Source organism: Paenibacillus silagei, from assembly GCF_017874735.1.
Taxonomy (GTDB): Bacteria; Bacillota; Bacilli; order Paenibacillales; family Paenibacillaceae; genus Paenibacillus_AQ; species Paenibacillus_AQ silagei.
In genome coordinates this window covers 1-115,343 of the sequence record NZ_JAGGLV010000014.1, presented here as the reverse complement: position 1 = coordinate 115,343, position 115,343 = coordinate 1, and the positions used below count along the sequence as shown (strand labels likewise).

Annotated in this window: 96 protein-coding genes and 1 pseudogene (1 of these 97 running past the window's edge); 35 read left to right on the top strand and 62 right to left on the bottom strand. The window is 53.5% G+C overall.

The window, feature by feature from the left end:
* Positions 1–594: the 5' portion of a DUF1861 family protein gene (locus J2Z70_RS20330; protein ID WP_036723585.1), read on the bottom strand. Its footprint begins 354 nt before the window's first position; 594 of the gene's 948 nt are visible here — the first part of the coding sequence; its start codon is at positions 592–594; its stop codon lies off the left edge, out of view.
* Positions 560–856 carry a helix-turn-helix domain-containing protein gene (locus J2Z70_RS20325; protein ID WP_063830889.1) on the bottom strand — a complete coding sequence of 99 codons (297 nt, stop codon included), beginning with the start codon at positions 854–856 and terminating at the stop codon, positions 560–562. Before J2Z70_RS20325 ends, J2Z70_RS20330 begins: the two co-directional genes overlap by 35 nt.
* A gap of 201 nt (positions 857–1,057) precedes the next feature.
* Between J2Z70_RS20325 and J2Z70_RS20320 the strand changes: the two genes are divergently transcribed.
* From J2Z70_RS20320 to J2Z70_RS20310, 3 genes are read left to right on the top strand one after another with little or no spacing between them, the layout of a single operon-like run.
* The gene (locus J2Z70_RS20320; RefSeq protein ID WP_209876256.1) at positions 1,058–2,239 is read left to right on the top strand and encodes a glycosyltransferase family 4 protein; all 1,182 of its coding nucleotides are present in this window, start codon (positions 1,058–1,060) and stop codon (positions 2,237–2,239) included.
* Positions 2,239–3,348, top strand: coding sequence for an AGE family epimerase/isomerase (locus J2Z70_RS20315; RefSeq protein WP_209876254.1), 1,110 nt, complete (start codon positions 2,239–2,241; stop codon positions 3,346–3,348). Before J2Z70_RS20320 ends, J2Z70_RS20315 begins: the two co-directional genes overlap by 1 nt.
* The gene (locus J2Z70_RS20310; protein WP_209876253.1) at positions 3,341–4,423 is read left to right on the top strand and encodes a mannose-1-phosphate guanylyltransferase; all 1,083 of its coding nucleotides are present in this window, start codon (positions 3,341–3,343) and stop codon (positions 4,421–4,423) included. The genes J2Z70_RS20315 and J2Z70_RS20310 overlap by 8 nt, the downstream gene beginning before the upstream one ends.
* An 813-nt stretch (positions 4,424–5,236) precedes the next feature.
* Here J2Z70_RS20310 and J2Z70_RS20305 read toward each other — a convergent pair.
* The 6 genes from J2Z70_RS20305 to J2Z70_RS20280 all read right to left on the bottom strand — a co-directional run bounded on the left by J2Z70_RS20305 (position 5,237) and on the right by J2Z70_RS20280 (position 10,290).
* Positions 5,237–5,473 carry a DUF6953 family protein gene (locus tag J2Z70_RS20305; RefSeq protein WP_209876251.1) on the bottom strand — a complete coding sequence of 79 codons (237 nt, stop codon included), beginning with the start codon at positions 5,471–5,473 and terminating at the stop codon, positions 5,237–5,239.
* Between the two features lie 95 nt (positions 5,474–5,568).
* Complete coding sequence (locus J2Z70_RS20300) at positions 5,569–6,345, bottom strand: ABC transporter permease (RefSeq protein ID WP_209876249.1); 777 nt, start codon at positions 6,343–6,345, stop codon at positions 5,569–5,571.
* 18 nt (positions 6,346–6,363) lie between these two features.
* Positions 6,364–7,152 (bottom strand): ABC transporter ATP-binding protein, encoded by a 789-nt coding sequence (locus J2Z70_RS20295; protein WP_209876248.1) that lies wholly within the window; start codon positions 7,150–7,152, stop codon positions 6,364–6,366.
* A gap of 22 nt (positions 7,153–7,174) precedes the next feature.
* Positions 7,175–8,203 carry an ABC transporter substrate-binding protein gene (locus tag J2Z70_RS20290; protein ID WP_209876246.1) on the bottom strand — a complete coding sequence of 343 codons (1,029 nt, stop codon included), beginning with the start codon at positions 8,201–8,203 and terminating at the stop codon, positions 7,175–7,177.
* Positions 8,204–8,250: 47 nt separating this feature from the next.
* Positions 8,251–9,705 carry an aryl-sulfate sulfotransferase gene (locus J2Z70_RS20285; RefSeq protein ID WP_209876243.1) on the bottom strand — a complete coding sequence of 485 codons (1,455 nt, stop codon included), beginning with the start codon at positions 9,703–9,705 and terminating at the stop codon, positions 8,251–8,253.
* A gap of 42 nt (positions 9,706–9,747) precedes the next feature.
* Positions 9,748–10,290 (bottom strand): MarR family winged helix-turn-helix transcriptional regulator, encoded by a 543-nt coding sequence (locus J2Z70_RS20280; RefSeq protein ID WP_209876242.1) that lies wholly within the window; start codon positions 10,288–10,290, stop codon positions 9,748–9,750.
* 276 nt (positions 10,291–10,566) lie between these two features.
* Here J2Z70_RS20280 and J2Z70_RS20275 point away from each other — a divergent pair, with 276 nt between their 5' ends.
* Positions 10,567–11,163, top strand: a complete 597-nt coding sequence (locus tag J2Z70_RS20275) for an RNA polymerase sigma factor (RefSeq protein ID WP_209876240.1) — start codon at positions 10,567–10,569, stop codon at positions 11,161–11,163.
* The gene (locus J2Z70_RS20270) at positions 11,129–12,280 is read left to right on the top strand and encodes a DUF4179 domain-containing protein (protein WP_209876238.1); all 1,152 of its coding nucleotides are present in this window, start codon (positions 11,129–11,131) and stop codon (positions 12,278–12,280) included. The genes J2Z70_RS20275 and J2Z70_RS20270 overlap by 35 nt, the downstream gene beginning before the upstream one ends.
* A 108-nt stretch (positions 12,281–12,388) precedes the next feature.
* On the opposite strand, the gene J2Z70_RS20265 is transcribed toward J2Z70_RS20270, so the two are convergent.
* From J2Z70_RS20265 to J2Z70_RS20255, 3 genes are all read right to left on the bottom strand, one after another.
* A complete protein-coding gene (locus tag J2Z70_RS20265) occupies positions 12,389–13,510 on the bottom strand; it encodes a TolB family protein (RefSeq protein WP_209876232.1) in 1,122 nt (373 codons plus the stop codon).
* Positions 13,511–13,610: 100 nt separating this feature from the next.
* Entirely contained in the window at positions 13,611–15,083 is a 1,473-nt protein-coding gene (locus tag J2Z70_RS20260; RefSeq protein ID WP_209876230.1) for a sensor histidine kinase, read from the bottom strand.
* A complete protein-coding gene (locus J2Z70_RS20255) occupies positions 15,080–15,772 on the bottom strand; it encodes a response regulator transcription factor (RefSeq protein WP_036723597.1) in 693 nt (230 codons plus the stop codon). Before J2Z70_RS20255 ends, J2Z70_RS20260 begins: the two co-directional genes overlap by 4 nt.
* A gap of 253 nt (positions 15,773–16,025) precedes the next feature.
* On the opposite strand from J2Z70_RS20255, the gene J2Z70_RS20250 reads away from it, so the two are divergent.
* The 3 genes and pseudogenes from J2Z70_RS20250 to J2Z70_RS33375 all read left to right on the top strand — a co-directional run.
* The gene (locus tag J2Z70_RS20250; protein WP_209876228.1) at positions 16,026–16,421 is read left to right on the top strand and encodes an SHOCT domain-containing protein; all 396 of its coding nucleotides are present in this window, start codon (positions 16,026–16,028) and stop codon (positions 16,419–16,421) included.
* A gap of 206 nt (positions 16,422–16,627) precedes the next feature.
* A complete protein-coding gene (locus J2Z70_RS20245) occupies positions 16,628–17,071 on the top strand; it encodes an SMI1/KNR4 family protein (RefSeq protein ID WP_209876226.1) in 444 nt (147 codons plus the stop codon).
* An 18-nt stretch (positions 17,072–17,089) separates the two neighbouring features.
* Positions 17,090–17,206, top strand: a pseudogene (locus tag J2Z70_RS33375) (flavin reductase family protein); the annotation flags it as partial.
* Here J2Z70_RS33375 and J2Z70_RS20240 read toward each other — a convergent pair.
* From J2Z70_RS20240 to J2Z70_RS20205, 8 genes are all read right to left on the bottom strand, one after another.
* Positions 17,203–17,694: a helix-turn-helix transcriptional regulator gene (locus J2Z70_RS20240; RefSeq protein ID WP_209876224.1), complete on the bottom strand. Its 492-nt coding sequence runs from the start codon at positions 17,692–17,694 to the stop codon at positions 17,203–17,205. The pseudogene J2Z70_RS33375 and the gene J2Z70_RS20240 overlap by 4 nt on opposite strands.
* Before the next feature lie 229 nt (positions 17,695–17,923).
* Positions 17,924–20,488 (bottom strand): S-layer homology domain-containing protein, encoded by a 2,565-nt coding sequence (locus tag J2Z70_RS20235; RefSeq protein WP_209876223.1) that lies wholly within the window; start codon positions 20,486–20,488, stop codon positions 17,924–17,926.
* Positions 20,400–20,816: an S-layer homology domain-containing protein gene (locus tag J2Z70_RS20230; RefSeq protein WP_209876222.1), complete on the bottom strand. Its 417-nt coding sequence runs from the start codon at positions 20,814–20,816 to the stop codon at positions 20,400–20,402. The genes J2Z70_RS20235 and J2Z70_RS20230 overlap by 89 nt, the downstream gene beginning before the upstream one ends.
* Before the next feature lie 190 nt (positions 20,817–21,006).
* Positions 21,007–21,570 carry a hypothetical protein gene (locus J2Z70_RS20225; protein WP_209876221.1) on the bottom strand — a complete coding sequence of 188 codons (564 nt, stop codon included), beginning with the start codon at positions 21,568–21,570 and terminating at the stop codon, positions 21,007–21,009.
* Positions 21,571–21,618: 48 nt separating this feature from the next.
* A complete protein-coding gene (locus J2Z70_RS20220; protein ID WP_209876220.1) occupies positions 21,619–23,538 on the bottom strand; it encodes an AraC family transcriptional regulator in 1,920 nt (639 codons plus the stop codon).
* Positions 23,539–23,756: 218 nt separating this feature from the next.
* Complete coding sequence (locus J2Z70_RS20215; RefSeq protein ID WP_342593036.1) at positions 23,757–24,647, bottom strand: DegV family protein; 891 nt, start codon at positions 24,645–24,647, stop codon at positions 23,757–23,759.
* Positions 24,648–24,892: 245 nt separating this feature from the next.
* Entirely contained in the window at positions 24,893–25,909 is a 1,017-nt protein-coding gene (locus tag J2Z70_RS20210; RefSeq protein WP_209876219.1) for a S66 family peptidase, read from the bottom strand.
* Between the two features lie 171 nt (positions 25,910–26,080).
* Positions 26,081–27,115 (bottom strand): AI-2E family transporter, encoded by a 1,035-nt coding sequence (locus J2Z70_RS20205; RefSeq protein ID WP_209876218.1) that lies wholly within the window; start codon positions 27,113–27,115, stop codon positions 26,081–26,083.
* 235 nt (positions 27,116–27,350) lie between these two features.
* On the opposite strand from J2Z70_RS20205, the gene J2Z70_RS20200 reads away from it, so the two are divergent.
* Positions 27,351–28,190 (top strand): SDR family oxidoreductase, encoded by an 840-nt coding sequence (locus tag J2Z70_RS20200; RefSeq protein WP_209876216.1) that lies wholly within the window; start codon positions 27,351–27,353, stop codon positions 28,188–28,190.
* Positions 28,191–28,248: 58 nt separating this feature from the next.
* Here J2Z70_RS20200 and J2Z70_RS20195 read toward each other — a convergent pair whose 3' ends face one another.
* From J2Z70_RS20195 to J2Z70_RS20160, 8 genes are all read right to left on the bottom strand, one after another.
* On the bottom strand, positions 28,249–28,695 hold the full coding sequence (locus J2Z70_RS20195; protein WP_076077440.1) for a hypothetical protein: 447 nt from the start codon (positions 28,693–28,695) through the stop codon (positions 28,249–28,251).
* Entirely contained in the window at positions 28,692–29,633 is a 942-nt protein-coding gene (locus tag J2Z70_RS20190) for an ABC transporter ATP-binding protein (protein WP_209876214.1), read from the bottom strand. The genes J2Z70_RS20195 and J2Z70_RS20190 overlap by 4 nt, the downstream gene beginning before the upstream one ends.
* Complete coding sequence (locus J2Z70_RS20185; RefSeq protein WP_036723621.1) at positions 29,630–30,640, bottom strand: ABC transporter ATP-binding protein; 1,011 nt, start codon at positions 30,638–30,640, stop codon at positions 29,630–29,632. Before J2Z70_RS20185 ends, J2Z70_RS20190 begins: the two co-directional genes overlap by 4 nt.
* A 14-nt stretch (positions 30,641–30,654) precedes the next feature.
* Entirely contained in the window at positions 30,655–31,500 is an 846-nt protein-coding gene (locus J2Z70_RS20180) for an ABC transporter permease (RefSeq protein WP_209876212.1), read from the bottom strand.
* Positions 31,501–31,504: 4 nt separating this feature from the next.
* Positions 31,505–32,455, bottom strand: a complete 951-nt coding sequence (locus tag J2Z70_RS20175; protein WP_036723626.1) for an ABC transporter permease — start codon at positions 32,453–32,455, stop codon at positions 31,505–31,507.
* 85 nt (positions 32,456–32,540) lie between these two features.
* Entirely contained in the window at positions 32,541–34,154 is a 1,614-nt protein-coding gene (locus J2Z70_RS20170) for an ABC transporter substrate-binding protein (RefSeq protein WP_209876210.1), read from the bottom strand.
* 96 nt (positions 34,155–34,250) lie between these two features.
* The gene (locus J2Z70_RS20165; protein ID WP_209876209.1) at positions 34,251–34,676 is read right to left on the bottom strand and encodes a peptidylprolyl isomerase; all 426 of its coding nucleotides are present in this window, start codon (positions 34,674–34,676) and stop codon (positions 34,251–34,253) included.
* Positions 34,673–34,891, bottom strand: a complete 219-nt coding sequence (locus J2Z70_RS20160) for a hypothetical protein (RefSeq protein WP_036723633.1) — start codon at positions 34,889–34,891, stop codon at positions 34,673–34,675. Before J2Z70_RS20160 ends, J2Z70_RS20165 begins: the two co-directional genes overlap by 4 nt.
* Positions 34,892–35,122: 231 nt before the next feature.
* Here J2Z70_RS20160 and J2Z70_RS20155 point away from each other — a divergent pair, with 231 nt between their 5' ends.
* The 5 genes from J2Z70_RS20155 (at position 35,123) to J2Z70_RS20135 (ending at position 39,525) form a co-directional block, all read left to right on the top strand.
* Positions 35,123–36,994, top strand: coding sequence for a glycosyltransferase (locus J2Z70_RS20155; protein ID WP_245368383.1), 1,872 nt, complete (start codon positions 35,123–35,125; stop codon positions 36,992–36,994).
* Positions 36,995–37,203: 209 nt separating this feature from the next.
* Complete coding sequence (locus J2Z70_RS20150; protein ID WP_036723635.1) at positions 37,204–37,545, top strand: sigma factor-like helix-turn-helix DNA-binding protein; 342 nt, start codon at positions 37,204–37,206, stop codon at positions 37,543–37,545.
* Positions 37,488–37,709 carry a hypothetical protein gene (locus tag J2Z70_RS20145; protein WP_076077403.1) on the top strand — a complete coding sequence of 74 codons (222 nt, stop codon included), beginning with the start codon at positions 37,488–37,490 and terminating at the stop codon, positions 37,707–37,709. Before J2Z70_RS20150 ends, J2Z70_RS20145 begins: the two co-directional genes overlap by 58 nt.
* 187 nt (positions 37,710–37,896) lie before the next feature.
* A complete protein-coding gene (locus tag J2Z70_RS20140; RefSeq protein ID WP_209876206.1) occupies positions 37,897–38,787 on the top strand; it encodes a MerR family transcriptional regulator in 891 nt (296 codons plus the stop codon).
* Between the two features lie 33 nt (positions 38,788–38,820).
* On the top strand, positions 38,821–39,525 hold the full coding sequence (locus J2Z70_RS20135; protein ID WP_209876197.1) for an MBL fold metallo-hydrolase: 705 nt from the start codon (positions 38,821–38,823) through the stop codon (positions 39,523–39,525).
* An 87-nt stretch (positions 39,526–39,612) separates the two neighbouring features.
* Here the strand turns inward: J2Z70_RS20135 and J2Z70_RS20130 are convergent, their stop codons facing one another.
* The 11 genes from J2Z70_RS20130 to J2Z70_RS20080 all read right to left on the bottom strand — a co-directional run bounded on the left by J2Z70_RS20130 (position 39,613) and on the right by J2Z70_RS20080 (position 57,302).
* Positions 39,613–40,038 (bottom strand): hypothetical protein, encoded by a 426-nt coding sequence (locus tag J2Z70_RS20130; RefSeq protein WP_209876196.1) that lies wholly within the window; start codon positions 40,036–40,038, stop codon positions 39,613–39,615.
* Positions 40,039–40,708: 670 nt separating this feature from the next.
* A complete protein-coding gene (clpB, locus tag J2Z70_RS20125; protein ID WP_209876195.1) occupies positions 40,709–43,351 on the bottom strand; it encodes an ATP-dependent chaperone ClpB in 2,643 nt (880 codons plus the stop codon).
* 76 nt (positions 43,352–43,427) lie between these two features.
* A complete protein-coding gene (locus J2Z70_RS20120; RefSeq protein ID WP_209876194.1) occupies positions 43,428–44,423 on the bottom strand; it encodes a DnaJ C-terminal domain-containing protein in 996 nt (331 codons plus the stop codon).
* A 246-nt stretch (positions 44,424–44,669) separates the two neighbouring features.
* Positions 44,670–45,146 carry an Hsp20/alpha crystallin family protein gene (locus J2Z70_RS20115; protein ID WP_036723650.1) on the bottom strand — a complete coding sequence of 159 codons (477 nt, stop codon included), beginning with the start codon at positions 45,144–45,146 and terminating at the stop codon, positions 44,670–44,672.
* Between the two features lie 214 nt (positions 45,147–45,360).
* The gene (locus J2Z70_RS20110; RefSeq protein ID WP_209876193.1) at positions 45,361–45,915 is read right to left on the bottom strand and encodes a GNAT family N-acetyltransferase; all 555 of its coding nucleotides are present in this window, start codon (positions 45,913–45,915) and stop codon (positions 45,361–45,363) included.
* Between the two features lie 101 nt (positions 45,916–46,016).
* Positions 46,017–47,153: a response regulator gene (locus tag J2Z70_RS20105; protein WP_209876192.1), complete on the bottom strand. Its 1,137-nt coding sequence runs from the start codon at positions 47,151–47,153 to the stop codon at positions 46,017–46,019.
* Entirely contained in the window at positions 47,150–48,958 is a 1,809-nt protein-coding gene (locus J2Z70_RS20100; RefSeq protein ID WP_209876191.1) for a sensor histidine kinase, read from the bottom strand. The genes J2Z70_RS20105 and J2Z70_RS20100 overlap by 4 nt, the downstream gene beginning before the upstream one ends.
* A 218-nt stretch (positions 48,959–49,176) precedes the next feature.
* Positions 49,177–51,285, bottom strand: coding sequence for an S-layer homology domain-containing protein (locus tag J2Z70_RS20095; RefSeq protein WP_209876184.1), 2,109 nt, complete (start codon positions 51,283–51,285; stop codon positions 49,177–49,179).
* A 338-nt stretch (positions 51,286–51,623) separates the two neighbouring features.
* Positions 51,624–53,471: an S-layer homology domain-containing protein gene (locus J2Z70_RS33910; protein WP_209876182.1), complete on the bottom strand. Its 1,848-nt coding sequence runs from the start codon at positions 53,469–53,471 to the stop codon at positions 51,624–51,626.
* A gap of 126 nt (positions 53,472–53,597) precedes the next feature.
* Positions 53,598–56,063: a hemoblobin-interacting domain-containing protein gene (locus tag J2Z70_RS20085; RefSeq protein WP_209876180.1), complete on the bottom strand. Its 2,466-nt coding sequence runs from the start codon at positions 56,061–56,063 to the stop codon at positions 53,598–53,600.
* A 276-nt stretch (positions 56,064–56,339) separates the two neighbouring features.
* On the bottom strand, positions 56,340–57,302 hold the full coding sequence (locus J2Z70_RS20080; RefSeq protein ID WP_209876178.1) for a helix-turn-helix transcriptional regulator: 963 nt from the start codon (positions 57,300–57,302) through the stop codon (positions 56,340–56,342).
* Positions 57,303–57,416: 114 nt separating this feature from the next.
* On the opposite strand from J2Z70_RS20080, the gene J2Z70_RS20075 reads away from it, so the two are divergent.
* Complete coding sequence (locus J2Z70_RS20075; protein WP_209876176.1) at positions 57,417–57,842, top strand: VOC family protein; 426 nt, start codon at positions 57,417–57,419, stop codon at positions 57,840–57,842.
* Between the two features lie 299 nt (positions 57,843–58,141).
* Here J2Z70_RS20075 and J2Z70_RS20070 read toward each other — a convergent pair whose 3' ends face one another.
* Genes J2Z70_RS20070 through J2Z70_RS20060 form a run of 3 tightly spaced genes read right to left on the bottom strand, consistent with a single transcriptional unit; the run spans position 58,142 to position 60,177 of the window.
* A complete protein-coding gene (locus tag J2Z70_RS20070) occupies positions 58,142–59,041 on the bottom strand; it encodes a DNA-3-methyladenine glycosylase family protein (protein ID WP_209876174.1) in 900 nt (299 codons plus the stop codon).
* Positions 59,022–59,606, bottom strand: a complete 585-nt coding sequence (locus J2Z70_RS33710) for a methylated-DNA--[protein]-cysteine S-methyltransferase (RefSeq protein WP_209876172.1) — start codon at positions 59,604–59,606, stop codon at positions 59,022–59,024. Before J2Z70_RS33710 ends, J2Z70_RS20070 begins: the two co-directional genes overlap by 20 nt.
* Entirely contained in the window at positions 59,587–60,177 is a 591-nt protein-coding gene (locus tag J2Z70_RS20060) for a bifunctional transcriptional activator/DNA repair enzyme AdaA (RefSeq protein ID WP_209876170.1), read from the bottom strand. Before J2Z70_RS20060 ends, J2Z70_RS33710 begins: the two co-directional genes overlap by 20 nt.
* Before the next feature lie 222 nt (positions 60,178–60,399).
* Between J2Z70_RS20060 and J2Z70_RS20055 the strand changes: the two genes are divergently transcribed.
* Both J2Z70_RS20055 and J2Z70_RS20050 read left to right on the top strand, forming a co-directional pair.
* Positions 60,400–61,299, top strand: coding sequence for a GNAT family N-acetyltransferase (locus tag J2Z70_RS20055; RefSeq protein WP_209876168.1), 900 nt, complete (start codon positions 60,400–60,402; stop codon positions 61,297–61,299).
* A 22-nt stretch (positions 61,300–61,321) separates the two neighbouring features.
* Positions 61,322–62,200: an AraC family transcriptional regulator gene (locus tag J2Z70_RS20050; RefSeq protein WP_209876166.1), complete on the top strand. Its 879-nt coding sequence runs from the start codon at positions 61,322–61,324 to the stop codon at positions 62,198–62,200.
* An 86-nt stretch (positions 62,201–62,286) separates the two neighbouring features.
* On the opposite strand, the gene J2Z70_RS20045 is transcribed toward J2Z70_RS20050, so the two are convergent.
* On the bottom strand, positions 62,287–62,769 hold the full coding sequence (locus J2Z70_RS20045; RefSeq protein WP_209876165.1) for a hypothetical protein: 483 nt from the start codon (positions 62,767–62,769) through the stop codon (positions 62,287–62,289).
* 103 nt (positions 62,770–62,872) lie between these two features.
* Between J2Z70_RS20045 and J2Z70_RS20040 the strand changes: the two genes are divergently transcribed.
* Positions 62,873–63,733, top strand: a complete 861-nt coding sequence (locus J2Z70_RS20040) for a copper amine oxidase N-terminal domain-containing protein (RefSeq protein ID WP_209876163.1) — start codon at positions 62,873–62,875, stop codon at positions 63,731–63,733.
* Between the two features lie 447 nt (positions 63,734–64,180).
* Here J2Z70_RS20040 and kdgT read toward each other — a convergent pair whose 3' ends face one another.
* From kdgT to J2Z70_RS20025, 3 genes are all read right to left on the bottom strand, one after another.
* A complete protein-coding gene (gene kdgT, locus J2Z70_RS20035; RefSeq protein ID WP_209876161.1) occupies positions 64,181–65,185 on the bottom strand; it encodes a 2-keto-3-deoxygluconate transporter in 1,005 nt (334 codons plus the stop codon).
* 43 nt (positions 65,186–65,228) lie between these two features.
* Positions 65,229–66,179: a tripartite tricarboxylate transporter substrate binding protein gene (locus J2Z70_RS20030; protein WP_245368391.1), complete on the bottom strand. Its 951-nt coding sequence runs from the start codon at positions 66,177–66,179 to the stop codon at positions 65,229–65,231.
* A gap of 241 nt (positions 66,180–66,420) precedes the next feature.
* Positions 66,421–68,739, bottom strand: a complete 2,319-nt coding sequence (locus tag J2Z70_RS20025) for a helix-turn-helix domain-containing protein (protein WP_209876157.1) — start codon at positions 68,737–68,739, stop codon at positions 66,421–66,423.
* Between the two features lie 185 nt (positions 68,740–68,924).
* Between J2Z70_RS20025 and J2Z70_RS20020 the strand changes: the two genes are divergently transcribed.
* Positions 68,925–70,562, top strand: a complete 1,638-nt coding sequence (locus J2Z70_RS20020) for an SWIM zinc finger family protein (RefSeq protein ID WP_209876155.1) — start codon at positions 68,925–68,927, stop codon at positions 70,560–70,562.
* A complete protein-coding gene (locus J2Z70_RS20015; protein WP_209876153.1) occupies positions 70,559–73,600 on the top strand; it encodes a DEAD/DEAH box helicase in 3,042 nt (1,013 codons plus the stop codon). Before J2Z70_RS20020 ends, J2Z70_RS20015 begins: the two co-directional genes overlap by 4 nt.
* 123 nt (positions 73,601–73,723) lie before the next feature.
* Here J2Z70_RS20015 and J2Z70_RS20010 read toward each other — a convergent pair whose 3' ends face one another.
* Complete coding sequence (locus tag J2Z70_RS20010) at positions 73,724–74,518, bottom strand: hypothetical protein (RefSeq protein WP_209876151.1); 795 nt, start codon at positions 74,516–74,518, stop codon at positions 73,724–73,726.
* Between the two features lie 573 nt (positions 74,519–75,091).
* Between J2Z70_RS20010 and hflX the strand changes: the two genes are divergently transcribed.
* From hflX to J2Z70_RS19995, 3 genes are all read left to right on the top strand, one after another.
* Entirely contained in the window at positions 75,092–76,363 is a 1,272-nt protein-coding gene (gene hflX, locus J2Z70_RS20005; protein ID WP_209876150.1) for a GTPase HflX, read from the top strand.
* A 227-nt stretch (positions 76,364–76,590) separates the two neighbouring features.
* Complete coding sequence (locus J2Z70_RS20000) at positions 76,591–78,090, top strand: alpha/beta hydrolase family protein (RefSeq protein ID WP_209876148.1); 1,500 nt, start codon at positions 76,591–76,593, stop codon at positions 78,088–78,090.
* Between the two features lie 7 nt (positions 78,091–78,097).
* Positions 78,098–78,520 carry a hypothetical protein gene (locus J2Z70_RS19995; protein ID WP_209876146.1) on the top strand — a complete coding sequence of 141 codons (423 nt, stop codon included), beginning with the start codon at positions 78,098–78,100 and terminating at the stop codon, positions 78,518–78,520.
* A gap of 13 nt (positions 78,521–78,533) precedes the next feature.
* On the opposite strand, the gene J2Z70_RS19990 is transcribed toward J2Z70_RS19995, so the two are convergent.
* The 9 genes from J2Z70_RS19990 to J2Z70_RS19950 form a co-directional block, all read right to left on the bottom strand.
* Entirely contained in the window at positions 78,534–80,633 is a 2,100-nt protein-coding gene (locus J2Z70_RS19990) for a hypothetical protein (RefSeq protein WP_209876144.1), read from the bottom strand.
* A complete protein-coding gene (locus J2Z70_RS19985; protein ID WP_245368382.1) occupies positions 80,630–82,015 on the bottom strand; it encodes a glycoside hydrolase family 88/105 protein in 1,386 nt (461 codons plus the stop codon). Before J2Z70_RS19985 ends, J2Z70_RS19990 begins: the two co-directional genes overlap by 4 nt.
* 35 nt (positions 82,016–82,050) lie before the next feature.
* Positions 82,051–83,742 carry a glycoside hydrolase family 3 protein gene (locus J2Z70_RS19980; RefSeq protein ID WP_209876142.1) on the bottom strand — a complete coding sequence of 564 codons (1,692 nt, stop codon included), beginning with the start codon at positions 83,740–83,742 and terminating at the stop codon, positions 82,051–82,053.
* Positions 83,743–83,880: 138 nt separating this feature from the next.
* On the bottom strand, positions 83,881–87,411 hold the full coding sequence (locus J2Z70_RS19975) for a carbohydrate-binding domain-containing protein (RefSeq protein WP_209876140.1): 3,531 nt from the start codon (positions 87,409–87,411) through the stop codon (positions 83,881–83,883).
* 133 nt (positions 87,412–87,544) lie between these two features.
* Entirely contained in the window at positions 87,545–89,098 is a 1,554-nt protein-coding gene (locus J2Z70_RS19970; RefSeq protein ID WP_051477893.1) for an ABC transporter substrate-binding protein, read from the bottom strand.
* A gap of 54 nt (positions 89,099–89,152) precedes the next feature.
* Positions 89,153–90,046 carry a carbohydrate ABC transporter permease gene (locus tag J2Z70_RS19965; RefSeq protein ID WP_076077305.1) on the bottom strand — a complete coding sequence of 298 codons (894 nt, stop codon included), beginning with the start codon at positions 90,044–90,046 and terminating at the stop codon, positions 89,153–89,155.
* A 46-nt stretch (positions 90,047–90,092) separates the two neighbouring features.
* On the bottom strand, positions 90,093–91,076 hold the full coding sequence (locus tag J2Z70_RS19960) for an ABC transporter permease (protein ID WP_425355121.1): 984 nt from the start codon (positions 91,074–91,076) through the stop codon (positions 90,093–90,095).
* 451 nt (positions 91,077–91,527) lie between these two features.
* Positions 91,528–93,726 carry a collagen-like protein gene (locus J2Z70_RS19955; protein ID WP_209876365.1) on the bottom strand — a complete coding sequence of 733 codons (2,199 nt, stop codon included), beginning with the start codon at positions 93,724–93,726 and terminating at the stop codon, positions 91,528–91,530.
* Between the two features lie 250 nt (positions 93,727–93,976).
* Positions 93,977–95,452: an ABC transporter substrate-binding protein gene (locus J2Z70_RS19950; protein WP_209876136.1), complete on the bottom strand. Its 1,476-nt coding sequence runs from the start codon at positions 95,450–95,452 to the stop codon at positions 93,977–93,979.
* An 81-nt stretch (positions 95,453–95,533) separates the two neighbouring features.
* Between J2Z70_RS19950 and J2Z70_RS19945 the strand changes: the two genes are divergently transcribed.
* Both J2Z70_RS19945 and J2Z70_RS19940 read left to right on the top strand, forming a co-directional pair.
* Positions 95,534–97,426: a cache domain-containing sensor histidine kinase gene (locus J2Z70_RS19945; RefSeq protein WP_209876134.1), complete on the top strand. Its 1,893-nt coding sequence runs from the start codon at positions 95,534–95,536 to the stop codon at positions 97,424–97,426.
* Positions 97,401–99,017 carry a response regulator gene (locus J2Z70_RS19940; protein WP_209876132.1) on the top strand — a complete coding sequence of 539 codons (1,617 nt, stop codon included), beginning with the start codon at positions 97,401–97,403 and terminating at the stop codon, positions 99,015–99,017. Before J2Z70_RS19945 ends, J2Z70_RS19940 begins: the two co-directional genes overlap by 26 nt.
* 12 nt (positions 99,018–99,029) lie before the next feature.
* Here the strand turns inward: J2Z70_RS19940 and J2Z70_RS19935 are convergent, their stop codons facing one another.
* Positions 99,030–99,758 (bottom strand): protein-glutamine gamma-glutamyltransferase, encoded by a 729-nt coding sequence (locus J2Z70_RS19935; protein WP_209876130.1) that lies wholly within the window; start codon positions 99,756–99,758, stop codon positions 99,030–99,032.
* 381 nt (positions 99,759–100,139) lie between these two features.
* On the opposite strand from J2Z70_RS19935, the gene J2Z70_RS19930 reads away from it, so the two are divergent.
* From J2Z70_RS19930 to J2Z70_RS19915, 4 genes are all read left to right on the top strand, one after another.
* Positions 100,140–100,532, top strand: a complete 393-nt coding sequence (locus J2Z70_RS19930; protein WP_209876129.1) for a sigma-70 family RNA polymerase sigma factor — start codon at positions 100,140–100,142, stop codon at positions 100,530–100,532.
* A 3-nt stretch (positions 100,533–100,535) separates the two neighbouring features.
* Positions 100,536–100,691 (top strand): YvrJ family protein, encoded by a 156-nt coding sequence (locus J2Z70_RS19925; protein ID WP_209876127.1) that lies wholly within the window; start codon positions 100,536–100,538, stop codon positions 100,689–100,691.
* Between the two features lie 4 nt (positions 100,692–100,695).
* Positions 100,696–100,893: a helix-turn-helix domain-containing protein gene (locus J2Z70_RS19920; RefSeq protein ID WP_042266232.1), complete on the top strand. Its 198-nt coding sequence runs from the start codon at positions 100,696–100,698 to the stop codon at positions 100,891–100,893.
* 94 nt (positions 100,894–100,987) lie between these two features.
* Positions 100,988–101,479 carry a cell wall hydrolase gene (locus tag J2Z70_RS19915; RefSeq protein WP_209876125.1) on the top strand — a complete coding sequence of 164 codons (492 nt, stop codon included), beginning with the start codon at positions 100,988–100,990 and terminating at the stop codon, positions 101,477–101,479.
* Between the two features lie 43 nt (positions 101,480–101,522).
* Here the strand turns inward: J2Z70_RS19915 and J2Z70_RS19910 are convergent, their stop codons facing one another.
* The 3 genes from J2Z70_RS19910 to J2Z70_RS19900 all read right to left on the bottom strand — a co-directional run bounded on the left by J2Z70_RS19910 (position 101,523) and on the right by J2Z70_RS19900 (position 104,937).
* Complete coding sequence (locus tag J2Z70_RS19910; protein WP_209876123.1) at positions 101,523–102,263, bottom strand: hypothetical protein; 741 nt, start codon at positions 102,261–102,263, stop codon at positions 101,523–101,525.
* 343 nt (positions 102,264–102,606) lie between these two features.
* Positions 102,607–104,307, bottom strand: a complete 1,701-nt coding sequence (locus J2Z70_RS19905) for a DUF4127 family protein (RefSeq protein WP_209876121.1) — start codon at positions 104,305–104,307, stop codon at positions 102,607–102,609.
* 159 nt (positions 104,308–104,466) lie between these two features.
* Entirely contained in the window at positions 104,467–104,937 is a 471-nt protein-coding gene (locus J2Z70_RS19900; protein ID WP_245368381.1) for a copper amine oxidase N-terminal domain-containing protein, read from the bottom strand.
* A gap of 102 nt (positions 104,938–105,039) precedes the next feature.
* On the opposite strand from J2Z70_RS19900, the gene J2Z70_RS19895 reads away from it, so the two are divergent.
* Positions 105,040–105,438 carry a GNAT family N-acetyltransferase gene (locus tag J2Z70_RS19895; RefSeq protein WP_209876119.1) on the top strand — a complete coding sequence of 133 codons (399 nt, stop codon included), beginning with the start codon at positions 105,040–105,042 and terminating at the stop codon, positions 105,436–105,438.
* Here J2Z70_RS19895 and J2Z70_RS19890 read toward each other — a convergent pair whose 3' ends face one another.
* Entirely contained in the window at positions 105,439–106,707 is a 1,269-nt protein-coding gene (locus J2Z70_RS19890) for a PucR family transcriptional regulator (protein ID WP_209876118.1), read from the bottom strand.
* A gap of 314 nt (positions 106,708–107,021) precedes the next feature.
* Positions 107,022–108,155, bottom strand: coding sequence for an alanine dehydrogenase (gene ald, locus J2Z70_RS19885; RefSeq protein WP_209876117.1), 1,134 nt, complete (start codon positions 108,153–108,155; stop codon positions 107,022–107,024).
* Positions 108,156–108,467: 312 nt separating this feature from the next.
* Between ald and J2Z70_RS19880 the strand changes: the two genes are divergently transcribed.
* The gene (locus J2Z70_RS19880; RefSeq protein ID WP_245368380.1) at positions 108,468–109,787 is read left to right on the top strand and encodes an ABC transporter substrate-binding protein; all 1,320 of its coding nucleotides are present in this window, start codon (positions 108,468–108,470) and stop codon (positions 109,785–109,787) included.
* Between the two features lie 233 nt (positions 109,788–110,020).
* Here the strand turns inward: J2Z70_RS19880 and J2Z70_RS19875 are convergent, their stop codons facing one another.
* Positions 110,021–110,275, bottom strand: a complete 255-nt coding sequence (locus J2Z70_RS19875) for a hypothetical protein (RefSeq protein ID WP_209876116.1) — start codon at positions 110,273–110,275, stop codon at positions 110,021–110,023.
* Between the two features lie 140 nt (positions 110,276–110,415).
* Here J2Z70_RS19875 and J2Z70_RS19870 point away from each other — a divergent pair, with 140 nt between their 5' ends.
* The 4 genes from J2Z70_RS19870 to J2Z70_RS19855 all read left to right on the top strand — a co-directional run bounded on the left by J2Z70_RS19870 (position 110,416) and on the right by J2Z70_RS19855 (position 114,963).
* The gene (locus tag J2Z70_RS19870; RefSeq protein ID WP_209876115.1) at positions 110,416–112,188 is read left to right on the top strand and encodes a sensor histidine kinase; all 1,773 of its coding nucleotides are present in this window, start codon (positions 110,416–110,418) and stop codon (positions 112,186–112,188) included.
* A 27-nt stretch (positions 112,189–112,215) separates the two neighbouring features.
* Positions 112,216–113,007: a response regulator gene (locus J2Z70_RS19865; RefSeq protein WP_209876114.1), complete on the top strand. Its 792-nt coding sequence runs from the start codon at positions 112,216–112,218 to the stop codon at positions 113,005–113,007.
* 234 nt (positions 113,008–113,241) lie between these two features.
* Positions 113,242–114,123 carry a carbohydrate ABC transporter permease gene (locus J2Z70_RS19860; protein WP_036726391.1) on the top strand — a complete coding sequence of 294 codons (882 nt, stop codon included), beginning with the start codon at positions 113,242–113,244 and terminating at the stop codon, positions 114,121–114,123.
* A gap of 12 nt (positions 114,124–114,135) precedes the next feature.
* On the top strand, positions 114,136–114,963 hold the full coding sequence (locus J2Z70_RS19855) for a carbohydrate ABC transporter permease (RefSeq protein ID WP_209876112.1): 828 nt from the start codon (positions 114,136–114,138) through the stop codon (positions 114,961–114,963).
* The last annotated feature ends 380 nt before the right edge of the window (positions 114,964–115,343 follow it).

Sequence of the window (115,343 nt, the reverse complement as noted above, 5' to 3'; positions counted from 1 at the left end):
CTGCAGAATCTCCGCCTCCAGTAAGGTCTGTTCATGCAGCTCCTCCAGTGAATCAATAATGGTGAAGCCAATTTGTCCTCTGCCGCCCCGCTCTCCCTGCGGTCTGGTCAGTACACCGATTCTGCCATCCTGAAGCTCAATCAGCCGGATATCCTTCATCAGCTCCGGACCGGAGGCGAAGTGATGAAGCGAGTCGATCCGGTATCCCCGGTAGAACTGGGTAACCCAGGAGACTATCTTGGGCGGATTATCCCCAGCCGTAATCACCTCAACTCCGCCGACAATCAATTCTCCCTTAACGCGGGTTACGCAGGGGTCCTGCAGATTATAGGTATGGGTATGCGCACGGGGAACCCATACCCCATCTGCGCCGGATGTAAAAAAGAAGACTTGAGAGAACTCGCTATCCCGTTCCTCAACTCTTCCCAAGATCACTTCCTCCCCGTCATGCAGAAACGGAGCCGTTATATTGTAGACATCACGCCCGCCCACACCGGAGAAGACCAGCTTCTCCACGTGCACGGTACGGAGATTGGCATAAAAGGTATCCAGCAGTTCATTACAGGTTGCTGTCTTCGCCGGGCTCCTTGTCATTGCCTTCCTCCTCATATTCATTTGCCTTATCTATTGCCCAATCGTTCTCATCCGATTCCATCCGGATCAATTCCCCAGGCTGAATATTGAAATACGTACACAGCTTCAGCAGCAGATCCCGGGGATACTGCACCATCTCGTCTTTGTACATCCGCCGGACGGAATCGAAATGGTAATTTATGTCCTTCGCTAGCTTGCGAATCGATAATTTCGGGTCATGCTTATCCATAACCTCACTCAATTTACTGCGTATGACTGGCATCCATACACCTCCTACATCACTATATCCGGTGATTTCAAGGGAGTCAATAAATTGACAAGATTAAATGGTCATGTTATAGTTTGGGCAGGAAATGATTTGCAGAAACAAAACTTTATACCACTCATCCCCGGAAAATAAAGTCCTCTTTATTTTCTTTTTTTGTCCCCAAAAGTTCGATAATCAATAGGGAGGCTTTCTATTATGAACCACAGCAACCACAATAAAAACATTGTTTTCCTGTCCACCAGCCTGCCTAGAGAATGCGGAATTGCTACCTTCACCCAGGATCTGCTGGATGAATTCACGAAGCTTCAGGGCTTCAACAAACCGCGCATCATCGCCATGAATAACAACGGAAACTACCGATACACGGATCAGGTCATGCGGGAAATCAACCAACATCAGCTATCTGATTATATAGAATCAGCCAGGGACATCAACCAGTCAGATACCGATCTGCTAGTCATTCAGCATGAATTCGGCATCTACGGCGGAGAGAGCGGCGAATATCTGCTGCAGTTCACAGAAGAGCTTCAGATCCCTTACGTGGTTATCTTCCATACTGTCTTAACCAAGCCTACCCCCAAGCAGCATGAGATTATCACCCGGCTCGCCGAAGGAAGCGTCAAGGTAGTGACCATGGCCCAATCCACAGTAGAGGATCTAATCTCTGTCTATCATATTAACGCCGCCAAAATAGCATTCATTCATCACGGCGTTCCTTTTGTCCAGACCTCCACCCGTGCAGAGCTGAAGCTTCAATACAAGTTCGGCGAACGCAAAATCCTCTCGACCTTCGGCTTCCTGAGTCCCGGCAAGGGCATTGAATATGCGATTGAGGCTATGAGCGGCGTAGTGAAGCAGCATCCTGACGCGCTCTATATCATCTGGGGCAAGACGCATCCGGTCGTTAAGCAGGAGACCGGTGAAGTCTACCGGCAAAAGCTGACCGATCTGGTGCATGAATTAGACCTGGTCAATAATGTGCTGTTCGTCGACAAGCTGCTGACCCAGGAAGAGGTCATTGAGTCCCTGGTGATGTCGGATATATATATGACTCCTTATCTGGGCAAGGAACAGGCCGTCAGCGGAACGCTCGCTTATGGAGTCGGCTATGGCAGAGTGATTATCTCTACCCCTTACCGCTATGCCGAAGAGATGCTGGCGGGAGGCAGAGGACTGCTGGCAGAATTCCGCGATTCGGCTTCCCTGGAGGCCTGTATTCTGGAGCTGCTGGACAGTCCGGCCAAAGTCCGGGATATGGAACAGCGTACACAGGAACTCGGCAGTACAATGATGTGGAGTGAGGTTGCGAAGACCTATGCCGCCATCTTCCAGGACATTATAGGCCTTGCCACACCGGCTGACCGGAGTGTGATCTGATGCAGGCGCCAGCGGTGTTACAGTTCAAGCCGGACTATATGCGCCGGATTACCGATGATACAGGGATTTTTCAGCATACGAAATTCGGGGTTCCCGACCGTGCCAAAGGCTACACGACCGATGATAATGCGCGGGCATTAATCGCAGCCGTGCTGATGTACCGACAGCATCAGGACACTGCTTCACTCGGTCTGATTCATACGTACCTCTCATTCGTCCATCATGCCCAGAATGAAGAGGGCAACTTCCGCAACTTCATGGACTACAGCCGTTCCTTCCTGGAGGAGCGAGGCTCCGAGGATTGTCAGGGACGCACACTCTGGGCGCTGGGGTTCGTACTCTCCCACTCTTCCATTCTGCCTGATAATCTGCTGAACACCTGCCGGTATCTGATCAACCAGGCGCTGCCGCATATCAGCGGCCTGCGCTCTCCCCGGGCCTTGGGCTACGCCGTTATTGGCCTCAGCTATTTGCTTGAGACTCCCGGAGCACTCACCTACTCCTTCCCTTATCCGCATATACCAAGTACAGAAGAGGAACAGGCCTTCTTACCTGAAGCCTATATCAAAGAGCTTATAGAATCTGTCGCGGTCCGGCTGAATGACCAGTACAACTATACCAAAGGCGAGGGCTGGAACTGGTACGAAGACAGCCTGACGTACGGAAACTCGATGCTGCCCTGGGCGCTGCTTAAGGCGGCCACGCTCTCCGGCAATCCTGAGCTTCGTGTAACAGCCACAGAAAGTCTGGATTTCCTGATCTCCCGGACCTTCGCGCCGGAAGGCTATTACAAGCCCATTGGCAGCCATGGCTGGCTGCTGCGCGGCGGCGGGAAGCCTGCTCTCTATGACGAGCAGCCGATCGAAGCCTGCGAGATGCTGCTCGCCTGCCGGGAGGCTGCCGCAGTGCTGCAGGAGCCGGCTTATCTGAAGCAGGCTGAATTATGCTACGCTTGGTACACGGGACACAATTCCTTGCAGCTCTCCCTGATTGATCCCCAGACCGGGGCTTGCTACGACGGGATTCACAGCTCGGGGCTGAACCTCAATCAGGGATCGGAGAGCATCATCTCCTTCACGATTGCCCATCTGGTGACTCACCATGAATAAATATGCGACGATCCTAGCAGGTGGAGGCGGTACCCGCTTCTGGCCATTGTCCAGACAGGAAATTCCCAAGCAGCTGCTGAACATCAGCGGCAACGATATTATGCTGAACGATACGATCGAACGCTTCAAGGGCATCATCCCGCAGGAAAATACCGTTATTGTGACGAACCGCACCCAGGCGGTCCTGCTGGAGAGCATCATGCACAGCAGTGTGCAGAAGAGCAATATTCTGATCGAGCCTGTGGCCCGGAATACTTCAGCAAGCATCCTGTTTGCCGCCTTCTCCATCCAGCAGATGAGTGAAGGGGATTCCCTAATGGTTGTCCTGCCTTCCGATCACTACATTACCGATGAGCCGCAGTTCCGGCTTACGCTGGACGAAGCCTGCACCGTAGCCATGGAGAGCAATGCCATTGTCACGATCGGGATCAAGCCGACCTTCCCGTCCACCGGCTACGGCTACATCGCTTATGACCAGGAGCCGATCGCAGTCAAGCCGGTTGCCGTATACGATGTAGCTGAATTCGTGGAGAAGCCGGATTTCAAGAAGGCACAGGGGTATCTGGCCTCAGGCAATTATCTCTGGAACAGCGGAATCTTCATCTGGAAGACTTCGGTCATTATCGATAACTTCAAGCGTTATCTGCCGCGGCTATATAATACGATGCTGCCGATCAGTGAAGCGCTCGGTACAGACCAGGAGCAGGAGACGATTAACCGGATCTATCCGCTGCTGCAGAATATCTCCATTGACTATGGCATACTTGAACGCTCTGATGAGGTAGTGGTGCTGTCCGGCCAGTTCGGCTGGAATGATATCGGCAGCTGGGATGCACTCGGCGCCATCTTCCCGCCTGATGATGAAGGCAACATTATCAAGGCCAATCATGTCGGCATCGACACCCGCAATTCCATTATCTATGGTAACGGGCGGCTGATCACCACCATCGGCGTAGACGGCTTCATCATCGCCGACACGGGGGATGCCCTCATGATCTGCCCTAAGGACAAGGCGCAGTCCGTCAAAGACATTGTGGATCTGCTCAAGGACAAGGGCATGCTGGAATATGTATAGGGGATGACACCCGCAGAATGAAGACTTCTTACTATGATGGAGAGCTTCCTAGTAGATCGTCAGATTTAAAAAGGTGGAACAGATGCAATTCCCCTTCAAAATATCATCTTTTCCAAGCGGGGGTTGTTCTTCAGGGACGTTTGGCTTAGCGTAACGGACTGAGGCGCTCTTATTAAGTAAGAAAGTCGTCACTTGGGCGGGTAACGGACCCCATGGAGCTTATCCCCTGCAATTCAGCTCCGAAACGTCTCGTAGAGAGGCGATAAGGTCGCCTGAGTCCGTTACGCTGCAAAAGGTGGCGTTCTCGTGGGGATAAGGCCTCTCCGGTCCGTTAGATTTTGGGATGGAGTTTCGCAAGCTTATCCACCCTATTGAATCTGATGCTGCGATTGTGTTCCGTTTTTCGTATACATTTGGGCGGATTACCTTGGCACCAGCACAATGTGTTCTCTTTTTCGCATACATCTGGTCCAATGACTTCGCTCTTTAAGTTCTTCATACCTTATCGCTCCTACTCACCCTTTTAAATCTGACACTGTACTAGTAGCACGGTAGGCACAAATGTTGTACGTTATACAATTTTGATTTCTCTACAGCTGTGTTTTTGTTGAATTGTTGTAGAAATTGCAGGATTCGCCCTGCTAAACCGGATGAACAAGTGAAAATACTGCCTTCTTTACAACAATCTTGGATTTGGGCCAATGTAATGAGGAGAATGTTGTATTAAGGGCAGGAATATAACAAAAGGGAGCACTGCTATTACAGCATGCTCCCTTTGTTATATTCTTATGGGCAACCTCTACTCGTCCAGCCTCAGGTCCAGGCCCACAGGAACCCGTCGCGGTCCCAGGCAATCCGGCCGCCATGCAGCTTGCGGAAGGCCTTCTTCACTTCCTTGGATAACGAGGCATTGCCATTCTCATTCACGAATACAAACTGTTCACCGAAATTCGCCTTCACATATTCAATCGCAGCGGTCTGGTATAAAGTCCCTGTGAACTTGATCTCCTTCACCATCCACTCCGCTACTTCCTGTGCGGTTACTTCCATTGGGGGTACTGCTCCTTCCTGTTCATCCTGCTTGCTTGCAGCTTCCCCCATTATACCACGAATCCCGTTGCTGCTAACCGATCCGAGCCATTCCTTTATCTTCTGTGCGCAGCCACGCTGACCACACCGTAGCGGTAGAGCACCTTCCGGCCGAACCAGCCGAAGACCCGGTCTGTGAAGAAGCCCATGAAGCCGAGGCTAATCAGCCCCACGAAGATCCAGTCCGTACGGAAGAACAACCGCGAGTTCCAGATCAGATACCCTACCCCTTCGTTCGAGGCAATCATCTCGGCGCCGATAATCGCCATATAGGAGGTGCCCATCGCCAGCCGCACACCGGTGAAAATATAAGGAATGGTCGAAGGCACAATGACATGCAGCAGAATCTGCCACTCACTGGCCCCCATGCTGCGTGCGGAGCGGATCTTATCCTCCTCCACCGACATGACTCCGGTCAGGGTATTCAGCACCACAATGAAGAAGGTGGCGTACATAATCAGTGCGATCTTCGACTGCTCCCCGATGCCGAACCAGACCAGGAAGAGTGTAATGAAGGCAATCGGCGGAATGAAGCGGATGAAATTCAGGAACGGCTCGGCGAACAGGCGGACTACATTCACCTTGCCGATGATCAGTCCTGCCGGGATAGCCAGCAGACTGCCGAGCACCCAACCGATCAGCACGCGGTACAAGCTGACCCCGATATATTGCACCAGCGTCCCGTCCTCCACCAGCTCCCGCCCGCCCCGGGCCGTGGCCCACGGCCCGGGAATGACATCCGGACCATACACCCAGGCGCCAAGCTGCCAGAGGAGCAGTACGGCAAGCCACAGCAGGGATACGGATACCCATTTCTTTTCCACCCATCTCATCAGGTGTCACCTCCCGTCCTATTCTTCAAAATGGCTCTGAATCCGGCTATACAGCGCGTAGAATTCAGGTGAAGCCACATCCCGCGGGAAGGGCAGCGTATTGTCGTAGATGTCTGTGATATTGGAGGAGGGCCCTACTGACATAATGCCGATGCGCTCCCCCAGCAGCAGTGCTTCCTGGATATCATGGGTCACGAAGATCACCGTCTTATGCGTCTCCCGCCAGATCTGCACCAGCTCCTTCTGCATTGTCCGCCGGGTCATGGCATCCAGCGCGCCAAACGGCTCATCCATCAGCAGAATCGCCGGATCATTCGCCAGCACCCGGGCCAGCTGTACCCGCTGCTTCATCCCCCCCGACAGCGCCTTCGGGAATTTGTCCTCATGACCGTCCAGCCCGACAAGCTTGATATACCGGCTAGATAAGCTCTGGCGCTCTGCCTTGGCCACCTTCTTCATCCGCAGTCCGAACTCTACATTCTCCCGCACCGTCAGCCAGGGGAACAGGGACGAATCTGCCTGCTGGAATACCACCGCCCGGTCCCGGCCCGGCTTATCCACCTCAATGTTGTCTACACGCAAATGTCCGCCCGATTTGGAGACGAACCCCGCGATCATATTCAGCAGCGTGGATTTGCCGCAGCCGCTTGGGCCAAGCAGCACGAAGAATTCTCCGCCCTTGATCACCAGATCTACATCCTTAATAATGTAGTGGACATCTCCGGCTGCCGGTTCACTGTAGCTCTTACGCAGCTGCTCAATATGAATAGCATGCTGCCTTGCCGCTGGTTTAGCAGATAAAGACATGGGACACCTCCTGTGGTTTTATTTATTTCGGATAGGTCACTTTATCCGGCAGCGCCTGCTTCAGCGGCTCCAGCTTAAGCTTGCTGCCAAGGTCAAAGTCCTGCGTGATAATCCCTGTATCCACCATATATTTCTTCTGTCCGGCGAGGCTGTCATACGCAGCCTGGGTGAAGCCCACCTTCCACGGATTCGCCGGCAGGTCCTTCAGCGTTGCTTCCTTCGGCTGCTTCACTTCCTTGAACATCAGCTCCGCCACTTCCTCCGGATGCTCCTGCACATACGCCGAAGCTTCATCCACCGCTGCCAGGAAAGCCCCAATGCCTTCAGCATGCTCCTCTACAAAAGCATTCTCGGCTACGATTCCCATCCCCAGCCGCACCGGCGTCTTCGACATATCGGTCAGCTCATGCACGCCCTCAAGTGCAGCCAGCTTATCGGTCAGCGCTGAACCGCTGAACCAGGCGGCATCGACATCCCCCTGCTTCAGGGCAATGAAGGCTTCGTCGAAGGCCCCCTGTCCTGTAAGCTTCACATCGCTGAGCGCGATGCCCTGCTCCTTCAGGTATTCATCCCACAGATACGGCAGGAACGTCCCGCGCAGGAAGCTCAGATTCTTGCCCTTCAAATCAGCGGCAGACTGAATGTCGTCTCTAGCGTACAGCTTCCATACTGCCGCTGCCTGATCCGTGGCCTGACCGGCGGAAGCGATGATCGAATAGTCGCCCTTGGCAACGGCGTTCAGCACCGGAAAATCCGCGCCGAAAGCCACATCCACCTGCTTGATGAACAGCGCATTCACTCCCTCAGCCGGCGTCCCGAAGTTGATGATCTCCGCATCGATGCCGTTGCTTTTGAAAATGCCTTGCTTAAGGGCTACCCGGAAGGTCGGATTCGTGTTGATATCAGCAATCCTGATCTTCAGGGTTTCCGGTGTTCCGCTGCCCTCTCCCGCAGAGGCTGCCGCATCTCCCTTGGAGCTGCAGCCGGAGAGCACCAGTACCAGAAATAAGGATAAGAGCAGAAGGCTTAAGCTGTACCTTGATTTTGTCACAAGAACGCACCTCTTCGTCTATGAATTTCTGAAGCCTGCCTGAGTCTCTACTTGGCCCGCCGGACGCTGCCTTCATCCGTAGTGGCTACACAGGCAGCTCCCTCTGTAAAGGGCAGCGTCGTCGCTACCTGCACGACCGAATCTGATCCCTTCGGCGCGGCTCCCGGCACCCGGAAGCTGGACACATCGAGCGGCTCAATCGCAAGCTCCTGCGGCTTCGTAAGCTGCGGCACCCAGGCATAGGGTACCCGGTAAGAACGGTAGACCATATTTGTATTGCGGCGGTCGGTGTATGGGGAGATATACTCCCAGACCAGCTCATGCGCTGCCGTGACCTCGAACAGCCGTCCATTGGAGCCTTCGGTAATCAGCGTGTTGCCGTTCGCAAGCCGCTGCGCCGAGCTGATATACGGGCTGTAGAACTTATAGGAATCCGTCGGAATGGAGAATCCGGCCTCCGCCGAAGTATACTGCCACTCGATCGCAAGCGTCACCGGGTTAATCTCCAGCACACGCGAGTGATCGCGTAGCGCATTCTTCTGCCCGAAGGGCGATGCCGGATTCGGCAGACCGTAGCCGCCCCAACCGCCGTTATCGAATACAAGCAGATTGCCTTCCCCCGGCAGCCCCTTCGGAATGATGTGGGCGTGATGCTGGCCGATAATCCAGCCGATATGCTTCACTTCGGGCAGGGAATAATCAGGGCCCAAGCGCCAGACAATGGCCCCGCTGCGCTTATCCGTGATCGCGATGATATTCGCCTCACGGGCATCCCAGATAATATTGTCCGGGTGGAAGCGCTCGTCTCCCTGATCATAGAACCGGTTCGGCCCCACATAGGACGCAGAGTTAATATGCAGCCAGTCGCCTACGCCGCCGCCCAGATCGCCGAAGGAGCGGGTGTTGGGGTCGCGGAACAGGACATTGCGCGCCGCCTGGTCGAATCCCAGCTCCGCGAAATGATCGCTGGCCGCCCACTCCCAGAGGACATTACCTTCCCAGTCCACTTCAATAATCGTGTCATCCAGCAGCTCTTTGTCGGAAATCTCGGAGTTATGCAGATTTTTATGCGCCAGGATGAGCGTTGTCCCGCTGTTAACCGAAGGTTCAAGCCCGGGAGCATAGTATCCGGCAGGATTGCCTTCCCGCTGGTAATCATGGTGCTGGCGGGCATACCAGAGCGGCTCGGCCCCAGGGTCCTCGATCAGCTCATAGCTGTTGTATCTCCAGACCACATTGCCTTCCCAATCCACCTGCACCAGATCGACATTATCTTGAATGCCGAATTTGGGATCTCTTCTGCCGGTGCTGCCCAGGACATAGCCACCGGGAAGGATTTTGGCCGGAAAACCGATTAGCCCTTGCCATAGATGTACCTCTTTGCCGCTCATGTCGATCAGCACTACGCCCTCATCGCCCGCCTGAAATACCGTGTAGCCGCTCCATGCCTTGGCCGGGTTATATATGGTTGCCCCTGTTGGATATATTGTGGAATGTCCCATGCTCATCTCTCCTCATCATTAGGTTAGTATCCTCTTCATTCCTCAGTAGCTGAGATAATTGCTCTTCGTAACTGCTCGCGGCTTCTGTTCAGGCTCTGCGGGAACGGGATTAGCAGCATTCTGCTGGGCCAGCTCCAGCAGCGTCTCCGAGAACCCTTCCAGATTCCCGATCATCCGCTCATAGAAACGGCTCTGCTGCTCCAGCTCTTCCTCCGTAAAGCCCTCGAACAGAAGCGTAATACACCTGGCACCGATGTTGCCGTTACGCTTCACCATCTCCCGGCCGCTGGCGGTAATATCCAGCAGCACGGTCCGACGGTCATCCTCCTTACGCCTGCGTACCGTATATCCGCCCGCCTCCAGCTTGTCACTCAGCGCCGTTATGGCGCCTGAGGTGAAATCAAGCTGCTCCGCCAGATCGCCGAGCCGCTGCTCTCCGTCGCGGATGATTTTGTGCAGAATCAGCATTCCCGGCAAGGCCACCCCTTCCACGCTTACCCTGTCGCGCTCCTTGACGAACCTGCGTACCAGCTTACGGAACAGATGATCCGCCTGCTCCAGTTGCTCCCACTGTCTATCCTCCATGCCCTCTCTCTCCTCCACGGGACGCAAATAGGCCCCCGGTCCATTCCCTGTTCGGGAACTGTAACGGGAGCCTTTGGTGGTCCAATCAGCTCAAATCTCAGGTATGATGTTCACAGCGATTATTTCACTGTTCATTTAATTAGCGGTGAAGTATTGCTGTTATCATATACCCCCTTAAACCAACCTGTCAAGTAAGAATTCAACATAAATAAAATCGTGTCACAAAACACGGCTCCCGTATTGTTATATAGGTATCAAGCCGAAGGAGGTGAGGCAGTGCAATTGACCGTCCCCGGGGAAACGGACGACCGAAACTCCAGGATTGAGCATGCTGTAGCTGCTGTGAAGGCAGGAGACAAGCAGTCCTACGAGCTCATTATCAAGCAGTTTCAACGTCAGATCTATACCTACTGCTTCTATATTCTTAAGAACCATACCGAAACCGAAGATGCTGTCCAGGATATTTTCATCCGTGCCTATGCGAACCTTCACCGTTACAGCAGCAGCACTTCCTTCTCAGCCTGGCTGTACAAGATCGCCTACCACCATCTGCTCAATCTGAAAAAGAAACAGAGCCGCTGGCTCCGGTTAATCGAGCATTTCAAAGAGAGCCAGCAGCAACAACCGGTCCCGCCAGCCGAATCCGTAACCTCCGAGCTGCTAACTTATTTGACCGCAGAAGAACGCCATATTCTGCTGCTGAAAGCGGTGGAGCAATATACTTTTGACGAGATCAGCGCGATTATGGGGCTTAAAGCCACTACAGTCCGCAAAAAATACGAACGGCTGCGCAAAAAGCTGCTGGAGCGCGTAAGCCACAAAGAAGGGGCGAGGATGCATGGAGCAATATCAGGGGCGAACAAGACATCCTGAGATGGATGCCATAGAACAGAATATCCGGGAGTCCATTAAGCCGGACCTGGAGTTAAGCAAGATCATTATGAACAAGATTGGAGAGAATGAAATGAGTAGAGTCCATAGAATAAGAGCTGCTAACAACACGCCGGGGATGCTCAAAAAAACCGCCGTTGCCGCAGCGGTCGCCGGAGTGCTGGGTGCAGGCATTCTGGGCGCAGGCTTCGTATCGCCCGTGATGGCGGATACACTGAAGAGAATTCCGGGGATCGGCATCCTGTATCAGGGAACCAGCCCGCAGTCGGTGGAGCTGGCCATGAGTCAGGGGATCTTATCCCAGCCCGGACTGAGCGTTACCCATGACGGGGTTACCCTGAAGCTGACCGATCTGCTCTATGACGGAACGCGGCTGAGCTTCCAACTGGAGCATGAGGGTGGGCTGGATCTGTCCGGCGAAGCTTCTATGGGGCAGTTGATTGAGCCGCCGGTCGTCTTGGCTGACGGGCAGAAGATTAAGTTCACTTCGGGAGGATTCGGTGATATTCCTTATCAGGATAATGCCTATCTCGGAGAGCTGTCAGGTGATCTGAATCTGCCGGATGCCTTCACGCTGACAATTCAGGCCAAGGTCAAGCAGGTGAATGAAATCTTTGAATTCTCGGCCCCGGTCAAAATCATGGATAACGCCCAGGTGCTTACTCCGAATATCACCAAAACCGAAGGCTCCTTCAGCTACACGGTGGAGCAATTGAAGGTCACCCCGGTATCCACCCGCCTGGTTCTGAGCAGCCAGGGTGAGGTTCCGCAATCCGCAGAGCAGACCGACGACTATCATGCCAGCATGATGTACTATGAGCTTGTAGATGACCAGGGCAATTCGATTGACCCGAATCAATACGGATTCTATAACAGCAAGCCAAAGACGGAATATCATCTGAATGAGCTGTATCCTCCTTTTGCCGCCACGCCAAAGGCCATCACGATCAAGCCGTACACACTGACGGTGAAGAACGATGACTTCAGCATTGTCGGGCAGAAGCATGACAGTATAGGTAACTTCCTGCCGGGACGCGAGAGCAAGGGCACACGGACGTATCTGAAGAACCTGGAGACTACGATCACCCTCCAGCCTTAATTCTTTAGGTCAGACCGATCGCTATTCCTCCCATAACAAGCAAGGCTGTCCGGGTAGCCGTCATGCGGCTGATCCTGGGCAGCCTTTTGCTTTTGGCGCATAAAAGAGCTACGACAGGCTGACCACATAGGTCAGAAACTGATAGATATTATCCTTCAGTACCGTAGCTGTAGCCAGCAGCTTCTTGCCGGACGGACTCCAGTGGAGAGGATCAGCCAGATGAAAATCATTCAGCACAGGCGTCTGCTCTCCGGTCTCCACCTCGGTAATGAACAGGTCCTGCTGGTCATCCGTTGAACCGGCCGCCGTCACTGCATAAGCCAGCAGCTTGCCGTCCGGCGACCAGCTGGTGCCGAAGATCTGCTGCCCTGAAGCTAGCTTAGACTGCTCATTGCCTTCGCTGTCACAGAGCTTCAGAGTCATCTCTCCGCGTCCGATACGTTCGACAATCGCCATCTGACTTCCGTCCGGAGAAGGAACCGCCCAGATCACATTCTTTCGCAGCACCTTGGTCTGCTTCGTCGCTGTGTCATAGGCGCTAAGCTGGCTGTCTTCACCTGTAACATAGAGAATCCGGCTGCCGGTCTGAACCACCTCATGCACATACGGGATGCCCGTCTTCACGATCGTCTCCTGCTTGCCGGTTAGATCTGCACTTAGAATATTGCCTTCCATATCAGGAAAAATCACATGCGCGTCATCCGCCCACTTTCCTTCCTCCACCCGAAACTCTGCATCACTTACCTTCACCGGTGCGCTCCCGGACAGATCCATAATATAGCCGAACCCTGTGACGTCATACAGCTCCTTGAAGAAGACATGCGTCTTGTCCGGAGACAACTGCGGCGCGCCGTAATTCAGCTCTCCAACCTGCAGCGGGGCTTCCTCACCTGTGGACAGGGTATGCAGATAGAGATTCAGCGGATACCGTTCCTGTCCTTCAATAATCTGCGAGGGAAGACTGCGGTTCTCCTTGGTCACTACCATTACATCCTCACCGGCAAAATCCGTCCCCCGCACCCCCTCCACCTTCTGTATGCCCGCAAGCTTTAGCTTTGTATAGACCGGTTCGCTGATATTGTCGAGGACTGTAATTTTGCGGCCTGCCTTCTCTACAACCTCACGTGTATCTGTGCTCTCAGTACTACAGGCAGTAACCGTTAGCAGAACAGCTCCGCAGAGCAGAATGCTCCACGCCTTGTCCCGTAATCTGTTCTTCTCCGAATTCATGTTCAGGCTTCCCTCCAGCTCTTGGTGCTCCAAGCATACCTGATGCTTATTTCCAAATTGCACACCGATTGTATCCAAGTTGTAAACATACGTCCCATTTTCAGGTCACCAGGGGAAAAGACAGCTCAAACGCCGCCCCTTCGCCTGAGCCTTCCAACAAGGCAATGGTTCCGCCCTGCTTCTCCACCAGATTACGGACCAGCGAGAGACCAAGCCCTGTGCCGCCCGAGGCTCTGGAACGGTCACGATTGACCGTATAGAACGCTTCGAAGATCTTCTCCCGCGACGCCTCCGGAATGCCGATGCCGGAATCCTGCACGGTGATCCATACCCGCTGATCCCTGACCTCACTGTACAGATGAACACTCCCCTGCGGGACATTATATTTGATCGCATTGTCCAGCAGATTGATAAAGATATGCATGAAGCTTTCTCTATCGATCCAGATATGCGCGGGCTGGGCGTCAAGCGTGACTGTGAGGCCGTAGCGCTCCGCCTTGCCTTTCATCCGTCCGCAGATATCGCGCAGCGTACTCTCAACCTCCAGCAGCTCTGCCTGGGATTCAAAATCATACTTCTCCAGCGCCGTTAATTGCAGCACCTTCTCCACCATCTCGTACAGCCGCTCTGTTTCCTTGGCGATACTCAGCTTGGCATCATGCAGCAGCTTGGGGTCATCGTCATACATATTCAGCAGATCAACATACGCCTTAATCGAGGTCAGCGGCGTCTTGAATTCATGGCTGATGTTCCCGATGTACTGCTTCTGCTGCTGCTCCAGCGCCTGAAGCTTCTCCACCGCCAGCTCCAGCTTACGCCGTTCTTCATCCTTGGCGGCAATGCTGTGCTCGATCTCCCGGCTCATGAAGTAGATGCCCTCGGCCAGCTCCCCCAGCTCATCCTTACGCCGCACCGGCGGAGCCGTGATATAGTTGGCACCGCGGATATCCTCCGCCGCCTTCTTCAGCCGCCCGATGGAGGCAGCCGCACGGTTGAAATACAGGTACCCGAGGATGAAGCTGAACACCAGAACCACGCCGCCTGTCGTCAGGAACAGATTCAGCAGCGTCTGCTGGAAGCTGCGGGCTCCCTCCAGGGAGTATTGCAGCTGCACCACGCCCATCTGGCCCTCCGGCCCCTGCAGCGGGGCCAGGTAGAACAGCTTGTCGCCTTCACTCTGGTAGGCGACCTTGTTATTCAGCGCGTAGTCCAGCGCTGTGCTGAGATCCGGCTTGCCCGGACCAGGCCCAGGCCCGCCTTGCGCCGAGGTGCCCGCCTGCTGGCCCTGGCTGTCGTACAGGGTCACCTCCAGGCCGGTGAATCCGGCCAGCTCGGCAGCCAGCGCCTTGCCGCGCTGCTGCATGAAGACCTGCGGCGTAAGGCGCGCACCGGTATAGTATGTCTGCTTTACGCGCAGATTGACCGTGTTGACGTGCTGGGCCAGATTGTGCTCCGTCTGGCTCAGCTCATTGCGCTCCACGCCGCGCAGGACGAAGTAGCTCAGCACGCCGACGGCCAGAATCAGCAGCGCCGCCAGGAACAGGCTGAACTTCAGCTTGATGCTGATTCTCATGAGTAGCTCCCCGCAGGCACGGCCTTATAGCCTACACCGTAGACGGTTTGCAGGATATTCTGGTAGGGCTCGCCCAGCTTTTTGCGCAGCCGCTGGATATGAATATCCACGGTGCGCGTTCCCCCGGCATAGTCCATGTCCCAGACCTGCTCCAGCAGCTCCTCGCGCATATACACCCGCTGCGGGTGCGAGAGCAGCAGATGCAGCAGATCGAATTCCTTCGGGGTCAGCTCCAGCGGCTCCCCGCCAAGCTCGGCGCTGCGCCGGTCCGGGTGAACCTGCAAGAGGCCGTATTCGATCAGCTCACTGCGAACCTCAGCCGTATTCTTCTCCAGCCGGCGCAGCAGCGCCTTCACCCGGGCCAGCAGCTCGCGGATCTCGAAGGGCTTGGTCATATAATCGTCTGCACCCAGCTCCAGACCGACAATTTTATCCACAATATCATTCTTGACAGTCAGCAGGATGATTCCAATATCATCCCGGTCCTCCAGCTTGCGGCAGACATCATAACCGCTCAGCTTCGGCATCATTACATCCAGCACCAGCACATTCGGACGGAAGGTATTCGCCTTGCTCAGCGCTTCCTCCCCGTCACCGGCAGTATCGACCTCATAGCCTTCACGCCGCAGCGCGTAGGCAATCGCACTTACAATGGCCGGTTCGTCATCGACGACCAGTATTTTTTTCATAGACGGTTCATCCTTCCGCTCACGCTTGTTCTGATCTGTTACTGCCCTTCAAGAATAACGCAGATGAAGAAGCCGGAGCAAGGAACCGGCAGAGCCAAGCAAAGTTTAGGTTATCTTTAAGAAGACTTAAGCTTCATTTCAGTATTGTTGGGTAAACTGTACTTAGCTGAAGTTCACTAGACGCCATAAATGATGAACCTTGACCGATATAACCAACCACGAAAAGAGGATGATACACATGAATATAAAGCATATGAATATTAAACGTGTAATGATTGTAGGAACAATGATCGTAGCCATGTCGTTCGGAGGAACGGCTTGGGGCAAGCCGGCTTTACATACCCTTCCTGTCGCCAAATGGTCCACCTCTGATGTGGCCGATACCGATGAGCTGCTGGATGCCCTGAACCTGAACCCGACCTCTGACGAAGAGCTATACGACGCCTTGTATGACGGCAAGTCCCTGCGTAACATCGCAGAAGAGAATGGCGGCAACGTGACCCAGGTCATCAACCTGCAAGTCAAGCAGCTGACCCAGCAGCTCGAAGCCAGACTCGCCAGCGGCAGCATCACCCCGCAGCAGTTCAACGCACAGAAGGCCGAGCTCAGGGAGATTGTCGCGCAGAGTGTCGAAACTTCGTTTGGGTGAGTGAATGGGCGCAGCGATAACTAAATAGGATTGAAAGTATTTAAAAAGCTGTCCCTTTCGCAGACTTACTGCGTATGGGACAGCTTTTTTTATATCCGGCTCATATGCCTTCGCAGCAACACATTCAGATCATTCAAAGAGCACTATTGACCTAAGTCCCGCTCTTGTTATGATTAATAGATACTCTTAGAAATGGAGGAAGGACAATGAATGATGCGCTAATGGAACGTTTGCAGCTTTTTTTAACCAAAGAAGGGAATCAGAGTCTGCTCGGTACACCGGCAACAGAGGAACAAATCGCTGAGGCAGAGAAGCAACTGGGTCTGTCGCTGGATCAGGATTATGTTCAATTCATCCGAAGCTTTGGCGGCGCCTATGCCGGACTATCCGTACACGCCTTCAGCAACGGTTCCTCCATCGGACGGGAGAGTGTGACCGAGTTAACGTTGTCCTTCCGCGAGGATTACAAGGATACCGCTATGAGCGGGCTGCTTGCACGAAGTGCAGTCTTTTCCATGGACGGCTCGGGCAACCCGATCCTGCTTGACCCCGAGGGCCGCGTGCTGCTCATCGACCATGATAACGGGGATTACGAGGTGATCGCGGAATCGTTCGCTGCGCTGATTGAAGAGAATTTTATAGAGTGGTAGCTTCATTCCTTGCACCTAATTATTATGGATGACAATCATATCGATCCTCTGAAATGGAGTCCACTCCTCTTCAATTTTCGCCATTATTTTGGTCTGGGTCATCAGCTCGGCAAAACCTACCGGGCAGAAACCTAACCCTTACGGTTGGTGTCCCATGCTCCCATAGAGCAGAACTCAACCTTTAGGCTGGATGTGCCTGTAATATCTTCGAGAATCGGTACAATCAAATAGGAATAACGGTGATATAACCATTCTGAAGCAAAACGGCTCGGACTGTAGACGCAGTAAGTCTCCCCCAGCTGTTTCCCCTTCGTGCCCTTGAACCAGGTGTTGAAGCTGGGTGGTGAGATGCGGCCTTGGATATGATTCAAGGCTTGCGTCCAGACCTCATCCGGCAGCTCGATGGGAGGGCTTATATTTTTCTCAGAAGCTGAATCGCCGTTAACACTATCCCCTAACAGAAGCTCTTCCACCGACTTCCCGAAGACCTGTCCAAGCTTCAGCAACACCCCGATATCAGGCAGGCAGTCACCCTGCTCCCACTTGGAAACCGCCTGATGGCTTACGCCCACTAAGCTGGACAGCTCTGCTTGGGTCAGGGATAGCCCCTTCCTTAAGTTCAATATATTCTGCCCGGCTTTGTTATTATCTATCAACGTGACCACACCTCCACTCTACTATCACTCAACACAGCCAATAGTAGCATAGGGGAGCTGATATCGAAATCGAGCGTAAGTAGAGTATTCTAAATTTATTCTGCAACTCTAGGTTGCAAAAGGCTATGTAGTGGTCTTGATTGCTCATTCCATTAGAAAACGGCTGGTCAGGTTCCCCTGATCCAGCCGTTTACGGTTATTTCAATATTACATTATCGATCAATACTGCCGTGTCAAAGACGCTGTCACCTTGATCCCACACATGGAACCGGAGGACAATGGAGCCCTTGCCGGCAAATTGGCTCACATCAAATTGGACGTGCTTCCAATTCGTCATGTAGGCCGTATCATCCCCGCCGTAGAAATTAACGTCTACTTTGTTCTCATCAATCCAATAGGCTGTGGACTCATTAATCGATTCCTTACCCACAATCACAGATTCCTGTCCGTAGACACTGGACGTCACCGTAGGTCCGCCATTCAAGTGTGAGGTGACGAGGGAAGCCGGATTGATGTATACACTGGAAGTTACTGTTGCTCTAAATGTATCGTTGTATTTGGTTCCAACATATTCCTTTGGCTCCTCAGAAATGAAATTGTAATCGAACGACAAGGTTGTGGCTCCCGCCGGGACAATGAAGCTCTGCTCGATATAACTATCGGAATTGTAGTCATATCCTCCCTTATCATTGTTTTCAAACCCAAGGCCAGTACTGATAATCGCCATGTAGTTACCCTCTGTAGGCTTAAGCGGCCCCAGCTTTGAGATGACCCGGACATCTCCGTTTCCATTCCAGCCGGTCCATTTTCCGTTCTCAAAGGTTCCGTTGATAATCCCTTCGGTCTTCGTACCGATGCTGCTTCCCTTCATAACGAATGCTGCCAACCCGTCATCGGTTCCATGAGCAGCCACTGCTGCCTCAAAAGCTTGTCCGGTTGTCATATTCTCATTATTCAAGGCATTGAATACGGATGGAGCAATGACCTGATCATAAGCAAGCTTTACATAATCGGTGTAACCATAATAAGTGCTGGCGCCATTGTTGATGAAGGCATCCGACATGGAATCGTTGTATGCGCTGCGGCAGCTGCCGTTATATACAATAGTGCCGGGAAGCATATCATTGTACCGTGTAATGAACGAAGGCGTAATCGCATAATAACCCGATATGATAGCCAATCTTCCCTTTTTCAAATCCAGTTCATAGGTCTTGTTGTTCTCTGCGTTTGCCTTCTCTCCGGTCAGGAACATGACTTGCGGCCCCGCATATTTGAAATCAACACCGTATTTATCATGGAATGTCTGGAGCACAATCTCATCATAGTACGTATCCCCATGGGAATCTAAGACCACAACACCATACTGATTAAGTCCTTTGAAGAAGTTAACGCCCGCTGCGCTGTCCTTTACTCTCTCCGCAAGGAAGGGGTAATTCGACTGCTCGAAGCTTTGATATACAGCGTCATACACCGTCGAAGATGGAAGTGTGCCGGAGAATGGAGAGACCACAGCAACCCGCTGGCTTCCTATGGTGGCTACGGTTTGTTCCACATCTTGCGTGAGCGCCGTCAATGCATTATTGGACGCAGCCTCTTCTACAGTGTTGTTTAATCCTTTTGTATTCTCAGGGGCCGAGGATATTCCCCCTAGAATCCCGTTGTCCAGCAAATACCAGATGCTTCCTCCTTCACCCGAAATTCCTGCATGCTCTACTTCGTCCTGGGCTTGAAGCCAAGCCACTGTCTCTTCCTTTGCCTGTTGCAAATTACTTGTAGAAGCAGCCAGTTGATCAAGCTTACTCTGTGTATTATTTTCAATCATTTCTGTTTGTGCAAGCTGTTCATCTGTAAGATGCTTCAGTACAGACAGTTTAAAGACTGCACTGCTAGGCACCTCTCCAACAAAGGCCTGCAGATTTATGTAGCCCTCTGTATTTTCAGTTAATCCTGCTTTGCCGCTATAGAGTCCGTCAGCCGCAAGGCTGTCTCCATGAATTTCTAAACCATCATCATACAGCAGGGTGATCTGTGACATCATTTTGCCGCTGTCATCTACCTGATAGACACTTGCAGTTACTGTCTCTGCCGCATTAAGCGTTGTACGGAAAATAACTTCAGTGGACTCTTCTGCATAAATAGCATCTGTACTCTCCCCCTTCACTACAATCTGGAGAGCATTGGCCGGTACTGGAGTTGGCTCCACTGGTGCTGGAGTCGGCTCCACTGGTGCCGGTGTTGCGGGTGCAGGCGTTGCCGATGCTGGCGTTCCTGGACCCGGGGCTGCCGGAGCGCTCACAGACGTATCACGGATAGCTTGTGTCGCTGTGGGAGCCGGAGTAACCACCGGAGTCTTAACAATGTTCGTCTCTTCAGCAAGGAGCTGCTTGGACTTCTCAACATATAGTGCCTTATTCGTCTTGAACTCATATGCGAGACGGGCCAGAGCCTGGCGCTCTGCGCGCTCTTTAGGTTTGAATTTCAGCGTGCCATCACTGCCTTGAACCCCGTTAACGAACCCATTGTTGAAGGCCAGGGATACTTGAGCTTTTGCCCATTCAGACACCTCAGACATATCCGACAGCTTACTGCCAAGCGGCAGCTTCTTCGCTGTTTCATCTAATTCAAAGGCCCGGATGAAAAATACAACCAGCTCTTCCCGGGTTACACTCGAATTAGGACTGAACGTGCTCGCCGATGTCCCCTCTGTGATGCCTGCCTTCACCAACGCACCTACATCCACGATACCAGCTGGTAGCGGCAACGTCTTTGAATGCAACGGCCTGATCACCACTTACTTCCAGTCCTAAGGACAGAACTATAATTTTCGCCAGTTCGGCGCGCGACATAGCCTTATTCGGTTTGAAGGTGTTATCTTCATACCCCGAGATGATTCCTGCTTCAGTTAAGGATTGAATCTCCTTCTGAGCATAAGAGCCTGCAATATCTTTCAATTGCGCGGACTCCCCGAACACCAGATGTGGCGTAAGGCTGCTTATTAGCAGGGCAATTACAATCACCAGACTGAGTTTACGGCGTGCTGCTTGGAATAACAAAATTTCTTCCCCCTCTTTCTGTATAAAAAAATTCATAAAAACCATCGCCCTACAGAGTTCCAAGGATGGAATATCGCTCCATAATTCGACAACTTCTTGATTCTACAATAGGACTATGTACATTTACTATGTATATTGATACTAGGATATTGTATAAATTGGAATATTAGAGGAAGAAAATTTAAAAAAAGACCATCAAGCATAAGCTTGATAGCCTAAATTACGATTAAGGTGGATTGAATAAGCTCCGCTCACTCAGATACCGGCCAACCGCCCCATCGCTCCAGACATGCGCTTCGACGTACCGCTCGGGACCGTACTTTCCGTCATTGTTCCAATTCTGCGGTAACCCGTACTTGTCAATGATGCTCACAATCTCGGGATAGGTATACAGAGTGTGCCTGTACTCTTTGCCATCGTTAATCAGCGGGCTGAAGGTGGGCATGGAGTCCCCATAGGTAAAAGAAATCGTGTTCACATCAAATTCCTCAATCGGAATCTTGAGCGATGCGCCATTCTCGAACCATGTGCTTAGCCACGGACTGTGTTCAACTACCATATAATGCGGGGAGGACCGCTGGACCACACCGCCCTTACGTATAAATTCCGCCCGGATGATGCTCTCGCAGTTCCGCCGATATTCCACATACTTATCATGTCTTTGGGCGCTCTGGGCCTTGGGCTTGGTCTGCTTAATCGTCTCCAGCACAGCCCTCGCCTGATCGCCCGGTAAATCGGATATGCTGACAAACGGCCCCACAGCTGCATCATAATAATGATATAAGAACATCGTTCCGCTCCCTCCCAGCGTAGCTTATGTCAACCCAATTCTAAATCCTTACCGGCTAGCTACCTCGATGATCCAGTCGGTCAGTTCGTTGATTTGACTCTTCACAGCGATCGGGTCACGGTACCAGGATTGGTTCTCCGTCCATATAAACACCCGATTGTGGGCAACGGGGCCCAGCGACCCCCATATCGGATCAGCCTGCAACGATTCTAAACTGGACTCTGTAGTCAGAATTAAATAACCCCCCATGTACTCTGAAAGCTTCTCCAGTGAAAATTCGTAATAGGATTCCTCCAGCATATATCCGGGAACGGCAGCCGGCGGCTTCAGCCCCATGATTTCATACATCAGCCGGCCGCCCCGACCCGACTTCGGACCAAACAGGCTCACGTTTCCATCATACTCCTGCATAATCGAAAGCGTCTTCCCTTCAGGAACCGCTTGTTTAACCTTCGCCCGAATGTCTGCAATTTCCTTCTCGAATTGTTCGTTCCATTGCTCCGCGGCCTCGCGCCGGTCCAGCAAATTGCCGAAATACAGCATCTCATCCTGAATGGATGCGAACTGATTGTAAGGCACAGATACCGTTGGCGCAATCTTCTGATATTTCTCAACTACCTCAGGCTGTGGATTATGCGTTATGATCAAATCCGGACTCAGCTCCAGCAGCTTCTCAAGCGAGTCGCCGACATCCGTCACAACATCCAGCATTCCCTCCAGGTACGGGCTCGACATCAGGAACGATTCGGCTGCAACCGGCTGAACATCCAGCGCAAGTACAGTACCGAGATAAGAGATTGCCGCTATGCGCTGAGGGTGCTCAGGAACCTCGACATCGCCAAAAGCGGTACTAACTATCTTTGTCCCCGAAGAGGCCTTAGCCCCGGTTACGGTTGGAGAAGCGCTGACGGCAACCTGGCTGTGCGTTGCACTCCCGTTGTTCACCGGCCCACCGCAAGCCGTTAACATCACGGTTAAGCATAACAGCATCACTGCATACAAGCTTCTGGTTGCTCTGGTCATTCTATTCGCCTCATTCCATTGAAATTGATAATCAATATCACTCACATGAAAAGGATAGCGTAATGACCGGCTTGGAACAACGGACGATTGTGACCTATTCCTTGCATAATCTGAAACGGACTGTCCGTATCGTTTACGATATTGGCCTGGCGTTATGCCGGTATATTTCTTGAACATGCGGTTGAAATACATAAGATCTGGATAACCGACATGGGTTGCAATCTCCTGTTGTGTTGCCATCGTACCGGCCAGCAGATTCTTCGCTTCCTCCATCCGGAAACGGATAACATAATCCAGCGGACTGAGTCCTGTCTGTTCTTTACATTTTCTCGAAATGTACTGCTGGCTGTAATTCAGTTGCCGCGCTAGCTCCTCTAGCGAGATGTGCTTACGGTAATTTCTGGACAAATACCGGATGACCTGCTCTGACAAGGATAGCTCACCGGGTCTGAACAAGCGCTCGCTTAGAACTGCGTGGACGAAGCGGATGAAATCTCCCTTGACCGACAGCCGGGTCAATCCGTCATCCAATTGAAGCCAACTGCCGCATATTGTCTGAAGCAGCTCTAACATAGCCAGCGGTTCAACGGGCGGGAAGCCCCAGTTGTCCAGAAACGGTTCGGATTCATGCATCATCCTATGAAATTCATACGAGGCCGAAGCGGGCAGCGAAGCTTTGTACAGTACGATATATACGCTTAGTGCTTCCTGGCTCCGGATCGTCACCTGAGCACCTTTACCGGCGTGCAGCACGTAAAAACGGTCGCATAGCCATACCTCCTCATCAACCCACAACTCACCCTGTCCTTGGAAAACAAATAAAAATGCGCTCGCCGGTAAGCGGTACTGCTTCAAATCCCCGCCGGTTCCGGCCTGCTTCAGCCGCACATCAAGCATGCGCACCGTCACCTGATTCCATAATTGTATAATTCTCAGAGCATCCATAGCTGATTCGCAAGCTCCCCCTAAATGATCTAACAGATAATCATTCTCAATTGAATCCTGTTTTTAATCACCATAACGAATAGGATTCGTACTGTCAACACGGGTTGACCGGAGTCTTCTCAAAAGCAAAAAGACGCTTGCCTCCCACATGCGGAAGTCCAAGCGTCTATCAGGTTCATTAGGGACGGGAGCGGCAGTTAAACCTGGCGCAAATCAGCCTAGAGCACAGACTCCAGCACTTCATCCTCAGCTTCAATACTATTCAGGGCCGTACGGTTAATCCAAGACAGCGCCAGGGTTCCCTCGCCCATATGAGCACCTACCACCGGGACAAAGGTCATTATTTCTGTACGCACCGAAGGGGACATGGCCTTAATGGCCCACTCCAGGCTCAGTGCCTCTTCTCTGTTGTTGGCGTGCATAATACATACATCCTGGAAACGGCCGATTTCCTCCTGGATGGTCTCCAGCAGCTTTTGCTTCGTCTTCTTGAAGGTGCGGATTTTATCAACGACGACAATTTTGCCCTCATCGAACCTCAGAAGCAGATGAATCCGCATCAGCTGGCCCAGCAGGAACTGGGAGCCGGAGAGCCGTCCGCTGCGGTGCAGCTGGCTCAGGCTGGCAGGGATAATATAGAAGGACATTTCCTCGATTATATTATCAATTCTGTTCTTGATCTCCTGTGCAGAGCAGCCTGCCTGCTGCCAGTGAATACCGCGCAGTAGCATCTCACGGATGGGGTATGCGCCTACTTTGGAATCGATACCAATTACGTTCACTCCAGCAATGTCTGCCGCCTGCATCGAGGTGTTGAAGGTCCCGCTAAGCTCGGAGGAACAATGGATCGCAATAATCTCGTCATACTCTTCCTTCAGACGCTCGTATAATTCCACGAACTCGCCAATCGGCGGCTGGGAGCTGCCTACCTTGTCATGCTGACGCATTTTGTCATAGAACTGATCGGCGTTAATATCTATATTTTCTCTATAGCATTCATTATTGACGATTAGACGGAGGGGGACGATATACACATGGTTATTCATAGCGAATTCAGAATCAATGGTGCTGGTGCTGTCAGTCACCCAGGCGATGGATTTCATAGTCATTACTCTCTTTCGTGAGGAATTCACTGCGATCAGGAATCGGCAGCTATGGCTGTCTGTATATTCATAAATTATACAGGAAGCCAGGCATGCGTAGAGCGATCCTTGCATAATTCCAGCACTTTTTTTCAACTAAATTCGACATAAATTCACATTATATATGACGAATATACCTGTTTAAGAGAGGTTTGATTATGGTATGAGAAAGGCGGAAATTAGAGTTCGTACGAGCATCCTACTAAGTTCCTCTACTTCCGGAAGTACTGCGTCACCGTTCCCTTACCTGCACCAACCACCACCTCTGCAAAAGCGCCATTCACCAAAGTAACCTGGGGAGGCAGGTGCCCGCAGTCGATATCGTATGCGACCGGCAGGCCCAGCTCATCGGCCAGCTCCTGGTAGACATCCTCTACGGTGTACCCGTCCATAGGGCGGTTAGCAGCGCTGCGGCCGAACATCAGACCGCTGCAATGCTCGAACCAGCCCGCCAGCTTCATCTGCACCAAGGAGCGGCGCAGGTCGGTCACGGACAGCTCACAGTTCTCTAAGTACCACAGAATCGGCTCATTATGGATATAGTGCTGCTGGAAATGCCCAACCTCTCCATACGGTGTGCCGATCAGATGACGGATGACGTCAATGCAGCCGCCCAGCAGGCGGCCCTGCATGGTGATAGTCTGATTGCGCACCGTCTTCCAGCTAGTGGCTTCTGTAAGGTTGAACACATGGGGCGACGGCTCGCCTCCTCCCCATTCCAGCTGATACTGCTGTGAGGATTGCTGGAGTACGGAACCACCGCTTGACGTAGACAACACCTTGTCCCACATGGCGGTTGTCGGGTCTGTCTCTTCTCCCCGGAGATCAATGAAGTTCGTGCCATGGGCAGTGGCAATCCCCGTCTTCAGCGTGACAGCCAGCAGCAGCACACTGATATCGGAATACCCGAGAATCCATTTACACTTCATCTTGCTGAAATCCACCTGCTCCAGCATCTCAATCAGCAGCTCCCCGCCCCAGGGAGGCACGACGAGTCCGATGGACTCATCGGCCATCATCGCGTTGAATTCAGCGGCACGTACAGCAGCCGGAGCCGATTTAGCCTTTTCCTGTGTCCATGCTGTGGGTCCGCATACTACGCCGTACCCTCTTTTTTGCAGCCGTTCTACAGCCAGCTCAAGCAGTTCACGAAGCTCCTCTCCTACTCCTGATGAGGGTGCAGTTACACCAATAACGGCTCCTGCTTCTAATACGGGATATCTGATCATCCGGTTATTCCTCCTAAGGTAACCCCACCAAGTGGGGCTTTAGCTTCGATGATGACTCAGGTACTTTGCGGAGACCCCAAAACATATAAATTCTATAAAAAAGGCGATACCCGAACCTTCAGCAGGTTGAATATCGCCCTATGCGTACTACGGATTATATCATTGGCTGCGTCATTCCAGTGAAGGCTTATTGTCCCGGCTGATATCCAGAATATCCAGGAAAAAGACGAAGATTGGAATCCCGAGAATCAGTCCCCATACCCCGATATAATGCTCGGAGAACAAAAGCACTACGAGCGTGTAGAACATCGGCAGGTTCATCTTGGAGGACATCAGCTTCGGGTTGAGGAAGTAGCCTTCTATGACATGTAACAGGGCAATCATCACCAGAATGTTGACCGTCAGCATCAGTCCACCCGTGTTATAACCGATAATACACAGCGGAATCAGCGAAATGACAAAGCCGACGACCGGAATCAAGCTGAGCATGAAGATCATAATGGAGAGGGCGAACAGATACGGGAATGGCTCGAAAAAGAAACCAAGCACCCACAGCCCGACCACGGTAAACAAAGTATTGAACAGCGCAATCAGAATCTGTGCTTCAATGACCTTGCCGAAGGAGGAGATGAATTTTCTGCCGAAATACTCCAGCTCCACATAGAACCAGGAGATCTTGCTGTCTCTCAGGCGGGAGGTGAAGCTGACGATCCGGTTCTTCTCCAGAATGAAGACAAGGCTTAGAATCGTGGACAGGACGAAGGTGGTGCCCCAGTTGCTGATTTTGAAGATATATTCGATCCCCTGATTCAAATAGCTCTGGTAGTTAAGTTCCTTGACCTCTTTGAATAAATACTGCATAATCTCATTCTGCGGAATATCATCGGAGGTCAGCGTGCCGAGAAAAGTGGTTAACTGCTTGATCTGTGAGAATACCTTGGGCATATATTTGACGAGTGCCATGACGATCATGCTGATCAGCGCCACATACAGTATAATGATGATGACCTTGCTGTTCACCTTCACAAATTTGCCGATCCGCTTGCTCAATAGCACCTGAAAGCTGTTCATCACATAAGCGATCAGGAAGGTCAGCAGCACCAGATTCAGCATATCTCTGATACTGTACAGCAGCAGTCCAATCAATCCCAGAATCAAGAAGCGCCGGACTGTTAAATTGGCGACATAACGCTTGAATACTTCCATTGTTCCCTTGTTCCTCTCCATTCGCTGGCAGATAAGATTTTTATTATAGTGTACCGTACTGAAAACAAATATAGCAACTTTGGCATCGCCCAATTCCCGCGAAACCGCGAACTTTATGTCGATTTACAGGAAGCTCTATTGCTATATGCTATAATGTGGGCAAAACTGGAACATATATACCTTTTTCAACAGGTCCAAATCAATGAAGTTCAAACTAATGGAGGCGAAAGCTGGTATGAACAAAGTAATCTGTATCACCGGAGCATCCTCCGGCATCGGCCTTGCCACTGCACTGAAGTTCGCCCATGAGGGCTGGACGGTCTACGCCGGAACCCGCCATCTGAAGCGTGAACAGGAGCTGTACCAGAATGTGGAGGGTCTACAGTTCGTAGAGCTGGAGGTGACACAGCCGGAGAGTATTCAGCAGGTTATAGACCGGATAGAAGCGGAGCAAGGCAAGCTGGATCTATTATTCTGTAATGCCGGATTCGGATATCTGAGAGCGCTTGGGCAGGCACCGTTCCCTGAGATCGAGGATGTCTTCAATACCAACGTGTACGGGGTCATGCATACGATCCGGGCTGCACTGCCGCTGCTGCAAAAGACTGGCTACGCCCATATTGTGGCTACCTCCAGTGTCGGCGGACTGGTCGGGCAACCGATGAATGAGGTCTACTGCGCCAGCAAATTCGCAGTGGAAGGGCTACTGGAGAGTCTGGCCACCTATTACAAGCCGCTGTTCAATATCGATATCACCCTGCTGGAGCCAGGAGCGATTGCTACGGAGTTCAATTCAACCGTCATGGGGCATGTCGCCAGCACCGGCGGCGTTCTGGAAGACGAGTACAAGCCAATTCTGGATGCTTATAGAGCGGCCTTCCTGGAGCGCAATGTGGAGCCGCAGACGGCAGACTCTGTTGCGGATGTGATGTGGGAGCTGGTACAGCTTGAGACCAAGCCGCTGCGCCTGCGCACCTCGGAGCGGGCCGAAGCCTTCGTTGCCCGCAAGGTCAGCACTGACCCTACCGGACTGGAAGGCGTACTAAGCACGCGCAGAATTCAGTTGAATATGTAAATGTAAACAGCCGCTCCCATTCCTGGAGCGGCTGTCTTTGGCTTTCCCTTATCAGATGCTACCGCTGAATCGGCTCAATCCGGTACGTTCCGGTACTGCCGTCTCCGGCAGGCCCGCCTGTGACCGCCCAGCCGTAAGACAATACATCCTCTAACCGTTCGCGTTCAGCCTCCGTTAATTCCGCTTCCACCGCTTCCTGCCCCTCCTCAAGCTCCAGCTTCGCTTCAATACCCAGCGCAACCTCTATCCAGCTGCGGATTCCGCGGATGGTATTGTATTTAATCTGGTAGCCTTCCAGAACGGCCCGGCGGAATCCCTCCGGCTGTTCCTCTGCAAGGGCAGACAACTGCCCGTAATCGAACTCGTATTTACTCTCATCGGCCGGCAGATCCCCTTCGCTGACTCTGCGCAGCAGCTCTTCGTCAGATCCGGACAGCGCGCGCAGCGATTCCAGCAGAAGGGCATCCCATTGTGATAGCTTGACCTTGCTAGTCGGTATTGTCATTGTATCTCCTCCTTGATCTGCTGATGTGCATATTCCCCGGCCACATAATGTCCGGGACTCACTTCCCGCAGTGCAGCGGCTTCCTCTGTCCCGCGCGTAGCCGGGTAAGCCTCCAGCTGGATTCTGCGGCTGGCCTTCATCGGGTCTGTCTCCAGAATGGAGGACAGGAGGGCTCTGGTGTAGGGGTGGAGCGGATTATCGTACAGCTCATCGCTTGGAGCCACCTCCACCAGCCGGCCGCCGTACATCACGCCGATCCGGTCAGCAATATGGCGGACCATCGACAGATCATGGGCGATGAACAGATAGGTCAGTCCGAACTCGGCTTGCAGATCCTCCAGCATATTAACGACCTGGGCCTGGACAGAGACATCCAGCGCAGAGATGGGCTCATCGCAGACGACGAACTCAGGCCGGACCGACAGTGCCCGTGCAATGGAGATCCGCTGGCGTTGCCCGCCGCTGAATTCATGGGGGAAGCGGTACAGATGCTCCCGCTTCAGCCCCACCTTCTCCAGCAGCTCTGCCACCGCTTCCTTGCGCTCTTCGCCCGGATAGAGACCGTGAATCCGCATCGGCTCACTGATCAGCTCAAGTACATTCAGGCTTGGATTCAGTGAGGAGTACGGGTCCTGAAAGATTGACTGAATTCGCCTGCGGAAGGGCTTCAGCCCTTTCTCGCCCAGCTTGCCAAGCGGCTTCCCGTCGTAGAACACCTCACCGTCTGTATAATCGTACAGACGGAGCAGACAGCGCCCGACCGTGGACTTGCCGCTCCCGGATTCACCAACCAGTCCGAACGTCTCGCCCTGACGGATCTGGAAGCTGACCCCATCCACAGCCTTAAGCACACCCTTATCCCGTCCGCGCAGATCCTTGCCCCCCGGGAAATGCTTCTTCAGATTGTTGACCTCCACAAGCACCTTGCGCTCGCTCAAGTGAAATCCCTCCCCGCAGTAACTGCCGTCTTCTCTTCTGTACCTTCGGTCAGCCAGCACATCGAGCGGTGCCCCGGTGCAAACTCGACTACCGGAGGACGTTCACTGCAGCGGGCGAAGGCATGCGGACAACGGTCCATGAACGGGCAGCCGGGCGGGGGATTCAGCAGATCGGGCGGTGTGCCCTCGATCGGAATCAACCGCTCACGTTCACCGCCGCCGCGCTTCGGTATGGAACGCAGCAAGCCCTGCGTATACGGATGCTGAGGCCGGTAGAAGATATCCTGCACCGTCCCCTCCTCCATCACCAGTCCGCCGTACATGACAATGACGCGCGTGCAGACCTGGGCTACCACTCCAAGATCATGGGTAATAAGCGCAACAGCTGTATCTCCCCGTTCCTTCAGCTCTTTGAACAGATCGAGGATCTGCGCCTGGATGGTCGCATCCAGCGCGGTGGTAGGCTCATCGGCAATCAGCAGCTCCGGGCGGCAGGAGAGCGCCATCGCGATCATCACCCGCTGGCGCATCCCTCCGCTGAATTCATGGGGATATTGCTTCAGCCGCTGCTCCGGATCACGGATGCCGACCTGGCGGAGAAGCTCCGCCGCTTCGGTATACGCCGCCGCTTTATCAAGTCCCCGGTGTCTGCGGATAACCTCTGTCAATTGCTGGCCGATTCGCTTGACCGGATTCAGCGAGGTCATCGGGTCCTGGAAGACCATCGCAATCCGGTTGCCCCGCAAGGACCGCCACTGCTTCTCCGTAAGCCCCTTCAGGCTCTTGCCGCGGAACTCCAGCTTCCCGGCAGTCATATGCCCCGGCGGTGTGATCAGTGACATGACCGCCTTGGCTGTAACGCTTTTGCCGCTGCCGGATTCCCCGACAATGCCTACGGTCTCACCCGCATCAATATGGAAGCTAACGCCACGGACGGCCTGATTCTCGCCGTCCCGGGTAGCGAAGGAAACCTGTAAATTCTCAACAGTCAGCAGCCGTTCAGTCATGATGTTAAGCCCTCCTATCTTCGGATCAGCTTAGGTTCAAAGCCGACCCGCAAAATATCTCCCAGCACATTAAAGCTCAGCACCGTAAACAGGATCATCAGCCCGGGGAACAGCGCCAGATAAGGCGCCTGGGCAATATACCCCTGTGCGCTGTTCAGCATACTCCCCCACGTGGCATTCGGCGGCTGTACCCCGAAGCCGAGGAAGCTGAGCGACGATTCCATCATAATGGCCGAGGCAATATTATTCGTCGCCCCTACAATAATCACCGGTATCAGCCCCGGAAGGATATGCCGCCAGATCATACCGAAGGCACTCTGTCCCGAGGCTTTGGCATATAACACGTACTCCCGTTCCTTGATCGTCAGGGTCTCCGCGCGGACGACACGTGCCACATTCATCCACATCAAGAGAGCAATAATAATGATCAGATTGCCGATGCTCGGCTTCAGGTAGACGCTGAGCAGCAGCAGGATCAGGAAGGACGGGATCGACATGATAATATCCAGCATCCGCATCAGCAGATTATCGATCCAGCCGCCGAAATATCCGCTGATCACCCCAACCAGCACGCCCACAAAGGTGGCTACAACCATGGAGGCAAACCCGACCAGCAGCGAGACCCGGCCTCCGTATAAGGCTCTGGACAGATAATCGCGGCCGTAATCGTCAGTGCCGAACAGATGCGCGGCCCCGGGCTTTGTCAAGCGGGCCATGGCATCCATGGCGTTCGGATCATGCCCGGACAGGAAGGCAAAGACCGCCCCCAGGGTGAACACCGTCAATATAACAAGAGCAGCGACACCCAGACCGTTCGTAAACAGCTCGGACTGCAGATTTTTCCATTTACTGCGATTCATGAGGTCACCCCTTCAGTTTGATTCTTGGATCGACAACGCTGTAGAGAATATCTGCCACCAGATTACCGAAGATCAGCATTAAGGAAGAGAACAGGGTAATCCCCATAATGACAGGATAATCCATCCCCTTCACCGCCGTCATCCCCAGGGAGCCGATCCCCGGCCAAGAGAACACCGTTTCCGTAACAATCGCCCCGGCCACCAGATCTCCCATCGACATACCGATCAGCGTGATCACCGGCAACAGTACATGCTTCAGCACATGCCGGAACAGGATGGTGGATTTCTTCGAGCCAAAAGCGTACTGGATCTGCACATACTCCTCCTTAAGCTGTCCGATAGTGCTGGAGCGGATATAGCGCACATACCCGGACAGGAAACTGAAGGCCAGCACCGTACACGGCAATATCCCGTGCTTCAGCACATCAAGCGGCGATTCCACACCAATGGTGCGCATCCCCATGCTTGGAAGCAGGTGCAGCTTGATCGCGAACAGATACATCAGCAGGATAGCCAGCCAGAATAAGGGGATGGAGATGCCGATATAAGCGATAAAATTGATTAGCTTGTCTACCCAGCGGTTGCGGTTCGCACCGGCCACGAGGCCCAGCGGAATGGCCAGCAGGACGGCCAGGGCAATGGCGCTGCCCATCAGACCCGCAGTTGCGGGGAGGCGGTCCAGAATCTGATCCAGCACAGGCTGGTGATTGACCAGCGAGTACCCGAAATTGCCCTGGACCATCTCTTTGATCCAGATGAAATATTGGATATAAGCAGGCTTATCCAGCCCCAGATTATGACGGATGCGCTCAATATCATCAGCGTGCATATTGGGCGTCACGAAAGACAGCACCGGATCTCCCGGAGCCAGCTTAATCATGGTAAAACAGACCACCGATACAAAAAACAGCATCGGCAATGTTTGCAGCAACCTTCGGACGATGAGTTGTCTCATACGCAGCTTCTCCCAGCTCTTAACAGGCAAAAATAAGCTGGGGGAACCAGCTTATTTTTTTGCCTTGCTTATTTTGTGAGGCGGATTATTTCTTGTAAATCTTGGACAGGTCTTCGAAGATGACGACCGGCTTCAGGACAGCCTCATCAATACCGCCGTAGTTCTTCGATACGGCTACCACGGTCTTGGTATAAGCGATAGGATAGATCGGTGCATCCTCGGCTACCAGTTCCTGCGCTTTCTTGTAGATCTCTGCACGCTTAGCCGGATCTGCTTCGCCTGCACCGTCATTCATCAGCTTATCGACTTCACTGTTGGAATAATGCGAGTAGTTGGACGAGCTGTCCGTAGTGAACAGGATACGGTACGCATCCGGATCATAGCCCATGATATAGCCGGTCAGAGCCAGCTCATAGTCGGTCGCCTTCAGATCAATGAATTTCTGCACCCAGGCCGAGGAATCCATGTTCTGCAATTCAACCTCTACGCCGATTGCCTTCAGCTTCTGCTGCACATACAGCGAGATGGCTTCCTGCGCCTTGTTACCGCTCTGTACGATATACCGGAGCTTCAGGTTGCTCTCACCGGCAGTGGCCAGCAGTTCCTTCGCCTTGGCAGCATCATTGTCAAAGGTAGGGACATCGTTCGTGAAGTATAGTGCATCCGGAGTCAGGAAGGACTTTGCCGGATCAGCATATTCGCTGGAAGTGTACGCCGTCTGAATCAGCTCGTCGCGGCTGAGGGCCAAAGACAGGGCCTGCCGGACTTCTTTTTTGGCGAGGGCGCCGGTATCGCTGTTCGCATTGAACATCAGATAAGCGAGGCGGCCTTCGCTATACGGGAGAATCTCAAAATTATTCGTCGCTTGAATCGTAGGAACATCCTTCGGGTCCAGATACTGTACATTAATCTCGCCGTTCTGCAGAGCCAGATTCGCAGCATTGGTATCCTTGGCAATCCGGTAAGTGACCGAATCCAGATGCGGCTTGCCCCCGAAGTAGTTGTCGAAGCGTTCCAGCGTCAGATACTCGCCGGCCTTGTATTCCTTGAACTTAAAGGGACCGGAGCCGACAGGAGAAGCGTTCTTCGTGCTCTTCTCAATGTTGGTCTCATTCTCGTAAATGTGCTTCGGAATCGGGAATACCTGTACCAGCGTGGCTTCAAAAGCCGGGCTGACCTGCGGCAGCTTGAACTCCACAGTCAGGTCATCGACCTTGACAGCCTTAATTGCTTTGTCGCCAATCAGGAAGTTGGCACGCAGGAAGCTGTTTTGCTTCTCATCAAGAATGCTGTCGATGGTGAATACCACATCATCCGCCGTCAGCTTCTCTCCATCATGCCAGGTCAATCCATCCTTAAGCTTCAATGTATACGTCAGATTATCGCTTGACGGTGTCAGGCTGTCTGCCAGGTAGAAGGTCTTCTTGCCGTTGTTCACCTGGAACAGCGGAGCATACAGGGCCTGGTCAATGGTCAGGCTGACACGGTCACCCGCATAGTTCGGATTCAGTACTACCGGATCGGAAGCGACCCCTATAATCAGACTGCCTCCATCCTTCGGTTCGCCGGCAGCAGGCTCTTGCGATGCAGCCGGTGTCTGTGCGGCATTGGTAGATGAAGCGTTATTCCCACTCGAACATGCACTGATCATCAGTGTTAATAATAGTAGAATAGCAACCCCTGTTATCCCTTTACGCATTGTCTCTTCCTCCATGTCTATGAGCATTCCCGCTCGTTGTTGAGTCATTATATATCGGAATACTAGGAATTTCAATGTATGAATTTACCATGGGCTTTACCAGACGCGGACCTCCTGCATGACCGCTCCGCGCCGCAGGGCATCGACATGCTCCATTCCTTCCGTAACCCTGCCGAATACCGTATGCCAGCCGTCCAGATAATCGAACGTATCATAACAGATAAAAAACTGGCAGGACCCCGTGCCTGGTCCAAAATGCGCCATAGACAGCGCCCCGCGCACATGCTTATGGGGATTCCCCTGCGTCTCACAGGGAATGGGATCTGTGCCGCCTCTGCCGTTGCCGTCCGGGCAGCCGCCCTGGGCAACAAAGCCGCGAACCACACGCTGAAAGGCCAGACCGTTGTAAAAGCCGCTGTTCGCAAGCTTTTCAAAATTGGCTACGGTTCCCGGCGCTTCCTGATCGAACAGCTCCAGCCGAACCTCCGGTCCCTGCTCCAGACGGATCAGAGCGTGCTTCATGGCGCCTCCTCCTCTACACGGGCTGCAGTATCTGCCGGTACACCGATATAGACTGCCGTCTTGGCAGCATGCAGCGGCGCATAAATCTCCTCGATATCCTCGTCCACGAGCGGCCTAAGCTCTCCGCCCTCCATATGCAGGAACACCTCAGCGCGCGGATTCATCGCCAGGAGGACATTGATCAATTGCTGTACTTTTAACGTTGGCTTGTCCATCCTCTCACTCCTGCCAGCCCTCTTCCGGGGATTATATATATTAGCGGTATTGTACAATAGCTCAGGGCAAACGGCAATACGGCTCTCTTCTATACATGCAGGTGATTATTTCGGGAAAATGGGGAAAGTCCGGTACTTCTCTAAAAATATCGAATACATATAATTTATATCAACTATTTGCGAATCCAAGGGGATGTTCTATCATGTTGACCTTATTCTGGAGTGGCTGCTATGAATCCGAATAGAACCCGGGTGCTGCTGGGCAGCCCGATCCATCAAAAACCGGCGATCCTGGAGCAATTCCTGAACTCTCTGCTGCGTCTGAACCTGAAGGATATCGATCTTGATTTCTATCTGATTGACGATAACCCGGATGAAGCCGCAAGCCTGCTGCTGCTGCAGTTCGCCCGGAACGGCAGATCCGTCTTCCTGCAATCCTCCGGCTACCATGATGACTATATCCGAGATGAGCATACTCATGTCTGGCATTCCAATCTGGTCTGGAAGGTGGCCGGATTCAAGAATCTGATGATCCGGCGGGCGGAGGCCTTCGGCTATGACTACCTGTTCCTGATTGATTCGGACCTCATTCTGCACCCGGATACGCTGCTGCATCTGATCGGTACAGGCAAGGATATTATCTCCGAGATTTTCTGGACACAGTGGCAGCCAAATACACTGCTGCAGCCGCAGGTATGGATGCATGACGAATACAACCAGTGGGAGATTCATCCGGGGGAGCAGCTCTCGCCGGAGGAGATTCAGCGCCGTTTCTATGCTTTTTTGCTGAAGATGCAGCAGCCTGGAATCTATGAGGTTGGCGGACTTGGCGCCTGCACGCTGATCAGCAGCTCAGCCCTCAGCTCCGGGATCAGCTACGACCGGGTCCGAAATATCTCCTACTGGGGAGAGGACCGTCATTTCTGCATCCGTGCAGCGGCCCTCGGCCTTCCGCTTTTCGTGGATACCCACTTCCCTGCGCTGCACCTCTACAGAGACAGTGATCTGGATCTGGTCGCGGAGTTCATCCGGCACACCTCGGGCGCGGAAGCAGCTTCTATAGCAGAAGGGGAGCCCATGGCCGGGGATGACAATGAAGCATGCGGGGCCCGGACTGAAGCAGCGGTCCCGGAGGACGGCGATACAGCAGCCGCTGCTGATCTGCCGGGCCATGTAGAGACGGCTCCGTCCCCTGCTGACAAAAGAGTACAAGAGGCAGCAGCGCAGTGGGATGTGCTGTGGACCGAAGCCGAAGCCCGGCAGCGCTTGTCCAAGGAGCCTCTGCCTGCTCACGCAGGCGAGACGGCAGAAGGAGCCAGCACAGGCAGGGACGGAGAAGCAGGTCTGCAGAGGCCTCAAGCCGCTTATGCAGCGTCCCCCGTCACCCCGGCAGTCCCTGCTTCCCGTCGGCCCAAGCTGACCCTCACGATGATCGTCAAGAATGAAGGCACCAGATTCCTGCGCCAGGTGCTCGAGGAGCACCGCAAGTATATTGATGAGGCCGTCATTATCGACGACGCAAGCACAGATGATACAGCCGATATCTGCCGGGAGGCTCTTGAGGGGATTCCGCTCCACCTGATACAGAATCCTGTCTCCCGCTTCCATAATGAATCAGAGCTGCGCAAGCAGCAGTGGGAGGCGGTGGTTGCAACTCGTCCGGAGTGGATTCTTAATCTGGACGGGGATGAGCTGTTCGAGTCCTTTTTTCCAGAGGAGGTTGACTCCCTGCTGCGGACAGCGGATTGCGACTTGTTCTGCTTCCGGCTCTACGACTTCTGGGATGAGGCCAGCTACCGCGAGGATATGTACTGGCAGGCCCACCAGAGCTACCGCCCGTTCCTGCTCCGTTACCGGGAAGACTTCACCTATACCTGGAATGATCTGCCGCAGCACTGCGGGCGGCTGCCGGAGAATATCTTCGAGCTGCCCCATCAGTTAAGCAACCTGCGCCTGAAGCATCTTGGCTGGTCGAAGCCGGAATTCCGTCTGGAGAAGTATCTGCGTTATATGCTGCTGGACCCGGATGCTGAGTACGGCTGGAAGGAGCAGTATCAGTCCATCCTTGACCCGAAGCCCCGGCTGGTGAGTTGGAGCGAATAAGGCGGAGGGCTAAGTCATAAGAAGAGAGAAAGAAGCTCCTTATCGGAGCTTCTTCTTTTTTTGCAAATAAGCTTCAGGAAATATATCACTATAGGTCCGCAGGCAAATATGCTAAAATAACAGAACATAAGTTCGTATTTTGGTTGTAAAATACATCCTAATATTTCCCTATTATTAGAAAGATATATAGAAGAGGAGGCGTAACGGCAATGGAACAGCAAATGATACAGCGTTACCGGCAGGAAATCTATCGAATCGGCTGGCGCTTACAATACCGCAGCAAGCGAACCCGCCGGCATGAATGTACCTTCATGGATATCCGCCCGGCTCAGCGGGATGAAGCGGAGGAGATGATTAACCGGTTGTCCGTTGAGCAGCTATTAGATACCCTTCCAGCCAAAGGAAAGGTGATTCTGCAAAAGATTTATCTGCAGGAAATGACAGAGGCTGAGGTCGCGGCACAGCTGCATATGAGTCAACAGGGGGTTAACAAATGGAAGCAAAAAATGCTCCAGCAGCTATCACAGACAGCGAATTCGCAGACCTTCTGACAGGTGTCCGTCAGAAACAGCCGGAGGCCATGCTCCAGATCATCGAGCTATTTCAGGAGGACATCGAAATAGTCAGTCAATGCATCCTCCTCCCGCGGGAGGATGCCATTTCACATATTGTGACGGAGATTCTTAACTTCATACAGGCGGGGGATAGCACATGAACAAGCGGGCAAACGCCGACCTATCGTGGCGCTGCCCGCTTGTCATTCATTGGGAATAGCTAATCTATCAGGCAAGACCGGCATTCATGCCGCCTGCACCCTAGGTATTGACATTCCTGCTAGGGTAAGGTTTATGGTTACTATAAGAAGTTCCGGCCGGAATAACTTATGAAAGGGTGTTCATGCGTTGAAGATCGGAGAGTTCGCAGAATTGAATAAGGTTACCACCAAAATGCTCCGGCACTACGACGAGATCGGTCTGCTTCATCCCGCAGCAATCGATCCCGGGACAGGCTACCGCTTCTATACCCCGGAGCAATCACATCCTCTGAACTGGATCATGATTCTGAAGAGCCTCGATTTCACATTGGGGGAAATCAGGGAGCTCTTAAGCGGACCTGTGGACAGCCTGCACCTCATCCGCCAGCTGGTACGCAAGCGCATCGGGATTACGTCGGCCTTAAATGAACATATCCAGAAGAAACTGGCCATAGACCGGCTAATCACCCTCATTGAGAAGGAAGGGTTCGAAATGAATAAGACCATCAATCTGCAGACACTAGGGCTAACAGATATACATGAAATCAAAAAGAACATGCCCAATATGGAAATGTTCCTCGAAAATGTAGCCGGTATTGCAGCAGCATCTGCGGGCGGTGATATCCACTCGGTGATCCGCTTCGATATCAGCCACTTCAAACAAGTGAATGACGACTACGGCTTCGACGTAGGAGATAAAGTCATTGTCGCCTGCTATCAATTAATTGAAGCTGCCGTCCATAAGCATCTGGGTCATGCTACGATTGGACGCGCACACGGGGATGAATTCATTGTGTTCGCCATAGCGGACAAGGACAGGGCCAGCCTGACTGCTCAAAGCATCATAAACGATATGATAAGCTTCGATTTTAGCGCTATCGGCTGCTTGAGGCCCATGGGATGTTACATCGGAGGTCTGGTCGGACCGTTCGGAACCGGCACAGATATCCGCATCATTATCGAGGCTTCCATCGACACTCTAGACCGGGCACGGCGAAATGGGGTAAACTCATTAAATATTGAATCGTACATTGTATAACTCGGATGCCACGAGAAGGGGTTGAACCAATCCATGGAACTCTACGCCGTAAAATTTGGTGAATCTTCATTTCGCTTAAGCAACGTATACCGCGATATGCATCATTCGGAGGAATTAGTCCAGATTGCGTGGTCATTTTATATTGCCAAGCATAATAATAAAACAATCTGTATCGATACAGGCTTTCGCGATGAGAATGTGGCACAGCAATGGGGGATTACACTAACAGACGTTGCAGACGAGTTAAGTGGCATCATTGGCAATCTAAGCTCCGTAGATACAGTCCTCATTACGCATAGTCACTTTGACCATATTGAGAATCTTGACTTGTTTGATAAGCCTGAAATCATTATTTCAAAAACCGACTATGAAACTGCGCTACAGCAGTGCTCGCCGGCCATCAAGGAGAAGCTGCTTCAAGGCCCGGTTGTCACCGTAGACAACGAATATATTTACGACAACCAGTTCAGATTCAAGGTGATCGGCGGGCATAGCCCTGGTTCATCGGTGGTTTACTTTGAATCGGTTCATACCAACTATATAATCACCGGCGATGAATGCTACTGGTGCGATAATTTGCTAAGCAATCGGCCGAACGGGGTTTTTTCCAGTACAGAAAATAACGAACGGTTTCTAAATGAGGCTCATCACAGCGGATTAATTCCGCTCCCATTCCATGATCTGCAAATATTCGAACACTATCCGGCCGTTTCTAACAATATAGTGAGAATCCTTTAGATTTTGGATAATGCCAACATGACTTGGATTACTTCTACTAACAACAAATGCGGTCAAAGGGAAGGATTGGGTTCACTACTCCCTTATCTAAATCAACGCGTCGAAATGGCCCTCTGCGTCTACCGTCGCTGTCCGGGGATCGGTCAGACCGATGCCCTTAAGGCCTCCCTTACCCTCAGTCCGCCAGGGCGGAGTATGATCCTGAAGCGGGGGAGCAGGTACAAATGAAGCCGAAGCGGTACTCCCGCTTTTCTGCACCAGATGGGCCTCCAGCTGCCGTATTTGCCGCTGCAGCTGCTCCCGGCGATAAGGAGTCTGCATCTCTCCGCCCTGCGCCGCATTCACCTTGTCCAGCTCCATCAGCAGCCGGTTGCGCTGCTTCTCCAGAGAACTGACATCGCTCTGTGTGCTGCCGTAAGCTGTAGTGGCCTGTACCGGGCTGATACCGGCTACCGTCTGTGCCGCCATGATCTCTCCCTCCGTTTCCTTGGCTTCTGCTGCAAATCCAGCCATATTCGAATAGTTCTAATCATTTCTATTACCCGGCAGCTCCCGCCATGACAACATTTCAACCACATATTTACAAAAAATCGTCGCATAGTCTCAATCGGATGCTGGTTGGACCATACCAAAGACCTAGCCGGGAGGTCTGTAAAAGCGCCAAAGACCCATGTTCGCTTTGCCCCGCACCGCTTCCAACGGCAGTTCCAGTCCATATTTATATCATCTACAAAGATATGCTTTTGTCTCTTTCTAACGAACCTTATTTGACATAAGATTTATCCTAGTACCTCATCAGATTTAAAATAGTGGAGTAGAATAAATTACCCTTCAAATTACATATTTTTTTCAATAGATGATTGTTATTTGGGGGCGTTTGGCTTAGCGTAACGGACACAGGGGCTCTTATCCGGGAAGAAAGTCGTCACTTAGGCGATTAGCGGACCGCAAGGACCTTATCCCCTGCAATTCAGCTCCAAAACGTCTCGCAGAAAGACGATAAGGTCCACTGAGTCCGTTACGTTGCAAAAGGTGGGGTTCTCGTGGGGATAAGGTCTCTTCGGTCCGTTAGATTTTTTGGGATGATAGGGTTTCATTACACGAACCCCTGAGTTTCACAAGCTTATCCACCCTTTTTAAATCTGACACTGTACTAAGAGGTGACGCCGGGGCCCATTACATTTCACATCGATCCTACTGGCTTCGCAGACTCTGATTTCGCTATTGCAACAGTCAGCTCGCCGTCCGCTTCGTCCACCGTCATCACTGAGCCTTCCTCCGCTTCTCCGGCGATCAGCGCGCGCGCTACCCGGGTCTCCAGACTGCGCTGGATGAACCGCTTCAGCGGTCTGGCCCCATAGATGGAATCGAAGCCTTCCTCGGCAATGAAGCGGACCGCCCGATCGCTGAGGACCAGACCGATGTTCCGCTCAGCCAAGCGCAAGCGTAGGCCGCCTACCAGCTTCACAACAATCTGCTCCGTCTCATTCAGGGTCAGCGGCTTGAACATTACGATATCATCTACGCGATTGAGGAACTCCGGACGGAAGTGCCCGCTCAGCTCCTTCATGACCTGATCCTTGACGGCTTCGGTCAGCTCGCCGTTATCATCCGTGCCCTGAATCAGATGCGGTGAGCCAATATTGGAGGTCATGATGACAATAGTGTTCTTGAAGTCTACCATCCGGCCCTGCGAATCGGTCAGCCGCCCGTCATCCAGCAGCTGCAGCAGGATGTTGAACACATCAGGGTGCGCCTTCTCCACCTCATCGAGCAGTACTACCGTATACGGCTGGCGGCGCACCGCTTCGGTCAGCTGTCCCCCTTCTTCATAGCCGACATATCCGGGAGGAGCACCTACGAGACGGGAGACACTGTGCTTCTCCATGTACTCCGACATATCGATACGGATCATGCCGTCCTCGCGGTCGAACAGCGAGACCGCCAGTGCTTTGGCCAGCTCCGTCTTCCCGACCCCGGTCGGCCCGAGGAACAGGAACGAGCCGATCGGACGGTTCGGGTCCTTGATGCCGGCTCTAGCCCGAAGAACCGCATCGGCTACCAGCCGGACCGCCTCATCCTGCCCGACTACCCGCTCATGCAGCGTCTCCTCCAGCCGCAACAGCTTATCCCGTTCGCCTTCCACCAGTCTGCTTACGGGAACTCCCGTCCAGCGTGAGACAATATCGGCGATTTCCTCCTCCGTCACGGCTTCACGCAGCAGCCGGGTCTCCTGGTCCTGCTGCGCCGTTTCCTCTGCCGCCTTAAGCTGCCGCTCCAGATCAGGAATAATGCCATAGCTTAATTCAGCCGATTTGTTGAGATCATAGATCTCCTGCGCATCGACCAGATCCTTGCGGGCCTGCTCCAGCCGCTTCTTCAGGTCGCGGATGCCCTGAATGGCCGATTTCTCCTTCTCCCAGCGGGCCGTCATCCCCAGATGCTTCTCCTTGAGGTCGGCCAGCTCCCGCTGGAGGTTCTCCAGGCGGCGGGCGCTCGCGTCGTCGGTTTCTTTTTTGAGCGCGGCTTCTTCAATCTCCATCTGCATCAGGCGGCGGGTTACCTCATCCATCTCACCGGGCATGGAGTCAATCTCCGTGCGGATCATTGCGCAGGCTTCATCGACCAGGTCAATCGCCTTATCCGGCAGGAAACGGTCCGTGATATAACGGTTAGACAGCACACCGGCTGCTACCAGAGCGCTGTCATAGATTTTGACCCCGTGATGCACCTCGAAGCGTTCCTTCAAGCCGCGCAGAATCGAAATGGTATCCTCGACATCCGGCTCGCTGACCAGCACCTGCTGGAAGCGGCGTTCGAGCGCCGGGTCCTTCTCGATATATTTGCGGTACTCATCCAGCGTGGTCGCCCCGATACAGTGCAGCTCACCCCGGGCCAGCATCGGCTTCAGCATGTTGCCCGCATCCATAGCCCCCTCTGTCTTGCCCGCACCGACAATCGTATGCAGCTCGTCAATGAACAGAATAATCCGTCCGTCACTCTCGCGGATCTCCTTCAGCACCGCCTGCAGCCGCTCCTCGAATTCCCCCCGGTATTTCGCACCGGCAATTAGCGCACTCATATCCAGCGAGAAAATCGTCTTGTCCTTCAGTCCCTCCGGCACATCCCGGCGGACAATCCGGTGGGCCAGCCCTTCGACAATCGCAGTCTTGCCGACACCCGGCTCCCCGATCAGGACAGGGTTATTCTTGGTCTTGCGGGAGAGGATGCGGATCACCCGGCGAATCTCAGCATCGCGACCGATGACCGGATCGATCTTGCCTGCCCGCACCTCAGCCACAAGATCGCGGCCGTACTTCTCCAGCACCTCATAGGTGGCCTCCGGCTCCCGGCTGGTCACCCGCTGGTGTCCGCGAATCTCCGCTAACACTCCAAGCAGCTTCTCCCGGGTAACGCCCCGGCTGGTGAACAGCCCGCGCAGCTCGCGGTTCCCGCTGCTCGCATCCGAGACCATCGCCAGGACGGCGTGCTCCACCGCGACGAATTCGTCCTGCATCTTGGCCGCTTCCTGCTCCGCCTGTTCCAGCATGGCAATCAGCGCGGGCGATGCATAGCGCCGCATGGTGCCCGCTCCGCTCCCGCTTACACTGGGTTTGCGCTGAAGCAGCGCCTCGGTTCCCTGCAGCAGCTCGGCTGCGGGAACATTCATCTTCTGCAGCAGCCGGGGCAGCAGGCCCTCATTCTGCTGAAGTAAGGCTTTCAGCAGATGAAGATTGTCAATCTCCTGATGCCCGCCGAAAGCCGCCAGCGACTGCGCCTCTGCTACCGCTTCCTGCAGCTTCTGGGTAAGCTTATTGAAATCCATAAAATCATCGCCTTTCTAATGTATAGGTTAATCAACCGGATGCCCGGCTGTTATATATGCTGAACTTAAATGTTCTTTACCGGGTTGCCGCTCTTCGCCGCTGCGCTCCGCCTGTGGTACGCCGTTTCGCACCGGCTTGGAAGCTGCCGGACTCCGCCAGCTGACGGTACAGCTTCTTCTCTGCCTCCGATGTATCAGACGGAATGACCATCTCCATCCGGAACAGGATGTCACCATTCGTTCCGTCCGGACGTCTCAGCCCCTTGCCGGAGAGGCGCAGCGTTCCGCCGCTGGCTATTCCGGCAGGGATCTTCAGCTTCACGCTGCTGCCATCCGGCAGCGCTACCTTGGCTTCCCCGCCAAGCACAGCCTGCCAAGGGGCGATCTCAACCGTGCCGAGCAGATCCCCGCCGTCCGGCTCATAGATCTCATGCGGCAGGAGATGCAGCGAGATTAGCAGATCGCCGCCCTGCGCCGCTCCGCTTCCGCCGCCGGGTACCCGGAGGACGGTCCCTTCCGCCGAGCGTGCCGGAATCTGTACGTTCAGGTCTTTGCCTGCCGCCTGAACGCTGATATTGCCGCCTTTGTAGGCCTGCTCCAGCGTAATCTCAAGCTGGGCCTGCACCGTACTGAACTCATCCCCCCACGGGCTTCCGCCTGGACGGGCACCACTGCTGCCCGAGAAGAAGCCGGTACGTTCAGCCGCGCCCCGGCTGCCGAAGAACATCCCGAACAGATCCTCTTCCGGTATACCGCCGGAAGAAGCGGCTCCGCTGCTCCAGCCCGCGCCAAACGGCGATTCCCATGACGCAGAGGAGGCCGATCCGTAGCTGCGCTGACCCCGTGAGCCTGCGGCGGCTCCATAGCGGAGCTCCTCATCATAGATTTTGCGCTTGTCTGCATCGCCCAGCACCTCATATGCCTCGGCTGCTTCCTTGAATTTCGCCTCTGCCTCCGGGGCCTTGTTGACATCGGGATGCCATTTTTTGGCCAGCTTCTGATAGGCCTTCTTGATCTCCTGCTTCGAGGCCTTCTTGTCTACCCCAAGACGCTCATAATAATTTGCCGCCACCGGAACCTCCTCCTTTCGTGTAATGAGAACCTTCTGCCTTCCTCCGGGAAAAGACGCATTATAGCCGGAACCCCCACTACAATGCGTCTAATATGAAGTGCTATATGAAAAGCCCGGTAAAATCCTGTTGCCGCCCTGTGAACTGGATAGGCCATCGGCTACAGCCGCTAAGCCCGGAGTTCCTGCGGAAGCGGCAGCTTCAGCCGGACTTGGATGTCCATCTTCCTCATAAGGCTGTCCTTCCGCTTACTGTAGCTCTTTCCGGTCTGAATTATCGTTTCCGCCATCCTGAATTTCGATCCGTTTGCCCTGCGGCTTCTGCCGCTTCGGCACCTCCAGGCTCAGCACACCGTCTCTCAGGGAAGCGCGGATGCCCGCATCGTCAATATCCTGGACATAGAACCGGCGTACATATTCACCATACCGCCGTTCGCGGCGCACCATCTGATGGTCCTTGTTCTCCTCATTGCTCTCTTCTGTGCGAACCGCCTTGATCGTCAAGTAAGGGCTGGAATAATCAATGTCGATTTCTTCTTTGCGGAAGCCCGGAAGCTCGGCCTCGATCAGATATGCCCCTTCACTCTCCCGGATGTCGGTCCGGAAAGACAGCGCGTTACTTGTCAGCGGTGCGAAAAAATCATCATTAAACACTTCGTTCAGCGACTTCGCCAGCACACCAAAAGCATCATCTCTGCGTTTACCAAAAGGAACCAAATCAAACATCTTTCATTCTCCTCTCATTTGACTTTTGATTTTTTGAATTCGGTCTTGCTAAGACTTTGACTTTGTCTGACCTATGGCTTTATTATAGCCTGCACCTCCAGAGAAAACAAAACCGGTATAAGCCGAAAATCCGGGAAAATCCGGCGTTTCGGCTCTTTTTTTATAATAAATTTTAACATTATTAAGGATTTGACCTTATTTGACCTTCCTACTTCTACTTCAAATAACGCTCCCGGTATTCACTCTCCAGCATGCCCATCATTATCACATCATGATACTCATGGTTATAAAACAGCGTCTGACGCCGCACCCCCTCCTGCACGAACCCGATGGACTCATATACATGCGCAGCACGGGCATTATAACTGTAGACCTCCAGCTCAATCCTGTGCAGATTCAGAATGCCGAAGCCATAATCCAGCATCAGCAGCAGCGCTTCACGCCCATATCCTTGTCCCTGATGCCGCTCGTCCCCGATGGCGATCCGCAGATTGGCATTCCGGTTATCCCCATCGATGTCCTGAATAGCGATGTCGCCGATAACCTCATCATTCTCCTTCAGCGCGATGAGCAGCAGCACCGTGCTGTCATCTCCGGATTTACGCGCGATATAATTCTCAATCTGCTCTTTGGTGATATGCTTCTTCGTTCCTGTAAGCCTGCGGACTTCCGTGCCGTAGAACATATGATAATACATTTCGGCATCTTCCCCGTTAAGCGGGCGCAGATACACCTTATCCCCTGTTACAAGTTCTGAATGCCTGTTCATTCCCGTCATCTCCACCTTCACCCTCTTTTACAAATCCTCAAAAAATGCATAATTCCCTAAATTATACACGACTCATTACCTCAGGAAAACTGTATATTAAGTTAGCCTAGCCCGGACAGCAGCTGTGCATAATAAGATTTGACCTCAAGCGAAGGAGGGATTCCGATCTCCCGGTTCAAAATATCAGCGAACTGCAGGTACTGCCGGTTCAGGGCATCTTTGTTATTCTGGAGAGCCAGGGTCCTCATAAGCAGCATATGCGCTTCTTCATCCAGCTCATTGCGCTTCAGCAGCTTGATCAGCAGGCGTCTCGCCGTATTCGTCTCACCCTTATCCAGCAGAGCCGTGCACAAACGCCGGGTGAATGCGGAATACATAAGCGACAGCCGTTCAATCTCATTCCAGGCCCAAGGATACACATGGTCTCCGAATAAATCGCCCGCATATAGCTGTTCAAGCTCGATAGCCTGTTCCAGATTAGCCTCATCTATCACAGGCATGCTTCTGCAGCCCTCCTCGAAGCCAAGCAGATCCACATCAACCCCCATGCACGTAAAAGCATAATGGTTACTCTCCGAATGCAAATGCTTCTTCAGCCCATAGGTATCCAGCAGCTTGCGCAGCTGATAGACCGTTGTATTCAAATAAATCTCTGCATTCTTCTGCGGCATATCGCCAAAGATATCCTCAATGAGCCGTGCACGGGACACAAGCCTGCCTTTATGTACAAGCAAGTAGCCGAGGAGCTCCGCGCTTTTCCGTGATTTCCATTTGGTCTTGTTCCCCTGCACCCCTTCGATTTCAATTCCGCCCAGACAGCTGATCCGCACTTCCTTGCCTAAATCCGGCTCCCGTCCGGCTTCTGCCGCACGCTCCAGATGAATCTGTGCAACGGCTCTTAGCACCGTCTCATGCAGCCTCTCCTGCATCACCGGCTTCACAATATAATCGAGGGCGTAGATTTCAAAGGCAGACAACGCATGCTCCTTATGGGAAGTGATGAACACCAGTTTGGGATTCCTGCCGCCCCTTCTAAGCCTCGCCGCAAATTCCAGGCCGCTTTCTCTGGGCATGCTGATATCTATAAAGATCAGGTCCACCTCATGAGTGCTCAAATAGGTAAAAGCAGCAGCAGTATCCAGGAAGCTGCCCATCAGTTCAACCTCTTCCAGCTTGGCAAGCATCCGTTTCAATATCAGATGCATAGCCTTCTCATCATCGATAATGATCACTTTCATTGACTCAGTCCCTCCCCGTGCTGCTTGCCTGCTGGAGCCAGTTCCGCTTCCGGAGGGAGCGGAAGCGAGAAATAGAAGGTGCTCCCCTTGGAAGGTACGCTGTCGAACCATAGCTCTCCCCCGTTCAACTGTACAAACTCCCTGCACAGAGTCAGTCCCAAGCCCACTCCCCGCTCTCCAGAGGTACCGGATGAAGAGATCCGGTAATCATCCTGCAGCAGGGTACCGGCCTGCTCCGGGGATATCCCTCCCCCTGTATCACTCACAGCGATGACCATGTGACGGTCTCTCCTCTCCGCCTTTAAGCGGATGCTTCCTCCACGGTACGAGAATTTAATTGCATTGGACAAGAGATTGCGGATGATCAGATCCAGCATTTCTTTATCCGCATAGATATAGCTCTCTTCCGGGATCTCTGAAATGATCTGAATCTGCTTGGTATCACTCCGCTGCTGCAGGAGCCGCAGATTAGCCCGTACCGTATATGCCAGATCCCGCGTTACCGGATCAAAGATCATGCCTTCCCTCTGGCTCCGGAACCAGTCCAGCAGCACTTCCACAAGCCCGAAGGTGTTCCGGATCTGCTGACCCATTTCGAGAAGGATCTCTTCATCATGATCCCCGCTGCCATCCTGTATCTCCTCTTCAAGCAGCTCCATCAGATTGACCAGGACCGCCAAGGGATCACGGATATCATGGGCAACCACACTGAACATCCGGTCTTTGAACATGTTCAGCTCACTTAACTGCCGGGCATTGTCACGCAGCCGTTCTTCTGCATGCACAGCTTCTGTCACATCTCTTAGCAGCAGCATTTTTCCGACAATCTTCAGGTGCTTATTCCTGACAAAAGACAGATGGACATTATAGAAATTACCGTCCGGACCTGCAAGCTGAATTCTTGATGCGCTGTCATGCCCCTGTGCCATCATCTTCAACAGCAAGGGATACCCGGAGAAAACCTGTGCAGCAGGCTGGCCTGTATTTCTGTAATTCAACCCGCCGACTATTCCTTTAGCTGAGCGGTTAAAGCTGGTGAGGCAGTTGTCGGTATCAAGAATAATGACCGCTTCCTCCATCGATTCGAACACCCGCTGAAGTGCCAGCGGCGCGATCCTCAGCATATTGAACTGGTAGATTCCCCACATATAAAAAACACCGGAGAACAGGAAACCAAAGGGTGAAATGTCGATAGGCATATAGATCGCGTCGCTCAAATAAATTAGTGTAAAACCAAAGGGCCCCCAGGAACCTATAATCATCAGGACAATCTGCTTCTTCATCCCCCGGACTGCCCGGAAGAGCATCTGCAGCAAATAAAACATCCCTATGATGAAAAAACTATAGGAATAGAGAACATGAAGCTTATATAACGGGCCTTTCATGAGGGTGACCAGCGGAAAGCCCTCTGTCTCGTTCATCGTCATGCTTGTATAGAATAAATGATGCCATTCATTGGTATTGTGGGCTGTGAAGGTTATTAGGGGAACAATCATCATTAATGCAATATTTCTGGGACGGACCCACGACTGCCTGCCGGTATACTGAAGTACCATAATGAACCACAGTACTGTGCCGAACGGAATCCCGATATATTCAACGCGCAGCCAAAAACGGATATGCTCAAGAGAGGTACTGACAATTTCGAAGGCATAGCCAAAAGAATAAAAGGAGCCGGCCAGCATCCCCAGACCGTAGCTTACCGCTATAGGAAGGTCTCTTCTTTTGAAGCACAGATAAACCAGCAGTAATGAGCAACAGGTCGCAGCCATCAAAAGTGCCGATAAATACACATTATATGTCATAGATGGTTGACCTCTATTCAGGAAGGAATCTTGCATTCTGTGCCTCCTATCTTATCAGAAACTGATCTGCCAGAGATACTTCAAATTATATTTTTATTCAACAGCTAAAAGCCGCGCCCGGCCTCTAAAATTCCAGAAAAAGCCCGCTCCGGCCTCCGAAAAGGCTGAAGCGGGCTTTCCTACCGACAATAAATCTGCAGAAGCCGCACGTGGCTTGCTTATTTCAAGGTATCCAGAAGGGTCTTAAGCTCCGGATTAGTCTCCAATACACGCAGGACTATAGTCAAAGCTTCGGCCCGGGACGCCTGCCTGGCTGGAAGAAAGACGCCATTGCCTGACCCGTTAATAATACCGGCTGCCGCCGCTTGCCTGATCTGTTCTTGATTCCATGTCTTATCCAGATCAGAGAATCCGGAAGAGGCAGGAGCATTCACACTGTTCAGGTCAATGATCTTGGAGATCATAGCAATAATCTCGGCGCGGCTAATCTCACGGTTAGGAAGGAACAGGCCATTCTGATAGCCGGAGATCACACCCCTTTGCTGCAGAGCGCGGATGGAAGCTTCGGCCCAGTGGCCGGAGGTATCGCTCAAGGAGCTTCCGGGCGAAGCGGTCTCCGAAAGGCCGAACACCTTAGCAAGAACTGTAGCGAACTCCGCACGGGTAATGCTTGCATTCGGATGGAAGCCGCCATCCGGATAGCCGGAAACCACACCTAACTTTACAAAAATACCGATGGCAGAGTTGGCCCAGTGAGCCGTGGTATCCGTAAATATCAACGAAGCCGGATTCAAGTTGGCCTCTTCAATTCTAAGCGACAGGCTGGTCAGCACACTGGAAAGATCGACAACATTGCTTATGAACTGCACACCCGGTCCAGCAGCTGCAGGTATTGGCGTTGCTGCGGCCGTTGGGGCAGCCGTTGGTGTTGCTGTAGGGGCAGCTGTCGCCGTGACCCCTATGGGTGCTGTCGCCCCGGTCGGCGTCGATGTTGGCGCCTCCGTTGGTGCTTCGGTTGGCGCTGTGGTCGGCGCCTCAGTTGGTGCTGTGGTCGGTGCTGTGGTCGGTGCTGTGGTCGGCGTCGATGTTGGCGCCTCCGTTGGCGCCTCGGTTGGTGCCTCGGTCGGTGCTGTGGTCGGCGCCTCGGTTGGTGCCTCGGTCGGTGCTGTGGTCGGCGTCGATGTTGGTGCCTCGGTTGGCGCTGTGGTCGGCGTCGATGTTGGTGCCTCGGTTGGCGCTGTGGTCGGCGTCGATGTTGGTGCCTCGGTTGGCGCCACGGTCGGTGCTGTGGTCGGCGTCGATGTTGGCGTCTCGGTTGGTGCTGTGGTCGGTGCTGTGGTCGGCGTCGATGTTGGCGTCTCGGTTGGGGCCTCGGTCGGCGTCGGCGTCGGCGCCTCTGTTGGGGCCTCAGTCGGCATCGGCGATGCTGTTGGTACTGGCGTCTCCAATATAGTAAGCAGGAGGCTGCCCGTTGTACCCGTGCCGTCTGTAGCTGCGGCTGTAACAGTTATTGTACCTGGATCAACTGCGGTAAGTTCACCGCTCGTTGCATCAATAGTCGCGGACCCGCTGCCGTATACAACAGACCAGACTACAGCCCGGTTGGCAGCATACAACGGCAGGACTTCAGCACTCATAGTGAGTGAGTCTCCCGCATACAGGGAATCGGCGCCGCCGATGCTTGTTACTGTGATTCCGGTTACCTTATTGAAGATATTCTCCGCGATGATCTGTGCACCCGAGTACAGCGAAATCTGGGAAGAAATATCCGCACTGTCCGATTGGATAAGGAAGGTGACGAGGCCGTTCTCTGTATACGAGGAGAAGCCTCCATTAGCAGTATTATTATTATTGAGATTATCCAATGGATCCGTATTCTTAAATACGGTGTCAGCTGTGGCCGAATGGGCAAATACTTCGGTGCGGCCGGTCACCAGGTTATCGTCAGTATCATAGACAGCAAGAGTAACATTGATATAGGCAGGATAATTGGCATCCTGCTCCGGCTGTTTAGCCAGTTTCACATGATCTGCGGCAAAAGCAGGCTTGTAGGTTTGAAATCCGGATACGTTCACCGTGGGGTACGAATACGAATATTCCGGAACCCAGCTTATATTGCCGTCGCTCACATACCCGCCAACAATGGTTTTATTACTGTAAGTCGCAACGGTTACACTGCTGCCTCCTGCAGCATCAGGAACTGCAGCTACTGTACCGTCCGAATACCGTAAATATACATGCTCGGTGCTGTCCGGTTGGTCAGCAGGATAATTAAATGTGACAGAGCTGGTGCTTACAACACATCCGCTTATTAGAACCGAAGCCATTGCTGTTATTAGCCCCATTTTCCATATTGAATTTCTCTTCACTGTTTTCTTCCACCCCTTCAAATTCCCATATCTTATATTTAAAATAATTATACACAGGCTCAATGACGGGAAAATGACAAAGTTCGACAACGCTTGGGCAATACCAGGGCGAACAGGAGAGTGTTGTACGAACGAGGAAATACAAGAATTGTCGTGAAAAGCTGCGTAAAGGAGGAGTAATGTTGCCCTTTAAACAACACTGATGAATTGGGGCCATGTTATGAGCAAAATGTGTTACTTCCATTATAAATTCAAAGCGCCACCCCTGCGGGCAGCGCTCTGTTGAACTTCTCAGTCTAGTTCATAAACCCAGTGTATTTCAATAAACGGGACAGCATGACAACAGCCTGGGCCCGGCTGGCTTTCGCAGCCGGAACAAAGGTTGCAGGTGTCATACCGGTAATAATCTCTGCCTGAACAGCTTGTGCTACTGCCCCTTGAGCCCAGCTGCTAATCTCAGCCTGATCCTGGAAAGCAGACAGCGGCCGGGCCTGCCCGCTTATAGCATCGTTATTTTTTCCGGCGAATGAAATCGCTCTGGAGATCATGACCGCCATTTGCTCACGGGTAATCGTGTCATTCGGTTTGAAACTCTGATCCTGGAAGCCTTCCACCAGCTTGGCCTGAACTGCTGCACCAATGGCTCCGGCATACCATTCTCCCGCCATCACATCATTGAAGTCCGCCCCCGCTGTATCAGGAGTCAGTCCCAGTGAACGGACGAGCAATGCCGCGAACTCCGCTCTGGTTATATCACTATCCGGAGCAAATTGAGTCTCCGTGGACCCGTTCACGATCAGCTTCGAAGCCAGCAGTTCAATATCTGCCTTCGCCCAATGACTGCGGATATCATTAAATGTCCGGGTGGACGCAAGAACGGTATACGTACTGTTGCCATTCCGTTTAAAAGTTACTTTAGTCGATCCGTCTGCCTGCTTATCAAACAAAGCGGGGACAAATGAAAATTGTCCTGTAGACGGATCATAAAGAACTACTGATGCATGAGTTTTGTCCATAGATGAGGGAAGGACAATGCTTCGGCTGACATAGGTTGAGCCAAAACGGTTCAGCTCTATTGTCTTCCCGCTCCCTGCTGCAGCAACTGTAAATTCAATGGCACTTCCCAACTGGGAGGCCGCAATGTTCCGCGCACTTTGTTGAATTGCCGCGTTCACATCTGCCGCTGCCGGAGAAATGTTGATTTGAATCGTGAGGTTATCCGGTGCTGTGCCCAGGCTTTGCACGATTGCAGCAAAGTCAAGAACACTTAGCGGCAGTGAATACTCGCCGTCATTGGATTGCATCGATATAATCGTATCCGGTGCATTCAAGGCTGCGGCTGACAGAACGGAGGCCGGCAGACTAAAACGCACCCCCGCACCTGAAATATTATTATAAGCCATGAAAACAATCGGAGCAGCTCCGTGATTATCCTGCTGTGCTGCAGCGGAGAGAGCAGCAGCCAGCGCCGTGCCGTCTTGATTAACGGTCGTGGTCACCCGGCCGTTCGCCGCCGTCTCCGATACGGCAGTATTCTTGCTTGTATCTACCTGAACGGGCGTAGCATTCGACGCCGGCGGAGTGACTGGCTTGCCTGCTGCCGTGATCGTTCCCGTCGGAGCGCTGGTGCTGGTACCCGTGCTGATGGTGCCGCCGCTTCCAGTGCCGCTGTCGGTTCCACCGCCGTTTCCGGTGCCGCCGCCAGTCCCGGTGCCCTCACCAGTTCCGGTGCCCCCACCAGTTCCGGTGCCCCCACCAGTTCCGGTGCCCCCACCAGTTCCGGTGTCCCCACCAGTTCCGGTGCCCCCACCAGTTCCGGTGCCCCCACCAGTTCCGGTGCCGCCTCCGTCTCCGCTTCCGCCGCCAGTTCCAGTGCCGCCTCCTGTCGACGGCGCTTTGACAATCAGATCAGCTGCGGCAACTTGGGTGCCCGCTCCTGCCAGCACTTTATACGTTCCGGCAACCTCACTTTTGGACAAAGCAAATGAAATAGAGAATAGCCCATTGCTTACTGGAACAATATCATAGAACAGAGTACTTTTGACCGGCCGCTGCACTTGAATAATGACTTCATCCAGAGTAGAAGTACCGGTAATCTTCACCGTGCCGCCCAGCTCCACAGCAGCCGGAGGATGTAGCGTCACGGCCGTGCTATCAGCAAATGCTGCAACAGGCAGAACGAGGGATAAACAAAGAGCCATAATCAGAGTCAACCTAAACTTGCGTAACTTCACTTGGACATTCCCCGCTTTCCTGTTAATCTATCATTTCTAGTCGTTATTATTATTTTTGTTGGCAGCCAGTATCGCCAAATCCAGTTCCAGCGGAGTCTTAACTGTTGCCAGATTGAGTCCGAGGTTCGCAGGATCATTGCCATACCGGCTAACCACATAGGCTTTTACTGAATAATTCGGGTTCACCACAACATCACTCACATTGAAATTGGCAGAATACGTTCCCGTACTTAACTTCAAATTAGCCGCAACAATACTAACCGGTGCATTGCCGTCGAAGAGCTCAAATAGGATCGTCTGATTTCCATTCACTTCTTCAGCATAGGCATTGTTAAACAACCGGATCGTTGCTGTAATTCCATTGTCGGCGGTAACCACTGGCGCAGTCATATAGAATACTTCTGAAGATTTATAAGCTCCGCCTTCCAGGTATTTACTGCTGTACCCTTCGGCATCCACAGTAACCGTGTAGCGGGTTCCTGCTGTGAATATCCCACGGGCCAAGGTTAGCTTCCCTTCGCTTAATACATATTCCGAGGCATTCAATGTTCTGTATTGTCCTATATTCCGGTCATAGACAGTAACCTTTCCTACATGTTCTCTCCAGGCTACATTGTCGGTAAAAGCAAGCTCGCTTTCCGTGTTACTGTAGAAATATCCTGTGAGTTCAGGGGTATTATAGGCAACCGTTGCCTCAACTGCGCTGTTGCGCTTACTGTCATATAGATCGCTAAGCACACCCGGAGCTACTTTGACTTTCACCGAGCCCTGCTGTTTGGCATTGTAGAAGATGATGCTGATCTGGGAGCCATACAGAGATACGGTATCCAGCGGATCCAGGGCTGAATAGGTTACTCCGTGATCAGTAGATATGGTAATGTACTCATTCAGATGGGATACTCCGTCAACAAGCGTCTGATTGGTAAGAGCATTATTGGTGTTGAACGACAAGCTCAAGAAACGCCCGTCACCTGAAAAATAACCGCCTTTATATGAAACCCCCGCTGCCGGATTCTGAGGGTAAATCCAGTTTGTAGCTGCGTAACCTGTCAGAACATTCCCGGCTGCATCCATGAAATGCCCCGGATTGATCTGATAATAATACTGGTAACCTGTGAGCGGCTCCGGGAAATGCAGGATGAGCTTAGTGCCTGAGAAGGTGAACGTAACGTCTGAAGGCAAGGTATACAGCCATTGATTTCTGTAAGGATCGTACCACTGCACATCCTCCAGGAATTTGCTGTCACTCCCCTTAGCATTAAAGATCTCCTCATTGAACACGAAAGTAATATTCTGATAATCATCGGACACGGAAGAATACAGATATGCCGGCATAGTTGTGTCTGCCGGATTCGGGTCTACACCTCCAACAGCCGTCTCCAGAAAACCGCTGATCGTTCTTTGTTCCTGGACATTTCCGTTGAGATCGGTGAGTGCTCCTCCGTTAATGGAAATTTGACTCTCCGTGCCGGAGAGTGCTTCAGCGAAATGAATACTCAGCTTGTTGGATTCAATAGATACAGTGTCTTGTGCAACCAGAGCCTTGAGGGACTTCTCTTGTCCGGAGACTGTTCTGACTAAGTAAATATTGCTTTTCAGGTTATCGTCCGAAGAGGTGTTATTTAACACTTCTTTATTAAAGGTCACCACTACATCATGATTGGCATTGCTGACAGCCACCGACTGGATTATTGGGGGACTCACATGCAGATTCATTTCCGCATTTAGATTTCCTGCCGCATCCTTTAGCGTGCCGCTTGCGATCCGGATGACTGTATTTAGCCCAGAAATGATTTTCATATTATTATTGTAATTCAGGTACAACTCGCGGGCGTTGTTCTGATAGGCAGATCCCTCATTATTCGTAAACGGAACAAAGTGCTCCCCGTCGCCAGCTATACTCAGTCGGCTTTTCAGGAAAGCCGCTGCTTGCTCGCCGGTAGCCCCGTCAGGCACGTTAAGAGAGAAGTCCTCATCGAAAAACACTCTCAACCAGCTGCCATCATTCGATCTGGAGCCTGTAACAACAGGAGCTGTAATATCGTGTGCTGCAATGGAAGAGAGGGTAAGGACATTGGCAGAGAGACGTTCTTCCGTATTCATAACCGCGCCTGCTGCAATCTGAATGCTATTATCGGTGCCGGTTAGCGCAGTGCCCAGCGTGATCACTAACGCACCCTCTCCATTCATGCTGATGTCATTGCCGGCGCTGTCTGCCGCAAGATCCACCCATTGCTCCGAACCGGAACGTTCGATTTGAATACCGTCCATCAGATCGGACAGGCTGCCCGCAGGCTGGGCATAGGTATTGAAGGTTACGGTTACAGCGGCATTATTGCTGCTCACTTCTGCTGTTGCAGAGGTGATTTCCGGGACTGCCGGGTCTGCATAGCCTGCACCGGGTGACACCGTCAGTACAGATACTGCTGTAAGCACCACAGCCAACATTTTGGACACGGTTGGCATGAATCTCAGCCAGTTTGTTTTGCCTCTTGCTATCATTTAGATTCTCACTCCCAAAATTTTATTATTTCAAATTGATACTAAAGCCAAGTATATCTGCACCCAATGACACGGAAATGACAAAGTTCGACAAGCAGAAACGGTACCATCCTTTTAAAGAACGGTACCGTTTCTGCGAGAAATAGAAGGAACTTTATAGTGGCCAACATATAAATGCTTATATTTCAAAAAAAAGAGCCTCTATATAAGAGACTCCATCTGTTCACTAGTTCAATCAGGTATCAACCGCTTCGTAATTTTCCTGATTCCCTCATTCTATTTATATTTCTCCAGCATTTCGGTTAGCGTCCGCTTCACCTCCGCTACCAGCTCCGGCGGCTCCTGCACGGTAGCCTCACTGCACAGGCCAATCACAAACCGCGCGAAGAAGCCCAGATCGCTTCCCGGAATCTCTCCCTCCAGCCAGCCTGTGCCGTCTGCACGGATATGCAGCAGCTGCGGGGACCATACCTCCCCTTCGCAGGCCTGGACCCCTTCATTCCCCAGCTCCACGTACAGCCGGATAAGGCTTTGTTCGGCCTGCTCCTGCGGCGGGCTGCCGTAATGCTCCGTATTGTCCAAGTGGATATGACGCAGATCAAGCGCGGCCGGTCCCGCTTCATCATACCCGGCAGACTGAATCCGGTCGCAGCGGAAAGTACGGATGCCGCCCCGCAGGAAGCAATACGCCGGACAATACCACAGGCCGTTACTGGCATAGATGCCGACGGGCTGAATCCACCTTTGCTGCCGCCGGCCCTTCGACTGGTAATCGATCAGCAGCACTTTTTGCCCGGTGGCCGCCTCCAGCAGTTGGGACAGATAAGGAAATTCCGCCTGCCGCGCCGGGGTCAGGAAATCAATCCTGTTCTTCATCTCATCAATCCGGTCACGGACATCACCAGACATGTAATTATAGAATTTGTGCAGGGCGGATAAGGATTCTTCCTTGAAGGGAAGATATTTATAATGGCGCAGGGCATGGCTGGCAAAAAATATCGCCACCGCCTCTTCCTCCGTGAACGCAATCGGCGGCAAAATCCTCTCGCTCAGCACCTGATACCCTCCATGCGGCCCCACTTCGGAATAGAGCGGTACGCCCAGCTCCCCCAGCTCCTGCAAATCCCTGAGGATTGTGCGTGAAGAAACTTGGAATTCGTCAGCCAGCTCCCTGACGGTGAATTTACGCTTGCGGTTGACCGTCATCATGAGGTCCAGCAGCCTTTTGGATTTCGACACAGGGTTCACTCCATTTATATTTTAACTATGACAAAACCTGTCACCATTATAGTCTACACTATAACCATAGCCGGTTAGTACAGGCAAATATACCTTCCAAGGAGCGAACAAGACATGAAACTGCAAATGAACCCTTATATTCTGGTGGACGGATCTGCCCGGGAGGCGATAGCTTTTTATCAGGAGGCGCTTGGCGCTGTGGTCCTCTTCAAGCAAACAATGGGCGAAGGCCCGCAGAACCCGGACGCCCCGATGACGGAGCAGGAGAAGGCGCAGATTGCCCATGCGGTGCTGCTGGCGGGAGAGACGAAGTTTTTTGTGGCGGATTATGAGCCGGGTATGCCGCGCAGCCGGGGCAACAGCATCAACATCTGTCTTACGGTGGAGACCGAGACCGAAGCACAGCAGCTATTCACCTCGCTGAAGGCTGGCGGCACCGTCGATATCGAGCTGGCCCCTGCCTATTACAGTCCCGCTTACGGCATGGTGACCGACAAGTTCGGCGTATGCTTCCAGATTTTTATGGATAATAGGAAGTAGGAATAGGCGAAAAGTAGGGAGCGACTTGGCGGGGAAGGAGGAGCTGGCCTTTGCGGCAAGCAGATGGAGGAATCCAGCTGTTTCCCCCTCCTTTGGCTGATCATAGGACACGGCTGCGATTGTGTTCGGTTTTCCGCATACATTTGGTCCATGTGCCGCCCAGCTCGAATTGTGTTCGGTTTTCCGCATACATTCTCTCTCCTCCCGGCGATCCTTCAGCTACGTTCGGCACCACAACACTCTACATGTCACCTAAAAAGCCCTGTCTCCCGAAATAACCGGCGAGACAGGGCTTTATTCTAATATAACGCCCGCCACAAGTAAAAGGTGGCGTAGGCTTCCCAGCCTTGCCACGGCCGGGCCAGCTCCAGCAGCTCCGCCGGTGTCGGCTTGCGGTCCATGCCAGTCAGATGCTTGATCACGTTCTGCAGGCCGACATCGCCGACCGGATAAGAGGACGCATCGCGCAGGCAGCGCATACGGACATATTGCGAGGTCCACGGGCCGATCCCGCGGATCTGCAACAGCCGCTGCTCGGCGGCAGCCGGGGACGGTAGCGCCAGCAGCTCCTCCCGGCTTAGCTCCCCGCTTGTGATCAGCGAGGCTACGGTGAGCACTGTCTGTGCTTTGCTGCGGGTTAGCTGCAAGGCGCATAATTCCTCTACCTGCACCCCTGTGAACACCTCAGGTCCAGGGAAACGGTAGTAGGTCTGCCCTTCCCATTCCAGCGCTTCGCCGTATTCTGCGGTCAGGCGCTGCTTCAGCCTGTAGGCAAAAGCCAGATTCACCTGCTGGCCCAGAATCGCCCAGCACAGCGCCTCAAACAGATCCGGGATGCCGATGATCCGCAGGCCCCGGTGCTCGCTGGCCAGCGGCCCGAGCAGCGGGTCCGCTGCCGCCAGCCTGTAGAACGGGGCAAGGTCACGGTCCAGATCAAACCATTCCACAATGTAGCGGGCCAACTGCTCCTGCTCCAGCGCACCGGGAACCGCTCCATGCAGCCGGGTTACACTCAGCTTGTGATCCTCGGACACACTGAGTCGCACCAGCATTGGGCCGCCCTCTATCCTGAACATCCGGCTGACGCCCGCTTCATCCGTGCGGAACAGGCATTCCAGCGGCGAGCGGTTCATGTACTCCAGACAGGCCCCCAGGTCGAAGTCTTCCGGCAGCGGCAGCTCAAAAAGCAAATCGTTCATGACCAGCCGCCTTTACATTGAGAATTCCCTCCAGCTGGAGCAGCACCTGCTTCATCTGGAGTCCGCCCCGGAAGCCGGTTAAGGTGCCGTTCGCGCCGATGACCCGGTGGCAAGGCACAATGACAGGCACCGGATTCTGCCCGTTGGCCGCACCGACAGCACGAACCGCCAGCGGTCTGCCGATCCGCTCAGCCAATTGCTTGTAGCTGGCCGTCTCGCCATGCGGAATGGTAAGCAATCCCCGCCACACCTCCTGCTGAAACGGGGTGCCCCACAGATCCAGCTCCACACTGCTGAAATCTACCGGCTCTCCGGCAAAATACCGCTCCAGCAGCGTGATCACCCCAAGCTGCTCAAATCTCCCGGCATCCTCCAGGAGTTCATAGACAGGCGCATACATTTTCAACCATGAGGCGGGTAATTGCCCTTCGTCCTGCGGGAAGGATACGCGGATCAGGCCTTTATCGCTGGCCCACAGGGTCCACTCCCCGTTTCCGAGGTTCAGGGTATGATGATAAATCGTGATCGTATCTGTACTCCGGCTGTTATTCCGGCTTGGCTTCATGCGAATCTCCTCCTTCTTGATGCTTGCTACGGTACTCTGTAGGGGACAGCCCCGTCTTCTTCACGAACCAGGCGGCAAAATGAGAGGGCGTACGGAACCCCACAGCCCGGCAGATTTCACCCATCTCCGCCGCTGTCTCCGTCAGCAGCCTGCGGGCTTCTTCCATACGCAGCATGTCCAATCTGGCAGCAGGTGACTGGCCGGTTACCCGCTTATAGGTGCGCTGCAGGTGGAACGGGCTGACCTTCAGCTCTTCAGCCATCGACTTCAGAGTCAGCTTGCTGCCGAACCTTCCGTCCATTATGGCATCTGCCTGCGCCGCTAGTACCGCATCAGGCCGGAGGGTGCCGCCTTCCTCGGGACGGCATCTTTTGCAGGGACGGAAGCCTGCCGAAACAGCCTCCTGCAAGGAGCCATAGAATACAACATTTGCTGCCTTCGGCGTTCTCGCCCGGCAGGACGGACGGCAGACAATATGGGTCGTCAGCACCGCCGTATAGTAGATCCCGTCATAGGTCGGCTCGCGCCGCACCACCGTTTCATAGATACGCTCGAACATTTGCGGGTCCATCCCCATCACCTCTTACCGCCAGTATAAACGATTCGTTTTGATATATGCAGCCTATTGCAATAGGAAAGCAAGATTACGACAGTGAAGCAGAGGGTTTTTCTCGCCAAGCAGAAGTGGAAAACCAGTAGCTATTTTAATGCTAGTATTGACTACTTGGATTATAATTAGGGCTTCTAAGTGGTGTATCCAACTACAATCTTTATTCGGAGGACTAAGAACATAATGAAACTATCAGACATCCGCTGCGAACGCCTGCGCGAGAAGGATTCTCTCACCGCCACAAAACTATTAAGCCTGGACGCGGACACCGGTCATGACCTCCTGCAGGTGCTGGAAGAGGAGCCGGAACTGTTAATTGCTGCTTATGTAGATGAGACGCTTATTGCATTAGTCCAACTGGAAGCGTCTGCACCCCAGTCTCATTTAAATGTATTCGTCGCCCCGCAGTATCGCCGGCAAGGCATTGGCAGGGCTTTGATGCAGGTGGCAGAAGCTCAACTACAGGCAGGCGGAACCCGTAAGATCAGTACTTCCGTCCGGTCCGGGGTATCCCCTTCCCTTGCGTTCGCCCGCAGCCTTGGCTATACCCCATACTATTCTCTTATTTATATGGAACGAACCGGAGGTTCTTTTCCTCAGGAAACGGCTTCAGCAAGGTTGTATAGAGATGAAGACTTTGTTGACGCCCATTCGCTGTATGCTACTGCTTTTCATGAAATGCGGGTACGCGTCGGATGCTTCCCCGATTCTGTGGTTGCAGAGCCTAATGAAGGCAGACGAACAGCCTGGGCAGCAGATGCACAGGACCGGCTAGTCTATGAGCTTGACGGGAAAATTGCAGCTTACAGCCACATCCACGGGAATGAAATTAGCAGTGTTAGCGTACGTTCTGACCTTCAGAGACGCGGAATCGGAAGAACCTTCATGAAGTACTTATGCAACGAGATCCACCGTCGCGGCTACACCAGCGTTATCCTATCCTGCGTCGTTGGGAATGAAGCCATACATTTGTATAACAGCCTTGGATTTCAGGAAACGCATCGAATGGAGTATATGATAAAAAGTCCGGACAACTCAGAGCATTCCCGGTCAGGCCCCGCCCTGCCTGCTTCTCTACAATGAATTATGAAAGGAAGGTGAGGGAATGGAGACGATACGGCTGCTTCAGCAGGCGATTGATTACGTAGAGCAGAATCTGCATAACGCCATTGGCGTCGAGGATATTGCCGGAGCGGCGATGACCTCGAAGTACCATTTTCAGCGGATGTTCCACGCCTTGACAGGGTTCACTGTTACCGAATATGTACGTAACCGGAGGCTCACACTGGCGGCGGAAGAGCTGGCGGGAACGGACGGCAAGGTGATCGATATTGCACTGAAGTATGGGTACGAGACGCCGGAAGCCTTCGCCAGAGCGTTTCAGCGGGTGCATGGAGTAACCCCCAATATGGCGAAGAAAAAGAACGTGAAGCTCAAATCGTTCTCCCGCCTCTCCTTTCAAATTCAGATCAAAGGGGAAAGCGAAATGAATTACAGAATGGTTGAAGAGAAGGGCTACGGCGTCATGGGTAAGGAGGTTGTTATCCACCAGGATGCTTATAGTGAAATCCCTGCATTCGTAGAGAAAATCTGGAACGATGGGACGCATGACCTTATTAACGAATGTGCCGGAAGGCCTTCCGATACGCTGCTATTCGGTTATTACTATGACTTCCGTGAGGATGGGACGAAACGCTATCTGATGGGAACCGAGCTGCCGGTAGGTCAGCAGGTACCAGAAGAGCTGGTTAACCTGACTATACCCGGCCAGACGTATGCTGTATTCGATTGCCTGGATAAAGTGCCAAATGACCCGGAGCTGGGGTCAGACATTAAGAATGTCTGGCGGCGGATCTATGCGGAATGGTTCCCGTCGTCAGGCTTTGAGCAAGTAGAAGGTCCGTGCATTGAGAAATACTTCTGGACGAATGATGAGCACGATGAATGTATTTGCGAGGTATGGATTCCTGTGGCGAAGAAATAAACTACAGCATTTCTGATAAGCCCTCTACCAGCCATAAAGGCATTTGGAGGGCTTTTTCCGCGGCGGGGTAACGATTGTAATGAACTCTATGACTCTCCTACGAGCTTGGTTACTTTTGCAGCAAAAGCATCCCAGCTTGTATCATATCCAACACCGTAATTCCATCCGTTAGAACGCAGCTTTTGAGCTAAATGGATGTAATCAGCACGTTGCTTATCGTTTAGGCTAACATCAAAAGTACCGTCACCCGTCTTAAACTCATTTATATAATCGTGCAATTTCAGAAGAATATTCTCCTTCTCCTTATTGCTTTCCATTCCACTGTGTAAAATAATCGAATCGATCGCATCATCTAGCTTCTGTGTAACAAGAGTTTCATTCTCCCATTTATGATCTTGCTGATACTGTATAGCTTCCTCAAGTTGAGCTAGATCTCGTTGAATATATGCATTCAGTAATTCATGTCTCAACTCTTCATTCCTGCTGACACGCTTATACTCCATAAAAAACATAGCATTTCCGAATAGAGAAACTACTAAAGCTACTACAATCCAGTTCTTTTTATTCATGCTTTCTCCCATACTTATCCAAATTTGAATTTCACGCTATAATCAATATATCAAATTATTGGAAGGAGATGATTATATGCTTAAGAAAATGCTTCCTGTCTCCATGCTTTTCTTATTACTGCTTCCCAACGTTATTCTGGCAGCCCCTGCTTCCAGCCCCGCCCAGCCAACCACAAGACCTATACAGGTTAACATCAATGGTGCTTTTATCTCTTCTGATAGCAGTCCTTTTATACAGTCTGGCCGAACGATGATTCCCATCCGCACGCTTGCTTCCCTGGGGCTCCACTATTCTTGGGATGGTATCCGCCATACGGTCACGATCACGAATTCCTCTAATGACCAATTTGAAATGACTCAGGGGCAATCGATTGCTTATAAGAATGGCGAGCCTGTACAGATGGATAGTGAAGCCAATAATTACAACGGGCGAATCATGGTTCCCGCAAAGTTTGTCAGTGAGGCATTTGGATACAGTGTGTACTATGAAAAGATAAGGGAGATCATCTTCATTCAATCCCGGAATTTCACTCCTGATACCCAGGCCATCCATTCAGCAGATCTTAAGCAGGCGCGCCTGGCGGCCATTTCGTTGCCGGTCCGCTACTCTTTCAAGCCCGGTACAAGTGTACAAAGTGATCAATCCCATTACTACTCATATGCCTTTGCCTCAAAGGACGCGACCCGTTATGCCTACAGCAATGGAGAAATAACCACAGTGGTTGAGATTGCAGGCACAACGGCCACAGCCATATGGCAGGCTTCGGAGGCAGATATCCCCGGTTATCCTGCTACTACATTCGGCGGTGTGCAGCCAGCGTATATTTCCGATCTGTTCCAGGATTCTTTTAGCTACAACAAAGGTGTATATAGTGGTTATCACACGCTTAGCGACGGTACTGTAACAACCTTTAAGTTCCCCGGCCTCTCTTATACTGAGCTGATCCGGGCCATCCCGGAGTAAGGAACCTACATGCCGAAGTTAGCGCCTGGGAAAAGGGTGTTTTCTATAAAATCAATATTATGTATTTATTCGTTTGATTGCTTGAACTAAGAACAAAATCACCCTAACGGGTCCACTCACCGACCGCTTGTATGGATTTCATTGTTGCACTTCTTGCAGGATTCTTCTGAAAATGTTACTGGCTGCGCTACATTGTTGCATCATTTGCAGGAATTCCGGTGTTTCAAGCAGGTTAGCGCTGGCTTTGTTGCATTTCATGCAGGATTTCAGCATCTGGCGCTTCTATGGGGCAGTATTGTTGCACTTCTTGCAGGATTTCTCCATCTACTCTTCCTTCATTCAGATGATTAAAAAAATGCCCCGGGAGCAGCCCTAACGCTGTCCGGGGGTTCTGATCAACCTAAGTCTCACAACTTAATATATATTATATACGTTGTTATCCGCTGTTTAGCCCGCTGCCTTCTGAGCCTTAGCATCTATAAGTCCCTCTGCTTCCGGGGGGTTCTTTTTCTTCATGTAGTCGGAATAGTAAGCTGTGATGACCGGGACGAGAATGGATGTAACGATCACGGATGCGGCTACCAGCGCTGTAGCGGACTGGGCGGCCGGCAGGAATTCGGGCTTCATGTTCGCTACCAGCATAGGGTTGGCGACCGCAGCACCTGCGGTACTGGAAGCGGCCAGTCCGGCAGTTCCGTTGCCGCGGCCAATGAACTTGTCAGCCAGAATCAGCGGGATACCGGTAATAATGATAACGACAATACCAAGCAGAATACCGAGCAGGCCAGTGTCAACGATAACGCCAAGATCGATAGAGCTCCCCAGAGCGAAGCCGAAGAAGGGAATGAGCGTCTGAGTAGCTCGGCCGAAGTAGGCGCGCAGATCATGATCCAGGTTCCCCAGGATGAACCCGACGAGGAACGGCAGGACAGCGCCAACGAAGAGATGCGGTTCAAAAACAGCCACACCGGTGCTGCCCAGAATGAGCATGGTTACGAGCGGCCCGGATTCGAGTGACATCAGCACGAAGGCACCGGATTCTTCCTTGGTCCCATACTGCTGCATAATGGAAGCGTACAGCCCGCCGTTGGTCATATCCATAGCGGAGATGATGGCGAGGACCGACAGTCCGGCGAAGAAGCCGGTTTGCACTCCGCCCTCAGGCAGGAACTGGATCGCGATCATAGCTACGACCCAAGCTACGGCGATCTTGGTCAATACCAGCGTACCGGATTTGCGCAGTACGGTTCCGGTAGCTCTGACATCGATTGCGGCTCCCATACAGAAGAACCATACGGCCAGGATCGGCACGGTGCCCGTCATCAGGCCTTTGGTGAACCCTCCGAAATATTCGCCCGCATCAGGAAAAGCAGTGTGAATGATCGCTCCCAGAAACAGTGGAACGAGCATCATTCCGCCGGGAATCCGATCCAGTGTCTTTTTGATTTTCATATGATTACCCTACCCTTTCTTACTCGTGATGAGTGTGTATGTTCTACTTGCGGCTTAGTCCAAGCTCGGGAATCATGGCGGCGAACAGATCATCGCTCTCCTTGAGCTGCTTCGCAAAGGCTTTGCCGTCCTTCACCAGCAGCCCCAGCCCGTTCGAATTCATATATTCGCGGAATTCCCTGTCTTCGGTCCCTTTGATAAATGCCCCGGCCAATACCTCCGATATCGCATCCGGCGTATCCTTCGGTACAGCCAGTCCCCTCCATGTTCCTGTGAAGTTCACATGAATTCCGGTCTGCTCTTCCAGGGTCGGCACATCCGGCAGCGCCTCTGAGCGCTTATCGGCATTGACTGCCAATATCCGCAGCTTCCCTTCATCCACATACTTCTTCACCTCGGCGGGACTGACCGGTACCGCATCCACGAATCCGTCCATTAAGGCGGAGACGGCCGGCCCTGCACCTTCAAAGGGAATATGCGCGAACTTCACACCGGTCTCCCGTTCCAAGGTTACGGCGGCCAAGTGCCAAATGCTCCCCGTTCCTGCGTTTCCCATTTTGAGTTCCTCTGGATGCGCTTTCGCAAAGTCGAGAAATTCATTGACGTCCTGCCATGGCGCGTCCTGTCTTACGGTGATGGCGGAAGGATCAAAATTCGTCTGAGCGATCGGTTTGAATCTCTCATAGGTAATCGGCAATAATCCCAGATGCGGAAGAATGGTCAGCTCGGCCGGCAAAAAAGTCACGGTATAGCCGTCTCCCTTGGCATTCGCGCCTTCCATCAGTCCTACGGAGCCTCCGCCGCCGGTGCGGTTAACCACAATTATCGGCTGGCCCAGCACCTTCTCTGTCGCGGTGGCGAGCGCCCGCGCGGTGGCGTCCGTTCCTCCTCCTGCGGCGTAGGGCACAAGCAGTGTGATTGGCCGTCCGGGATAATCTGTGCCGGCAGTCTCCTGGCCCGGGCCGCCTCCCCCAGGAATCCCGATTCTAAGCATCAACAGAACCAGAGCTGCTACTGCCGCTGTCCAGAGTCCTATTTGAGTCGATCGTTTCAAATCCATCCCTCTTCTCTAATATAGAAGTAATCGGGCAGCCTGCAGATGCTTGATGCCTAGCCTTGCGCCCGTGCCCTCACCCCCGTTTTATTTGAGTATCAGCAGCCTGCCATGGAGGATGTGAAAGTTTTCTCAAATAAAACTTTATCGCAACCGGGGGTATGCCTTCAATCGCATAATCTTATTCCGAATCCTCAGAAACGCCGGAATGGCGCGGTTTTGGCCGATCTGCATACTCCTTGGAAGATTTGCTGCTCTCCCTGAACTTGCCGGGTGTGGTCGATTTAATCTTGCGGAAGACCCGGATGAAGCTGTTCTCATTCTGATAACCCACCTGCTGGGCAATCTCGGCAATTCTCAGACTGCTGTCCTGCAGCAACTCGCAGGCTCTATTGATTCTCAAGTTGGTCAGATAGTCATAGACAGTAGTTCCGGTCTCTTCCTTGAAGATGGTGCTCACCGAGGATACCCCCATGTTCACATGGGAGGCGATATCAGATAGCCCGATATTGAATTGCAGATTCTCCTTCATATACTCTATAAGATTCTGAACCAGCAGGAACTCCTTCGATTGCCGGTGCGCCCCGAAGGCGTCCGATAGCTGAACCGCTATGCTGCATAGCATCTGCTCAATCTCATTAAGCTCCATCGTTGTCACCTGATGCCAGGTGTAGTCAGCCAGCTCCGCAGGCACCGGGTATCCCCCGGCAGCCGCCATATGCAGAATCTCCTCCAGCAGGTCACTTAGCGAGCGGAATACTTTTTGCGGCTGAATTCCCCGCTTGCGGGTCTCGGCAATCCCTCTGCGGATCCAATCCTGTGCAGCGGCGGCATCGGATACTCTCAGGGCGTTCAGCATTTCCTGCTTCCATAGCTCATCTGCCGCCCCGCTGCTCTCTTCATATTTGTTCTCTGCGCGGGAATAGACCCGTACATGGGAATACCCTTCATATAACCGGTAGGAGAGCGCAGTCTGCGCCTCTAAGTAGGACTGGGCGATATGGGTAATTGAGCCTGCTTGTTCACCGATGCCAACGGACACCGTAATCTTCAGCACATCGAGCATGGCAGCCGCCAGCCGCCGGGCATCTGCATACAGCTCCTGCTCCTCTCCGCCTGCCGCCTGTAACAGGATGACGAGACTGTCCTGCTGCGGTGCAGCGACCACGGTCCGCCAGGAAGCTTCGCAGATTTCATAGGCCATGTTAATCATCGCGTATTTGAGCAGCATTTGATCCTCTTCCTTAAAGCCCGCAGACCACTCGGTATGCCGGTCTATGGATAAGACCAGCAGCTCGAACGGACCTTCCTTCCAGCCGGTAAAGTAGTGCTCAAACCGGGTGTGTGTCTCCTGTGTGCCGATACTCCGCGTGATCAGGTCCTGCAGGAATTTGGAGCGCAGCTCCGGGAGACTCCAGTCCGCCACCAGCGATTTACTGCGGAAATCACCGACCAGCTTGCCGATGACCGGCTCCAGATCGTACAGTCCGCCCTGCCCGGCTGCCTTCTGCTCAGGAAGCAGCAGCTTGTTAATCCGTTTGAGCGGCCGGAAGGCCGCAAAATTGTAATAATACATGGCAGCGAGACCTACGGCGATGGAGATCAGTGACAGCATCAGCATCATATTCCGCGCAATCTTCACATTTTTGAGCAGCTGCTCCATAGGTACGAGCGAGAGCAGGCGCCAGCCGGTCACATTGGAGAAGGTCTGATTCGCCATGTAGGCCTGGCCTCCGATGGTGACATGGGCAAAGGGACTGACATCGATGTCCTCCAGCACCTTTCCCAGCTCCGCCTGCGGGAACGGAAGATTCAGCTTGGGGTAGATCAGCTCCCCTTCCAGGTTATACACGAGCTGGTAGCTGGAGAGATGGGTGTACATTTTGGAGAACAGCGTATCGTAATCCAGATCAATCAGCACGGCACCGGCCACTTCGCCGTTCACCACCACCGGCCGGGCAAGCGATAACAGCTCAGTATCACCGGGGCGGGAGCCGGGGCCGGTATACAGCCTTCTTTTGATCAAAAGCGGCTTCTCCTTCATTCCCCCGATCCAGGACTCCCACTCATGCTCAGGCGCCTCCCCCCAGGACGGAACATAGCCGTAGCGGCTGGAGAGCACAGACCGGTCCTTGAATTTGACCACGCTGATCGCGTGTACATCCGGCTCTGTCGCCAGCGCCTTAAGGTATTCCTGCGCCGTTGCGGCTCTGCCCCGGTTATCCGCCTCAGACGCATTGATATAGCTCAGTACAGCGGGATGGAAGGACAGATCCACTGCCTTGTTGTCGGATTCCCGGAAGGCCCGGTTCGTAACATCTACATTAATCTGCAGCAGTTCAATATTCGGTGTATTCAGCTCGGTGTCCAGTGCATTACGGTACTCTCTATAGGAGAATAGACCAATCATAGTAATCAGAAGGGATACCCCGGCTGTCAGCATCAGGATTAGACGGTTCTGTTTGTTGTGCAGCAGGTATTTCATTTTAAATCGCAGCATTGCTTAAGCTTCATCCTTCCAGCGGTTGCTCATAGGTTTAGATTTCAGATTAGCATGTTCCCCTAATTTTTCAATATGGGGCATATCATACCTGTCAGGATTTCAGACTTTTCCGGGATACGCTATACAATAATGATATAATGGAACGATGGATTCACCCAATCTGCTACAGGAGAACGATAGCGATGCAGTCAAACTATATCATGGATGCTGCCGGGTGGGATAAGCTCATCTCGGAGGTTGCCCATTCTTTCGATGATCTGACCCTGAAACGGGGATTTCAATATTATAAGCAGCAGCGCGTGCAGGCCTTCAGAATGGTCACGCCGTACAGAATCATGGCGCTGGTCGAAGGGCGGGAGGATTATGCGGTCTCCATTGACCTGGACGATCTGCAGGAGAGCCATTGCGATTGCCCTGTATCCGGGATGTGCAAGCATATGGCGGCTGTGCTGATGCAATACGCCGAGGAACAGGAGCGGCCTGTGCATTCCATCGCGAACGCCAAGGCGCTGATTGACCAGCCCAAGCTTCATTCTGCTCCGGCATCCGCTGTTCCGGGACGGCGCGGGGAACAACTGAAGAAGCTGGCCGCCCTGATTCCTGAGGCTACGGTGCAGCAGTGGCGAGAATACATGGCGCTGCTGGTGGAGCCGCTTGCTCATACGGTGCGCAACCCGCAGTATGCCGACCGGGCGCTCGCCGCCATCACCGGGGGCCAGCCCAAGCTGCCTCCCGCTGCCGCCATGCTGTTCAAGCTCCATGCTCATCTCTGTGTGCTGGAGAGCCTGATCCGGCCTGGCGGCCAGCCGCTCTCGGCCAACCTCTCCTCCCTTGGTTATTCTGTGGGCTACTATACTTCTATTGCGATTTCCGAGCTGCAAAAGCATATTACAGACCTGATGAAGCGGGGGCTGCCGCTGGCAGAGGCCCCTGAGGAGTGGCCGAGAGTCTACGATACGATTGCCTATCTGCGGAGCGAGATGCTGACGGAGGCCCGCGACCGCGCCAGAGAACAGCCTTATTTCTCTGCTTGTTACAGCCTGCTGTGGATCAACTGGATTACCCCGAATCTAAGCGGACCGGAGCTGTACACCAAAGAGCTGAAGGAGCTGCAACAAGCCGGAGAAGGGCTTAGCGCCGCTGCTCCCCGCCACGCCCTGCTGCTGGCCGAGAGCCGGATGTACGCTCTGCTTCATGAGGATGCTGCGGCTATAGAGAAGCTGCACACAGCGTCCGAACGGCCCGGGCTGCACCCGGAGGAGCTGATGAGCTTCCTGCCTCCGCTGGCCGAAGCCGGCCAGTGGAGACGCCTGGCCCTGTGGCTGGCCGCGCTCGGCCCGCTGCTGAACAGCCGAATGTACAATCTGCTGGATTATGCGGGCTACTGGGATGAGGCGGTGCGCCGCCTGCCCGAAGCGGAGCCGCAGATGTGGGATACGCTGTCCGGTATGCTGCCGCTGTCCCGCGAGATCTATGAAGTCCAACTGCTTGCCTACGGCAAATGGCAGGAATGGATGGATATGCAGATCTCCTCCGGCCATCAGCCTTCCGACTTCCGGGTGAGCGACCTGCAGCCGATTGAGAAGAATGCGCCGGAGCTGCTCCTGCCGTTCTATCATCAGGCGGTGGAGCGCTTCGTGCTGGAGAAGAACCGGCACAGCTACAAAGCGGCCGTGAAGCTGCTGAAGCGGCTCGCCAAGCTGTATAAAAAACTGAAACGCGAAGCACGCTGGGAAGTGTTCCTGGACGGCTTCACAGATAGACACAGCCGCCTGCGCGCCCTACAGGAGGAGCTGCGGAAAGGAAAACTGATCCCATGAATATGAAGATGCGCAATATTACTGTCCAGCTCGCCCTTACCCAGTATGGCGATGCGCTGATCTACGGTGTGGATGACCGGGATGATTATATGCCCGGTGTCCAGCTCAAGCAGAAGCTGTTCGCCTGGCATGAGGAATCCTTCTACGGTACGGAGCTCAGCACCTCGAAGGCCGATGAGGTCGAGCTGGTGGTGCTGCCTGCCGAGCAGGTCCTGCCGTTCTTTGCGGACCTGCGGCTGCTCCGGCATGTCGGCTGGAGCTGGCAGGGCGATGCCCAGCTGCTGACCCGGCTGGCCCCGCTGCTGGCCGGAATGCTGGAGGCCCGTCAGTATGCCCCGAGCTTCGCAGCCTACCGTGAAGGCCAGCTCCGCTGGGCCTGGACGGAGCAAGTGCTGGCGGAAGCCGCCGAGGCAGACTGGGACGATGCGGCCGCGCTGCATCGTCTTCAGGAGCGCAGCGGGTTCGCCGAAGGGCTGCAGGCTGCCTTCTCGGCGGCGGTCTTCCAGCGGCACTACAGCACCGAGGCGCAGGCCGGTGATCTGCGCAGTGAATTCCCGCTGCTGTTCAGCGCAGGCGGGAGAAGCGCAGCCGGTATGGACGAGGACAGCTGGCTGATGTCCATCGGCTGGAAGGCAGACACCGCGCCGTTCCGGCCGGTGCTGCAGCTGCTTGAGCCTGACGATGAGCTGCCGCACTGGCGGCTCCAGCTGCTCCTCCAGGACAAGCGCGACGAGTCCGCGCTTGTGCCGCTGCGGCTCACCGGGGACGGCGAGCCGCATGGCACTTGGCCCGCAGCGTGGACAGCGCATGTCCACGAGCGCGCGGGCGGGTGGCTGTCACGGCTGCGTGACAGCCTTCCGGAGCACATCGGGCGCGGCGCCGATGTGCTGGCAGAGCCGCTCGGCGACGAGGTCGCGTGGCGGTTCCTTACGGCCGACAGCCGCGCTCTGCTGGAGGCGGGCTGGCAGGTGCTGCTGCCGGCGTGGTGGGAAGCCGCCAGCCGCAGGAAGCCGCGCCTGCGCGCGAAGATCAGCTCCGGCACGGCTGAGGGCAGCCGCGGGCAGTCACTGTTCGGCCTGGATGCGCTCGTCGATTTCGACTGGCGCATCTCCATCGGCGACGCCGACCTGACCGAGGCGGAGTTCGCCGACCTCGTAGCGCGCGGGGAACGCCTCGTCCAGTTCCGCGGCAAGTGGATTCCGCTGGACCCTGCGCTGCTGGCGCAGATTCAGCGGGCCATGGCCGGGATGGACAAGTCGCGCGGCTTGTCCTTCCAGGATGTGTTGCAGCTGCACCTGCTGAACGAAGGTGCAGACGGCGATTCGGAGGAAGCGGAAGCGCAGCGTGCCGAGGAAGAAGCGGTTCGCGTCAGGCTGGAGGTCGAACTGAACGAGCACCTCTTGAAGCTGATCGGACAGCTCGGGCAGCGTAGCCAGTGGCCGAAGCCGGAGGTGCCGGCCGGTCTGCATGCCGAGCTTCGAAGCTACCAGCATGAGGGCTTCGCCTGGCTGGTCTTCCTCCGCCGCTTCGGGCTGGGCGCTTGCCTGGCCGATGACATGGGGCTTGGCAAGACGGTGCAGCTGATCTCCTACCTGCTCCATCTGAAGGAGCAGGAGGAGGAAGCCGCAGCTTCCGGCGCACCCGTGGCCCGGCGGCAGACCGAGCCGGCCGGCTGGCCTTCGCTGATCATCTGTCCGACCTCCGTGCTGGGCAACTGGCAGAAGGAGCTGCAGCGCTTTGCGCCTTCCCTGAATGTGATGCTTCATTACGGAAGCCGGCGGCTGGATGCCGGATATTTCTACGGCGCGGCTTCGCAGGCGGATGTTGTGCTTACCTCTTACGCTACCGCTGCACTGGACCAGGAGCTGCTGAAGCAGTTCACCTGGGCAACCGTATGCCTGGATGAAGCACAGAATATCAAAAACGCCGGAACGAAGCAGTCCGCCGCCGTGCGCAGCTTCCCGGCCTTGCACCGGATCGCCCTGACTGGTACGCCGATTGAGAACAGGCTGTCCGAGCTGTGGTCGATCTACGATTTCATCACACCGGGTTATCTCGGCAGCCCGAAGGGGTTCCAGGACCGGTTCGCAAATGCCATTGAGAAGGAGCGCAATGCCGAGCGGACCGCTGATTTGCAGCGGCTGGTCAAGCCGTTCATGCTGCGCCGCAAGAAGAAGGACCCGGCGATCCAGCTTGATCTCCCGGATAAAAATGAGATGAAGACCTACATTAACCTGACGGCCGAGCAGGCCGCACTCTACGATCAGAACGTGAACAGCCTGCTTGAACGGATGCAGAAGCTGGAGGGCATCGAACGCAAGGGGGCCATTCTCGCCGCCTTGACCAGCCTGAAGCAGCTCTGTGACCATCCGATGCTGCTAACCAAGGAGGCACTGCCTGAGCCGGAAGACGGCAGCGCTCTGGACACCACCTCCTTGATCGAACGCTCCGCCAAGCTGGAACGGCTGCTCGCGATGGTGCGCGAGCTGCGCGAGGAGAACGAGCGCTGCCTGATCTTCACCCAGTATGTAGGCATGGGTAAAATGCTCCAGGCCGTACTTCAGCAGGAGCTTCAGGAACCGGTGCTGTACCTGAACGGCAGCACGCCGAAGAGCACGCGCGACCGCATGATTGAGCGGTTCCAGGCTCCCCCGCTGCCTGCGGGCGAAGCCACTGCAGATGCAGCTCCCGGTGCGCAGCCGTCCGATCAGCCGAATGTATTCATCCTCTCACTCAAAGCGGGCGGGGTCGGCCTCAACCTGACGGCCGCCAACCACGTGTTCCATTTCGACCGCTGGTGGAATCCGGCGGTGGAGAACCAGGCCACAGACCGTGCTTACCGCATGGGCCAGACCCGGGATGTACAGGTGCATAAGTTCATCTCGCTCGGCACGCTGGAGGAGAAGATTGACGAGATGCTGGAGAGCAAGCAGCAGCTCAGCGACGACGTCATCTCCGGCTCCGAGGGCTGGATCACCGAGCTCTCCACAGACGCGCTGAAGGATCTGTTCACGCTGCGCCGGGAATGGGTGGGATAACCCGCCACTGTGGATACCGCCTGTTCCGGCTATCTTTTATCTGCTACAGGTCTGGCATCAGTCTGGCATCGGTCTATTACCAGTCAGCCAGCGTGGCATTACTGGATCTCCCCCCCTCGGCCTTCACCATTGCTCGGACATTCTGAAGGTAGCCGCCACATTGTCCTCACCGGCAAGCGAGCTGACCACCAGCGTAACCGGCACTTGCTGAAGATCGTAGGCGAGCCGCTGATTCAGCAGGTTCAACGCCACATTCTGGTAGGCTCCGGATATGCCGGAGCCGATGCCTTGAGTCAGCACCCGTCCGCCGGTGACTGTTGTACAGGTATAGTTCACCAGCAGCGCTGTTTCAGTGACTGGAATAGCCGTAGTCGGCGTAGGGTAATTCACAAAAGTTCCATTCACGGTCCCCCCGGCTATCACCTTATAGCGGATAGGGGTAGAGGCTAGAATCTCCAGCCCGTCTGGAACGATCTCGGCGGCCACTGCTTCAGGAACGGCGATCGTAGTGCTTCTGCGGAAGCTGATGGCTGCGGTGTCGCTGCTCGTTACGGGGATATTGTTACGAAACTCTGAGGTAATCCGGCTAAGCGCCACGGGCTGCAGGGTAACGGGACTCCAGAGCCCGCTGCTGTCCACAAGGAAGATCCGCACCCGTACCTGCTCCTGGGAGTAGGAAATATTGAATTGGAAAAAATTCTGCGTAATATTATACGTTTTGGTCACAACCTCCCGATAGTTCGACTCGAACAACTCCTGCGCGAACAGCGTGGAGGGACTTACATCGTTGTTGTAACCAGTCAAATAGACCGATCCCTGGGCCATCCCATTGTTTACTACCTTCACTACTGCCTGACTGATGAGTCCTGCTCCCGGGGTAGGGTTCTTTGTTAACATATTGGTTGTCAGTATAGGCATAGTTATCACCCTCCGTTAGAGCTGTATTCAATAGGATATGCAGATATAATTGGAAGTTTCTGGTCGATTGACAGACCATGGCAGTTGTCAATTCACAGACACTGTGCTAAAATCAATGTAACTTTTTTAGAACGGAGGGTTGCGTGTGATAGACTATATCCGGATTCGCACTTTGCGCGGCTAATTATTTTCCCATAGCGCGAAAGCTCTGCCTTGTGCAGAGGACTCAGGATAAGTCTGTCCATAACACGTAACCCATAGCATACACCTGTTAATCCGCAACCCGTACACTGATTCCCGGAACCGGTACCCTGTGCCCAATAAGGCCTGTATCCGCTCCGCCAGATTCTGTGTTTACCAGGAGGATTAGCTCTATATCTTTTGAAGTTGCCGGGGCCCTCGCCCTTGCCGCTTGAACCTTCATGGTGTCTATGGCAAGCATGGCCGTATAGCTGCTCCCGCGCAGCGGGCTATACCAGACTTTATTCTGTTGTTCCTCCAACTACTGTTAGCACAGGCAGACTGCCTGTGCTTTTTTGATGCTCAAATTACACTATGGAGGTTGATCTATATATGGAACCCATACTACAGAAAGCCGTTATCGTCGGCATGCAGCTGCAGAACGACACGAACTTCGCTTATTCGATGGAGGAGCTGCGCAATCTGGCAGCCGCCTGCGAGATTGAGGTCGTGGCTGAGCTTAGCCAGAAGTCCAGCCGGGTGAACCCGTCGCATTACATCGGGACCGGCAAAATCCAGGAGCTGGCGCTGCTGATGGAGCAGCATGAAGCACCGATCGTTATTTTCAACGATGAGCTGTCCCCTTCCCAGATCCGCAATCTGGAGTCCGCCCTGGACCGCCAGGTTATTGACCGGACCATTCTGATTCTGAATATCTTCGCCTCACGGGCGAAGACCAAGGAGGCTCAGCTGCAGGTAGAGGTCGCACAGCTGCAATATATGCTTCCCCGCCTGAGCGGCCTGCGCGAATCTCTCGGCAGACAGGGCGGCGGGGCCGGCTTGAAGAACCGGGGAGCTGGGGAAACGAAGCTGGAGCTGGACCGCAGACGGATTGAAGAGCGGATCTCGGCGCTTCAGTTAGAGCTGCAGACGCAGGTCGCAAGGCGTCAGATCCAGCGTAAGCAGCGGCATAAGAATGAGGTGCCTGTGGTCTGTCTGGTCGGCTACACCAACACCGGCAAGTCCAGCTTAATGAACACACTGGTGGAGACCTATCATCCCGGTTCGGGCAAAGGCGTGCTCGCCAAGGATATGCTGTTCGCGACGCTTGAGACCTCAGTGCGCAGCATTGTGCTGCCCGATCACAAGACCTTCCTGTTAACCGACACCGTAGGCTTCGTCAGCCAGCTGCCTCATCATCTGGTGAAGGCGTTCCGCTCGACTCTGGAGGAGGTAACGGAAGCCGATCTGCTGATTCATGTCGTCGATATTGCCGATCCGCAGCATGAGCAGCATATGGCGGTAACGAATGAGACCCTGAAGGCGCTGGGCGCTGACGGAATCCCTACCCTGTACGCCTACAACAAGGCTGATCTGGGGGAGGACCCCTACCCGCAGGTGGAGGAGAACTCTGTAACCCTGTCTGCTAAGAAAAACCGCGGGATCGCCGAGCTGGTCACTCTGATCCGCAGCCGCATCTTCACCGACTATGTACAGTGTGAGATCCTGGTCCCGTTCGACCGGGGCAGCATTGTCTCCTATTTCAACGAACATGCCGATGTGCAGTCCGTCAGCTACGAAGAGCAGGGCACACGCCTGAAGCTGGAATGCCGGGCCGCCGATTACGAGCGGTTCAGAGATGATTTTGTAGAGCTGCCACAATAAAATCGCTGAATGTCACAGGAGCTGGTCCCCGCATTACGGGGCCAGCTCCTTGTGCTATGTTCCTGAGCGGGGACCTGAATACGATACAACCAAACCGCTGGGCATACCAGTGGTTTTTTGTCGTTTATAGCAACATACAGGGGATTGATATATTTTAGCGGGCAACACCGTCTTTATATTGAGCAGATAAGAAACCAAAATGAACATTAGTCAAAAGGAGATTGAACATGAGATTATTCGAAATGTTGCTTTTTTTCTCGGATATTATTGTGCTTGTATTAACACTCTTGCTGCATAAGGACCGCCGGATCATACCCTTACTCATCGCAAGCGGGACCGCTACACTTATTATGTTCATTCATTGGGCGGCAGAAGGCTACCGGATTCAGCTATTGCTGCTGTACGGCGTAACGATGATGTTGTTGGCTGTTTCAATGTATCATTATGTTAAAAAGAACGCTCTGCCCCGAATCCCGCGCTTCCTCCGGGGCTTAGCGTATACGGCGATAGTGATGATGCTTGTTGCAACGGCGGGACTTATGTATGTTTTCCCTGTATTCAAGCTGCCTGCACCGGCAGGTGCGTTCAAGGTCGGCACACAAGCTTTTCATTTTGTAGATACAGCCCGGAAAGAGAGCTTCGACAGCACTGGAGGGCGGAGCAGGGAATTGATGGTACAGGTGTGGTATCCGGCTGAAACCAGTACCGGCGGTGCGTATGCTCCTTGGATTTCAAGTCCGGGCATCTTAAGCTATATGGCTGAGCAATACGGTCTTCCGGGGTTTACTTTTCAATATCTGAAGTTTGTGGCCAGTCACGCTTATCCGGGGGCAGAGATCGCTTCGGCAAGTAACCAGCATCCGTTAATTATTGTGAATCCGGGCAATGGCTCTTCCCGGTTCCTTCATACGACTCAGGCTGAAGAGCTTGCGAGTCATGGATATATTGTAGCTGCGATAGACCACACGTATAATACATTTGCTACTGAATTCCCGGATGGACGGGTCGTGGCCAATACTACCGATCAGCTATTTTCATCCCAGAATGATTACATGACCGAAAGCCAAACCCGCGATATGCTGGGCAAAGTTCTCACTGAGGATGTGTCATTTGTATTAGATCAGTTCGAGCTTCTCCAATCCGGGCAGACCGCAAGCCGTTTCAAAGGGAAAATGGATCTGGCCCATGTAGGCATATTCGGCCATTCGATCGGCGGGGCTACCGCCTATGATGCTTCGTATGATCCGCGCATTACGGCTGGAATAGATCTGGATGGAGGACTGTATCGGCTGCAAGACCGGGGCCGCCTGCACAAACCATTTATGTTCATGAATTCGGAAAGCAATTCCAAGTCGTTCCAGAGGGTGATGCAGAATAAGGTCTATACCGATGCAGAGCTTAAAGAGATGGGTTCGACTAGGGAATGGGAGAATCAAACGGCCCAAGCCAAGAAGTTAGAGCTTCAACGGATGCGGGAAGCCATAGAAGCAGGAGGGCAAGTGCTCTACATTGACAATACAGAGCATTTGAACTTTACGAATGCACAGTTTATTTCTCCGATCTTTCAGATACTTGGTGCTATCGGACAACTTGCGCCCGAAAGAGCCGATGCCATCACGAATGCATATATACTGGACTTTTTTAATAAATATTTGAAAAAGGAAGGCGGTAAGTTGTTAAACGAGCCGGACCCCCGTTTTCCTGAGGTGAAGTTCGCAGACCTATGACAGAGCGGTGACCGTACAGGCTGTAGAGATGCCGGAGCGGAAATCAGCAGTACCATCGCTTTGTCCGTTATCCGCTCCGCATCTGCAAGGAATTATTGTTTATTGCTCTCATTTTCATAATGGACTGCCCACCCTGCGCATTGTGGTCGGTTTTTCGATTACATTCGGCCTACGTGGCGCGCCCGGTCCAATTATGGTCGGTTTTTCGATTACATTCGGCCTACGTGGCGCGCCCGGTCCAATTGTGGTCGGTTTTTCGATTACATTGGGCCTACGTGGCGCGCCCGGTCCAATTGTGGTCGGTTTTTCGATTACATTGGGCCTACGTGGCGCGCCCGGTCCAATTGTGGTCGGTTTTTCGATTACATTTGGCTTACGTGGCGCACCCAGTCCAATTGTGGTCGGTTTTTCGATTACATTCAGCCTTTGACCGTTGTTATCAGCTACTCTCCCGGAGCCGGCCGCAGATTAAGTACGAACCCGCCTTTCATGCTTTTTACGATTTTTACGATTTTCGCCCCCCCATCTCCCTCCTCAGCATTCGCTTCATTCCATTCGTTGACTTCATTCGCTCCCGCCGCCTTCCCTCCTGCAACTCCCTGCGCTCTGCCCCCTTCGTGCTCGCTTCCACTGCTAACCCGCAGGCCGCCCTCATCCGTCAGCTCCAGAAGCGGGGCAGAGTTCAATCTCCCCTCCTCCCCAGCCGCCAGAGAGAACACCAGCGCAGCCTGCTGCATGGAGGTGAAGTCCAGCATCCTGCGCGGACCGGCGTAGAGAATCATATCGATATTCATCCGGCCGTCTGCCTTATGAAGTTCCCACACCAATCGGTTGCCTGCATCCGCTTGCCCGCTGAATGCCGCGAACCAGGTTGTCAGGCGAAACTCCGTTCCTGCAATGGTGATAACCGTACCTTCTTCTGTTAATGCGGCTGTAACTCCCTCCAGAGCGCCGCCAACCTCCAGCCGCAGCCGCAGGTCCGAAGCCGCAATCACACCGCCGGTCCGGTCCAGATTCGGATGGGTATCCCCGCCATCCGTTATGAAATCGATCCCGAACAGCACATGGCCTGCTTCCTGCAGCGATTGAAAGCGTGCGGAACAGTAGTCATAGCCGTCATGCAGGCAGCGGAGCCGGAGATATGAGGGCTGTCCGTTATTATTGGCATAGATCAGCAGCGGCCGTCTTTGGTTCCACAGATCACTATGGGTGAAGGAGCCCATGCTCCACTGCAGAGTCATATAAGTGACCGCCCACTTGCCGTCATACCCCTGATTGTGATTTTGCACCTGACCCTGACCTTGCTCCTGATCCCGATCTTGCCCCTGCCCCTGACCCTGACCCTGACCCTGCCCCTGACCCTGACCTTGCACCTGATCCCGACCTTGCACCTGACCCTGACCTTGCACCTGATCCCGACCTTGCTCCCCATTCCGCTCCTGATCCCATTCCTGATCCCGCCCTTGTTCCTGGCCCAACTCCCGCTTCCGCTCTTTCCCTGTCCCCTGCTCCTGCCCTTTCTCCTCCCCTTCCAAGCGTTGCCTTATCTCCTTCGTCTCAGGAACCTTGAAGCCCTTCAGATAGGCAGGGGGACAATGGATGCCGCTCATATACCATTCCTCTTCGTAAGGCAGCTCCTCCCATGGGAAGAACATCACGGCTCCTCCTGTCGCCAGTTGCAGAAACGCCTTGCTCTGGTCCTCCAGCAGCACTCCGTAACAGCGGGAATGCGGGCCGGACCACTGGGCCGTGGCGGGGTGATAATACCCGGCCACGGTCCTCCAGGTCAGCTCTAGCAGTTCTCTGGTCCATGCCTTAACCCTGCTGTCCGAGGTCTCGGACTGAAGCTTCGACAGCTCCAGAATGGCAATGTAGGTGTAGACAGGGCTGTTAAATTCCTGAAAAGCCCCATGCTTCAGGGTATGAGCATGCAGCCTCCTGAGCCGCTCCAGCCCATAGTCCGCATAATCCTTACGCCCCAGCTTCTCCCCGGCAATTCTGGTCACGAACGCGCCAATAATCGCAATATTGGTATAATCCGGTCCGACATTGCGCCGGATAATGGCTTCGCAGGCACACTCTATGGACAAGACGGCTGCTTCCCGCAGATCGTGCGGGAAACGGTGGCCGTGGCGCGAAAGGGCCTGCACCAGTCGGCTGCCGCAGAAGTCCGCCCAATTCCAGTCCGGCGGAGCCATCTGGTCCAGCGGCTCCTCATAGAACCAGGACCAGATGCCGAAGGTATCATGCGCCGGGTCCGTATCCTGCAAGGAGATGACCTGCCGGATAATATCGAATGCCCGCTCTTCATAACAGGCCAGCCCCGTGTCGAGCAGTCCAAGCGCATAGCTGAGCGAGTCTCTGGTGGAGTGGATGAACTCCGCCTGCTTCAGCGTCGTATGATACCCCGGGCTGCTGAACGGGGAGCGCAGCATGCAAATGGCCGAGTCATAGCGGGATTCCAGTCCGGTCACCTTATGAATCAGCCGTTGCCGCTGATCCAGCCCTCCACCCGCAGCTTCTGCGTTATCCTTCACCGTCATCCCCCTGCCTCCCCTTCAACATTTAATGAACCTATCCCCTCAGATTGCTCCTGACGTCGCTGACCCCCTTGACGCTCTGGATGTTCTTCACGCCCTTGGTCCTCTTGTCCTCCCTGACGCTCCTCATGTTCTTCACGCCCTTGGTCCTCTTGTCCTCCCTGACGCTCCTCATGTTCTTCATGCCCTTGGTCCTCTTGTCGTCCCTGGTGCTCCTCATGTTCTTCACGCCCCTGGTCCTCTTGTCGTCCCTGGTGCTCCTGACGCTCCTCATGCTCTTGCCTCTCAAGCCGATGCTTCATTTCCTTCAGATCCAATGCCTCTGTCAGCAGTTGCATCACCAGCCCTTGCCCATACAGTGCCGGATATCTCTCAATGGTGTTATAGGCCGCTATCGACGGCATAACCGGGGTGCCTCCCGAGACCCCCTGCACCTCACCGTCTTCGCGGATGAGCGGAAGAATCCCCGCAAGTGCCGCCTCCGCGCTCTCCAGATAGGCATCCTCCAGCAGTCCGCTCTTCACCGCCTTCAGGAAGCCGCAGGCAATACCGGCGCTGGCCGAGGTCTCCTCGTAATAATCCGGCCGGTCGAGCACCGTATGCCACAAGCCGCCGGCCCCCTGCGCCTGCCGCAGGGCAGAAGCAAGCCTGCGGTAGCGGCTGTACAGCTCCTGTGGAATAGCAGTCAGGCTTCCGGTCCCGGCCACAATCTCCGGGACCGCAAGTACCACCCAGGCATTGGCCCGGGCCCAGCGGGCTGCCGACATATGGCTGCCTGCCCGGCTGTTCCAGCCATGGAATAGCAGCCCCGTCGCCGGGTCCTGGAGCAGCCGAAGGTGCTGCAAGGTCTGCTGCACGGCGGCGGCAGCAAGCTCCTGGTCGCCGGTCAGACCGGCAAGCCGGGCCAGGAACAGCACGGCCATATACACCGTATCGGCCCATACCTGTTCAGGGAATTCCACGGCCTCTGTCACGGTATGCTCCAGCGCGCCTTCCCGGGTCCGGGGGGCAGTATCCAGCATCCATGCGGCAACCTCCTGCGCCCGGCTGATAAACCACGGGTCCCCGGTCAGCCGGTACAGCTCAGGAAAGACCGCGTAGGGAGCCAGGGAATTGATAACCCGAACCCCTTCGGCCTTCTGCTTATTCCGGTTCACCCAGTGCAGCAGGTAATCCGTCACCTCTTCTCTACCTGCCGCTGTACCATATTCCAGCAATGAGATTACACCCACGCCGGGCACCCAGTCCCAATGATCTATATCCATTCCCCAATTCCCTTGGTGCCTTTCAAGACGCATATATTCAAAGATCTTGCGCAGCTTCGCCTCCAGTTCCCGCTTCCTGCCCGCTGCCCGTTTTGCCTCTGATTCCTGTTTCGCACTCAAGACGTCTGAAGCCTCCCTGAACCGTAATCGCCCTCTCAAATCTCCGCTTTCACCGGGGAGCTTCCCTGAAACGGAATCTCTCCGAACAGCGCCTTAACCGTCAGCTCTACTGTATCTTCATGCAGAGAATACGCATTCACCAGGGTATCTAAGAAGGGAATGTCCTGCAGCAGATATGGCGTAGCGAACGAAATACCGATCGGCCGGACTGTCTCCGCATGCTGCATGGCCCAGATGGCCTTGGCCGCTTCACCCACAGGACGGGCGGTGTTCATCATTCCGTGCAGCGGAAGGAAATAAGGGGCGAAGGCAGCATCCCAGCGGACCCCCGACTGCTCCCATTGCCGCAGTGTCGTCAGCGGCTCGAATTCATCCAGAATATCCACCTCTAGCCCCCTGGCCTTAAGCTGCTCCACAAAAAGATTCATCCGCTCATATCTGCGCCCCTCCGTCACCTTGTTCATCATGATGACCAGCACCCGGCGGACCTCCTGCGGATTCAGCGGCAGCTGGCCGGTGCGGTTGCGCACCAGGGTAATGCAGCGCCCGGCCAGCTCGCGGCTGAACTGTCTGACCTGCCGGTCGAGACCAGGCGGCAGCTTGTCGTCCAGCAGCGGCTGGGCCCTTGTGTCCTCTCCCCCGGCGCAGGCAGCATGCACACCAAGCCGCGCCTTCAGCTCCAGAATCCGCCGGACACTGGCCTTCAGCCGTTCCCGGCTGACGCGTCCGTCCTCCACCGCCTGCTCCATCACTGCGAAGTACCGTACTCCCGGCCAGAGCAGCACATCCGTACCGCAATTGAAGCAGTCTATGATGCGCTGCGTATAGTCTCCCCAGGATAAGAATCCGCCCATATCCAGCGCATCCGACAACACCACTCCGTCGAAGCCAAGCCGCTCCCGCAGCAGTCCTGTTGTAATCCGCTCCGAGACGGTTGCCGGGACCGGCCCCGATCCAGCACCGCCTGCCCCGTCTTCGATCCAGGGGAGGGCAATATGTCCGGTCATATAGGACATGACCCCCTGGCTGATCATCTCCCCGGCCACCTGCCCGTAGGTGGAGAACCATTCCTCTTCCGATAAGCTGTTCACCGTAGTAATGATATGCTGATCCCTGTAGTCGACCCCGTCACCGGGAAAATGCTTGGCGCAGGCCGCAAGGCCATGCTCCTGCATGCCCCGCATGACAGCGGCGGACAGGCGCGCCGCCTGCCCGGCGTCATCTCCCAGGCAACGGGTCGTAATGACGGGATTCATCCAATTCAGCAGCAGATCGGTTCCCGGGGCCAGCGCCCAGGTGAACCCGGCCGCCCGGCCTTCCAGCGCGGTATATTTGCCGTATTCGTAAGCCAGGTCTTCATCATCTGCTGCCGCAAGCGCGAGGAGCGGCGGGAAGGCCGTGAGACTCCTCACCGCCGAGCCTGCCCCGAATTCCAGATCACCGGAGAACAGCAGCGGGAACCTGCTGATACCTTGCAGCAGTCCCGCCCAGTCTCGGTAATCCTCCGCTTTGCCTGCGGCCTTCTGAATAACCTCCCCGCCGATGAAGAAGCTGCCCACCGGATACTGCTCCAGATACCGGCGGAGAGCGGCCTCATCATCCCCCTTGAACGGCAGCCTGCCCGCATGGTCCTGCATCGTCTGCCCGATCAGTTCACGGAGGCTCATCGCTTCAAGCGTCTCCTCCACCCATTCCTGTTCTTCCTTGCTTAACGGCTTCTGCATCATTTAAGGCTCCTCCCGGCAGGTTCTGTTCTAAATCCAGTGTACCGGATCACGAAGTTGCTCTACATACAGCCAGCTATAATATAAGTTCAAAATTCTACAAACTGCCTGCACCGATCCGCCAACCGGCTGATTACCCCGTCAGGGCAGGCTGATCTCCAGCGCCCGTGCCCGCTTGTTATTCTCCTTGTTCATCTCCGCATACCGCCAGATATCATTCACAAAAAAGCTGACTGTAAACTCGCCGATGGTCGGCACCGTCCACCGGGGGGTGCCCTGCGCACTGGCGTTAGCCGTCAATGTTATCTCCTCGCCCGGCTGAATCACACTGGTATTCGTGTCCGTCCACGAGACCACTCCGCCGTTAACCGAGAAGGCGCCGCCGGTAATCTGTCCGAGTCCGGTTGAGGCATTCAGCGGCGTGGGACGGACGCCGATGTTCTTCACTTTGGCCCAGAAGATCAGGGAGTCGCCCAGCTGCGGTGTGCTGTGCGCGGAAGGGCTGCCGTCGCTGTTCACAATGTGCCAGCCGATATCCGTCACCGTCAGATCCGGTCCCGGTACGGGCAATACAGACTCGTAGCTCTCGTACTCCAGCCCGCTGACCATCACCTTTCCGCCGTTGCCTGCAATCTCTATCCGGTGCAGCCCGTATTCCAGTCCTGTCAGCTCGTAGACAATCTTATGATCACCCTCCAGCCCTGCCTGCGGAATGACTATAGTCTCCTTAAACTCACCATCGACGTAGACATCCGCACTGCCCATATCGCTCTTGATATCCGATCTCCAACGGACACCGATGCCATTGAAGCTAAAGGCAGCCGTAGCATCCTCCTCATAGGTCACATGGGAAACTCCATTCGGTGCAGTCTCGAACCAGGTATAGTCAATGTAAGGATGATCATGTGCGGCCGGATACCAGTGGGAGAGCGGAACATACAGCCCTTCCTCCAGCTTGAAATAATCGAGATTTGCCCCCTTCCCGGCGGAGGTAAAGCTGATCATGTTATAGCCCGGCTGGAGGGTAATCCCATACTGCCGTGCGGTCAGATTCGCGGTCCAGCTGCCCGTTGAAGGCAGGGTTATTGTGGACTGCTTCACGCCGTTCACGAGAATATTTTTCTTCGATTCCTCATTGGAAGCGTATACAATTGTTAAGGTGTAGCTGCCACCATTCTCGGAATGGAAGCCTTGGATCGTTAAGCCTCCGCTATGCGTCTGCTCCACGACCTTGCCGCCCGAGGCGCTGCTGTTATTGCCGGTCTTCAGTGGCAAGGCAAAGGCGGTAGCTTCGGCCTCGAACTTGGCCGGATCTCCTGCGGCATGCGGTGTAATCGGCATGACCGGTGTAGTCGCTGATACGGCTGTGCTAAGAGGCGATGCATTGCCGGAGTCATCCACGGCCTGCACTGTGTAGCTGTAAGTGGTCTGCGGCGCTACGGTATAGTCATTCCAGAAGGTCAGCCGTCCCGGAATATTCATCACCGGAGCCGCTCCGCCGTCACGGTAGACGTTATAACTGACGACAGCAGCGTTGTCTGTGGAAGCCGTCCAGGTTAGCCGGATCTGCTCATGGCTTAATGCTGTTGCCGCAGGATTGCCCGGAGAAGCAGGCAGCGTGTTGTCCTGCTCATCAAGGATATACTGGACCGTCTCCCCCGCATCCAGCGCAACTGTAAGTGTAATGTACGGATCTGCCGCAAGCTCCACCCGGGAGTAGGCAGCGGCGTACGTCTCCCCTGGACCGAACCGTTCCCCGGCATACGCTCCGCTGGACGGCATCTTAACCTTCACCTGCATCGTCACCGGCGACGTCTCAAAGTTGACGAAGTTCAGCAGGATTTTATCGGACGAAGCTCCGATGGCTGTAGTGCCCAGCGCTGAGGTATCCACTGCGCGGAAATACGCCTTCAGCCCGGTCAGTTCGGCTGCATTCAGCACCTCGTAGTCCAGCGGACTTCCATGGGTGGCGTAAGCGGCAGCCAGTCTGCGGAACGTCTTCAGCCGGGTCTCCCCGGATTCATTGATATTAGCCGGTACCGCCGCTGTATCCTCATAGCGGTGTGTGTTCCAGTTGATCGCGGAATCGAACAGGCCAAACTCCGTCCCGTCATTGAAGAAGGCGGCATGCTGCATAATATGGTCGGCATACCCGATATTCCCCCGCAGCTCCCGGTCAAAAGCAGAAGCAAACCTGTAAGCATACGTCCCGTATTTCGTATTGTCGGAATGATTGTCGTTGCTGCCGGTCTCGCTCATGGCCATCTCTTTGCCGAAGCCTTCCTCTGAAGCACTATACACCCGCAGATTCTCATACAGGCTTCCGCCCGGCAACGGCTGGACGCCGGTCCCGCCATAGCTGTGTCCGTTGGTCACATCCGACAGCGCTTCAATCGGCGCACGCTGGGCAGCATCCCGTTCCCAGCCGTCAGGGGTGCCGTTATACGGCCAGTAGGCCCAGCCGGGAGCAACAATTTTCAAGTAAGGCTGGCTGTTCGTCTGCCTCTCCTCGTCCATCAGTTCATGAAGCGCCAGCACAGCCTTCTGTGCCCAGCCGAACAATCCCGGCTCATTGCCTGTCTCGGCATACTGGTACAGATCACCGAATTTGCTGACAAAGCCGCTGTAATAGCTCCTCAGCGCAGAGCTAATCGTCCCTGCTGCCAGCTCGCTGTTAGTCTTCCAGTTGCCGCCGATGATATTAACCATTGGCGCAAGATTGAGGTCGCGCAGCGTCTCCAGATACTTGCGGCCCTGCGGGTCCCAGCCTGCGCTGGTATCGGACCAGAAGGAGGTGCGCATCCAGTTGCCGCTATAGGCAATGCCCAGCCACTTGGCCATCGGGGCCAGATGGCGGATCGCGTGCTCGTCATACCGGAAGGTCGAGGCGGCAATCGTGCTTCCCAGGTGGACATACCGTCCGTGGATAGGCTCGGCAGCCGGCTTAGTCAATGATTCCAGCCTGAGATAATCCCATTCGAACCACAGATACTTGTCACCGTCATATCCGGGCGACTGCGGATCAGCGTATAGCCCGCGGTCCACAGTCAGCTTCAGCTCATTGCTGCCGGTCTTCAGCTGTTCTGAGGGAATGTAGAGTCTATAGGTTTCTTTCCATGTGTTCGTAAGGGGGGTCTCTCCATCGTTCAGCCCGGTAATCTGAATCAGCCCGCTGAAGCTGCCATTGGTGAATACGGCCAGCTGCGGAATTGCGGTGCTTGCATCCAGTACCTTGAAGCTGAACTCCACACCATAGAGGGGGACTTCCGTAAGATTGAAGCTTAGCTCCATCGCCGCATTGCGGTCCAGCTTCATGCCGCGGGAGATCGTATTCCAGTTCAGGGGATTGACGGGGAGGGTGATATTCTCACTGTACACATCCTGATACACTGTAAATTCTGCGGAGCTGTTATCCTGCTCGCCCACCTGCCAGAGCAGCGGAGACGGCTGGTAGGTATCCTCTGTGACTGTACTGGCTGCACTGAGTGTACTCTCATGTAACGGTTCAGCCGCAGACCCCGGAGGCGGGAACACCGCAGCGGATTCGCTGTCTTCAATAACCGCCTGTGCAGGCGGCATTTCGGCGGAGCTGATCTGTACTCCGGGCAATGAGGCGGACATCCATACCAGAGCTGCAATGAGCAATTTGCCTGTGATTCTCTGAATTCGCATAGTAACACCCTCTCTTGATCAGATAGGGGCTCCCCAAAGGCTGGATTAGCGAAAGAGAATACCCGGTACCTGCCGCAGGCGGCCGCTATGACTGCTTGCTGCCGGGTACCGGGCGTGCTATGGCCTCTACTGCTTATTTGGCGGCCAGAAAAGCGTCGAGCTGACTCTGAATTTCCGTAATCACAGCGTCCAGGCCTGCGGCCTTCAGCTTGCTGTTCATCTCCTTCAGGACCGGTTCAGGGTCCTTTTCCCCGGAGAACAGGGTGTTCTTATACTGCTTCGTGATATTGATCAGGGCACCAATCTGTGACTGCACCTTGGTCGAATCGAAGACAAATCCGATCACCGGAGACACGGTGGCGTTCTTATTCCAGTCCGTATAGAGCTGCACGCGCTTCGGATCCTCATCCTTATTCAGGTAGTTCAGCAGCACATTGCCGATCATCCAGGAGGATACGGAGTTGTAGCCGCTGTCCGCAATGAACTCAACGGTGTTGTTCTCCAGCTTCTTATAGTGCTTACCCTCAATGCCGAAGGTCAGCAGGTTGTAGAGCACCGGATCGGTGTGAATCAGGTTCATGAACATCATGGCCCGCTCGGGGTTCTTCGAGGTTCTGGAGATGGCGAGCATGGAGCCTTGCAGACTCTTGGTGCTGACCTGAACAGGCAGCAGCGTCTTGATGATCATCGGCTTCTCGGCGAGCCGGGTCCAGTCATTGGTGGAGGTCGGATTCATGTTGCCGTAGACGAACCAGGCTTTGCCGCTTTTGACCGCATCCTTCAGCTCGGTCTTATCTGTGGCGCCGTTCTTGTTGATATAGCCCGCTTCATACCAGCTGCGGATCAGCTTCAGCCGCTCCGTCATTGCTGGTGTGTCGTATTCGTTGAACACCTTCATGGTCTTGTAATCAAGCAGGGTCGGGATATCATTGCTGCCGTCTAAGTCCTCGCTGTCAGGATACGCAGTGAACCAGTGCAGGCTGTCGGTATGGTTCATGAACAGCGGAGAGAGGGCCGGCTCCTTCTCTTTAATCGTCTTCAGCATCGGTTCAATATCCTCCAGCTTCTGGAGGCTGTTCACATCGAAGCCGTATTTATCCACAATCGCCTTGTCAAAAGCGAACCCGACCGACTGCCCCAGCTCCTTCTCGGTTGGAACCGCATACAAATGTCCGTTGACGGTGGCTGCCTGCAGGTAAGCGGGATTAATCTGTGCCTTCGTCTCCTTGGCATAGGTGTCCAGCAGCTCCTCCAGCGGCAGATACGCCCCCTTCGCGGCGTTGGTCATGAAGTTCCAGGTATAGACCATATCGAACACCTCGCCGGACTGGATCATCAGATTGACCTTGTCGGCCGGTTTATCCCAGCTTAGCTGGTTGATCTTGAGGGTGGCGTTGATTTTATCCTTCAGGTAGGCGTTGATCTCCTGCTCTACGGACGCCACATCCTTATCCGGCCCGCCGGGCAGATACAGAGACAGCTCCACCGGAGCAAGCGCACCCGGCGCCTCCGTTCCAGCCGCTTCGGTTCCTGTCGCTTCCTTCGTTGCCGCCGGAGCTGTGGTGCTTTCCCCCGTTTTCTCTGTAGGCGCCGCTGTATTGCCATTGTTCCCCGCACATCCGGCCAGGGTGAATCCGGCTATCAGCACAAGCGACAGCAGCAGACCTGTGACTTTTTTACCTGCCATACTTTTTTCCTCCCCTTGATGGAACAGATATATGCTAATCGGTAGGTTCCGAGGTTAGCCTTTGATAGAGCCGAGCGTCAGTCCTTTGATGAAATACCGCTGGAAGAACGGATAGGCCAGCACAATCGGCCCGATGCCGATCAGCGCCATCGCCATACGGATCGTTTCCCCCGGCAATTTGGCCAGCTCGGTGGCCGAGCCTTGAATAAGTGCCCCGTTGCGGCTCAGGTAGTCTGCCTGGGAGATCATTTTGTACATGAGATATTGGAGGGAATAGAGGTCTGTGTCGGTAATGAAAATCATGCTGTTAAACCAGTCATTCCAGTAATGCAGCGTATTGAACAGCCCAATGGTCGCGAAGACCGGCAAAGACAGCGGGAAAACAATCCGGAAGAACGTCCTTAGCTCCCCTGCTCCGTCAATCGTAGAGGCTTCAATCAGCGCGGGCGGCACGCTCATCTGGAAGTACGTCTTCATAATCAGCACATTGAACGGGGACAGCAGCATCGGCACGACCAGTGCCCAGATCGAATTCTTGAGGTCCAGCACCTGGGTGTAGACCATATACCACGGCACCAGCCCGCCCCCGAAGAGCATAGTGAAGAAAATCAGGAAGGCGAACACCCCCCGGTACCGGAAATCGGCCCGCGAGATCGGATACGCATACAGGGAAGAGATGAACACACTGACCAGCGTTCCGGTGATGGTGACGAAGAACGAGATGCCGTAGGCCCGCAGCACCACGCTGTAATCCTTGAAGATATACGCGTAAGCCTCCAGGCTAAGCTTCTCCGGGATGAATTGATAGCCATTGCGGACGATGTAATCGTAATCGGTAATAGAGATCATGAAGACCAGTACAATCGGCAGCAGGCAGGCCAGGGACAGGATGATAAAAATAATATGGAGGAGAACGTTAGTGAAGCGGGATATTTCGTTATTAGCCACGGATTTCCACTCCTTCTACAGGGTACGTGCGCTGCCAGACTTTTAGCTAGAAAACCGCCTGATCCTTGTCAACCTTACGCACGATCCAGTTCGAGCCGAGGACCAGGAAAAAGCCGACCACCGATTGGTATAATCCGGCCGCTGCGGACATCCCCAGGTTACCCATGTTAATCAGCGCGTTATAGACGTAGGTGTCGATGACCAGTGTAGTCGGGTACAGCGCCCCGGAGTTCAGTGTGGTCTGGTAGAACAGCCCGAAGTCGGAGCGGAAGATGCCCCCGATCGCCAGAATCGTTGTAATAATAATGACCGGCCGGATGAGCGGAATCGTGATATGCAGGATCTGCTTCCACTTGCTGGCGCCGTCGATCAGGGCCGCTTCATAGTACTCGTTGTCAATGCCGATGATCGCCGCCAGATAGATGACACAGCCATAGCCCACCCCTTTCCAGAGATTAATCAGCGGCAGAATGAACGGCCAATACTTCGGCTCCGAATACCAGTTCAGCTCATCCAGCCCGAAGAGGGCGAAGACTCCTTTATTGATGAAACCGTATTCTACATTCAGAAAAGCGAACACCAGATAGCTCACCACCACCATCGACAGGAAGTAGGGGAAGAACATGATGCTCTGATAGAATTTGGCGGCCAACTTGTTCCTCAGCTCATTCAGGGCAACCGCGATGGATACGGCGAAGACCAGATTAAGCACAATGAACACAAAGTTGTAGAGCACCGTATTGCGCGTGATAATCCAGGCATCCGAGGTGGCGAAGAGGAATTTGAAGTTATCCAGCCCGACCCACGGACTGCCGAGAATCCCGTCCACATAGTTGATATTTTTGAACGCAATCACAATTCCGAACATCGGCAGATAGTTGTTGATCAGCAAAAATACTACGCCCGGCAGCAGCATCAGCAGCAGCACCTTATGCTTCAGCAGATGCTTCAGCCCGTGTCTCTTTTTCGTCCTCCGGCCTACCGGCAAGCTGCTGCTACCTGTACCCGCCACACTTCTCTTCGGCTTCATAACCATTGTCTTCCGCCTCCCGTGTTCCTTCAGCAGTCCCTCTCTTCCCTGACTTAAGTGTACCCGCAGGCGGCTCCATGCTAAATAAGGCCATCTATAATAAAAGTTCAAAATCCTACGGAGTTTGGAGTAAATTAGTTGGATAAACGTAGCTTGATTTGGATATTTTGGATCCCCGTCGGGTTTTAGTTGGATAAACGTCATTTAATTTCGCGTATTTCCCCTACTCTGCTATATTTGCTGAATTTTAAGTGCTGTTTCTCCAACTGCTTCCCTACAAGAAGGCTTCTGTCCATGAATAAGTGGTGAAAATCCAACTGCTTTCCGTACCAGAATCCATTTGCGGAAGGCAGTGAAGCCGAAGGGACAAAATGCAAAAAGGCGCTCCACGATGACCGCTGTGGAACGCTCTTTTAGCTGAAGCTTGTGGGTCTAAATTAGTCTGCAGCGGTTAAGTCAGTCTGTGCACAGACCATACAACACCTGAAGAGACACCTCCAAGATCTAACGGCACGGTTAATCCATCTGATACATAGAAGAGGCCGATGACATCGCCTGCACTCAGTTCGACTTCACCCGTTAGAGTGACTGTACCATTACCCAGGATCGTCCGCAGAGACAGCAGAAGCGCAATGTTAACATTCAGCAGCGGGAACAATCCGGTTACCAGATCCGTTACTGTCGGCGAGGTTCTCCGCACTACAAAAGCCGGATCAATTCCCGCTCCCAATGCAACGGAGATGGCAGCGGTAGTGCTGTAGTTAATGGTTGCCTCAAACGAATATCTGCCGGATACCGGAATCGTGTAGTTGCCTGTAGTCTCATTAAATGTCGCACTGTCATAGTAAGGCGAAGTTACAGTCCAACCCGTAAGCTGCGTACTGGTCGTGGCCGAGAACGTTGGCAGGAATGCGGAAAAACCTTCTGATGCGAAATTCGGGCCGGTCGCTCCGGTCACTCCCACGCCCGTTGCACCTGTCGCTCCGGTCACGCCTACTCCCGTTGCCCCGGTCGCTCCGGTCACGCCTGCTCCAGTCGCCCCGGTCGCTCCAGTCACTCCCACGCCTGTTGCCCCGGTTGCTCCGGTCGCTCCGGTCACTCCTACTCCCGTTGCACCGGTCGCTCCGGTCACTCCTACTCCCGTTGCCCCGGTTGCCCCGGTCACTCCTACTCCCGTTGCTCCGGTCACTCCTACGCCCGTTGCTCCGGTCGCACCGGTCACGCCTACGCCCGTTGCTCCGGTCGCCCCGGTCACGCCTACGCCCGTTGCACCGGTCGCCCCGGTCACGCCTACTCCCGTTGCACCGGTCGCTCCGGTCACTCCTGCGCCCGTTGCTCCGGTCGCCCCGGTCACTCCTACGCCCGTTGCCCCGGTCGCCCCGGTCACGCCTGCTCCAGTCGCCCCCGTCACGCCTGCTCCAGTTGCGCCTGTCGCTCCAGTCACTCCCACGCCCGTTGCACCGGTCGCTCCAGTCACTCCCACGCCCGTTGCTCCGGTCGCTCCGGTCACGCCTACTCCCGTTGCTCCTGTCGCTCCGGTCACTCCTACTCCCGTTGCACCGGTCGCTCCGGTCACTCCCACGCCCGTTGCTCCGGTCGCTCCGGTCACTCCTACTCCCGTTGCCCCGGTTGCCCCGGTCACGCCCACGCCCGTTGCCCCGGTCGCTCCGGTCACGCCCACGCCCGTTGCTCCGGTCGCCCCGGTCACGCCTACTCCCGTTGCTCCGGTCGCTCCGGTCTCTCCTACGCCCGTTGCACCTGTCGGGCCCGTCACGCCGGTCGCACCGGTCACCCCTGCACCGGTCGCTCCAGTCGCCCCCGTCACTCCTGCGCCAGTTGCGCCTGTCGGGCCCGTCATGCCGGTCGCACCGGTCACCCCTGCACCGGTCGCTCCAGTCGCCCCCGTCACTCCTGCGCCAGTTGCACCTGTCGGACCTGTCACGCCTGTCACGCCGGTCGCACCGGTCACCCCTGCTCCAGTCGCACCAGTCACTCCTGCGCCAGTTGCGCCTGTCGGGCCCGTCACTCCGGTCGCACCGGTCACCCCTGCCCCGGTCGCTCCAGTCGCCCCCGTCACCCCTGCGCCAGTTGCACCTGTCGGACCTGTCACGCCGGTCGCACCGGTCACCCCTGCTCCAGTCGCACCAGTCGGGCCCGTCAATCCGGTTGCTCCAGTTGGGCCTGTCACGCCTACGCCCACCGCCCCGGTCGCTCCGGTCACCCCTGCTCCAGTCGCGCCCGTTGCGCCTGTCGGGCCCGTCACGCCGGTCGCTCCAGTGGCCCCCGTTACACCAGTATCGCCCAGCAGTTCAGCCGAGACCAGCCGGTGGGCAGTGACGAGCTGGCCGGTGCTGCTCTTGCCCCATACGGAGATCTGAACCGGATCATCTACCGTAGCCGAAGTGGAGAAAATAAATTCAAAAGCATCCAGATCTGCATAATAAGTAGAAGTAATAGATTCATTGGCTGCTAAATTAAGTGATTGACTGACATACAGTACCCGCATGCCTCCCTGCATGTAATAGCCTTGTAAAGATACTGTAGAAGCTGCAACACTACTGCGGTTAACAATTCTGACCGTAACCTGTGTAGTGGGTCTTACTCCTCCAACTGCATTGTTTTCCAGTGGTCCTGTGGATAGTAGAGTCATTTCCCAGTCTCCTTTAACGACAGATTTGTATTGTCCTGATAGATTCTCCTTTCCTCACTTAATCTATCTTTTGACTACATAGAAGCTAGCAGCAGAAAGATGGATCAATATAGTAATATTCTGCGATTCCGGCACGGTGTGTGCAGTAGAGCTAGATTCCGGCAGGCATCCCATATAAATAGGAGACAACACAAAAGGGCCCTCTCCTCAGCCGCAATGGCCGGGAAAGGTCCCTGAATATAAGCCTATTCTATTCCCGTCCACTGTCCGAACGGCTCTGCAGGCTCTCCCCCACTAACGGGGCGCGGGGATCGAACTGCGGATAGATATATTCCTCACGCCGAAAAGAATACCCGGTAGCTGCGATGTCCAGCATCTGATTCAGCCGCTCACTCTCGCTGCCCAGTCCCTGGTCCAGCGGAATGTCCCCCGCGATGATCCGCAGATACAGCTGCATTCTTGGACCGTCGCCTGAATAACGCGGCTCCATGGATACCGTATTCGGATCATACTGGTCCATGATCTGCGGGGATAGCGGATAGATCGATTCTGCTGCGGTTGGATAGAATTCCCTGAAGTGGCGTAGCCCCCGTGAAGCGCCCGGCTTATCCATAATCCCGTCTGTCACCGGGAGGGCCAGCGCCTGCTGATACAGCATGCCCAGGAACTCCTTCGATTGAAGAAAACGCCAGACCTTCACCGCAGCCTCCCGGCTCTGCGCCGCACTGTTCACCACCAGCGGAGCTTGGGGGACCATCATCAGAGCCCCGGCACCGCGCCGTGACAGCTCCGCTGCCGGAGGGAGCGCCACTCCCCAGTCATCCTTAGGCATATACTCCTGCAGCTTGACATAATCTTTGCTGGTAACATACATCATGCCAATATTGCCGTCCGCGAACTGCCGGAGCGCACTGCTCAGCTTCAGCAGCGTCTCCCCCGGGTAGAGGCTGCCCTGCTGCTTCATCTCCCGTACCATTTGCAGCCAGGGGGCATACACACTCAGGTCATAACGGCCCGACCGGTAATCATACAGATAATAACCGCTGTAGGTATTCGATAGCTCCAGTCCGGCCTGGAGACTGGCCCGGCTATCCCCGGCGGGCAACGCGAAGCCGTATTTATTGACCAATGCTCCGGCCCGGCTGATCTGCAGGGCAGCCTGCTCCAGTGCAGCGAAGGTAAGCGGAGGCTGCTCCGGGTCAAGTCCGGCGGTCCGGAACAATTGTTTATTGTAGATCAGACGCACGGTATCAATACTGGAGGGCATGAAGTAGATTCCGCCCTTGAACAACGGGCCGGACGCGTACTTCCTGGCCCATACCGGAAAACGCAACAGCCATCCGGCATCCAGATCAGCAGACAGATTAGCAAGATACCCCTTGTTGACGTAAGTGGCCAGCCAGGCGTTATCGACACTGAACACATCCGGCCCCTGCCCGGAGGTCATCAGCATATTTAAGGTATCGTCGTAGGCGTCTGTAGCAAGGTTCATCACTACGATCTCAATCTGATCGGGATTCGTTTTATTATAATGGCTGATGGCATTCTTCACTTCCAGGTTCTCCGTCCAGTCAGACAGGGCGACCCTCACCCGGGTGGTCTGCGCCTCCGGCAGGGCCTTCTCGCCTTGAGTGAGGTCCGGCAGCAGCGGGCGGTCATAGACAAAAGTGTAGATAGCCAGCCCGCACCCTAAGATGGCAATAAGATAGAACAGTAACCTTTTCACACCGCACCTCCTGCGTTGACATCCTGACTTCACGCGTTTTACAATGTATACCAGTTATTGACTTGCTGAAGGAGGACTCCGATGAAGAAATATTACGATTCGTTGTCGAAGGCACTCTTCCTGTATAACTTCAGCATCCGCAGCCGGCTGATCCTCTACTTTCTCTTCCTCGTTCTTCTCCCGACCACGATCATCTCGGTCACCATCTATAACAAATCCGCCGGGATCATTACCCGGAATATGAATACATCGATTGAAAATAACTTCAATCTGGTTCAGGATAATCTGGCCCGGCGGTTCGAAGCCGCCAATCAATCCATGACCGCGTTGTACCTGAATTCTGAATTCGCGGACCTCATCTCCTCCAACCGGCCCGCAGACAGCACCGGAATCATTAATGAGCTGGCCGCCCTTAGCAAAATCCTTGAGGATTTCCCCGCGAACGGGACCTCCGGCAACAGCTTCGTCCCTATGCTCTATATGCTGAACCGGCCGGAATATACCCAATATAATTTCTCACGGCGTGTATTCAATATCGATCTTATTACCTTAAAGCCCTGGTATTTAAGCATTCCGGCCAAAGCCGATTTTGCCGTGGTGGGCCTTAGCTCACTGGATTCCAGATTCACCCTCAAATTCGCGAAGCGCCTGTTCGGTATCCGGCATGCACAGCTGCCCTATGTCGGACTGCTCACCCTTGATATTCCGGTAGCCGAATTCGGCACGCTGCTGGAGCATTATAAGCCTACCCCCGGCAGCAAGGTCTATATCGCAGACAGAGCCGGAACGATCGCCATCAGCCCCGAGCCGTCACTCATCGGCCAGAATATCGCCGCTCAGGATTATTACAGCAAGCTTAGCTTGACTATAGGCCCTGCTGACAGTACCAGCAACCCTCTCTCTCCAGACCACTCATCCGGACTGCATTCCTTCCGCCACTCTGTCGGCAGCGAGGAGATGCTCGTCTCGTACAAGACGCTGGAGAATACCGGCTGGACCATCCTGTCCTTCTCGCCTGTCCGTGAGCTGAATGGGGAGCTGGTCTCCTTCCGCCGGGTGATGTATGTCGTAATTGTCATCTGCATGCTCATCTCCTTTCTGATGGCCCTGCTGCTGTCCGAGAATATCTCCGCTCCGATCCGCAAGTTCATCCAGTCAATGTCGCATGCCGAGAGCGGGAACTTCAATATCCCCATCCGTTACCGGCGCAAGGACGAATTCTCCTATTTATTCAACCGCTACAACAAGCTGCTCCAGCAGATTAAGGCGCTGATCGACAAGCTCTACGTCACCGAGCTGCGCAAAAAGGAAGCCGAGCTGCAAATGCTCCAGGCCCAGATCAATCCGCATTTTCTCTACAATACCCTGGACTCCATTAACTGGATTGCCATTAACCACGATATTCCCGAGATCAGCAGCATGGTCACCTCGCTCTCGGATTTCTTCCGGTACAGCCTGAGCAAGGGCCGCAATATTATCCCGCTCCGCGATGAGCTGCGGCAGGTCGAGAGCTATCTGCAGATTCAGCAGTTCCGCTTCCAGGACCGGCTTCACTATGAGCTGGAGGAGACGGACCGGGCGCTCGCAGAGGAATGTCTGGTGGTGAAGCTTAGTCTCCAGCCGCTGGTGGAGAATGCCCTGATTCACGGCATCCAGCGGCGGCGGGGAACAGGCACGATCCGCATCCGGGTAGAGCAGACGCAGGAGCTGCTTAGTATCTCCGTGTTTGACGATGGAATAGGCGCCGATCCCGCACGGCTGAACCAGCTGCTGGCAGACCCGCAGCCGGGCAGCCAGTCTTACGGCATCCGCAATGTGCATATGCGGATCCGGCAGTTTTTTGGAGAGTCCTACGGCATCCGTTATTACGACAATACCGAAGACGGCTGCGGTCTGCTGGCTGTCATCCGGTTCCCGGTGGTCACTACTTGGAATGAGGTGAATGAAGATGTTAACGATGATCATAGCGGATGACGAGCCGTTTATCCGCAGCAGTCTGATCCGTGTGTTCGATTGGCAGGAAGAGTTCGGGATTGAGATTATCGGGGAAGCCTCGGACGGGCTGGAAGCCTACGAATTATGCCTGAAGCTCCAGCCGGACATCCTGTTCACCGACATTATGATGCCGCTAATGGGGGGGCTGGAGGTAGCAGAGAAGCTGCGGGAGGCGGGCTGCAGGGCCCGGATTATTATTATCAGCGGCGCCCAGGACTTCTCCTACGCCCGGGAGGCGCTGAAGGTGAACGCCGAGGGATATATTCTGAAGCCTGTCAAGCTGCCCGAGATCCGCAGTGTCTTCCGCCAGGCGGTGGCCAAGCTGACAGAGGAACGCGAGCAGCAGGTGGATCTGGAGCAGCTTAAGCAGCAGCTTCAAGACAGTATGCCGCTGCTGCGGGAGAAATTCCTCCAGAATCTGATTGCCGGCCTCTACCGCAGGGAGGAGGAGATCTGGCAGAAGATACAGTATTTCGCCCTGCCCTTCCAGCAGGGGACGCTTCTCAGCGTCTGTGTACTCCAGCTGGATGAATACCGGAGCGCGGTGGATAAATACTCGGAGGAGCATAAGCAGCTGCTCTACTTTTCCATCCAGAATATCATTCAGGAGAGCCTGGACAGCCACCCCTGCGCCATCAGCTTCGTAGCCAGCGAGAACGAATTCATTATGGTGATCTGCACCCCGCAGACACCTCCGTCCCACTCCATCTCCGGGACCTGCGAACAAATCATCGCTAATATTCAGAAGTATCTGCGGCTGGATGCCTCCGTCGGCATCGGGCGGGCTTGTCCGCTGGCGGGCCAGCTTGAGGATTCCTATAAGGATGCGCTGGCTGCGCTGGTGTACAAATTCTATACCGGGCCTGCCTCCGTCCTCTACATTAATGATATCCAGCCCGACACGGAGAAGCTGCAGAGCACCTTTATCTATAAACTCCAGGCCCGGCTGATGAATGAATTGAAGGCAGGACATACGGACACCGTCACCCGGCTGCTGGAGCAGCTGTTCAATGGACTGGCCGGTCCCAAGCATAGAATTGAATATGTGCAGAGTATCTGCGCAGAGATGATTTTCACCTCCGCCAGGGCCCTGTATGAGATAGATGAGGATATCGGGCAGGTGCTAAGCGACCGGATTAGCATCATGGATAAGCTGTACCAGCAGACCACGATCACCGGCCTTAAGGCGTATATGCTGTCGCTCCTGCATGACTTAAGCGCTTATGTAGCAGGCAAGAACACCTCCAGGAACAGCCGGATCGTCAGCAGCATCTGCACCATCGTTCAGGAGGGATACGCCTCGGAGCTGTCCGTGTCCAGGATTGCCGAGGAGGTGTTTCTGACACCTAACTACATCAGCCTGCTATTCAAGAAGGAGACCGGCAGAACCATTACCGACTATATCACCCAGATCCGCATAGGCAAGGCGAAGGAGCTGCTGCTGACCACGGACCTGAAGGTCATGGAGATCTCAGAGCGGGTCGGCTATGAGAATCCCCATTATTTCAGTACTGTTTTCAAAAAAACCACCGGCCTGCACCCGCTCAAGTTCCGTTCGGCCAAGGATTAGACCGCTGCCGCTCTAGCGGACAATATAGGATTTCGTACCTATTCTGGAGAAGATGGCCGTTTTTACATTCACTTTGGCGGAGATCGGCGGGCTCAGTCGTGAGTTGCCGAGAGAAGCAATATAGGCAAAATCCGGGTGAAGCCCCTCATCCGCCAGATAGGCAGACGTCCGGCTGCCCGGCACCCGCTCCCTGTTGAGCGAGGTTATCATCTGAGTGGCATTCTTAATCCCGAGCCCGTGTCCGTAGTAGGTGTCTCTGGACAACATAATCGCGTTCTCCCCCTGCCATTCCGGCTTAGCCGGATCATGGTCGGGATTCTTGAAATAGACCACATCGCCCGGCTGCAGCTCATTCCTGTTGAACGTGGTAATCAGCTTCAGATTGCTGTCATAGTTCCAGTCCCACAGGTACAGGCCGGTGAAATTACGGTTGAATGCCGCCTCTCCGATCATGTTGATGGTCGCTTTATAGAGAATCATCACCATCGCCATAGCACATTCAAAGGCATACAGCTGTCCATTCACAAAAATATCATTAATCGCCGCCGAAGGAGTGACATTTGCATTCAGCTCAAATCCACCGCCCCCTGTACGGGTCCAATACCTCGGATTGCAGCGGGAATTCTCGAAGGTCGAGAAATCTGTCCCCCCTACATTCATTGCCCGGGCTGCCGCAATAATCTCCCCCCGCATCCTGCTCTCAAATGCCGGATCTGCCGGAGCCGCGTATCCATACCCCATTCTGCTTCCCCCTTTCGTCTTCTTGCCATGAAATATAGGTTATTGTACGTGTCGGGCCTCCTATTGGTGCGGAGGAGTTTGCTTACTGCGCCAAAAGAACCGGCTTTTGCCGGCGCTCTCCTTCCTGGCCGCTGCCCGGTCCTATGGAAGAACGAATAAAAGGCGCTTCCCGGCAATCGGAGCGCCTTTTTCACGCTGGATAATACCCTTGCCCCCCGATCCTCAGCACCATAGATTTAGTTTCATTGACTGAAATATTATCAATGCTAAAATATAGGAACATACGTTCTTTATTTTTTGGAAAATGGTTGTAAAAAATACATTTCATTTCTCTTTATAGGGTAGGAGTACTCTCTTTTTAAAAAGGACGGGGGGCTTATATTGACAGATGATGACTTGAATCGTCGTTTTATCACGTATATGGCCAATCTCATATACTACAACTCTATCAATTATGACAAAAAAAGACGAATGAAGGACAGCCGATTTCCTCTGACTTTAGACAACGATGAAAACCTGGAGTCCATCTTACTTACCACTTATGATGCTGAATCTGTACCCCCAAATTTAAAAGATCACATTACGGATCACTCCCTTTATCAAGCTTATGAATCCTTATCAGTGCAGCAACAAAGGATTCTATCTTTTGCTTATGTACAAGCACTAAATGACAAGGAAATAGCCAGAATATTGGGAGTATCCCAACAAAATGTTTCGAAACACCGCTTAAAAGCCCTAACTAAATTGCGCAGCTTAATAACGGAAGGGGGATGAATGATGATGGAGGGTGACATCGCTACTTTCATTGCTAATTTAGGCTTCCCGATTGCAATTACTTTGTATCTGCTTATTCGTTTTGAAAAGAAAATATCTGATTTAAGCGAGGCTATCAATGCTTTAAAGAATGAAATACAAAAAAATGTAAAGCGGTGATTTTATGTTGGCCGAACTTTTAGTACAAGCACAGCAACACCATGATCAGGGGGCAACACTGCATATCCTAGAATCTTTCACACCAAAGATCAAAGCCTCCTTGCGACAAGTCCCCGCCGATCACCGGGAAGATTTGAAACAGGAACTCTATGTCAAAATGATTGAGGTTATACAGACCTTTGATATTAGTGAATTGAAATAAAATTTGGAGAGTGGTTGTAGAAAATGAGACTCATTTCTCTTTATATAATGAGACGCCGGTGATCTACAAAAAAAACATATTGGAGGTAATATTCATGGCAATTGGTGATCCATTAACTTCTAAATCTCAGCTTTACGGACGTGACAGTGTGGATTTGTTGGCCAGAACTCTTTGGGGAGAAACCCGAGGCGATTCAGATTCTCGTGTAAGTGTTGCTTATGTCATAAATAACCGTAAAAACAATACCACATACGGTGAATTTAAAAATCTTAACACGATTGAAGCAGTAGTGCTCAAACCATTTGCATTCAGTTGCTTTAACGAGGGCAATCCTAACTTGCCAGAATGTCTTGCTCCTAATAGAAGTAGTGCGGTCTGGACTAATATTGTTAATTTAGCCTCAAACCTAGGTAACTATACGAATGAAATCGGTAGCAAGTGTTTCTATTCTACTAACACCAGGTTTGCTGAACTAAGCTATACTTCTGGTGGAAAACTCTATTATAGTTTCCCAGGAGGAGGCACGGTTCAAGTCAGTTCCAAAGTCGTAGTCGGTAAACACACATTCTTTGATTATGTCGTTTAATTTAATCAACAAAAAAAGCTGACCACAGTTGGTCAGCTTTTTTTTATTTTTCAATTGGTTTAACTTCAATTTGATCAGCAAGAAATTCATTCTTGGCACTATCGAATTTGTATGTGATATTGAAATCACATACATATGTGGGAGACACACCTACAGATCCTCCAAGGTTCAATTTTATTTTTTGATTCTCCAATGAATAAATATATACTCCTCCAAAAGCAAGGCTATCTTGCTTGTAATCCGGTGCTGGATCAAATCCATAGTTGAAATCATATTCTTTTCCTTGTGATTTAACGGAAATCGCTAGTGTACCATCACCGTTTTTAGCAACATGCGTTTCAAGCTGATTCGCAACAATCTCTTCATAACCTTGGACTTTAATTTCGGATAGATCCTCGGCATTAACGACATGAATATCATAATTGTTTAATTCTGTTCCTCGCCCAGTCTGGATGATAATTACGGCTTCTTCTTTCCCATCGCCTGTAACATCCGTGTAAAATACCTGCGGGGCAGTTCCAGTATCCATAGGAATATTCCAAGGATAGTCTTTCTTATTACCGTTAATATCCAGTGTTATCCCATCAGTTTTTGTATAAAACTTTACTTTTTCATCTTCTGAAGACCCCAGCAACTTCACATCCTTATCTTGCACCGGCTGTGTCATAACTTGTTTACTAGGAGACTCACCCGAACCATTATTAACCGTTGCAGGTTTATCTGATCCACATCCTGAAAGCAAAACGACACTCAACACAATCAATACACCAAGCTCTTTTTTCAACCCTGAAAACTCCTTTCGTCTAATTATCTGAAATTATATCAGAGAAAATTAATCCATGAATAACATATAATTAACATTATTTAATATTTAAGTTAAATTTTTGTCATCCAATCAATTCCATGCGAAGTACCATACACCTAATTTTATCAATCTCACATACCATTATGTTATTATCTTTCCCCTCACAGCTACTCCTTTCCTATTTTTTACTTATTATACCATATATATTTTCCCCTTATTAGGTTTATCTATTTTTCTTTCCACAAACCTAAATAGGGGGAGCTTAGCCCAAGCTTAGCCCCCCCTCAAAATATTTAAAATTCAACCCATGAAGAATAGTCTATTATTGCAAAGTCAGGTTAGGATTCAAAGTAATCTCAAAGGCACGGCCCCAAATATAATCGGGATCATCGTATGGAAGTACTGCACTGGCGTATTCGGAGAAGACCCAACTGCCCCCGTTAATGTGCCGGATACTGCACGCCGGTTCAGCACTGCCGATCAGGAAGGCGCCCGTCCCGGCAAGCGTGGCCGTGTGTGTCTGCATCCGCTCTCTCAGCAGGGCCTCGAGATGAGCGTAATCCTCCGGGCTATTGAACAACAACATATTCTGATCTGTAAACGTTGCAACATTCTCATAGAGCGAATGGGCTCTGGAATATGTCCGGATCTCGCCAATCGCCAGCCTTTTGTAGAAGTAATCCTTCAGGAAGCGCTTGAACAGCAGCGAGCCGTGAGCGTTAACCGCAAGATCCAGCGCCGCCGCATCGGTCTCTGTAACGATATAAGCATACCGGGCCTGAGCCATGCCCAGTGCGAGGCCGATTTTGTTCCCCGGCGTATTCCAGCCGCTATATCCTAATAGCGCGCCAGTATGCCTGCTGCCCAGTAGAGCCTCAGTTATACTTGCATCTGCTGCACCTGCGCCGACACAATCAATCACTACCGAAGGGACGAGGCGGGAATCGTTATCTTCGATACGGTTAACCGCAGCCAGCACCTGATCCGCAGCAGTAATCGCGATAATCTCCACCTCACGGGCATCGCCTACCGCCTCACCCCCTACAATATCCAGATGGCGCAGGATGTTCTGATGCACATCCATATATTCATACGGACTCGTAAGGGTAGAGCCATGCGGTCCGAAATATTCAACGGTATACCTGGTTGTGGCTCCGTTCCGGTAGAGCTGATTCGCCATCCGCGCCAGTAAGGACTGTCCCAGTCCGTCTGCATCCGGGAGAATGACGGCCCGGTCCGGATTTTGCCCCTGGGTCCCGCCCAGCCATTCATTAATGCCTGCTTCCATATAGTGAATCTCGTTAATCTGCACGCCCTGGGTATTGGCATCATCCACACCGACTGCAAGGAAATCAATAGAGCCTTCCTGCGCCAGGACCTCCAGAATATAGCGGTTCGTCTTGAACTTATGCGCTCTGGTATTGTAATACTGCTCTTTATCAAAAGTAGCCGTACTGCCATAGTCGCCAGTCGGTGACAGGTTATATCCACTGAGAATATCTTCGAACTGTGTGAAGCTCCTGCGCGGCTGAAGCATGAAGTTGCGGGACTCCGTATAGGCCGCGAGGTCCAGCCCTTCCGCAAAAGAGGTGGTGGCCAGCCTCATAATCGTATCCATTACATACACCGGCTTGTCCGGGTAAGCTTGCTTCACTTCACGGATGACATCCAGCAAGTCTGTAATTGCAGCATCGTAAGCGGGATAAGCGCCCCCTACATCCGTACGCAGACGGCGGCTGCCAATCAGCCCCCCATAAGCGAGCATGTCCGCCGAGAGGATGAAGCCATCCACTGAAGCTGCATGATCCCGAATATATTGCCGGATCTTGGCGGTATCTCCGTAGGCTGGTGAGGAGGTGGTCAGCAGGGTTGTGCCTGATGCTGTCTTTTGCGAATCCAGGCGATTCTTAAGATCCGTTACATCCGGTGTGATCACATCAATGCCCGCCGATCTCCCCTGCACAATCACATCATCCAGATTAACAGGCCGATCATCCAATGGTACATATAGCACTTTCTTCATTGATGTCACGCTCCCTCTAGTTAGCAGATAGGCTCAGAACAGATGCCCTCACTATATAAGGTAATTTACACAGATGGATTACAACCAGAACTTAAAAAATAATAAAAAATATAAAAAGCCTACCCAGTTGAAAGGCAGACTCTCTATATTAATTCAGTATTATTCAGAAAAATTAATATACACGGAGGCATTATCAGCCGTTTTACTCCAAGTAACCTGCGCGCCAAGTGCTTCAGAGATAAATCTTAAATTCACAAAGAATATATTACTATCAGGTTCTAGAGAAGGAGCCTGAGTTAATACCACTTTACTTCCGTTCACAACCCCATCAAATGAATTATTTGTTAACTTAATTTTAATATCTCCTTTTGTCGCAGTAACTGTTTTAGTCGTGTTATCCCATTCTACAGTCATTCCATAGGCCTCGAAGATGGGGCGCATGGGAACAAGAGTTGTAACATTAGCGTAGATATCCAATTTTTCATTATTGATAAAAATACTTGGATGTTCTCTGGAAGATTTGACACTAGCTACACTACCAGAGGGAGCTGCTGAAGCAAATATACTATTCACTCCAATGCTCATTGAGATCACTGCGACACTAAGAAATACGCTCACTATTTTTCTCATAATAGCCTCCACTTAATCATATACGATGCAAGAATATTCTTTATCCAATTGTGCTCATTTATAGCTTAGAATAATAAAAATTAATGTAAAAGGAGAGTCATTATGGCATTAGAATTCAAGGTCAATGAACAGCTGCTGCCTGAGCAAATGGCTGAGGTGTTTAGATTATCGGGGCTAAAGCGCCCTCACAACGATCTAGACCGTATGGAGAAAATGGTTGATCAGGCCGATATCATCATTAGCTGCTGGGACGGTGAGCGTGTAGTAGGCTTAGCACGGGCCATCACCGACTATTGCTACTGCTGTTATCTGTCGGATCTGGCCGTAATTAAGGAGTATCAGAAGCAGAATATAGGCAAAGACCTGGTGCAGCTGCTTCAGGAGACATTAGGAGATCAGGTGTCCATCGTGCTGCTGTCTTCCGAGGAAGCTCTATCGTTCTATCCTCAAATCGGCTTTGAAGCGGCTACCAATGCCTTTCGGATCGCCCGAAAACATTAGCTACTCTTTGGACCCGGCAGCCTCCTGGAACCATAGATTTACCTGCGCGGTCTCCTCGGTCAGAAGATCCAGGTAGATGGAGGTACGGTAGTCGGTCTCCTTGAGGCTCCTGCCTGTAATCTCGGTGATCCGGTTCAGGCGGTACATTAAGGTATTGGTATGAATATGCAGAAAAGCGGCCGATCCCTTCAAATTCCCGTCCAGCGACAAATATACGGCGAGGGTTTTCAGGAGATCGCTCTTATGCTCACGGTCATGCTCCTTCAGCGGATAGAGCAGCAAGCTCCGGCGGGGGCGGCTCCGTTTCTGTTCCAGAATCGCCGGAAGGTACGCCCAGAACCCGATCTCTTCATAGAGCAGCAGCTCACGGGTATGATAAGGCAGCAGCTTCTTCAACTCCAGAATCTGCAGCGCTTCGCGGTACGCTTCAGCGGCGGAGGTATATTCGCGGTATTCAGGGCTGCACCCTGCCGTAAGCCTGCCGCCTTCGCTCTGGCCCAGCTCCCCGAGCAGCTTGTGCAGGAACGAAGACAGACGTCCGGTCCCTTCCACCGGAAATATAAAGGAGAAAAGAATAATTAGCCGGTTCTGCTCGGCGGTCTGAAAAAGCAGCCGCTGCCCGGTATAGGTAGCCATCACCCTGCGGAATTTCTGCAAAAAATGCTCATCCACCGGCCTGCTGCTCTCCAGCACCCCGATATAATAACGCTCCGGCAGCAGAATCGCCCCGGCCTCTGCCTCCTGGCGGATTCGCGGCTCACTCTCATAATGCGAGGTCAGCAGCTTCCAAAAGAAGTCCTCGAACGTCTTCTCCTGCTTCGTCTTCCAGCCGCGCTGCTTCAGCAGATGACGTCCGGCAATCCCGGCAGCCTTCTCCACGATACGCTCCGCATGCCCTTCGGTAAGATTCCCCCGGTCTACCACCCAGATATAGCCCAGAATCTCCTGCTGGTGCTTGATGCACATCGCCAGCCGCGGGCCAAGCCCGACCTCCATTACCGCAGGGATGCGGATTGGATGAATGCTGCTCTCCAGCTCATGCATAACTCCCTTTTTGCGTAGACCGATAATGACCGTGCTGGGCACCTTTTTGCCAATGATGGTCGAGATCCGCGCCGGATCACTCTCCGTCTGATGGGAGCTGTACCCGATCACATGATGATTGCTGTCCTCAATCGTAACCTGGGACTGGAGCGATTCGCTGAGCGTATCCGCCAGGGATTCCATACTGTCAAAAAAACGGTCAAATGATGGCTCTGCTTCTGTCAATGTTCCCACCCCAACCCCAAGAATAGCCGAAGCTTATATAAGTGATTACATTATATTACAGCGCCTGGCAGTTGCCTATAGGAATAAAACAGATTTCAGTAGAAAACCTGACATATCATGAAGAATTTGCGTCAAAAGCAAAATAACGTGGAGCGATAGCTTACATGGGGCGGGTGTCAGACGCGCTCGACCCCCGCTGGCCCATTGTGTTCGGTTTTTCGCCTACATCCGCCTGGTCCACTCGCCAAAAAAAAGCCCGGTGATTGCTCACCGGACTCTGACACACATTCTTCTGTTTACTCCCCCACCACACATCAGATCAGCGTGAACTCCTGCTCTACAGCAGCTTCAACCGTGAAGTACTCTTCTCCAAGCGCCTCGGCTACGGCCTGGCAGGTGATTTTGCCGTTGGCTACGTTGACGCCGCTCTTCAGACCGGCATTGTCTTCGATGGCCTGGAATACGCCTTTGTTGGCAATTTGCAGGGCGTACGGAACGGTGACGTTGGTTAGAGCGATGGTCGAGGTTTTGGCCACTGCGCCCGGCATATTGGCTACGGAATAGTGCAGAACCCCATGATTCTCAAAGACAGGGTTATCATGCGTGGTCACCCGGTCAATCGTCTCCACAATCCCGCCCTGGTCAATCGCCACATCGACAATGACGGAACCTGGCTTCATCGTCTGCACCATCGCTTCCGTTACCAGCTTAGGCGCCTTCGCGCCTGGAATCAGCACAGCCCCTACCAGCAGATCTGCTTCAGCAACAGCCTTGGCGATGTTGTACGGATTGGAGATTAGGGTGCTGATCTGTGCGCCGAAAATATCGTCAAGCTGGCGGAGCCGGTCTGCGCTCAGGTCGATAATCGTTACCTCAGCGCCGAGGCCAATGGCCATCTTGGCTGCATTGGTGCCGACGACACCTCCGCCGATGATGCTGACCTTGCCGCGGCTTACGCCGGGAACCCCGGAGAGCAGGATGCCCTGTCCGCCGTAGTTCTTTTGCAGGAATTGTGCGCCCAGTTGTACAGCCATCCGTCCGGCTACCTCGCTCATCGGGGTGAGCAGCGGCAAGGTACGTCCATCCACTACCGTCTCGTAGCCGATAGCGAATACGCCTTTGTCTTTGAGGGCAGCAGCAAGCGCCGGCTCTGGAGCCAGATGCAGATATGTGAAGAGAATCAGGCCCGGACGGAAGTAACCGTATTCGCTGGCCAGCGGCTCTTTTACCTTCATTACCATTTCAGCGGCGGCCCACACTGCGGCGGCTTCTGCCACCAATTCAGCACCGGCTGCGGCATACTCTTCATTCTGGAATCCGCTGCCTACACCCGCTCCTGCTTCCACCAGCACCTTGTGGCCCTCTGCGGTCAGGCTGACAACACCCGCCGGGGTGATCGCTACCCGGTTTTCGTTGTTTTTGATCTCTTTCGGTACGCCAATAATCATCTTTCATCGCTCCTGTCAGTTAGGGTTCTCTTATGTGAAGAATCATAACATACAGGCCGGAGCTGCATTTTGGGTAAAAAGAAAAACATGATCTGACATGATTGTGTTTTTACACAATGGACTTGAAACGCCGCACCAGCTGCTCCCGGAATAGAACGTTTCCCTGCACTATTGCCGCCCTAGCCTTAATCCGGGGAGATATTATAAAGTTATGTTCCATATTCTCCTGTTATTTGTTCCTTCTGACGCTTCCGGCCATCTGCTATTCTTGAATTGCAAGCTTATACAGTACACACAGGGAGGTTGTCGCTTTTGAACAAGAGCCGTGTTATTGCCGGAATCACTTCGCTCGTTCTGATCATGGGCCTGGCCGCAGGCTGCGGGAACAGCAGCAATTCATCTTCAGCGGACAATGGAAGCTCTGCCACAGGTAAGAATACACCGGTAACGCTCAAAATGTGGGGCGGTGTCCCCCCGGAATCCGGTCCGCAGCAGGTGGTGGACAACTGGAACAAGGAGCACCCCGATATTCAGGTGGAATATGTACGCTATGTCAATGACGACGACGGCAATCTGAAGCTGGATACGGCGATGATTACCGGCCAGGATGTGGATTTGTTCGTGAACTATACAATCTCCCATGCCGCCAAGCGGGTGGAATCGGGACTGGCCCTGGACCTCAGCGGCTTCACCGATTACAACATTGAAGAGAAGATGGGCGCGGATACTGCGAGCTGGAAGATTGACGGCAAGTTCTACGGCGTTCCGACAACCAAGAGCCCGTTCTTCATCGCCCTGAACAAAGACGCCCTCGATAAGGCAGGCCTGCCGGTTCCGAAGGAATGGACCTGGAATGAGCTGCGCGAGTATGCGAAGAAGCTGAAGAACGGGGATTCGTACGGTTTTATTCAAAATATGGAGCCCTTCGTGGACCCCATCGACTCCGTGCTGTCCCAGGAGGGCTACACTAAGCCGGACGGCACCTCCAATCTCGATCATCCGCTGGTCAGACAATGGCTGGAGACGCTGAACGGGATGATGCAGGACGATAAGACCACACCGCCGCTCGGCGAGCAATTGACTTCCAAGATGCCGGTGGAGCAGGTGTTCCTCAGCGGAGAGGTGCCGATGCTCAATATCGGGGCGTGGCTGCTGCGCAGCTCGAATAACTTCACCGACTTCCCGCGTGATTTCAAAATCGCTTTCGCTCCGGTACCCCGGCTTGCTGAATCCGCCAGTGATTACGTGACCCGCGGGGGCCTCGGCGATTACATCTCCATTAACGCCAAGTCCAAGAAGCAGGAAGCGGCCTGGGAGTTCCTGAAGTGGTATTCCGATGGCGGCATGTCCCCGATGGCAGCGGGTGGCAGACTCCCGGCCTCCAAGGATGCCAAGCAGGAGGATGCGCTCAAGAGCCTCATCGGCGACAAAAGTGACTCCTACGATCTGGACTCCCTGATGTACGTCATGTTCGACAATAAGACGCCAACCTATGTCCGCAGCCTGCCGCAAGAGGTAATGGACCTGCGCTCACAGGAGTACGAGAAGTACTTCCTCGGCTCGCAGTCGCTTGACCAGACCGTGCAGGCCATGGCAGCGCGGCATAACGAGTATTTGAAGCAGAAGAAGTAGCGGCTTGGGTGGAGCCAGCGGAGATAGAGAAGAAATAGAGAAGTATCGTGCATCATACAGGAGGCTTGCCATGGGAATCATGGCGCCTCTCTTTCTTTTGTCTTACCCTATCAGGAACAGACTATGCCTTGAATGAACGCGGGTTCTTGCGGACTGGGATGCGCTTATTTTGGCAAATTCGGCTATTCTGGAGGCTACACGGACTCAGATGCGCTTAATTACCATTTTTCGCTTCATTTCCGGTTACCTGGAGTGATATAACGGCCTCTGAGTCCGCCTGCCAGCAGAAAGTTGACTTTTTCGCCAAATAAGAGCCTCTGAGTCCGTCGGTCCACAGTAGGAGGAATAGTAGCGGCGGGCACGATGATTGAGGCCAGGAAATACCCGACATACTCCAGGAGGTCCCTTGACAAGGCGGGGCGGATAACCATCCGCTCCGTCTTTCTTGTCCCTCTGTCAAGCAGCCCGGATAGAACAAAACTATGCATTTCCGCCATCCTCCCCTGTCCGCTGGAACAAAACCATGCAATTTAAAATATCGACAATCCGGCGGAGGGATTATGCTATAATCTAGCATATCAACCGTCCCTAAGCGGGCAGGTTCAGTCAGGCTTGGAGGTGCTTCCCTGTGTCACAGCTGCTGCGTGTGCTGATTCCCCAGAAGTTGAAATACCGCCTGTTCACCGCCTTTGTGTGTCTGATTCTGCTGCCGTTCGGCGCGCTGAATATCTATAACTATCAGCGCATTGAGACGCTGGTCCAGAAGAAAATCAGCCAGCAGAGCCACTATCAGCTGGAGCAGATGTACCGCACGCTGGAGGACCAGATCAGCATTGCCTTCAAGACGCTGCTGTTCCTAAAGCAGGATGACACCGTGAAGTCTGTACTGCTCCATCCTGAACAGCGTAATGAGCTAGAGAATAAGCGGCTGATGGAGAATATTTTCAAGAACCTGAACAACAGCTTCTTCCTGTATAATCCTTCGGTCTACTTCATGATTCTGGACTTTTCTGAAAGCGCATACACCTCTTACCCGCCCAAGGATTCACTGGTCTATTCGGATCTGCGGGGAAATCCCGGGTTCGACAGAGGGCAGATGAACAACAGCTCTTATCACTGGGTGCCTAATGATACTAACTACGTTCTGCGTGATGTCTCTACCAGCGCCTATCTTCTATCCTTATACGCGTATCTGGAGGATGCCCGGAACCAGCCGTATGGCATGGCCCGGATCAGCATTGATTATACGTACTGGCTGCGCTCCATCCACAAGCAGTCCGATCTGGAGCAGCAGTATTTCCTGATTACCCGCTCGGGCGAGGATATCTCCCAGTCGGTTCCGGGCAGCCAGTTGTCCGACAAGGTGAAGGCAGGCTTTGCCGGACAGCCGGGACAGCAGTATTTTATCGATAAAGACTCGAACGCCTTGATTAACTATATCTATGTGGAGTCGCTGGACTGGTATATCGTCAACCGAATTCCGCTGTCTGTGCTGTTCGTGGAGATCGAGGGGCTGAAGCAGCAGTACTTCCTTACGTTCCTGGTGCTGACGAGCATCTTCCTGATGATGACCTTCGTGATTGCTACGACCATTACGCGGCCCTTGTCCCATCTGCAGAACAAGATGAAGGCGGCGGTGCAGAAAAACCTGAAGATCCGCCTGCCGGAGCACAAATTCAGCGGCGAGATCCTGGAGCTGACCCGGACCTTCAATACGATGCTGGACGACACCAACCTGCTGATCCAGAAGCTGAAGGCGGAGGAGCGGCAGAAGGAGGCGGTGCATTTTCAGATGCTGCTGGCCCAGACGAATCCCCACTTCCTGCTCAACACGCTGAATACGATCAAATGGATCGCCATCCGTGAGCAGAACGAGGATATTACGAACATGACCCTGTCGCTCGGCAAGCTGCTGGAGGCCAGTCTGAACACCGATAAGGATCTGATCCATCTAAAAGATGAAATCGAGCTGGTTGAGGCCTATGTCCATATTCAGCAGGTCCGGTACGCGCACAAATTCGACTGTACGTTCACGTATGACGAGGACATTCTGTATGCTCTGGTGCCGAAGCTCAGCCTTCAGCCGCTGGTGGAGAACGCCATCATTCACGGAATCAGCAGACTGCCCGGCCACGGCCTTATTGAGCTGAACGTCCACCGCGAAGAGAACCGGCTGGTCGTAGAGATCCGGGACAACGGCGTAGGCATGGAGCAGGGCGGCGGCCCCAAGGCTCCGCGCAAGCGTCCGGGCATCGGACTGAGTAACATTCAGGAGCGGCTGCGGCTGTTGTTCCGGGAAGAGGGACAGCTTGAGGTGCTCTCAACCAGCGAAGGCGTTACGGTCCGCTTGACGCTGCCGCTGCTAATGTCCACACCTTACGGCAACGAACATCCGGCTTGAGGCGCATAACTACGGGAGGGATTACACATGTGGAAGGTACTGCTTGTGGAGGATGAGGTATTCGTACGGGAAAGTGTGCGCGAGATTATCGCCTGGGAGGAGCTTGGCTTCACGGTCAGCGGAGAAGCGGGCAACGGGGCTGAGGCGCTGGAGATAATCCGCGGGGATACGCCCAATCTGGTGATTTCGGATATTGTCATGCCGGAGATGGATGGCGTCGAGCTGCTGCGCAGAACCCGTGAGGAAGGATTTGATTCCCGCTTCGTCATGCTGACCTGCATGAATGATTTCGAGAATGTGCGGCAGGCCATGGAATACGGGGCATCCAATTATATTCTGAAGCTGTCGATGAGCGTAAATTCACTCCGGGACACACTGCGCAAGATCAGCGGGGAGCTGGAGAAGAACCGCAAGGCAGAGCCGGATATGCCTAAGGAGTCTCCCCCGCCCCCGCCGGCCCATGAGGAGATTACTAGCCACCCGGAGATCCAGAAGATTCTTCACTACCTGCACGAACACTACGCTGAGGATATTACGGTGAAGTCGATGTCGCAGTATGTTATGATGGCCGAGAATTATGTCAGCACCCTGTTCAAAAAGAAAACCGGCCACACCCTGATCCACTATCTGCACCGTGTACGGGTAGACCAGGCGATCCGGCTTCTGACCGATTCCGACCTGCCGGTCTATGAGATCGGTAACCGGGTCGGCTTCGTGAGCGACAACTACTTCATCAAGATTTTCAAGCGCCTGACCGCGCAGACGCCCAGCCAGTACAGGCATCAGCACCGGGAGAAGCCGGATCGCTTAAGCTTATAGCCTGCTTTTCAGATAACGATCATAGTATTGCTCCAGCGGCATTCCTTCCGGGAATGCCGCTATTCTTGCTGGCCGGAACATGGATAGAACATATCTAAGACCGAAGCGCCTGCCGCCGCCTGCGTAATTGTATATTTCTGTGCCATGAAGTGGTTGGTTTTGTTCCTTAACCCTCACGGGAACGCTTGCTATGCTTGTAATGTACTTATTAAGACCTAAAGGAGTGGGGCTATTGTGAAAGCAACCTGGATGCGACGCCAGCAGCTGCTGGGCTATCTGTTTATCGGGCCCAATATGATTGGCGTGATACTATTTTTTATCATACCGGCTATGTATTCGTTCTATCTCATGTTTACAGACTACAAGTTTATGAGTCCCCATACCAAGTTCATCGGGCTGGCCAATATCCGGCGGATGCTGGGGGATGAGGTCTTCTATATTGCCATTAAGAACACGCTGCTGTTCCTGCTCTCTGTTCCTGTATCCATTGGGCTGGCGTTCCTGGTGGCTGTCATTCTGAACCGTTCCGTGTATCTCAAAAAGCTGCTGCGTGCCTTGTACTTCATGCCCTACATTACCAGCGGCGTAGCCGTAGCCTTCGTCTGGATGCTGCTGTTCCACCCGAATAACGGGCCGATTAACGGCATTCTCCGCTCTATGGGCATCGAGAACCCTCCCGGTTGGCTGTCCACGATGGATACGTCCATGTATGCGATTGATATCATCTGGATCTGGTTCATGCTCGGCTATAACATGATCATCTACCTCGCCGCCTTGCAGGAGGTGTCCGGCGAGCTGCTGGAGGCAGCCACCATCGACGGTGCCCGCACCTGGCAGACGGTCCGCAGCATCCTGTGGCCGCTGGTGAGTCCCACTACTTTTCTGCTGCTGATTACCGGTCTGATCATGTCGATCAAGCAGTTCGGCATCATCCAGGCGATTACGCAGGGCGGGCCCGGGAACAGCACCACCGTATTATCCCTGTTCATCTATCAGAATGCCTTCCGCTATTACGAGATGGGCTATGCGTCAGCGGTCTCCTGGGCCCTGTTCCTGATCATTCTGATCTTCACCGTGGTTCAATGGCTGGGCCAGAAACGCTGGGTTCACTACTAAGGAGCTGAGAATATGAATAAAGCCGCCGTTACCAAAATCATCGCCACATTAATCATGCTGTTCTTCAGCATCGTCATGATTGTGCCCTTCCTCTGGATGATCAGCACCTCCTTCAAAACCCCTGCGGAAGTATTCCGCTATCCGATCCAGTGGATTCCGGACCACTTCAACTGGAGTCATCATATTAAAGTCTGGTCCGGCCAGGGCAGCTTCGTGCCTTATTATCTGAATTCCCTTAAAGTCGCTGTGCTCAGTACCATCGGCGCGGTCTCTCTGTCCGCCTTGGCGGCTTACGGCTTTGCCCGGATTGAATTCAAGGGACGCAACACTATGTTCCTGGTCTATCTGTCGATGATGATGGTTCCTCCGCAGGTGCTGTTCGTGCCCAAGTTCATCATGTTCGACTGGGCCGGCATCTATAACACCCACTGGGCGCTGATTCTGCCCGGCATGTTCACCATCTTCGGCGTATTCATGATGCGGCAGTTCTTCCTCTCCGTGCCCTACGAAATCTCGGAGGCTGCCTTCATCGACGGTGCCGGCCATTTCCGTATCTTCTCGCGGATTATCCTGCCGATGGCCAAGCCCTCGCTGGCGACACTGGCGATCATCGACTTCTCCTGGCACTGGAACGATTATGAGAACGCGCTCGTCTTCCTGATCGACCAGGATCTGTTCACCGTTCCGCTCGGGCTGCAGAACTTCATCCTGGAGAACAATGTCGATTACAACGGCATGATGGCCGCCGCAACGGCCGGTATCATCCCGATGATTCTCGTCTTCCTGCTCGGCCAGAAATATATCATTGAAGGAGTGGCCAGCTCGGCGGTGAAGGGGTGACAGTGCGGGGAACTAGGCAGTATTGCCGCATCAGCTTAAAACATGTGAAAATTACTTTTAACTCATCGCTTGCTAGGGTTGCCATGCCTGATCGTGCCTGATTAAGGTGCGAGGGTAGGCTTAAGTGCAGTCTGTACAACTAAAATGCGGGATGTGCCGCCAAATCTCTGTTTAGATGTATTTCGTACAATTAAAATACCTCTATATCTGGATTTTCGCCCATTCGGGCAAATATAGTTGTACAGAATACAATTAGACGAAGAATACCTTCGGGCGCACTGTTTTTAGTTGGTCAAGTAGGCGGGGCCTCTCCATCGTGGATTGTGCCCCTACCCCTCACAGATCCGTACGTGCGCAATTCACGCATACGGCTCTTCACC

Bases quoted from the DNA above. Each gene is read 5' to 3' on its own strand.
- J2Z70_RS19975 (WP_209876140.1), bottom strand. From the start codon at position 87,411: ATGCGAATTCAGAGAATCACAGGCAAATTGCTCATTGCAGCTCTGGTA.
- J2Z70_RS19925 (WP_209876127.1), top strand. From the start codon at position 100,536: ATGATGGAGGGTGACATCGCTACTTTCATTGCTAATTTAGGCTTCCCG.
- J2Z70_RS20280 (WP_209876242.1), bottom strand. From the start codon at position 10,290: ATGGAGGATAGACAGTGGGAGCAACTGGAGCAGGCGGATCATCTGTTC.
- J2Z70_RS20305 (WP_209876251.1), bottom strand. From the start codon at position 5,473: ATGGAAGTAACCGCACAGGAAGTAGCGGAGTGGATGGTGAAGGAGATC.
- J2Z70_RS20295 (WP_209876248.1), bottom strand. From the start codon at position 7,152: ATGTCTTTATCTGCTAAACCAGCGGCAAGGCAGCATGCTATTCATATT.
- J2Z70_RS20020 (WP_209876155.1), top strand. From the start codon at position 68,925: ATGCAGTCAAACTATATCATGGATGCTGCCGGGTGGGATAAGCTCATC.
- clpB (WP_209876195.1), bottom strand. From the start codon at position 43,351: ATGGATTTCAATAAGCTTACCCAGAAGCTGCAGGAAGCGGTAGCAGAG.
- J2Z70_RS20265 (WP_209876232.1), bottom strand. From the start codon at position 13,510: ATGAATTCGGAGAAGAACAGATTACGGGACAAGGCGTGGAGCATTCTG.
- J2Z70_RS20015 (WP_209876153.1), top strand. From the start codon at position 70,559: ATGAATATGAAGATGCGCAATATTACTGTCCAGCTCGCCCTTACCCAG.
- J2Z70_RS20155 (WP_245368383.1), top strand. From the start codon at position 35,123: ATGAATCCGAATAGAACCCGGGTGCTGCTGGGCAGCCCGATCCATCAA.
- J2Z70_RS20230 (WP_209876222.1), bottom strand. From the start codon at position 20,816: ATGAATTTTTTTATACAGAAAGAGGGGGAAGAAATTTTGTTATTCCAA.
- J2Z70_RS20130 (WP_209876196.1), bottom strand. From the start codon at position 40,038: ATGGCTGGATTTGCAGCAGAAGCCAAGGAAACGGAGGGAGAGATCATG.
- J2Z70_RS20160 (WP_036723633.1), bottom strand. From the start codon at position 34,891: ATGGACAAGCCAACGTTAAAAGTACAGCAATTGATCAATGTCCTCCTG.
- J2Z70_RS20200 (WP_209876216.1), top strand. From the start codon at position 27,351: ATGAACAAAGTAATCTGTATCACCGGAGCATCCTCCGGCATCGGCCTT.
- J2Z70_RS20040 (WP_209876163.1), top strand. From the start codon at position 62,873: ATGCTTTTCTTATTACTGCTTCCCAACGTTATTCTGGCAGCCCCTGCT.
- J2Z70_RS20205 (WP_209876218.1), bottom strand. From the start codon at position 27,115: ATGGAAGTATTCAAGCGTTATGTCGCCAATTTAACAGTCCGGCGCTTC.
- J2Z70_RS20115 (WP_036723650.1), bottom strand. From the start codon at position 45,146: ATGTTTGATTTGGTTCCTTTTGGTAAACGCAGAGATGATGCTTTTGGT.
- J2Z70_RS19955 (WP_209876365.1), bottom strand. From the start codon at position 93,726: ATGACTCTACTATCCACAGGACCACTGGAAAACAATGCAGTTGGAGGA.
- J2Z70_RS19980 (WP_209876142.1), bottom strand. From the start codon at position 83,742: ATGATGCAGAAGCCGTTAAGCAAGGAAGAACAGGAATGGGTGGAGGAG.
- J2Z70_RS20310 (WP_209876253.1), top strand. From the start codon at position 3,341: ATGAATAAATATGCGACGATCCTAGCAGGTGGAGGCGGTACCCGCTTC.
- J2Z70_RS19895 (WP_209876119.1), top strand. From the start codon at position 105,040: ATGGCATTAGAATTCAAGGTCAATGAACAGCTGCTGCCTGAGCAAATG.
- J2Z70_RS20075 (WP_209876176.1), top strand. From the start codon at position 57,417: ATGAAACTGCAAATGAACCCTTATATTCTGGTGGACGGATCTGCCCGG.
- J2Z70_RS20135 (WP_209876197.1), top strand. From the start codon at position 38,821: ATGGAACTCTACGCCGTAAAATTTGGTGAATCTTCATTTCGCTTAAGC.
- J2Z70_RS20185 (WP_036723621.1), bottom strand. From the start codon at position 30,640: ATGACTGAACGGCTGCTGACTGTTGAGAATTTACAGGTTTCCTTCGCT.
- J2Z70_RS20225 (WP_209876221.1), bottom strand. From the start codon at position 21,570: ATGTTCTTATATCATTATTATGATGCAGCTGTGGGGCCGTTTGTCAGC.
- J2Z70_RS20060 (WP_209876170.1), bottom strand. From the start codon at position 60,177: ATGGACCCGCAAATGTTCGAGCGTATCTATGAAACGGTGGTGCGGCGC.
- J2Z70_RS20085 (WP_209876180.1), bottom strand. From the start codon at position 56,063: ATGATAGCAAGAGGCAAAACAAACTGGCTGAGATTCATGCCAACCGTG.
- J2Z70_RS19915 (WP_209876125.1), top strand. From the start codon at position 100,988: ATGGCAATTGGTGATCCATTAACTTCTAAATCTCAGCTTTACGGACGT.
- J2Z70_RS19900 (WP_245368381.1), bottom strand. From the start codon at position 104,937: ATGAGAAAAATAGTGAGCGTATTTCTTAGTGTCGCAGTGATCTCAATG.
- J2Z70_RS19875 (WP_209876116.1), bottom strand. From the start codon at position 110,275: ATGCATAGTTTTGTTCTATCCGGGCTGCTTGACAGAGGGACAAGAAAG.
- J2Z70_RS20010 (WP_209876151.1), bottom strand. From the start codon at position 74,518: ATGCCTATACTGACAACCAATATGTTAACAAAGAACCCTACCCCGGGA.
- J2Z70_RS19855 (WP_209876112.1), top strand. From the start codon at position 114,136: ATGAATAAAGCCGCCGTTACCAAAATCATCGCCACATTAATCATGCTG.
- J2Z70_RS20270 (WP_209876238.1), top strand. From the start codon at position 11,129: ATGGAGCAATATCAGGGGCGAACAAGACATCCTGAGATGGATGCCATA.
- J2Z70_RS19970 (WP_051477893.1), bottom strand. From the start codon at position 89,098: ATGGCAGGTAAAAAAGTCACAGGTCTGCTGCTGTCGCTTGTGCTGATA.
- J2Z70_RS20285 (WP_209876243.1), bottom strand. From the start codon at position 9,705: ATGGGACATTCCACAATATATCCAACAGGGGCAACCATATATAACCCG.
- J2Z70_RS20180 (WP_209876212.1), bottom strand. From the start codon at position 31,500: ATGAATCGCAGTAAATGGAAAAATCTGCAGTCCGAGCTGTTTACGAAC.
- J2Z70_RS20215 (WP_342593036.1), bottom strand. From the start codon at position 24,647: ATGACTATGAAATCCATCGCCTGGGTGACTGACAGCACCAGCACCATT.
- J2Z70_RS20000 (WP_209876148.1), top strand. From the start codon at position 76,591: ATGAGATTATTCGAAATGTTGCTTTTTTTCTCGGATATTATTGTGCTT.
- J2Z70_RS20105 (WP_209876192.1), bottom strand. From the start codon at position 47,153: ATGAAAGTGATCATTATCGATGATGAGAAGGCTATGCATCTGATATTG.
- J2Z70_RS20070 (WP_209876174.1), bottom strand. From the start codon at position 59,041: ATGAACGATTTGCTTTTTGAGCTGCCGCTGCCGGAAGACTTCGACCTG.
- J2Z70_RS20210 (WP_209876219.1), bottom strand. From the start codon at position 25,909: ATGATCAGATATCCCGTATTAGAAGCAGGAGCCGTTATTGGTGTAACT.
- J2Z70_RS33710 (WP_209876172.1), bottom strand. From the start codon at position 59,606: ATGAAGCCAAGCCGGAATAACAGCCGGAGTACAGATACGATCACGATT.
- J2Z70_RS20145 (WP_076077403.1), top strand. From the start codon at position 37,488: ATGGAAGCAAAAAATGCTCCAGCAGCTATCACAGACAGCGAATTCGCA.
- J2Z70_RS20220 (WP_209876220.1), bottom strand. From the start codon at position 23,538: ATGGATGCTCTGAGAATTATACAATTATGGAATCAGGTGACGGTGCGC.
- J2Z70_RS20045 (WP_209876165.1), bottom strand. From the start codon at position 62,769: ATGAATAAAAAGAACTGGATTGTAGTAGCTTTAGTAGTTTCTCTATTC.
- J2Z70_RS20050 (WP_209876166.1), top strand. From the start codon at position 61,322: ATGGAGACGATACGGCTGCTTCAGCAGGCGATTGATTACGTAGAGCAG.
- J2Z70_RS20315 (WP_209876254.1), top strand. From the start codon at position 2,239: ATGCAGGCGCCAGCGGTGTTACAGTTCAAGCCGGACTATATGCGCCGG.
- J2Z70_RS19905 (WP_209876121.1), bottom strand. From the start codon at position 104,307: ATGAAGAAAGTGCTATATGTACCATTGGATGATCGGCCTGTTAATCTG.
- J2Z70_RS20255 (WP_036723597.1), bottom strand. From the start codon at position 15,772: ATGAAAAAAATACTGGTCGTCGATGACGAACCGGCCATTGTAAGTGCG.
- J2Z70_RS20025 (WP_209876157.1), bottom strand. From the start codon at position 68,739: ATGCTGCGATTTAAAATGAAATACCTGCTGCACAACAAACAGAACCGT.
- J2Z70_RS19945 (WP_209876134.1), top strand. From the start codon at position 95,534: ATGAAGAAATATTACGATTCGTTGTCGAAGGCACTCTTCCTGTATAAC.
- J2Z70_RS20260 (WP_209876230.1), bottom strand. From the start codon at position 15,083: ATGAGAATCAGCATCAAGCTGAAGTTCAGCCTGTTCCTGGCGGCGCTG.
- J2Z70_RS20170 (WP_209876210.1), bottom strand. From the start codon at position 34,154: ATGCGTAAAGGGATAACAGGGGTTGCTATTCTACTATTATTAACACTG.
- J2Z70_RS20195 (WP_076077440.1), bottom strand. From the start codon at position 28,695: ATGACAATACCGACTAGCAAGGTCAAGCTATCACAATGGGATGCCCTT.
- J2Z70_RS20150 (WP_036723635.1), top strand. From the start codon at position 37,204: ATGGAACAGCAAATGATACAGCGTTACCGGCAGGAAATCTATCGAATC.
- J2Z70_RS19935 (WP_209876130.1), bottom strand. From the start codon at position 99,758: ATGGGGTATGGATACGCGGCTCCGGCAGATCCGGCATTTGAGAGCAGG.
- J2Z70_RS20100 (WP_209876191.1), bottom strand. From the start codon at position 48,958: ATGACATATAATGTGTATTTATCGGCACTTTTGATGGCTGCGACCTGT.
- J2Z70_RS20055 (WP_209876168.1), top strand. From the start codon at position 60,400: ATGAAACTATCAGACATCCGCTGCGAACGCCTGCGCGAGAAGGATTCT.
- hflX (WP_209876150.1), top strand. From the start codon at position 75,092: ATGGAACCCATACTACAGAAAGCCGTTATCGTCGGCATGCAGCTGCAG.
- J2Z70_RS20175 (WP_036723626.1), bottom strand. From the start codon at position 32,455: ATGAGACAACTCATCGTCCGAAGGTTGCTGCAAACATTGCCGATGCTG.
- J2Z70_RS19865 (WP_209876114.1), top strand. From the start codon at position 112,216: ATGTGGAAGGTACTGCTTGTGGAGGATGAGGTATTCGTACGGGAAAGT.
- J2Z70_RS20300 (WP_209876249.1), bottom strand. From the start codon at position 6,345: ATGAGATGGGTGGAAAAGAAATGGGTATCCGTATCCCTGCTGTGGCTT.
- J2Z70_RS19940 (WP_209876132.1), top strand. From the start codon at position 97,401: ATGTTAACGATGATCATAGCGGATGACGAGCCGTTTATCCGCAGCAGT.
- J2Z70_RS20245 (WP_209876226.1), top strand. From the start codon at position 16,628: ATGAATGATGCGCTAATGGAACGTTTGCAGCTTTTTTTAACCAAAGAA.
- J2Z70_RS20030 (WP_245368391.1), bottom strand. From the start codon at position 66,179: ATGCTTAGAATCGGGATTCCTGGGGGAGGCGGCCCGGGCCAGGAGACT.
- J2Z70_RS19990 (WP_209876144.1), bottom strand. From the start codon at position 80,633: ATGACGGTGAAGGATAACGCAGAAGCTGCGGGTGGAGGGCTGGATCAG.
- J2Z70_RS19920 (WP_042266232.1), top strand. From the start codon at position 100,696: ATGTTGGCCGAACTTTTAGTACAAGCACAGCAACACCATGATCAGGGG.
- J2Z70_RS20165 (WP_209876209.1), bottom strand. From the start codon at position 34,676: ATGAAGCACGCTCTGATCCGTCTGGAGCAGGGACCGGAGGTTCGGCTG.
- J2Z70_RS20250 (WP_209876228.1), top strand. From the start codon at position 16,026: ATGAATATTAAACGTGTAATGATTGTAGGAACAATGATCGTAGCCATG.
- J2Z70_RS20320 (WP_209876256.1), top strand. From the start codon at position 1,058: ATGAACCACAGCAACCACAATAAAAACATTGTTTTCCTGTCCACCAGC.
- J2Z70_RS19960 (WP_425355121.1), bottom strand. From the start codon at position 91,076: ATGAAGCCGAAGAGAAGTGTGGCGGGTACAGGTAGCAGCAGCTTGCCG.
- J2Z70_RS20095 (WP_209876184.1), bottom strand. From the start codon at position 51,285: ATGGCTTCGGTTCTAATAAGCGGATGTGTTGTAAGCACCAGCTCTGTC.
- kdgT (WP_209876161.1), bottom strand. From the start codon at position 65,185: ATGAAAATCAAAAAGACACTGGATCGGATTCCCGGCGGAATGATGCTC.
- ald (WP_209876117.1), bottom strand. From the start codon at position 108,155: ATGATTATTGGCGTACCGAAAGAGATCAAAAACAACGAAAACCGGGTA.
- J2Z70_RS20325 (WP_063830889.1), bottom strand. From the start codon at position 856: ATGCCAGTCATACGCAGTAAATTGAGTGAGGTTATGGATAAGCATGAC.
- J2Z70_RS20110 (WP_209876193.1), bottom strand. From the start codon at position 45,915: ATGAACAGGCATTCAGAACTTGTAACAGGGGATAAGGTGTATCTGCGC.